The organism is Pseudomonas sp. PvP001, assembly GCF_040546375.1.
Classification (GTDB): Bacteria; Pseudomonadota; Gammaproteobacteria; order Pseudomonadales; family Pseudomonadaceae; genus Aquipseudomonas; species Aquipseudomonas coleopterorum.
Genome location: NZ_JBEPNQ010000001.1, coordinates 2,338,874 through 2,454,216 on the forward strand (window position 1 = coordinate 2,338,874; position 115,343 = coordinate 2,454,216).

The following is a 115,343-nucleotide window of genomic DNA, read 5'->3' on the forward strand; positions in this document are numbered from 1 at the left end:
CGCCCAGGTCCAGCAATTGGTCCAGCGGTCCAACCCCGCTGCGGATCAACAGCGCCGGACTGTGGATGGCCCCGGCACAGACGATCACCTCTGCTGCGTGCAGCTCCTCGACCGCGCCAGCCCGATCCAGCACGCGCGCGCCGACGGCCTGCGTGCCCCTGAACAACACACGGTCCACCACACACTCGGTACGCAGCGTCAGGTTGGGCCGCGCACGAACCTCGTCGGTGAGGTAGCACACCGACACCGGAATCCGCTCGCCCTGCTCGCTCACCCCGATCGCGCCGACGTAGACGCCGTCCTGCCACTCTCCGTTCTGGTCCGCCCGAGTGGGCAAGCCACGGGACGCCAACACCCCCATGACCCCCTTGACGAAGGGCGACAGGAACGCCGGTGGCGTACGCCGGATGCGCACCGGCCCGGCATCACCGTGCAAGGGTCCGCTGAAATCACAGTCGGTTTCCAGCTTGCGAAAGTACGGCAGGCAGCTGTCCCAGCTCCAGCCCTCGGCGCCCAGCCGTCCCCACTCATCGTAGTCGTCCGGCGCACCGCGATTGGTCATCAGCGCATTGATCGCCGAGCCACCCCCGAGCAGGCGCGCCTGCTCGTAGCGACGACTGCCCTGGGCGGCCATGCGCGCGGTCAGGCGCTGCCAGATGTTGCGTACATCCAGATAGGCACGACCGGGGTACCGGCTGGCAATGGCCGCAGGCATCTTGCCCGGCGCAATGTCACGCCCCGCTTCCACCAGGCACACGCGCTTGTTCGGGTCTTCGGACAGCCGCGCGGCCAGCACGCAGCCCGCACTGCCGCCGCCGAGAATCAGATAGTCGATCACGCTTGCGGCCGCCTTACTGGACGAATTTCAACCAACGGTCCTTGGCGGCAATGCCTTCGGCCGACGACCACCACTCTTCGGACATCAGCGCCTGCTTGGCGGCGTTTTCCGGCGAGCTGGGCAGCTCCTTGCCCCGTTCGGCGCTGAGCTTGCCGGTGGCGAAGGCGGCCGGGTTGCCTGGCCCGTAGTCGATGTACTTGGGCAAATCGGCCTGCAGCTCGGGCGACACGGCGGTGTCGACGAACTTGACCGCCTGCGCCAGGTTCGGCGCGTTCTTGAGGATGCACAGCTGGGTGTTCTGCAAAATGCCGTCGTTGTAGGTGAAGTCGACATCGGCGTTGTCTTTCTTCACCGCACCCACGCGGCCGTTCCAGATCATGAGCATGTCCACTTCACCGTCATTGAGCAGTTGCGCCGACTGCCCGCCCGAACTCCACCAGACGGCGATGTCCGGCTTGATCTGGGCCAGGCGCTTGTAGGCGCGGTCGACGTCCAGCGGGTAGAGCTTGTCGCGCGGCACACCGTCGGAGATCAGCGCCGCTTCCAGGGTGCCCATGGGGTCGTTGCGCAAGGCGCGGGTGCCGGGGAAGTCCTTGACGTTCCAGAAGTCGGCCCAGCTCTGCGGCACCTTCTTCAGGGTCTTGGTGTTGTAGCCCAGGACCGAGGAATAGAACTCATAGGCCACCGAATACGGCGTGCGATAGGCTTCGGGCATGCCCTTTACGTTGGGCATCTTCGCCAAGTCCAGCGGTTCGATCAGGCCTTCGCGGCCGCCGCGGAGGCAGTTCGAAGGTGGGGTGTCGATCACGTCCCACACCGGCTTGCCGGTTTCGCCCTGGGCCTTGACCATGGGCCAGGCGTCCGGAACGCTGTCCTGCTTGATGGTGATACCCAGCAGTTTGGCGGCCGGGTCGAGGATGGCCTTGGTTTGCGCTTCCTGGTAGACGCCACCTTGGGAGACGAAGGTAATCTGCTCGGCCTGAGCGGTCGTTGCGCACGCCATGGCCACGTACAACAGGGATAGAACAGCACCGAAAGACAAGGTTTTCATGGCAAATCATCCTGTAGTTAGATTAATTCGGCAGCGACAAAAACCTCGACGGGTAACCCATGTTTGCACCGGTTCTGTATTTTTGTTCGACCGAGCGGGATCGCTGGAAGGTACAAGACGAAAACCCAGGACGACAATGCACCATTAGTCAGTACCACCATGATTTCAGGTTATGAGCCCCAACCCCGGCACACCCCCTGTAGCAGCGGCGCAAGCCGCGTCACCAACACCGCAGTACACCTGACCCACCGCATGGACCCAAACGCGAAACAAGCCCCTGTAGCAGCGGCGCAAGCCGCGTCACCAACACCGCAGTACACCTGACCCACCACGCGGACCCCAAACGCAAAACAAGCCCCTGTAGCAGCGGCGCGAGCCGCGTCATCGACGCCGCGGTACACCTGACCCACCGCATGGACCCCAAACGCAACACAAGCCCCTGTAGCAGCGGCGCAAGCCGCGTCACAAACGCCGCGGTACACCTGACCCGCCGCATGCAGGCCGGACGCGGCTCGCGCCGCTGCTACGGGACGCAGGTGCCGGTCAGCCGTGTTCCAGCATGGCGAACGGCAATCGTTGGCCAAGCGCTTCGCGCAGGTAATGCACGAAGGCGACGATGCGCTGGGGCGTGTGACGCCGCTGCTGGTACACCGCGTACACGTCGGCCTGCGGCGCCTGGTGGTCGGTCAGCAGCGCCTGCAACCGGCCACTCTCCAGATGCGCCTGCACATCCCAGCGCGAGCGCAGGATCACACCGTGATCGTCCAGCGCCCAGCCAAGCGCCACCTCGCCGTCATTGCTCGACAGCGTCCCAGTGACCTTGTGCGCATAGTCGCGGCCGTCCTTGTGAAAGCGCCAGATGGCGTAGTCGCTGCCGAACTGGCGCAGCACGATGCAATTGTGCGCCGCCAGATCGGCCACCTGGGTCGGTGCAGGCATGTTCTCAAGGTATCCGGGCGCCGCGCACAGCACCCGCGGATTCTCCAGCAGACGGATAGCGATGAGCCGTGAATCGGGCGGCTCGCCCATGAACACACCCAGGTCGAACTGATCGTCGAGCAGACTCATCGGCTGGCTGCTCAGCTCCAGGGACACTTCCAATTCAGGGTGCAGGCGCGCAAATGCCGAGACCACCCGGGCCAGGTGCCTGCGGCCAAAGCCCAGGGTGGCATTGATTCGCAACCGGCCATGCAGCGTCGGCTGACGCGTACCCAGCGCACTTTCCAATTCATCGAGCTGGCGCAGAATCGGCCGCCCGCCCTCCAGGTACAGCTCGCCTTCGGGGGTCAGCGACAAGCGTCGCGTCGTGCGTTGCAGCAACTGCACGCCCAGGCGCTGCTCCAGCTGGCTCAGACGCTTGCTCACCGCCGGCAGTGAAAGACCCAAGTGGCGCGCGACGTCGGTCAGGCTGGCGCGAGTTGCTACCTGCTGAAAGAAGCTCAGGTCATCGATCATGCTCATGGATTGTTTACCTGAATCTAAGAATGGCTTAACCCACAGGCCAATTATTAATCCTTGAACACTGATTACACTGAGTCCACAGGTTCATCAACTCATGAATCAATGACTGGAGTGCAGCATGAGCAAGTCCACTTACAAGATCGCGGTGATCCCCGGTGACGGCATCGGCAAGGAAGTCATGCCCGAAGGGGTTCGCGTGCTCGACGCCGTGGCCGCCCGCCACGACCTGCACTTGCAGTGGGACTGGTTCGACTTCGCCAGTGCCGATTACTACCTGGCTCACGGCAAGATGATGCCCGATGACTGGTTCGAAACGCTCAAGGGCTACGACGCGATCTACTTCGGTGCCGTGGGCTGGCCCGATGTGGTGCCCGACCATGTTTCGCTGTGGGATTCGCTGCTGCAATTCCGTCGCGAGTTCGACCAGTACGTCAACCTGCGTCCCTGCCGCTTGATGCCTGGGGTCAAGGCACCACTGGCCAATCGCAAGCCTGGCGACATCGATTTCTGGGTGGTGCGCGAGAACACCGAAGGCGAATACTCCAGCGTAGGCGGCAAGATGTTCCCCGGCACCGACCGCGAGATCGTCCTTCAGGAAACGGTGATGACCCGCGTTGGCGTGGACCGCATTCTCAAGTTCGCCTACGACCTGGCGCAAAGCCGACCCAAGAAGCACCTGACCTCGGCCACCAAGTCCAACGGCATTGCTATCACCATGCCGTACTGGGACGAACGCGTGGCCGAAATGGGCAAGCAGTACCCGGACGTCAACGTCGACAAGTACCACATCGACATTCTCACGGCCAACTTCGTGCTGCATCCGGACTGGTTCGATGTGGTGGTGGCCAGCAACCTGTTCGGCGACATCCTCTCCGACCTGGGTCCGGCCTGCACCGGCACCATCGGTATTGCGCCGTCGGCTAACATCAACCCGGAGCGCACCTTCCCCAGCCTGTTCGAACCGGTGCACGGCTCGGCGCCGGACATCGCCGGCAAGGGCGTGGCCAATCCGATCGGGCAGATCTGGTGCGGCGCCATGATGCTCGAACACCTCGGCCATCCGGAGGCAGGTGCGGCGGTTCTGGCGGCCATCGAAAAGGTCCTGGCCATGGGCCCTGAACAGGCGCCCCTTACCGCCGATATCGGCGGCACCGGTACCACCCGCGCCTTGGGCGAGGCCATCGCCGCCGCCTGCTGACGCCGCAGTACCTCTGACACACCGCGGCGCCCCTGTGGGAGCGGGCTCTGCCCGCGAAACAAGCGCTACGGTACCTCTGACACACCGCGGCGCCCCGTTCGCGGGCAGAGCCCGCTCCCACAGAGCCCCCCTCCCACAGAGTCCTGCTCCCACACGGTACCGCTCCTACGGTCGACTGTTCTGTTTGACCGGCTCGATTCGGGAGAATGTTGCGCCGCGATCTGGCATCGTCGGTGTAAACCCCGATGGTCCATGAGAGCCCGCCTTATGACGCTGCTGTTCAAAGTCCCCGACGAGCGTGCGTCGGCCTGGAAAGCCTTGTTCGCCGAGCACGCACCGGATATCCCCCTGCGCTTCTGGCCGGACATCGGCGACCCGGCGCAGGTGCGCTATTTCGCGGCCTGGCAGCCGCCTGCGGACCTGTACGAGCGATTCCCGCAGTTGCAGGTAGTCTTCGCCACCTCGGCGGGGGTCGACCAGTTCGACCTTGCCCATGTGCCCGAATCGGTCAGCGTGGTGCGCATGCTCGACCCCGGCATCGCCCAAGGCATCATCGAGTACGTCGGCTTCGCCGTGCTGGGCCTGCATCGACAGATGCCAACCTACCTGCAGCAACAGCGCCAAGGCGTATGGAAGACCCATCCACTGCTGGCCGCCGGCAAGCGTCGGGTGGGTGTGATGGGCCTGGGCAACCTGGGCCAGGCGGCATTGAACGCGCTGCATCCGTTCGGCTTCACCTTGAGTGGCTGGTCACGCACGCTCAAGACCCTGCCAGACGTGCACTGCTACGGCGGCCGCGACCAGTTGCCGGAGTTCCTGGGCAACTGCGACATCCTGCTGTGCCTGTTGCCCCTGACCAGCGACACCGCCGGCATCCTCGATACCCAGACCTTCGCCGCGCTGCCCGCGGGCGCGAGCCTGATCAACCTGGGCCGTGGTGGCCATCTGGTGGAAGCGGACTTGTTGGCGGCGCTGGACTCGGGCCATCTGGCCCATGCAATCGTCGATGTGCTGCAAGAAGAGCCACCACGCAGCGATCACCCCTTCCTCGACCATCCGAAAATCTGGCTGACCCCGCACATCGGCGCCATGACCGATCCGCACTCGGCCTTCGAGGTGCTGCTGGAGAACATCCGCAGGCATCAACGAGGTGAGGACATGGTCGGTCTGGTGGAACCGGGCACCGGCTATTAGCGGCAAACCTGTGGCAGCCACATACCGGGCTGACACAGGTCAGGCGCTTCAGTGCTTCTTCGGCGTGCTCGGATTGATCATCCGCGACAGGCCCAGGTTCTTCAGGGCCAGCTGCAGCGAGCTGTGAATAACTTGCGGGTTGTCGATCTTGCTCAACTGGGCCAGCAGTTCCTTGGCCTTGCTCAGATTGACCTGGCGCAGCATCCACTTCACTTTCGGCAAGTTGGTGGCGTTCATCGACAGGCTGTCGAAACCCATCGCCATCAACAGGATCGCCGCAGCCGGGTCGCCGGCCATTTCGCCACAGATGCTCACCGGCTTGCCTTCGGCATGGGCCTCGGTGACCACATGCTGCAGAGCCTGCAGCACGGCCGGGTGCAGGTAATCGTAGAGGTCGGCCACGCGTGGGTTGTTGCGGTCCACGGCCAGCAGGTATTGGGTCAGGTCGTTCGAGCCCACCGAAAGGAAGTCGACCTGGCGCGCCAGCTCCTTGGTCAGGTACACCGCCGCCGGGATCTCGATCATCACGCCCACCGGCGGCATCGGCACGTCGGTGCCCTCGTCGCGCACCTCGCCCCAAGCCCGGTGAATCAGGTGCAAAGCCTCTTCCAGCTCGTGGGTACCGGAGATCATCGGCAGCAGGATGCGCAGGTTGTTCAGGCCCTCGCTGGCCTTGAGCATGGCACGGGCCTGCACCAGGAAGATTTCCGGGTGGTCGAGGGTCACGCGGATGCCGCGCCAGCCCAGGAACGGGTTCTCTTCCTTGATGGGGAAATACGACAGCGATTTATCGCCGCCGATGTCCAGGCTGCGCATGGTCACCGGCAGCGGGTGGAAAGCGGCCAACTGTTCACGGTAGATGGCCAGCTGTTCCTTCTCGCTGGGGGAAGCGCTGGTTGATCATGAACGGCACTTCGGTGCGGTACAGGCCAACGCCCTCGGCGCCGCGCTGCTGCGCACGGGCCACATCGGCGAGCAGACCGGTGTTGACCCAAAGCGGCATGCGGTGGCCGTCGAGGGTCACGCAAGGCAATTCGCGCAGGGCGTCGAGGCCCAGCGCCAGTTGCCGCTCCTCTTCGACCACATCGGCGAACTGCTTGCTGAGGATGTCGCTGGGGTTGGTGTAGACCTCGCCGTGGTAGCCATCGACGATCATCTTGATGCCATCGACCTTGGAATACGGCAGGTCGACCAGGCCCATCACCGTCGGGATGCCCATGGCACGCGCGAGAATGGCGACATGGGAGTTGCCCGAGCCCAGGACCGACACCAGGCCGACTAGCTTGCCTTCCGGCACCTCGCCGAGCATCGCCGGCGACAGCTCTTCACTGATCAGGATGGTGTTGTCGGGGTAGACCAGGGTTTGCTGACGCGCCTCCTGCAGATAGGCGAGCAGGCGCCGCCCCAGGTCTTTCACGTCGGAGGCGCGCTCGCGCAGGTAGGCGTCGTCCATCAATTCAAAACGGTTGACGTGCTCGGTGACAACGTGGCGCAGCGCACCCTGGGCCCACTGCCCGGTCTTGATCACGTTGGTCACTTCGCTGCCCAGCGAAGCGTCGTCGAGCATCATCAGGTAGACGTCGAACAGCGCCCGCTCTTCGGGGCGCAGCTGGGTGGCCAGTTTCGCCGACAGGGTGCGCATGTCGTTGCGCACGCCTTCCAGCGCGTTCTGGAACAACGCCAGTTCGGCATCGATGTCACTGACACTCTTGTCGGGCACCACGTCCAGGTCGGCCGGTGGCAGCATGACCACCGCGGTTCCCACGGCCGCGCCGGGCGAGCCGGGCACGCCGACGAAGCGCGCTTCCTGGATGCCCTTGCCCTGACGTCCCAGGCCACGGATCGAACCGGTGGCTTCGGCGTGGGCGATCACCCCCGCCAATTGCGCGCTCATGGTGACCAGAAAGGCTTCTTCGCCCTCGTCGAACTGACGCCGCTCCTTTTGCTGGATCACCAGCACCCCCACCACACGCCGGTGGTGAATGATCGGCGTGCCGAGGAAGGACGCGTAGCGCTCCTCGCCGGTTTCGGCAAAGTAGCGATAACGCGGGTGGCCGGCGGCGTTTTCCAGGTTGAGCGGCTCTTCGCGCGTGCCCACCAGGCCCACCAGGCCTTCGTTGGGGGCCATGCTGACCTTGCCGATGGAGCGCTTGTTGAGGCCTTCGGTGGCCATCAGCACGAAGCGATTGGTTTCCAGATCCAGCAGGTACACCGAGCAGACCTGGCTGCCCATGGCTTCCTTGACGCGTTGCACAATGATCCCCAGCGCCGACTTGAGATCCTTGGCGGAGTTGACTTCCTGGACGATCTTGCGCAGCGTATTGAGCATGGCTCGGGGTCGAACTCCGTCGTCAGTCGCGCGAGAGAAGGCGCGGGGCTAGCTCTTTGAGCGCGCGTCTGTAGACCTCGCGCTTGAATGTCACCACCTGGCCCAGCGGGTACCAATAGCTGACCCAGCGCCAGCCATCGAACTCGGGTTTGCCGGTCAGGTCCATGCGCACGCGCTGCTCGTTGGATACCAGACGCAGCAGGAACCATTTCTGTTTCTGGCCGATGCACAACGGTTGGCTGTGCGTGCGCACCAGGCGTTGGGGTAGACGATAACGCAACCAGCCGCGGGTGCAGGCAAGTATTTCTACATCCTGGCGTTCCAGCCCGACTTCTTCATTCAGCTCGCGGTACAAGGCCTCTTCCGGCGTTTCCTGAGGGTTGATACCCCCTTGCGGAAATTGCCAGGCGTCCTGATTGATACGCCGAGCCCATAGCACCTGACCGGCGTCATTGGTGAGAATGATGCCAACGTTAGGGCGAAAACCATCGGGGTCGATCACGGCAACAACCTCGTAAACGCATGTTCTGGCATTGTTCCACAAAGCCTGTGAAGGCGAGCAACGACGCCGCGTAGCTTATGTGCACGCATGTGAAAAGTCCGTATTCTGTGGGCCTTTTCCCCATTTAATGCGAGTCATTTCATGCGCCTGGCCCTATTCGACCTCGACAACACGCTGCTCGGCGGCGACAGCGACCATGCCTGGGGTGATTATCTGTGCGCCCGCGGCATTCTCGATGCCGACACTTACAAGGCACGCAACGATGAGTTCTATCAGGACTACCTGGCAGGCCGTCTGGACTTGAACGAGTACCTGAACTTCACCCTGGAAATCCTTGCGGCGACCGACGTGGCGCAACTGGATGAATGGCATCGCGATTTCATGCGTGACTGCATCGAGCCGATCATGCTGCCCAAGGCCGCCGCCTTGCTGCAACAGCATCGCGACGCGGGTGACAAGCTGGTGATCATCACCGCCACCAACCGCTTCGTGACCGGCCCGATCGCCGAGCGCCTGGGCGTTGAAACGCTGCTGGCCACGGAAGTGGAAATGGTCGACGGCCGCTACACCGGACGCAGCTTCGACGTGCCCTGCTTCAAGGAAGGCAAGGTCACGCGCCTGAACCGCTGGCTGGAAGAGAACGGCTACGATCTGCACGACAGCTATTTCTACAGCGACTCGATGAACGATCTGCCACTGCTGGAGCAGGTGACCCACCCGGTGGTGGTCGACCCGGACCCCCGCCTGCACGAAGAAGCCAAGCGCCGCGGCTGGAAGGAAATCTCCCTGCGCTGATAACTGCTCACTGTGGGAGCGGGCTCTGCCCGCGAAATGAGCGCCGCGGTCTGTCTGACTGTGGGAGCGGGCTCTGCCCGCGAAGAATGCGCTGCGGTCTGCCTGATATACCGCGGCGCTCAGTTCGCGGGCAGAGCCCGCTCCCACAGAGATCGCGGCCAACCGTAGGAGCGGCCATTGGCCGCGAAGAATGCGCTGCGGTACACCTAAATGCGCAGCCTCAGGCAGGCTTGGTCACCATCAGCCCGATGATCGACAAAAGCACCACCACTGCCACGGTCGCGATGATCAAGACATTGCGCCGCTTGGCCGCAACGACGACCTCATCGAGTCCTGTCGCCAGACGCAGGCGATTCACCCGGTTGATCAGCAGCAGCCAGACCCCACCACCGATCACATACAACACCGCGGCGGTGAGAATCCAGGTTTGCCCCAAGGGCCAGCCTACCCGGTGCACCAGCCACCAGCCGGTCACCGGAAAACTCACCAGGCTCACGGCCATGACCACCCAGGCGTACACCCAGGGCCGTTGCAGGGTACTGGCGAAGGGCAGCCGGTCGCCGCCTTTCCAACTGCGCCAGGCACGGTAGATGACGGCCACCACGCTGCCCAGCAGCACGACCGTGGCAGCGACGTGAAATACTTTCAGAATCGCCAGGCTTTCCATGACGCGTGATCCCTATGGGCATTGACGATGCATCATCGACAAGCGTAGCAGCCGTCGAGTTCACCCTGTGGAAGCGGGGCGGGCGGCTGAGCCCTCTGCCCGCGAATGGCACACCACGGACTCAAGCCAGGCCCTGCATCACTACCCCAGAAACAACTGATAAGCCGGGGTCGCTGCTGTGGGAGTGGGCTCTGCCCGCGAATGGCACACTACGGACTCAAGCCAGGCACCGCATCACTACCCCAGAAACAACTGATAAGCCGGGTTATCCGTCTCGTCCCAGAACGGGTAGCCGATTTCGGCCAGCGCGCCGGCCACCAGATGGCGCTCCTCTTCAGGCACCTGCAGCCCAGCCACCACACGCCCGTCGGCGGCGCCGTGGTTGCGGTAGTGGAACATCGAGATGTTCCAGCGCCCGCCCAGCTTGTCGAGGAAGTTGAACAGCGCACCCGGACGCTCCGGGAACTCGAAGCGCAGGACCATCTCGTCGCTGACCCGGACCGCGTGGCCGCCGACCATATGGCGAATGTGCAGCTTGGCCAGCTCGTTGTCGGTCAGGTCCAGCACCGGGAAGCCATGGGATTGCAGCGTCTGCACCAGCACCGCCCGCGGATCGCGCTCGGGGTGGGTCTGCACGCCGACGAAAATGTGTGCTTCGTGACCGGTGTGGTAGCGGTAGTTGAACTCGGTGATCTGCCGTTTGCCGATGGCCTCGCAGAACGCCTTGAAGCTGCCCGGACGCTCGGGAATGGTCACCGCGATAATGGCTTCGCGCCCCTCGCCCAGCTCGGCCCGTTCGGCCACGTGGCGCAGCCGGTCGAAGTTCACGTTGGCGCCCGAATCGATCGCCACCAGGGTCTGCCCCGACACACCCCGTGCTTCGACGTACTTCTTGATCCCCGCCACCCCGAGCGCACCAGCAGGTTCGGTGATCGAGCGGGTATCGTCGTAGATGTCCTTGATCGCCGCACAGATCTCGTCGGTGCTGACGGTGATCACTTCGTCCACGTGATCCTTGCAGATCTCGAAGGTGTACTGGCCGATCTGCGCCACCGCCACACCGTCGGCGAACAACCCGACCTGCGGCAGCACCACGCGCTCACCGGCACGCATGGCTTGCTGCAGGCAGTTGGAATCGTCCGGCTCGACGCCGATGACCTTGATGCCCGGCCGCAGGTATTTGACGTACGCGGCGATGCCGGCGATCAGACCGCCGCCGCCCACGGGCACGAAGATCGCGTCGAGATCGCCCGGATGCTGACGCAGAATCTCCATCGCCACCGTGCCCTGGCCGGCAATGGTGTACGGGTCGTCGTAGGGATGGATGTAGACCATGCCCTGCTCGTCCACCAGCTTGAGCGAATGAGCCAGGGCCTCGGGAAACGAGTCGCCGTGCAGCACCACGATGCCACCGCGCGAACGCACGCCTTCGATCTTGATCTCGGGGGTGGTGTTGGGCATCACGATGGTGGCCTTGATCCCCAGCTCGCGCGCCGCCAGCGCCAGGCCCTGGGCATGGTTGCCGGCCGAGGCGGTGACCACGCCACGAGCCAGTTCCTCTGCGCTGAGCTGCGCCAGCTTGTTGTAGGCGCCGCGAATCTTGAACGAGAACACCGGCTGCAAGTCTTCGCGCTTGAGCAAAATCTTGTTGTTCAGGCGCTCGGACAGCTGCCCGGCGGGCTGCAAAGGGGTTTCCACCGCAACGTCGTAGACGCGCGAGGTGAGGATCATCTTTACGTACTGTTCGAGCATGGCGGACATCACTGACGATAACGGGCAGGGCCGACGAGTCTAAGCCAACGACCACGGCAAAACCAAGGTTTTGCCCTTATAATGCGCGCCTTCGGGGCCACAACCACTAGAGCCCCAACTGCCGCTGCGGAGCTTGCATGACCCAGGACCAACTCAAACAGGCCGTCGCCCAGGCTGCCGTGGATTTCATTCTGCCCAAGCTGGGCGGAAAGAGCGTCGTCGGCGTGGGCACCGGGTCCACCGCCAACTGCTTCATCGACGCGCTGGCGCAGCACAAGAGTGCCTTCGACGGCGCCGTGGCCAGCTCCGAAGCGACCGCTGCCAGGCTCAAGGGCCATGGCATTCCGGTGTACGAACTCAACAGCGTGGGCGACCTGGAGTTCTACGTCGACGGCGCGGATGAAAGCGATGAGCACCTGAACCTGATCAAGGGCGGCGGCGCTGCGTTGACCCGCGAGAAGATCGTCGCGGCCGTGGCCACCACGTTCATCTGTATCGCCGACGGCAGCAAGCTGGTGCCGGTGCTGGGCGAGTTTCCGCTGCCGGTGGAAGTCATCCCGATGGCCCGCAGCCATGTCGCGCGCCAGCTGGTGAAACTGGGCGGCGACCCGGTCTACCGCGAGGGCGTGGTGACCGACAACGGCAACATCATCATCGACGTGTACAACATGCAGATCACCGACCCGGTGGCGCTGGAAACACAGATCAACGCCATCGTCGGCGTGGTCACCAACGGCCTGTTCGCCACCCGCCCGGCCGATGTGCTGCTGCTGGGCACCACCGAAGGCGTAAAGACCCTTACCCGCCCCGCCTGAGCCTCGATTGTGGGAGCGGGTCTTGCCCGCGAAGAACACACTGCGCTGTATCTGATACACCGCAGCTTGTGGGAGCGGGCTCTGCCCGCGAAGGGCGCGCTGCGGCGTCCCTGACACACCTCAGATGTGGGAGCGGGGCTCCGCCCCGCTCCCACAAGGGTCACTGTACAGCCATAAAAAACACATCTATCCATATTCCCAATCGTTAGTTCATTTAAATTTAACAAACGATTAGGGTATATAAACCGGACCACCGGACCTGCGTACATCCAAGCAAGGCGACATACGCCCTGCATGACGTGAGGACGGTATGGTCAACCACTCGATTTCCCTCGAACACCCCCAACCACAGACAACAACCGACAACGGCCCGGCGCTCTTGCCTGCGCAGATCCTGCGCAACGACGCCGACGCACTCGAAGCCGCGCAGGCGCTTGCCGCCAGTGCCCGCACCCACGCTGCCAGGCGAGACCAGCAACGTGAACTGCCCTGGCAACTGATCGAGCAATTCACCGCCAGCGGCCTGGGCAGCATCACCGTGCCACGCGCCTTCGGTGGCCCCGACGTCAGTTTCGTGACCCTGGCCGAGGTCTTCCGCCTCATCAGCGCCGCCGATCCAGCGCTGGGGCAGATCCCACAGAACCATTTCGGCATTCTGCAGATGCTGCGCGGCACCGCCACCGAAGCGCAGCAGCACGCGCTATTCACCGCCGTGCTCGAAGGCGCGCGCATCGGCAACGGCGGCCCCGAACGCGACGCCCGCAACACGTTGGAAATCAACACCCGCATCGTCCGCGACGGTGACGGCGGGCGAATCAGCGGGCAGAAGTTCTACTCCACCGGCGCGCTGTTCGCCCACTGGGTGGCGGTCAAGGCCGTGGACGATGAACAGCGTCTGGTCATGGCGTTCGTACGCCGCGGCACACCCGGCCTGCGCATCGTCGACGACTGGTCCGGCTTCGGCCAGCGCACCACCGCCAGCGGCACTGTCGTGCTTGAAAATGCGCACGTACCCGACACCCATGTGGTGCAGATCTGGCGCCAGGCACAGCAACCGAACATTCAGGGCGCCGTGTCGCAATTGATGCAGGCTGCCATCGACGCCGGCATTGCCGAAGCGGCGATCGACGACACCATCGCCTTCGTCCGGGAAAAATCGCGCCCGTGGATCGATGCCGGGGTCGAGCGCGCCAGCGACGATCCGTTCGTGATCGCCGACATCGGTCGCTTGAAGCTGGAACTGCACGCCGCGCAGGCACTGCTGCGCAAGGCCGCCCGGGTGCTGGACCAGATCGGTCAGGCGCCGGTGGACGCCGCCCTCGCCGGCCAGGCCTCGATCGCCGTGGCCGAGGCCAAGGTGATCACCACCGAAGTCGCCCTGCAGGCCAGTGAAAAGCTTTTCGAGCTGGCCGGCAGCCGCGCCACCCTCGCCGAGTTCAACCTCGATCGTCACTGGCGCAACGCCCGCGTGCACACCCTGCACGATCCCGTGCGCTGGAAATATCACGCTGTTGGCGCCTATCACCTGAACGGCAGCCTGCCTGCACGCCATTCCTGGATTTGACCAGACCGCTGGAGATCAGCATGAGCTCATTGCCCCACCCCCTCGACGGCGTCGCACGCATCGCCAACGATCAGCAGGCGCTGGACGCTGCCCGGCAGCTGGCCCCCCAGTTGCAGCGCGACAGCGCCCTGCGCGACCGCGAGCGGCAGCTGCCCCACGCCGAACTGACGCTGTTCTCCCGCTCTGGCCTGGGCGGCATCAGCGTGCCCAAGGCGTTCGGCGGAGCCGGTGTGTCCAACGTGACCCTGGCCCAGGTCATTGCCCTGTTGGCGGCTGCCGACGGCTCGCTGGGACAGATCCCACAGAATCATTTCTATGCCCTGGAAGTGCTGCGTATCAACGGCAGCCCGGCGCAGCAGCAGCGCCTGTACGCCGACGTGCTGGCAGGCCAGCGGCTGGGCAACGCCCTGGCCGAACTCGGCACCCGCACCGCCCACGACCGCACCACGCGCCTGACCCGCGACGGCGACGGTTTCCGCATCAATGGCCGCAAGTTCTACGCCACCGGCGCGCTGTATGCCCAATGCATTCCCACTTCGGTGATCGATGAACAAGGCGTACAGCAACTGGCCTTCGTGCCCGCCGACAGTGCCGGGGTCCAGGTCATAGACGACTGGAGTGGCTTCGGCCAGCGCACCACAGGCAGCGGTTCGGTGGTGTTCGACAACGTCTGGGTCGGCGCCGACGCCATCGTGCCGTTTCAAAGCGCGTTCGAACGGCCTACCACGGTCGGCCCATTCGCGCAGATCCTTCACGCCGCGATCGACACCGGCATCGCGCGCGGGGCGTTCGAGGACGCCTTGCAGTTCGTCCGCACCCGTACCCGGCCGTGGATCGACGCCACCAGCGACAAGGCCGTCGAAGATCCGCTGTCGCTCAAGAGCTTCGGCCATCTGGCCATCCGCCTGCACGCCGCCGAAGCGCTGTTGGAGCGGGCCGGCGAGATCCTCGACAAGGCCCAGGCCGAGCCCACCGCCGAACACGTCGGCGCCGCCTCGATTGCCGTGGCCGAAGCCCGCGCCCTCAGCACCGAGATTTCCCTGGCCGCCGGCAGCACCCTGTTCGAACTCGCCGGTAGCCAGGCCACCCTGGCCGAGCACGGCCTGGACCGGCACTGGCGCAACGCCCGCGTGCACACCCTGCACGACCCGGTGCGCTGGAAGTACCACGCCATCGGCAACTACTACCTCAACGACCAGTTGCCACCACGCCGGGGGACCATCTGATGAGCAAGAAGCAGATCCTGCTCAACGCCTTCAACATGAACTGTGTGGGCCACATCAACCACGGCCTGTGGACCCATCCGCGCGACACTTCGAGCCAGTACAAGACCCTGGAATACTGGACCGAACTGGCTCGGTTGCTGGAGCGCGGCCTGTTCGATGGCCTGTTCATCGCCGACATCGTCGGGGTCTACGACATCTACCAGGATTCGGTCGACGTGACCTTGAAGGAGTCGATCCAGCTGCCGGTCAACGACCCGTTGCTGCTGGTTTCGGCCATGGCCGCGGTCACCCGCCACCTGGGCTTTGGCCTGACCGCCAACCTCACCTACGAAGCGCCCTATCTGTTCGCCCGACGCCTGTCCACGCTCGATCACCTGACCCGCGGCCGGGTCGGCTGGAATATCGTCACCGGCTACCTGGACAGCGCGGCCAAGGCCATGGGCCTGACCCAGCAGGTGGAGCACGATCGCCGTTACGATCAGGCCGACGAATACCTGGAGGTGCTCTACAAACTCTGGGAAGGCAGCTGGGAAGACGACGCCGTCGTCGAAGACCGCGAGCGACGCATCTACGCCCATCCGGAAAAGGTCCACAAGGTGCAGCACGAAGGCGAGTTCTACCGGGTCCAGGGTTACCACCTCTGCGAACCCTCGCCACAGCGCACACCGCTGCTGTTCCAGGCCGGCAGCTCGGCACGGGGCCTGCAGTTCGCCGGTCGGCATGCCGAATGCGTGTTCATCAGCGGACAGAACAAGCAGGCCACCCGCGCCCAGGTGGACAAGGTCCGCGACGCAGCCCGCGCAGCCGGCCGCGATCCCCAGGCCGTGAAGGTCTTCATGGGCATCACGGTCATCGTCGCTGCCACTGAGGCCCAGGCCTGGGCCAAGCATGACGAATACCTGAGCTACGCCAGCGCCGAGGCCGGCGTCGCCCACTTCGCCGCCTCCACTGCGATCGACTTTGCCCGCTACGAACTCGACGAGCCCATTCAGTACGTGAAGGGCAACGCCATCGAGTCGGCCACCAAGACCCTGCAGAACAACGACTGGACACGCCGCAAACTGCTCGACCAGCACGCTTTGGGCGGACGCTACATCACCTTGGTCGGCGACCCGGAAAAGGTTGCCGACGAACTCGAAGCCTGGATCGCCGAGACCGGCCTGGACGGGTTCAACCTGACCCGCACGGTCACTCCGGAAAGCTACGTCGACTTCATCGATCTGGTGATCCCCGTGCTGCAGACGCGCGGTTCGTACAAGACCGCCTATGCCCAGGGCACGTTGCGCGAAAAGGTCTTCGGCCAAGGCCCGGGGTTGCCCGAGGGGCATGCCGGTTTCAGTTACAAGCGCGGTGCCTGATCGGGCCTTTTCGCGGGCAGAAGGCTCAGCCGCCCGCCCCGCTCCCACAATTAACGAGCGCACGCTCATGTGGGAGCGGGCTCTGCCCGCGAAGACGCCCTCCCAACCCCCACAAAAACCAATGGACCAACACCATGCTCAAACCCACCCTGCTACTCGCCCTCACCCTCCTCACCGGCCTGGCCCACGCCGCCGATGACAAGCCCCTGATCGTCGGCACCACCGCCGCCTTCGCCATTCCCCTGGAAACCGCCGTGGAGGAAGCCAAGAAAGAGGGCCTGACCGTCAAACTGGTGGAATTCACCGACTGGATCGCACCCAACGTCAGCCTCGCCGCCGGCGACATCGACGTGAACTACTTCCAGCACATCCCCTTTCTGGAAAACGCCAATACCCAGGCCGGCACCGACCTGGTGCCCTATGCACCGGGCATCATCAACAACGTCGGGCTGTATTCCAAACGCTACAAGAGCTTCGACGAGCTGCCCAAGGGCGCCAGCGTGGCCATCGCCAACGACCCGATCAACAGCGGTCGCGGCCTGCAACTGCTGGCCAAGGCCGGCTTGATCACCCTCAAGCCGGGGGTTGGCTACAAGGCCACCGAAGACGACATCCTCACCAACCCCAAGGGCATCAAGATTCTCCAGGTCGAAGCCGTGCAACTCGTGCGCGCCTACGACGACGCCGATCTGGTGCAGGGCTACCCGGCCTACATTCGCCTGGCCAAGACCTTCGATGCCGGCTCGGCCTTGCTGTTCGACGGCCTCGACCATCCCGAGTACGTGATCCAGTTCGTGATCAAGCCCGAGCGCAAGGATGATCCGCGCCTGGCCAAGTTCGTGGATATCTACCAACACTCGCCGGTCGTGCGCGCTTCGCTCGACAAGATCAACGGCAAGCTCTACCAAGTCGGCTGGAAGGAGTGAGTATGCCCACCACCAATGTCCAACGCCGGCTGGCCGATACCGCCGGCCTTGCCCGGCAGCCTGCCGAAACCCTGGAGCTGCACCCGCAACTGGCCAACAGCCTGGTGCGCTTCATCGGCGTCGGCAAGACCTATGAGGGCGCGCAGGGTCCGGTGCAGGCCCTGCAAGGTATCGACCTGACCATCGAGCGCGGTGAAGTGTTCGGCATCATCGGCCGCAGCGGCGCCGGCAAGTCGTCGCTGATCCGCACCATCAACCGGCTGGAACAGCCCAGCAGCGGGCGCGTGCTGATCGATCAGGTGGACATCGGTGATTTCGACGAGGATCGCCTGGTGGCGCTGCGGCGACGCATCGGCATGATCTTCCAGCACTTCAACCTGATGTCGGCGAAAACCGTGTGGCAGAACGTCGAGCTGCCACTCAAGGTCGCCGGCGTGCCCCAGGCCGAGCGCTGGCGCAAGGTCGGTGAACTGCTCGAACTGGTCGGCCTGCAGGGCAAGCGCGACGCGTACCCGGCGCAGTTGTCCGGCGGGCAGAAGCAGCGCGTCGGCATTGCCCGCGCGCTGGTCCACGACCCGCAGATCCTGCTGTGCGACGAAGCCACTTCGGCGCTGGATCCGGAGACCACCGAATCGATCCTGGCGCTGTTGCGCGACATCAATCGGCGCCTGGGGCTGACGATCATTTTGATCACCCACGAAATGGCCGTGATCCGTGCCATCTGCGACCGCGTGGTGGTGCTCGAGGGCGGCCAGGTGGTCGAGCAGGGGCCGGTGTGGCAGGTCTTCGGCGACCCTCGGCACGAGGTCAGCCGCACCCTGCTGGCACCGTTGCAACACGGCCTGTCCGATGAGCTGCGAGCACGTCTGCGCAGTACGGCGCCGATACCCGAGGCCGCGCTGGTGTTGCGCCTGGGCGTGACCGGGGCACAGGCCGGCGAAGCGGATCTGTCCTCACTGTTCAACCTGCTGGGCGGTCAGGTCAGCCTGCTGCAGGGCGGGATCGAACGCATTCAAGGGCGGGCGCTGGGCAGCCTGGTCGTGGCGGTGAGCAATTCGCCCCATGACCGTGAGCATCTGCTGCAACGCGCCCGGCAATGGGCACAAAAGGTAGAGGAGCTGGGCTATGTGGTTTGATCGTCTGCTGCAGGGCGCCCTCGACACCTTGTTGATGGTGGGCGTTTCGTCGTTGATCGCGTTGCCGGTGGGAGTCGTGATGGCGGTGGTGCTGGTCACCAGCGACCGAGGCGGCATCTACCAGGCGCCGGCGCTGAACCGCGTGCTGGGCGCGTTCGTCAATCTGTTCCGATCGGTGCCGTTCCTGATCCTGATGGTGGCGCTGATCCCGTTCACTCGGTTGATCGTGGGTACCACCTATGGGGTGTGGGCAGCGGTGGTGCCGTTGACCATCGCTGCGACGCCGTTCTTTGCGCGCATCGCCGAGGTTAGCCTGCGTGAGGTCGACCATGGCCTGATCGAGGCTGCGCAGGCCATGGGCTGCCGACGCTGGCATATCGTCTGGCACGTGCTGCTGCCCGAGGCTCGGCCCGGCATCGTCGCCGGTTTCACCATCACCGTGGTGACCATGATCAATTCATCGGCCATGGCGGGCGCCATCGGCGCCGGTGGGCTGGGCGACATCGCCTACCGCTACGGCTACCAGCGTTTCGACAGCCAGATCATGCTCACGGTGATCGTCCTGCTGGTGGCCCTGGTGACCTTGATCCAGTTCAGCGGCGACCGGCTGGCGCGGGTGCTCAACAAGCGCTAGTCCCCATACCGCAGCGCCCCCTTCGCGGGCAGAGCCCGCTCCCACAGGGGTTACGCGTTCCTTGTGGGAGCGGGCTCTGCCCGCGAAGAGGCCCTCAGCTCATCAAGCCTCCTTCCCCTCGCCCTCACCTTCCTTGATCCGATACCAGGCCACATACAGCGCCGGCAGGAACAACAGGGTCAGCAAGGTCGCCACCACGATCCCGCCGATCATCGCGTAAGCCATCGGCCCCCAGAACACCTCACGAGCGATCGGGATCATGCCCAAACTGGCCGCCGCTGCGGTGAGCAGGATCGGCCGACGACGATGCTCGGTCGCCTCCAGCACGGCGTCCCACGGCTTGTAGCCATCACGCTCGTAGGCATCGATCTGGGTCACCAGAATCACCGAGTTGCGGATGATGCAAGACCGCAGCGCCCCCTTCGCGGGCAGAGCCCGCTCCCACAGATGAGACGGTGATCATGTGGGAGCGGGCTCTGCCCGCGAAGAGGCCCTCAGCTCATCAAGCCTCCTTCCCCTCGCCCTCACCTTCCTTGATCCGATACCAGGCCACATACAGCGCCGGCAGGAACAGCAGGGTCAGCAAGGTCGCCACCACGATCCCGCCGATCATCGCGTAGGCCATCGGCCCCCAGAACACCTCACGAGCGATCGGGATCATGCCCAAACTGGCCGCCGCTGCGGTGAGCAGGATCGGCCGACGACGATGCTCGGTCGCCTCCAGCACCGCGTCCCACGGCTTGTAGCCATCACGCTCGTAGGCATCGATCTGGGTCACCAGAATCACCGAGTTGCGGATGATGCAAGACCGCAGCGCCCCCTTCGCGGGCAGAGCCCGCTCCCACAGATGAGACGGTGATCATGTGGGAGCGGGCTCTGCCCGCGAAGAGGCCCTCAGCTCATCAAGCCTCCTTCCCCTCGCCCTCACCTTCCTTGATCCGATACCAGGCCACATACAGCGCCGGCAGGAACAACAGGGTCAGCAAGGTCGCCACCACGATCCCGCCGATCATCGCGTAAGCCATCGGCCCCCAGAACACCTCACGAGCGATCGGGATCATGCCCAAACTGGCCGCCGCTGCGGTGAGCAGGATCGGCCGACGTCGATGTTCGGTTGCCTCCAGCACCGCGTCCCACGGCTTGTAACCATCGCGCTCGTAGGCATCGATCTGGGTCACCAGAATCACCGAGTTGCGGATGATGATACCGATCAGGGCCAATATCCCCAGGATCGCCACGAAGCCCATGGGCGTCCCGGTCGGCACCAACGCCAACACCACGCCGATGATGCCCAGCGGCGCCACGCTGGCCACCAGGAACATCTTCTGCACACTGTGCAGCTGAATCATCAGGAAGGTCGCCATCAGGAACAGCATCAACGGCACCACCTTGGCGATCGGGCCCTGCGCCTTGCCGCTTTCCTCGACCGTACCGCCGGTGGCCACCTTGTAGCCCACCGGCAGGTCTGCGGCGAATTTCTCGATCTCGGGCTTGAGCTGGGCCACCAGGTCGGTCGGCTGGATATCGTCGCTGACCGCCGCCTTCAAGGTGATGGTCGGCAGGCGATCACGCCGCCACACCAGCGGCTGCTCCAGCTCGTAGCGCACGGTGGCGAACGCCAAGAGCGGAATCGACGTCCCGCTGGGCGTGACGATCTGCAGGTTCTGCAGGGTTTCCGGCGAGCCGCGCTCGGCATCGTTGGCCCGGCCCACCACGTTGACCAGGTAGATATCGTCGTTGACCTGGGTCACCGCCGAACCGCTGACGATGGTGTTCATCAGCTTCGCCACGTCCTCGGACGACAACCCCAACTGCCGGGCCTTGTCCTGGGCGATGTCGATGCGCAGCACTTTGCCTGGCTCGTTCCAGTCGTAGATCATTTCGCCGATGTGCGCGTTATGGTCCAGCAGGGTGGCCAGCTCGATGGCGTGCTTGCGCACCTGATCGATGTCCTTGCCGCTGACCCGGTACTGGATCGGCCGCCCCACGGGTGGGCCCATTTCCAGCGCCTGGACATAGGTGCCGATGCCCACGAAGTCATCACGCAGACGCTTTTTCAGGCGCTCGGTCAAGGCCCCGCGTTCTTCCAGACCCTTGCTGACAATCACCAGCTGGGCGTAGTACGGGTTCTCCAGTTGCTGGTCCAAGGGCAGATAGAAACGAATCGCGCCCTGACCGATGTAGGTGCTCCAGCGGACGATGTCCGGATCATCCTTGAGCGTCGCTTCCAGACGATCGACCGCCTGGCGCGTCTCGTTGATCGAGGCGTTCTGCGGCAGGTTCAGGTCCACCAGAATTTCCGGCCGGTCGGACGATGGGAAGAACTGGTTCTGTACGAAGCGCATGCAGAACAGCGCTGCGGCGAACAGCAGCAAGGTGCCAATGATCGTCAGCCAACGGTGGCGCATGCAGCCCAGCAGCCCACTGTGGAACCAGCGTGCGACGCGTCCGGGTTGCTCCGGCTTGGGTTTGACGTTCTTGCTCAGGATATGCACGCCGATGACCGGCGCGAACAGCACCGCCACCACCCACGACACCAGCATGGCCACCGCAATCACGGCAAACAGGGTGAAGGTGTACTCACCTGCCGAGCTGGCGTTCAAACCGATCGGCACGAAGCCCGCCACGGTGACCAGCGTGCCGGTGAGCATCGGGAATGCGGTGGAGGTGTAGGCGAAGGTAGCCGCGTCCTCCTTGCTGTCACCTGCCTCCAGGCGGGTGACCATCATCTCCACGGTGATCATCGCATCGTCGACCAGCAGGCCCAGGGCGATGATCAACGCCCCCAGGGAAATACGCTGCATGGTGATGCCGCTGTACTCCATGAACACGAAGACCATGGCCAGCACCAACGGAATCGAGCAGGCCACGACCAGACCGGCGCGCACGCCGAGGCTGACGAAGCTGACGATCAGCACGATCACCACGGCCTCGAACAGCGCGCTGGTGAACCCACCGACCGCCTTCTCGACCACCTCGGCCTGGTCCGACACCTTGTGCACGCCCACGCCCACGGGCAGCTGCGCGGTCAACTCGTCCATGCGCTTATGCAGCGCGGTACCGAATTCCTGAATGTTGCCGCCGTCCTTCATGGCGATGGCCAAGCCGATGGCAGGCTGGCCGTTGTAACGGAACATCGGCGCGGCCGGGTCCTTGTAGCCACGTTCGATGTCGGCGATGTCGGTCAGCCGATAGAAACGGTCGTTAAGCCTGAGGTTGACCGTTTCCAGGTCCTTCTCCGACTTGAACTGCCCCGAGGTTCGCACCGAAATGCGCTCGGGCCCTGCCTCGATCACACCGGCCGGCGTCACCGCGTTCTGCGCCTGAAGCGCACCCACCACCTGTTGCTGATCCAGGCCCAGCGCTGCGAGTTTGCGCGTGGAGAAATTCAGGTAGATGACTTCGTCCTGCTGACCTACCAGCTGCACCTTGCCCAAGTTGTCGACCTGGCGAATCTCGGCGCGCACCTGTTCCACGTAGTCGCGCAGCTGCCGCATGCTCAGGCCGTCGGCGGTGAAGGCATAGATGGAGCCGAACACGTCACCGAATTCGTCGTTGAACGACGGCCCCTGCAAGCCTTGGGGAAAGGTCCCGCGAATGTCGTCGACCTTCTTGCGCACCTGGTACCAGATCTGCGGAATCGCCTTGGCACTGGTGGTATCGCGCAGGTACACGAACACAGTGGATTCGCCAGGGCGCGTGTAGCTCTTCACGTAGTCCAGCGAGTCCAGCTCTTCGAGCTTCTTCTCGATGCGGTCGGTGACCTGCTTGAGCGTTTCTTCTTGCGTCGCCCCGGGCCAGCGGCTCTGGATGACCATGGTCTTGATGGCGAACGCCGGGTCTTCTTCACGGCCCAGATTGAAATAGGAAAACACGCCCATCAGCAGGCCGACGAACATCAGGTACCAGACGAAGGACTGGTGCTTGAGCGCCCAGTCGGACAGGTTGAAACTTCCCTTCATTGCCGGCTCGCCTCGTCCAGTTTGATTTTCTGCCCAGGTTTCAGGCTATTGACGCCAGCGCTGACCACGCGCTCGCCCGCCTGCACACCGCTGCCCACCACCACGACGCCACGGTCGCGGCTGAGCACGGTGACCTGCTGCGGGTTCACGGTCTTGTTCTGGACGTCCACCCGCCACACCTGGGTCTTGCCGTCGATCTCCTGCACGGCGGTTTCCGGCAGCTCCAGGCGCTGCGCGATGCTGGAACTCAAAGTGACGCTGATCGCCGTACCCAGGCGCAGGCCCGCAGGGCTCTCACGCAGGGTCAGGCGTGCGCGACGGGTGCGCGTGGAGCTGTCGGGCCGTGGTTCCAGCTCGCGCAAGGTACCCGTGGTCGCAACGCTGGGGTCAAGCTGGGACTGCACGTGGAATTCCACGCCGGCAGGCAGGGTCTCGGCGAGCCCGGCGGGCAGGTCGATGACCGCCTCCTTGACGTCGGGACGGGCGAGGACCACCACTTCTTCACCGGCGCTGACCACCTGCCCGACTTCCACTTTCCACTGGTTGACCACCGCGGCATGGTCGGCACGCAGTTCGCTGTAGCTCAACTGGTCCTTGGCCTGGCTGACGGCGGCCTTGGCCTGATCGAGCGAAGACTGCGCGGTTTTCAGGTCGGTCTGGGCGATGTCCAGCCCGGCCTGCGCACCGACGCCACGGTCGAACAGCTCCTGCTGACGCCGCGCGTTGGCCTGGGCATTGATGAACTGCGCCTGGACGCGGGCCAGATCACCCTGGTTGGCGCGCAACTGGTTCTGCTGGTCAGTGGGGTCGAGGGTGGCCAGCAACTGGTTTTTCTCCACCTGGCTGCCGACATCCACCGCGCGCCGGGCAATGCGTCCGGACACGCGGAAACCCAAGGTGCTTTCATAGCGCGCCTGGATATTACCGGCGAAGCGACCCAGGCTTTGCTGGTCCAGGCCCTTGACCTCCACCGACAACACCGGACGGATGGGCTCGGGGGCCGGCTCTTCCTTCGAACAGCCTGCCAGCAACAGCACGGCCGCAGACAACGCGATCACCGCTTTCATGGCTGACGCTCCTGGGCAATTTCCACCTGCATGTCGGGGTGCAACAACTGCCCCCCGGCCACCACCACGCGGTCGCCATTGCTCAAGCCATTGGCGATCACCACCTTGGCAGTCAGGTAACGGCCCACCTCGACCTTGCGCAGACTGACCTTGTCGCCTTCCCCGACCACCCACACGGCAGGCTCTTCGATGTCCTTGGTGAGCGCCGACCACGGCAGTTCGACACTGGTCTTGCCCGGCCCATCGAGCGAGGCGTTGACCACCGACCCCAGATCCATGCCCTTGGGCACGCCCTGCAGGGCAATCTTGACGCGCACCGTGCCGGTCTGCGCGGACACCGCCGGGGTGACTTCGCGCACGGTGCCGGTGGTCTTGATCGCCGGGTCGTCGAGCAGGCTGACGGTGATCGGCTGTTTTCCACCCGGCTGGGCGAACAGCGATTCATACACATCGAAGACCGCATCGCGGTCACCGTCGCGGGCCAGACCGAAGATCGGCGCGGTGGCCTGCACCACCTGGCCCACCTCGGCCTGGCGTGCGGTGATCACGCCCGGGGCATCGGCCACCAGATCGGTGTAGCTCAACTGCTCGCGAGCGTTGGCCAACTGGGCATTGGCTGCCGCCAGCGAGCTCTGCGCACCGCGCAGCGCCGCCTGGGCGGAGTCGTATTCACTCTGGCTGGTATAGCCCTTGGGCAGCAGCTTCTGCTGACGCACGAAGGCCGCCGACGTCTGCTTCACGCGGGCCTGTTCGGCGGCCACTGCAGCCTTGGCCGAGTCGACGTTGGTCTGCAGGTCCTTGGGGTCCAGGCGGGCCAGGACTTGCCGCGCGCTGACGTGGTCGCCCACATCCACCATGCGCTGGATGATCTTGCCGCCGACGCGGAATGACAACTGGGTCTGGATGCGGGCCTGCACATCGCCGGTGAGATTGACGGCGGCGGCGAATTCGCCGCTCTGCACCTTCTCCACGCGCACGCGTGGGTGCGTCGGCTCGATAGGCTTGTCTTCACCACAGCCGGTCAGCGCGATGAACAAGAGACCAACCCCTACAACCTTCCAACGAGGACCAGCCATGCAGGCTCCTTTGCGTGCGCTGTGATGCTAGGTGTGTATGCGACTGTGAGCGGGGTTCGAGGTTCATTTGCCGGGGAGGGCCACGTCCGGACACAGCAAAACGCCGACACTGTACAAGCTGTCGGCGCTCAGGTGAACTGTCGTGACGCTCGGAATCAGAACGCTGGCAATACTGCGCCGCTGTACTTCTTCTCGATGAATGCCTTCACTTCCGGGCTGGTCAGCGCCTTGGCCAGCTTCTGCATGGCCGGGCTGTCCTTGTTGTCCGGACGGGCCACCAGGAAGTTCACGTAAGGCGAATCCGAACCTTCGATGACCAAGGCGTCCTTGGCCGGGTTCAGGCCCGCTTCCAGTGCGTAGTTGGTGTTGATCATGTCCAGATCAACCTGATCCAGCACACGCGGCAGCATGGCCGATTCCAGTTCCTTGAACTTGAGGTTCTTGGGGTTGCTGGCGATGTCCTTCGGAGTGGCCAGAGCGTTGCCCGGATCCTTCAGGGTGATCAGGCCGGCTTTCTGCAGCAGGATCAATGCACGGCCGCTGTTGCTGCCCTCGTTGGGGATGGCCACGGTCGCGCCGTCCTTGAGTTCGCTCAGCGATTTGACCTTCTTGGAGTAACCGCCGAAGGGCTCGACGTGCACGCCGATCACGGTGACCAGGTTGGTGCCCTTGCCCTTGTTGAAGCTTTCCAGGTACGGCAGGGTCTGGAAGTAGTTGGCGTCCAGACGTTTCTCGTTGACCTGCACGTTGGGTTGCACGTAGTCGGTGAAGACCTTGATGTCCAGGTCAACGCCTTCCTTGGCCAGGGTCGGCTTGATCAGCTCGAGGATCTCGGCGTGGGGGACCGGTGTGGCCGCGACCACGAGTTTGTCTGCCGCGTTGGCCAGGCCGAAAGACAGGGAGGCCGCCAGAGCGGTGAACAGCAAAGCCTTCTTCATGCTAAGTCCTTGAAATTGGGTGCCGGCGGCAGCAAATGGCCAGCCTTGCGCGGACAATACCCGGAATTAATATTCCTACAAATACCTTTTAGTTCGCTGCTTATGCCTTTTTGTGCAAGCGCTCTAGGTGGCGGGTCAGCACTGCAGCCAAGGCCGTCGGGTCGACGTGCTCGAGCGCCTGGGTCAGTTGCCGTTCGATATGCCCCAGGGTGTCCGCTGCCGAAGGCAGATTGAGATGCTCGGGAAGGATCTCGTCGCCGCTGCTCACCAGCAGGGCAAAATGGATGACGTTTTCCAGCTCGCGGGTGTTGCCGGGCCAGTCGTGTCGCTCCAGCACCTGCTGCGCCTGGGCGCTGATCAGCGGCACCGCCAGGTTCAGGCGGTGGCTGTAGATGCCCAGGAAATACTCGGCCAGGGCCAGAATATCGCCGATCCGCTCACGCAACGGCGGCAGCGTCAGACGGCCTTCGCCCAGATAGGCATACAGGCGCTCGTTGAATTTGCCAGCCGCCACGGCCTGGGCCAGATCGATGCTCGACGCGGCCACCAGGCGCACGTCTACCGGATTGGGCTGGGCCGCGCCAACGCGCGTGACTTCGTGGGTTTCCAGTGCCGCGAGCAATTTGGTCTGGATGGCCAGCGGCAGGTCGGCGATCTCGTCCAGGTACAGCGTGCCGCCGTTGGCCGAGCCGAACCAGCCGGCCCGGCTGCTGGCCGTACCGCTGTGGGCGCCTGCGCTGTAGCCGAACAGTTCGGCATCGGCGTAGGTCGGGCTGATCGCACCGCAGTTGACCGAAACGAATAGCCCACCGCGATCACTGGCCCGGTGGATGTGCCGGGCGAGCAGCTCCTTGCCGGTCCCGCTCTCGCCATGGATCAGCACCGGCAACGCCCTGGGCGCCAGCCGTTCGAGCTCTTCGCGCAAGCGCCGCGAGCGCGGGTCGACAAACACCAGTGCCTTGGCACGAATGCTCAGCGGGCTCTTGTCGGCGTCGGGAAAGGTCAGCAGCGGCTGGCCGAAGGTGTCGTGGTATGCAGTCATGGGCAAAGCTCCCACCGGCCTGAACGCAGGCGGCGTACTCGGTTTTCAGGCAATCAGGCGCGCAGCTGGGTGTGCTGGTCCATGCGACTCTGCAGGCGGTACAGGTAGGCGAAACCCTGTTCCCAGCGCTGATGCCCGGACTTGACGTTGATATGTCCAGCACCCGCCAGAATGCCCGCTTCGGCCCCCCAGTCGCGGGCCAGTTGCAAGGCCCGTGGGGCGCTGGCGGCAGAGTCGTTGTCCGAGCCCACCACTTGGCTGGGGAACGGCAACAGGTGCTTGGGAATCGGTGCAAAGTTGCGCAGGGCCGGCGAGCAGGCTGGCCGCTCGACATCCGCTGGCGCTACCAGCAACGCGCCACGGACCTTACGCAGCGAAACCAGCGACGCGCTGGCCGACCAGTGTGCAACCGTCACGCAGCCCAGGCTATGGGCAATGAGAATCACCGGATCGGCGCTGGCATTCACGGCCCGGTCCAGCGCCGCCACCCAGTCTTCACACCGAGGCGTGAGCCAATCGTCCTGCTCGACCCGCGCGCTGTTGGGCAAACTTCGTTGCCAGTGGCTTTGCCAATGGTCATCGGGCGAGCCCTGCCAGCCTGGCACGATCAGATAGCGGATCGACTCATTGCGCATGGGATGCGCCTCCTGCGAACGTTGCGTTGGAGGCCAGTATAGGGAAAGGAGTTATACGCGTTAAGGAATAAGAAGCTATTTGGTAATAACCAAAGATTCCATTAATGCGCTACATCAAACCCGGACGCGGCTCGCGCCGCTGCTACAGGTGCGCGCGATCTCCTGTAGCAGCGGCGCAAGCCGCGTCGGCGGCACATGCGGTACGCCTGACACACCGCACCAAACCCGCACACGGCTCGCACAATCTCCTGTAGCCGCGGTGCGAGCCGCGTCGGCGGCACATGCGGTACGTCTGACGCGCCGCCGCTACAGGCCTGACGCCTTCTGCCAAACCTTGGGCTTGAAGAACAACGTCTCGCCCCGCGCCAGACCGCTCAGGCTGTCATGGTCCTTGACCACTTCCGCCTCGATCAGATCGCTCTGCCCTTCGACCTTCAACGTCACCCGCGTGGTCGCGCCCAACGGGCGGATGTCACGCACCTCGGCAGCATGATGGTCCTCCAACTCATGGCGCGACAGTGACACTTCGTGCGGACGAAACAGCACATGCTCCTCACCGCCCAACTGCAGACGGTTGGAATCACCCAGGAAGTGGTACACGAAATCGCTGGCCGGATTTTCGTACACATCGCCCGGCGAGCCGATCTGTTCGATGACCCCCTTGTTCATCACCACGATGCGATCGGCCACTTCCATGGCCTCTTCCTGGTCATGGGTAACGAAGACCGACGTCAGGTTGATGTCCTCGTGCAGACGAGCCAACCAGCGGCGCAGTTCCTTGCGCACCTTTGCGTCGAGCGCACCAAAGGGCTCGTCGAGTAGCAACACCTTGGGCTCGACCGCCAGCGCCCGGGCCAGGGCGATACGCTGGCGCTGGCCACCGGACAACTGCTCGGGATAGCGATCGTGCAACCAGTCCAGCTGCACCATGTTCAACAGCTCATGCACCTTCTGCGCAATCACCGTTTCAGTCGGCCGCTCGCGCTTGGGCTTCATGCGCAAGCCGAAGGCCACGTTGTCGAACACCGTCATGTGCCGGAACAACGCATAGTGCTGGAACACGAAACCGACATTGCGATCGCGCACATCATGGCCGGACACGTCCTCGCCATGGAACACGATGTTGCCCTGATCGGGAGTTTCCAGCCCGGCGATGATGCGCAGCAAGGTGGTCTTGCCGCACCCGGACGGGCCCAGCAAAGCCACCAGCTCGCCACTCTGGATGTCCAGATTGATGGAGTCCAGGGCCTGGAAGGCATTGAAACGCTTGCTGACGTTACGAACTTCGATCGACATTAATCATTCCTCCGCGGCGCTGTTGCGCAGGCGGTCAATACGGGACTCGCTCCACTGCTTGAGCAGCAGGATGAAGAGCGCCAGGATCAGCAAAAGGCTCGCAACGGCAAAGGCGGCGACGTGGTTGTATTCGTTGTAGAGGATCTCCACGTGCAACGGCAGGGTGTTGGTCACGCCACGAATGTGGCCGGACACCACCGATACGGCCCCGAACTCACCCATCGCCCGCGCGGTACATAGCACCACGCCATAGATCAGCCCCCACTTGATGTTCGGCACGGTGACGTGCCAGAACATCTGCCAACCGTTCGCACCCAGCAGGCGCGCCGCCTCCTCTTCCTGCGTGCCCTGCTCCTGCATCAGCGGGATCAGCTCACGGGCCACGAACGGCACGGTGACGAAGATCGTCGCCAGCACGATGCCGGGCAAGGCGAACACGATCTGGATGTCATGGTCCTGCAGCCACGGCCCCAACAGGCCCTGAGCGCCGAACATCAGCACATAGACCAGACCGGCGATGACCGGCGATACGGAGAACGGCAGATCGATCAGGGTGACCAGAATGCTCTTGCCACGAAACGAATACTTGCTCACGCACCACGCCGCGCTGACGCCAAAAACCAGGTTCAGCGGCACCGAGATGAGCACGGCGAACACGGTCAGCTTGAGCGCCGACAACGCATCAGGCTCGAAGATGGCGGCAAAGAACGTCCCCAGGCCTTGCTTCAGGCCCTGGGATACGACGATGAGCAACGGCAACAACAGAAACACGGCGAAGATCAGCCAACCCAGGGCGATCAACACCCGCCGCGAAGTGGCGCTGCCACGGCGGGCCGCATTGGTGGAGGCAGCAATGGAAGATGCAGACATGTGCGGAGCCTCCTTCAAGGGGTTTCGATGCGCCGCTGCAAAAGATTGATCAGCAGCAGCAGAATGAAGGAAACCACCAGCATCATCACGCCGATGGCCGTGGCGCCGGTGTAGTCGTATTGGTCCAGCTTGACCATGATCAGCAGCGGCAGGATCTCGGTCTTCATCGGCATGTTGCCGGCAATGAAAATGACCGAGCCGTACTCGCCCACGCCTCGGGCGAAGGCCAGGGCGAAGCCGGTGAGCCAGGCGGGCAACAGCGCCGGTGCCAGGATGAAGCGGAACACCTGCAAAGGCTTGGCACCCAGGCAGGCCGCAGCTTCCTCGACCTCACGCGGAATGTCGGCCAGCACCGGTTGCACCGTGCGCACCACGAACGGCAAGGTGACGAAGGTCAATGCGAGGGTGATCCCCAGCGGGGTGTAGGCGATCTTGAAGCCCAGATCGGCAGCGAACTGCCCGACCAGACCATTGGGCGCGTACAACGCGGTCAGGGCAATGCCTGCCACGGCCGTGGGCAGGGCGAACGGCAGGTCGATCATCGCATCGATGATCTTGCGTCCGGGGAAGGTGTAGCGCACCAGCACCCAGGCCAGCAGCGTGCCGATCACACCGTTGATGATGGCCGCGCACAACGCCGTGCCGAAACTCAGTTTCAACGCAGCGAGAACGCGGGGTGCCGTGACGATGGTCCAGAACTGTTCCCAGGTCAGCTGCGCGGCATGCACGAACATGGCGGCCAGGGGGATCAGCACAATCAGGCTGAGGTACACGACGGTGTAGCCCAGCGTCAGCCCGAAGCCGGGTATGACGGGGGAGATACGACGCGACATAGAAGTCCTTGATGAATACGGTTTACGCAATCGGGCCTCTTCGCGGGCAGAACCCGCTCCCACAGGGTCAACGGTGACCTGTGGGAGCGGGCTCTGCCCGCGAAGAGGCCAGCCGCCTCAACACATGTCTATAACTTATTGAGCCTGATAAATCTGGTCGAACACCCCACCGTCATTGAAGAATTTGGGCTGCGCCGTTTTCCATCCGCCAAAATCCTTATCGATAGTGACCAGATTCAACGCCGGAAATTGCTTCTCGTACTTGGCCGCCACGTCCTTGTCGCGCGGACGATAGAAGTTCTTCGCCGCGATTTCCTGGCCAGCCGGGCTGTACAGGTGCTTGAGGTAAGCCTCGGCGATTTCCTCGTTGCCTTTCTTCTTCGCGTTCTTGTCGACCACCGCCACTGGCGGCTCGGCGAGGATGGACAGCGAAGGCACGACGATGTCGAACTTGTCCGCGCCGCCATCTTCCTTCAGTGCCAGGAACGCTTCGTTTTCCCAGGCCAGCAGCACATCACCCTGGCCGTTGTTGACGAAGGTAATGGTCGAACCGCGCGCACCGGTGTCGAGGATCGGCACATGCTTGAACAGCGTCTGCACGTATTCCTTGGCCTTGGCCTCATCGCCACCACCGGCTTTCAGGCCATAGGCCCAGGCGGCCAGGAAATTCCAGCGGGCACCGCCAGAGGTTTTCGGATTGGGGGTGATCACCGAGACATCGTTCTTGATCAAATCGCCCCAGTCCTTGATGCCCTTGGGGTTGCCCTTGCGCACCAGGAACACGATGGTCGAGGTGTACGGCGTGCTCGCATCCGGCAGGCGGGTCTGCCAGTTCTCCGGAAGCGATTTACCCAGCTTGCTGATTTCGTCGATGTCGCCCGCCAGCGCCAGGGTCACCACATCGGCGGGCAGACCATCGATCACCGCACGGCCCTGCTTGCCCGAACCGCCATGGGACTGCTTGATCGACACGTTGTCGCCGGCGTGTTCTTTCTTCCAGAAGTTGACGAACTCAGCGTTGTATTCCTGGTACAGCTCGCGGGTCGGATCGTAGGACACGTTGAGCAGCTCGTAGTCCTTGGCGACTGCGGAACCGGCAAATACGGCGCTGGCGAGGGCTGCCAAGGCATAACGGCGGATAGACATGGACGAAGCTCCTGGAATGGCGGGTGTTTTTCTTATGACTGATACGCAGGGCGCGTATTCAGCTGGGCTTGTTGCCCGGGTTCTGCAAGCGGAATTTTTCCTTGCGCTCGATCTGCACGACTTGAGCGTTGTGAACGGTGATCTCCACCGCACCGAAACGCAGGTCGCGCAGCGCGCTCTGAATTTCTCGCAGAATGGTGGCTTCGTCCTGTCCTTCTACGCTGCGTAGCGATGCGCTCATGATCATGCTCCTGGGTAAGGGGGTGCCAAGGTGGCGTGAGCGCGATATTAGAGAGGTCCTATTATTCTTAAAAATACTGTTTAAGAATTTTCATATAACCAAACGTGTTTTTTGGCTATTCGCTGCATCGCCATGGCAATGCGCTGGCCTCCACCGGGCGACCGAACCAGTAGCCCTGGCCAAGTCCGCACCCATGTTCCAGCAGAAACCGAGCCTGGCTAACCTGCTCGATGCCCTCGGCATGCACCTGCATGCCCATGCTGCGAGCCAAGGCGATGATCGCCGTGGTAATCGCCACATCGTCCTCGTCACCCGGTAGGCCGGCAACGAAACCCTGGTCGATCTTGAGCTTGTGCACCGGCAGGCGCTTGAGCCTGAGCAGGGATGAATAACCGGTGCCGAAATCGTCGATCGCCAACTGCAGGCCCAGGTCGCGCAGGTGATGCAGCTGCTCGAGGGCACGGTCCGGATCATCCATCACCGCACTTTCAGTGACTTCCAGTTCCAGGTGCGCAGGCGCCAGCTGCGTTTCGGCCAGGACCTTCTCGACCTGCCGGCAGAGATCATGGTGGCTGAACAGACGGCTGGAGATGTTCACCGCCACGAAATCCAGTGCCTTGCCCTCGACCTGCCACTGGCGCATCTGCCGACAGGCGGTGGCCAGCACCCAGGTGTCGATCTCGGCGATCAGACCGCTACGCTCGGCGATCGGTATGAACTGTCCCGGCGGCACCAGCCCGCGCTCGGGGTGTTGCCAGCGCACCAGCGCTTCCACCCCGACCATGGCGGTGTCGCGCAGTGCATGCACCGGCTGGTAATGCACGCACAGCTGACCATCCGCCAAAGCCTGCCGCAGTTCAGCGGTCACTTCGATGTGCTGCTGGGCGCGCGCAGTCAGCTCTTCGGTGTACAAGGCATAGCTCGAACGCCCCCGCGCCTTGGCCTGGAACAGCGCCGAATCGGCGTTGCGCAACAGTTGTTCGGCGCCTTGGGCATCGTCGGGAAACAGGCTGATGCCCATGCTGGCGCTGATGAACAAGGTGTGGCCATCGATGACGAAAGGTGCTCGCATGCCTTCAAGCAGTGCCTGCCCCAGCGCCGTCGCCTGACCGCTGCGCAACTCGCCTTCCACCAGCACGGCGAACTCATCCCCTCCCAGGCGGGCCAGGGTTACTTCTTCGCCCAGTCCCGACTGCAGCCGCTCGACCACCGCCATCAACAACCGGTCACCCACGCCATGACCGAAGCTGTCGTTGACGTTCTGGAAGTGATCGAGGTCGATCAACAGCAAGGCGCAGCTGCGGTGTGCAAGCCTGGCCGTGTTCAACGCGTGCTCGGCACGGCGGCTGAACAGCAGGCGGTTGGGCAGCCCGGTCAATGGGTCGTGCTGCGCCAGATGGGCCAGCTCGCGCTGTGAATGCCTGATCGCGCTGATGTCGGAGAACACCGCCACGTAATGGCTCAGCATTCCCCGATCATCGCGGACGGCGCGGATGGTCTGCCACTGTGGATAGATGTCACCACTCTTGCGACGGTTCCAGATCTCGCCGCTCCACTGACCGTGCTCGGCCAGCGTGCCGAACATCTGTTCATAGAAGGCTGGCGGGTGCTGCCCGGACTTGAACGTGCTCGGGTTCTGCCCCAGCACTTCGTGTTCGTCGTACCCGGTGATCGCCATGAAGGCACGATTGACCTGCAGGATGCGCCCTGCGGTATCGGTCACCAGCACGCCATCGGCGGTGCAGTCGAAGACCGCTGCCGCCAGGCGTCGGCTTTCGCGATTGGCCTGGCGCGCACGCTGCCAGGCGAAGGCAAAGGCACTGCCCAGCAGCCACACAGCGCAAGTGGCCAGATGAAGCTCCCATCGGGGCAGCGAGGCACCGAAAAGGCCTTTGGATAACCGATCGCACAACAGAAGCCACAACACGCAGACAATCAGGTAAATCACAACGGCGCGCGTTGTAACCCGAGATAAAACGGACATAGGGTCAATCGGCCCACATAAAATGTGTATCAATTATAGAATAGAAACATTCAGCGACTCTTCTTCAAAAGAGCGACTGGCTTTCTCTGATAGCTTGTCGATAATGCGCTGCACGCATTACCCACCCAACCGAGGGCCCTCCCGCCTATGTGGTACAACGGTTTTCTCGATCTGTCCGCCTGGCAAGTGGTGGCAGTCACGTTGTTGCTGACCCATGTCACCATTGTCGGTGTCACTGTCTATCTGCACCGCTATTCTGCCCACCGCTCCCTGGAACTCAACGCCGGGCTCAAGCACTTCTTCCGTTTCTGGCTCTGGCTCACCACTGCCCAGAACACCCGCGAGTGGACCGCTATCCACCGCAAGCACCACGCCAAATGCGAAACCGTCGACGACCCGCACAGCCCCGTCATCAAGGGCCTGGGCACCGTCATGCGCACCGGCGCCGAGCTCTATCGCAAAGAAGCTGAAAACCCCGACACCCTGCGCATCTATGGCAAGAACTGTCCCGAAGACTGGATCGAGCGCAACCTGTACTCACGCTTTCGCCTGAGCGGCGTGGCACTGATGCTGGTCATCGATCTGCTGCTGTTCGGCGCCCTGGGCCTGACGGTCTGGGCCGTGCAGATGATGTGGATTCCGTTCTGGGCCGCCGGCGTCATCAACGGGCTGGGTCATGCCGTGGGCTATCGCAACTTCGAATGCCGCGACGCGGCCACCAACCTGGTGCCCTGGGGCATCATCGTCGGCGGCGAAGAGCTGCACAACAACCACCACACCTACCCCAACTCGGCCAAGCTGTCGGTCAAGAAATGGGAGTTCGACATGGGTTGGGCCTGGATCAAGCTGTTCACCTGGCTGCGCCTGGCCAAGGTGCAGCGTGTGGCCCCGATCGCCCACCGCGTGGAAGGCAAGGGCCAACTCGACATGGACACCGCCATGGCGATCCTGAACAACCGCTTCCAGATCATGGCGCAGTACCGCAAGCTGGTCATCGCGCCCCTGGTGCAACAGGAACTGAGCAAGGTCGACGAATCGGTACGCCACCAATTCCGCCGCGCCAAGCGCCTGCTGTCCCGTGAAACCAGCCTGTTGGACGAGGGTCATCATCTGCATATCCAGACGATGCTCGAACACAGCCACCCCTTGAAAGTCATCTACGAAAAGCGCCTGGCCCTGCAACAGATCTGGGCGCGCACCAGTTCCAACGGGCATGATATGCTGGCCGCCATCAAGGATTGGATCCAAGAAGCGGAAGCCAGTGGTATCCACTCGTTGCGCGATTTTGCGACCCAGCTCAAGACCTACTCGTTGAGGCCTGCGGTAGCCTGAGCCGTTTATCGGTACGCCCCGGCCCCGGGGCGCGCCGATCGGAACTTCGTTACAATTTTCCGCTCTCAGACTCATAGCGCTACTGCCTGGGATCATGCCTTGGCCGCGCCTTTTTCGCGCATCCGTTCGCAGTAATCCCAACGCCTCTGAGATGCCGTGATGATGGTCAATAAAAAATTACCTTCTACACCCGTCAAGCCCTTACCCGAAGCCGCCGAAACCTTACTCGCCTTGATGCATGCCCAAGGTGAAGTCGCGCGGTTGAAAGAGCGCGAACAGCTATTCAGCTCGCTGTTGGTCAGCGTCAATGCGGTACTCTGGGCGTTCGATTGGGAAACGCAGCAGATGATCTACGTCAGCCCTGCCTACGAGCGGATCTTCGGTCGCTCGGTGGGGCTGCTCCTGGCCGACTACAACGAATGGCGCGACAGCATCTACCCTGACGATCTCGACTATGCCGACCGCAGCCTCGCCGAGGTCCTCGACAAGGGCGCCGTCGAAGATCGCGAATACCGCATCATCAGCGCCGACGGCCAGATCCGATGGCTCAGCGACAAATGCTTCGTCAGCCACCAGGCAGATCCCGGTCAGCGCGTCATCGTGGTGGGCATCGCCGAGGACATCACCGAAAAGAAGCACCTGGAAGGCGAGCTCCAGCGCCTCGCCACCACTGACGTACTGACCCAGAGCAGCAACCGCCGACACTTCTTCGAGTGCGCCCACCGCGAGTTCGAACAGTCCCGCCTCAACGACACACCGATGGCCTTCCTGCTGCTGGATATCGATGACTTCAAGATGATCAACGATACCTACGGTCACCAGGAGGGCGACCACGTGCTGCAACGGATTGCCGAAACCGGCCGCGCGGTGTTGCGCCGTGGTGACCTGTTCGGGCGCATCGGCGGTGAAGAGTTTGCCGCGGTGTTCCCAGGCTGCGCCCCAGACATGGCCATGCAGATCGCCGAGCGCCTGCAACGCGAAATCCAACGGATGAGCTTCAACCACAACGGCAAGAGCTATGGCGTCACCGTGAGCCAGGGCCTGACCAGCATTCAGCCCCAGGACGAAATGCTCGACTCACTCTTCTCGCGCTCCGACGCCGCCATGTACCAGGCCAAGCGCCAGGGCAAGAATCAGATCGTGCCCGCCTAGGTCACCGCATCAGCGAATCATCGGCGCCCCTCGCCACCCGTTCAGTTGCGACACCCCATTCTGAGTAGCCTCGCGGGTTTGCCTTGAGCGATTTGGGTGACATTTTCATCTCCCCCTAGCGATGCCATCTGCGCCGCGACATTCACAATCAAGTTTTCCTTCGAGTAGAACGGCCGTCTGCACATCACACAACAAGGGGGCATGCTGGCAACAGCATTTGTAGGCGCACTAAAACCACCCCATAAAAAAACCCGCCGAAGCGGGTTTTTCTATCAAGCAATCACATCACTCAAGCCAGTTCAGCGAAACACTCTTCGATGATGGCCAAGCCTTTGTTCAACTGCTCGTCTGGCGCGGTCAGCGGGACCAGGATGCGCAGGACGTTTCCGTAAGTACCGCACGACAGCAGGATCAAGCCCTTGTCGCGTGCCTTGGCCACGACCTGGGCCACGGCTGCGGCGTTCGGCTTGTGGGTGTCGCCGCCTTCGAACAGCTCGACGGCAATCATCGCGCCGAGTGCACGCACATCGCCGATGACCGGGTACTTGGACTGTATGGCACGCAGGCCTGCTACCAGGTGCTCGCCAACGGCCTTGCTGCGATCAAGCAGGTTTTCTTCCTCGAACACTTCCATCACGGCCAGTGCCGCAGCGCAGGCGATCGGGCTGCCGGCGTAGGTGCCGCCCAGGCCACCCGGTGCGATGGCATCCATGTACTCGGCCTTGCCGCACACACCGGCGAGCGGGAAGCCGCCAGCGATGGATTTGGCGAAGGTGGTCAGGTCGGGCGCAACGCCCATCTGCTCCATGGCGAAGAACGTGCCGGTACGGCCTGCGCCAGTCTGCACTTCGTCAGCGATCAAGAGGATGCCGTGCTGATCGCACAGGGCGCGCAGACGCTGCATGAAAGCCTTGGGCGCGACATAGAAACCGCCTTCGCCCTGCACCGGCTCCAGAATGATCGCGGCGATGTCACGGGCTTCGGCGTCGTTCTTGAAGATGCGCTCGATGCTGGCGATGGAATCGTCGACGCTCACGCCATGCAATTCGCAGGGGTACAGCGCACGGAACACACCGCCGGGCATCAGGCCCATGCCTGCCGAGTACGGCACGACCTTGCCGGTCAAGCCCAGGGTCATCATGGTACGACCGTGGTAGGCGCCGGTGAAGGCGATGACACCGGCGCGGCCGGTGGCGGCACGCGCGATCTTGATGGCGTTTTCCACGGCTTCGGAGCCTGTGGTCACCAGCAGGGTCTTCTTGTCGAAGTCGCCCGGTACCTTGGCGTTGATCTTCTCGCAGACCTCAACGTACGGCTCGTACGCCAGCACCTGGAAGCAGGTGTGGGTCAGCTTGTGCAATTGCGCCTGTACGGCGGCGATCACCTTGGGGTGGACGTGGCCGGTGTTGAGCACCGCGATACCGCCGGCAAAGTCGATGAACTCGCGGCCTTCGACGTCGGTGACGGTGGCGTTCTGCGCCGACTCGGCGAAGATCGGGTGAATCTGGCCCACGCCGCGTGGGACGGCCGCCTGGCGGCGTTGCATCAGGGATTCGTTGGTCTTGCTCATGAAATTCCTCATTCGCCGCTCATCGGTCGGCGTGATTCAAGGATTGAGCGGCCGGTGAGTACCGCAGCAGCATACGATGATCGACTGCTGCGGACGCCGGCCGCCAAGGGTGTCTGCGCGGTGGGTTACACCGAAATGCAGAGGTATTTGATTTCCAGGTAGTCTTCGATGCCGTACTTGGAGCCTTCACGGCCCAGGCCCGAAGCCTTGATGCCGCCGAATGGCGCCACTTCGTTGCTGATCAGACCGGTGTTGATACCGACCATGCCGTATTCCAGCGCTTCGGCCACACGGAACACCCGGCTCATGTCGCGGGCATAGAAGTACGACGCCAGGCCGAACTCGGTGTCGTTGGACATGGCGATCACTTCGGCCTCGTCCTGGAAGCGGAACAGCGGCGCCAGCGGGCCGAAGGTTTCTTCCTTGGCCACGGCGGCGTCCTTGGAGACGTTGACCAATACGGTCGGCTCGAAGAAGTTGCCCTGCAGTGCGTTGCCGCCGGTCAGCACGGTTGCGCCCTTGCCCACGGCATCGGCGATGTGTTCCTTGACCTTGGCCACGGCCTTGTCGTCGATCAGCGGGCCCGTGGTGGTGCCCTCTTCCAGACCGTTGCCGATCTTGAGCTTGCCCACCGCCACCTTCAGCTTCTCGGCGAACGCGTCATACACGCCGTCCTGCACATAGATGCGGTTGGCGCACACGCAGGTCTGGCCGTTGTTGCGGTACTTGGAAATGATCGCTCCCTCGACCGCCTTGTCCAGGTCGGCATCGTCGAACACGATGAAAGGCGCGTTGCCGCCCAGTTCCAACGAGACCTTCTTGATGTCCTTGGCACATTCGGCCATCAACTGGCGACCGATCTCGGTGGAGCCGGTAAAGCTCAGCTTGCGCACGATCGGGTTGCTGGTCAGCTCGCTGCCAATGTCGCCGGCGCTGCCGGTCACGACACTGAACACACCCTTCGGAATACCCGCGCGCTCGGCCAGTTCAGCTAGCGCCAGCGCCGAGAACGGCGTCTGCGAAGCAGGCTTGAGCACCATGGTGCAACCGGCAGCCAGCGCAGGACCCGCCTTGCGGGTGATCATCGCGGCGGGGAAGTTCCACGGTGTAATGGCCGCGGTCACGCCGATCGGCTGCTTGATCACGATCAGGCGCTTGTCCGGCTGGTGACCGGGAATGGTGTCGCCGTAGACGCGCTTGGCCTCTTCGGCAAACCACTCGATGAAGGACGCGGCGTAGGTGATCTCACCCTTGGCCTCGGCCAATGGCTTGCCCTGCTCCAGGGTCATGAGACGCGCGAGGTCATCCTGGTTCTCGATCATCAGTTCGAACCAGCGGCGCAGCTTGTTCGAGCGCTCCTTGGCGGTCAACGCACGCCAGGCCGGCAGTGCCTTGTCGGCAGCCTCGATGGCGCGACGCGTTTCAGCGGCGCCCATTTTCGGCACGGTGCCGAGGATTTCATTGGTAGCAGGGTTGCTGACCTTGATGGCCTGCCCACTGTCGGCGCCCAGCCACGCACCATCTATATAGGCTTGCTGGCGGAACAACGAGGTGTCTTTGAGCTGCATGTCGGCTTCCTTAACGGCGCCGTACGTGACGGCACGAATGGAGGGATGAGAAGGCGCCCGGGCTGAGGTGGAAATAGCGCATGGATGGACTCATGCGTTTCAGCGACCAGACAAGAGCGTTTGAAATCTCAAACGAATCCTAGGATCTATGGGGTGAAAGGACAATAGCCGTTCGAAAAAAAGAACGACAGGCCCCGCGAACGTGGGCTTGCCCAGCCTGTGCACCTGTCACCGTAGCAGATTACAAACGATGGGCCGGTTATCGCAATGGACGACCACCCCCGACATGGGTATCATGGCGCCCGCGTTGCACCAGTAGCTCAGCTGGATAGAGTACTGCCCTCCGAAGGCAGGGGTCGTGGGTTCGAATCCCGCCTGGTGCACCATTTTTTCCCTTCTGTAGTTCTGCGCTCCGCTTCGTCGTCCAAAGCCCGTCTCTCCAATGACCTTCGCCCCATCGATCATCCATCATGGTCGCTGCAGCAGCATGCCTGCCTCCCGACACCAGCTCGCTTTGCCAACTCAACCTTTCGCTGCCCGCTGTGCATGAGCTTGGGGATACCTCTCTGGGATTGAGGGTTCGCCTTATTCAAAAGAATTACCTTGAAATACTTACTTGAATAAATATCTCGAAAGCCAGTGAACTTTTTCCATACTTCGTAACATCAAGAATAAACACCTCCTCTAAAAATAGTTGTTAAAGATTTCCTGCTCGCAGCCGATGGCATTCACGCATCAATGGCATGGAGGGGCCGACTGGAAACCTAAAACATCTATTCGAGAGGCTTACATGTTTAACAATGCGTTGACCAACTTATCAGTCAGATTAAAGTTGGCACTCGGGTTCACGCTCGTGATCGTACTGACGGTCCTGATCGCCTTGACGGGCTGGCGAGGCATCGCCTCCATGAGTGAGCGCAGCGAGCGCATCACGGACATTGCCAAGCTCAGCACCCTGACCCGAGACATGCGCATAGCCCGACTGGTCTATGGCCAGAACTCTGACGACGCCAACGCCGCGACTTGGCTGAAGGCTTACGAAAATCTCGACAACCACCTCGCCTACCTCAACAGCGTATTGAACTCGGAGCTTAATATTCCTCATGTGAAAGCGGCCATGGTGGCCATGAAGGAATACAAGGATCATTACAACAGCATCATTGCTGCCACCCGCGCGCGGGAAGCCAGCAGGGATGTCTTCGGCACTGTGGCCGACACTGCAGACGCCAAGTTGCGACAGTTGAATGGGCGAGCCAATTCCATGGATGGCGACGCCACGCAACGCGAAGCGGTGCAACGGGCCCTCATGCTGTTTCAAAAAATGCGTTTCGATGTGCGTGGGTACACCTACACCCTCAAACCCGAGGCTCAACAGCTGGCCGCCGCCTCGATTGCCGCAGCCTCCGATTACATGAAAAGCCTGACAAGTTCCGGCATCGACGCCTCCGCTGTCGCCAGCCTGGTGGACTCGATGAACGCCTATGGATCCGCCATCAACGGATTCTCGTCTTCGCAAGCCACTATCAACCAAGGCCAGGCGGGGATCTCGAAGAACATCGAAGTCCTGCTCGGTTCGGCCAATCAACTGGCGCAGAACCAGGTAGCCTTGCGCCTTGCAGACGTCGATCAAGCCAACCGCATGTTGATTCTCTGGCTCGTCGCCGCGCTCATCGCCAGCGTCCTGGCGGCCTGGATCATCACCCGAATGATCGTCATTCCACTGCGTGAAACACTGCAGCTGGCTGACCGCGTGGCCAATGGCGACCTGACCCACAATGAAGCCCCAACGCGCAAGGATGAACTTGGCCTGCTGCAAACCAGCATGCACCGCATGACCTTGAATCTGCGCCAGTTGATCGGCGGCCTGCGCGATGGTGTTACCCAGATCGCAAGCGCTGCCGAGCAGCTTTCCGCCGTGACCGAGCAGACCAGCGCCGGAGTGAACAGCCAGCGCACTGAAACCGACCAGGTCGCCACGGCCATGAACCAGATGGCTGCCACCGTGCAGGAAGTTGCCCGCAATGCCGAGCAAGCTTCGAATGCCGCCGTCAGTGCCTCCCGAGAAGTGCGCGAAGGCGATGCCGTCGTTTCCAAGGCCGTCATTCAGATCGAAACACTTGCCACCGAGGTCGGGCGCTCCAAAGTTGCAATGGACGAGCTGAAACAGGAAAGCAACAAGATCGGTGGCGTGCTCGACGTGATCAAGGCAGTGGCCGAACAGACCAACTTGCTGGCCCTCAATGCCGCCATCGAAGCCGCACGCGCCGGTGAGGCCGGACGCGGCTTCGCCGTGGTCGCCGATGAAGTCCGCAGTCTTGCCCAGCGCACTCAGACTTCGACCGAAGAAATTGCGACCCTGATCGACGGTTTGCACAGCCGAACCGCACAAGTAGCGACCACCCTGGAAAACAGCCGCCTGCTGACCGATGACAGCGTTGCCTTGACCCGTGATGCAGGTACCTCCATAGGTAACATCAGCCGATCCATCACGACCATCGAATCGATGAACCAGCAAATAGCCGCCTCTGCCGAAGAGCAGAGCGCGGTGGCCGAGGAAATCAACCGCAGTGTGATCAACGTTCGGGACATCTCCGAGCAGACGGCTTCGGCGAGTGAGGAAACGGCATCGTCCAGCGTTGAGCTGGCACGATTGGGTGTGCATTTGCAGGGGCTGATGAGTAAGTTTGTGCTGTGATGTAGGGTTTGGGAAGGCTGAGACCGTGGGGAGCCTCAAGTGAGCGCTTGGGGCTTGTTTGGGGTAGTTACTGGATTGGGGCGGTTTGGGGCGAGATGAGTGCTTAGGCTCAGTGGTAACTCTTGGCTTCAAGCGCCTGAGCCGTCCCTCCCTAGCCGGTTTAGCAGCTTCTGCACGATCGAATCGAGCTTAGCGCCCGCTGTGACATGTGCCAGGGCGTTTTGAACTTCCTGGCTCTCAGCTATCAAGAGAGCAAAGACGTGCTGGGCATTGGGGTCGGCAGCCGTGGCTGTGAGGTCTTTGAGCTGCTCTGGTCTGCACATTTGCCACCATCGACAAGGTGGCGGTGCATTAGTCAGGATGAGTAGCTGCCAACCAGCTCCGAGACTTGAAATGGCTTGTTCCACAGCGATGTTTTTTCAATTTCATTGGCATCCCAGATTTGCCGATCAAACCTAAGTGCAATGTCTTGTTGGTTGAGGACGTGAGTCGAGTTCCTTTTATATTTAAATCACTAGCACTGGAGACACACCAGACTTTGTCGTCAGAGCATAAGATTCCAAACCATTTAAATCCGGAAAAATCGCTAAAGACCCCTGACCTCCAAAATCAAGCACCAATACTTCTCCCTCCCCCATGAAAGCATGCCCAAGTTTATGATTCACATAATTGAACAACAGCGGGGCAGTAGCAACATCCTCGCCGTGCCCCCATCGCTGTCCGCTTTTACTATTGATTTTGAAAGGGCACTAAATTAATAAGGTTACGCCATTCCCGGAAACCAGAATATGCGAACCTACCTCGATAGTAACACCTGTCAGCACTGCGAACCTTAACTCTACCAAATCTGATTCACTAATCATATTTTACTCTTAACGCTTAGGCGGCACGGTATTGGGTGGCAGTAAAACATGCGTATCCCCCCTAGCACCGGTTTCACCCGTCGCCGGGTTTATGGGCTGCCGCTATCAAGCATTCTATGTATGAGTAAATACTTTTATCACAGCGGTAGGGACGCCCCCATCTTTCGGAGTATTAGTTGCGATGATTCTACCCACATCAATGACCCTTAAAAACCATTTACTAGAGGAACTACCGCTAAATTAAATAGCAGGCTGTTTCGTACTTACTAAACTATTCAATCCACCTCAAAATCAGCTAGCTGAGCCTGAATCCCTGCCTCATGCTCGAACCAGTAGTCAAACCCTTCAACATCACTTTTCTTCAAGTAAAGATAATACCCGCCACTGTTGTCATCACGGTCATCCGCAACAACAATTTCCCAGCCAGAATATTCGCCGGTGACAAAAATACCCTTCCGTGCGATAAACGTACCCATATCCTTGTCCACATAGAGAACATTTTCCGCACTGTAAATGAACAGGTTCATTCCAACGCGCATATAACTATGAAATCTTGAATCGGCACATCAATAAAATCATCTTCCCCTGGGCAAAGAATATCTTGGACTCTGACGATTCCTTTTTCAAAATCTAACGCGACGTCAAAGCAATTAAACTCAAACTCCCTGCACAAAACGCTTCTTGAGAGCTTCCGCTCATCCAAGGCACCTCTCAAAATAGAGCGAATACTGTCGTCCAACTCATGAATGATAAACCGTTCCATGATTGTGCCGCCACTAATCATAACTACTCCTAACTAGTATGGGAATGCAGTTTGGATTACGCCGTTCCGCACATTTACCTTGATCTTGGATGTTGGAATCCCAGAGATGCTGACTCCAATTACTTTACCTGCGTCATACTCAATAACATGCCCACCTGGGCCGTTTGGAGTTATCTTCCCATATCTCAAAGCATTATCAACGAAAGTGGAAACATCGTTAACAGATGTCCCCTTAGAAAACTTACTTACATTTGCAAACCCCGAGCCTGGGCCATGGCGATAGAATACATGCTCAATGCCTGTCATAACGCCGCCTTTTTTATAACTGCTCGCGCTCCACGATGCATCTATTTGTCTAGGCGCTGGTAGTGCCTTAATTGCATTTTCGCCGACAGTGCCTTTCGTGCCACTCGTAATACCCCCACCCGGCACCCCCTCCACCAGCACCGAACTTCCTGGCCCTGCCGCCAGCTTACCCGCTCCCTTGATCAACGCAACCTGCAACGCATACTTCGCCGCTGTGGTTCCGTAGTCCTTTATCGGGTTGACATCGCCTGGATAGGTTTGCGATGAAAACGAGTCCGCGACCCTTTGCCCTTGGGTGTATTCATAAGGTGCGAAGTAGTCCCGAGTAGCCTGTACGCCATCCAGGAATGAGGCAGCACCACCCACACCCGCCAATACCGGCAACGCACAGCCGACCCCTGTTATGCATGCAGGCGTCGAGACGACGGCCAGGCCAAATCCGCTTGCCGCTCCTGCTGCGCCGGCCACTGCACGGCCCACCGAGTTGCCCTTGCTAAGTATCGGGTCTTCGCGCAGCAGGGTGTCGTTCGCGGCGTCCCACCTCGAGTATTCCTCGAAGGCGCCGGACGCCCGCAGTGTTGCCAGTTCAGCACTGTACTGCGCACCGGTTTTTTTCCAGCTCCACAAAACGCTGGCGAGTGGGATCGTCATCCTGCACCGAGGCGCTGCAATTGGTCATGGCACAGGCAGCGGCTGCAAGCCGGGCGGCGTTTTGAGGATCTGCTTTCTGCAACTCCTCTAACTTGAGGGTTTCCTTGTAGTGCAGTTGGCGGTTGTAGTTGTCCGCTATCTGCGCAATATAGGCCGCTTTCCCGACATCGCCTTCACGGAGGCCTGCTGCCGTTATTCCGACGATCTATAGGAGTGCAGCGCCCGGCTTAGGGCAAAACCACCACCCATGTTACCGTGGACAAAAAACACCTCTAAAGGGCAGCTCTTCTAGATGGAGCATCATCTCAATTATTATTTTCTAGATTTTTTTGCTTCGCTCTCACAATGCCCCCAAAGTATTACCAGTAAAATATCTGGTATCGGTATCTCCTGCAGGCTCAAGCCCGCCATAAAATATTTTTATATTAAATTTTTTTGATAGTCTTTCAGCATATCTTTGTGCGGCAAGCATCACGTGGTCGATAGCAATCGGCGGGACATCATTGAAAGATAGTTCAACGTCAACTTTTCCTTCATACTTAACTACTCTTAACCAAACCAAACGCAGATTTATTACTCCCAAAAAATTTAATTCATGCAACTGCTCCACCATGCATACACTCCCTACATAGGAAATAGCCTTATCAATTAATCTCCTGCTTATCTTTGCTGAACTTATCTCTCCAAGATCCTCAGAAACAACTAAGCCTGAGACACCTCGAGATTCCCTCTCGATAAACCTCACCAACTCATACAAGTCATCAAACGCAACTTGCTCAAGGATAATCTCATAGCATTCAGACATAAATAATCAATCAATAACACCCTTGAATGCATTATCCATATTCAACCTGACACCGCGACCATCGGGCAGCCGTTTCTCCGTAAAATCAGGCCCCTATCAGTTGTAACCGGTTTAAACTCCCCTGGCGCCTGTGTAATTTCGCGTAGGTGCTTCATTGCCTGATCGTTCCACGCACTCATCGACCCTGTGTTTTTAACCCAAATGCCTGGATTTCTGTCAGCATGCTTAGACAATGCGTGACCGATTATTTTGCTGCCCTTGTACGGGACTTGGGCAGAATCAAAAACCGTTTTAATCTCACCAAAAAGCGCAGTTCCTTTCGCCCCAACCATGAGCAAAAAAATTACGAAGCTCTAACGACCTTGATCACGACCTTTGTTGACCGCATCCAGAAGCAGTTCTAGCTCAAGGCCATAACCATTCGGCTCGAAGCTTTCCTCTATTCCATTTATCAAAAATTCATTAGAAATCAACTCACAAAGCTCATCCACTTCACTTGATGATAATGAACTATTAGGTAATTTCTCAGCCAGTGCCAGTGGGTGCTCTCCTGCCATAAAGCACAACGCCAATAAAAGCTGTAATTGGGCGCTCGTTAAGATGCTACTCATTTACCGGTCCCCGCAGCTGATTTCCCCAACCGGGGACAACTTTACCTTCAGCATTGACCACTATGACTGCATCCGTCCCCGTATACCTAAATATTGGACCGTACTTTGAAGGGACATATTCAATCTTTAGTGGACTAGACCAAGCGCCACTTAGTGCTATGTGGTATTTGTCTGATAAGCCTCTTAAACTTGTGCTTCTTTTCACCTAAAAGTCATACTCTCGCCGACAATAGATGAAGCCATCGAGGCAATCAAGACGCCCTATTGATCCAAGTAAGAATTTACAATCCAAATCTACATGCGAAATTTTTTCTCGATCAATCGAAGCTGAGATATTTGTCGCAACAACCTCCAAACTTTCCCAGTCAAACTCCGTAGGCGGTCTGTCAAGATAGTAAATGATACGCAATTTTCCATTATCTGAAAGCGAATTCGCAACTGCTCTGATTGCAGGATATATCTCGCCAATCAGAGCACGCCAAACACACAAGACTAACCAATCAGGGACAGACTTCATGGTTTCACTCCGACCGTTGTTGGATTTGTTGGAACGATATGAGCTCCGTTTTTTCCCGAATGTGTTGTGCCATATCTAGTCGTCAACCCCGAGGTGCCATCTACACCAATGTTTTTTTTAAAGTCAACTATTGGCTGCCCTCTTGTACCGTAACCTACGACAGGAAACTCTCCCGCGCGAGCACCATTCAACAACTTCTGAGGATCAATCCCATCGTTAAGATAGCTGCGTCCAGGAAGAAAGTTATTATGTCACAAAATATGCTTTCCTTGCTGGCCAGGATGTATGCTACTGGCCAAGTTATCTACCGACGTACCTGTCGCTTTTATTTTTACACTGCCCGAACTACCCTTCCCCCCAACCGCCATCGACGCAGCCGCCACCATGGCGTCGCGAATCATCTCCTTCCGGGCGTCGCTGAACCCTAGCCGGTTTTGCAGCTCCTGCACAACCGAATCGACCTTGGCGCCCGCTGTGACCTGTGCCAATGCGTTTTGAACTTCATTGTTCTATGCCAGCAGAAGCGCAAAGACGTGCTAAGCATTGGGGGCCACAGCCGTTGCTGCGAGGTCTTTGAGCTGCTCTGCTCTGGCCTGAGCATTGGCTACCATCGACGATGTGGTGGCACAGGAGTCAGGGTTGGCAGCGCAAGACTGGAACGCTGCAATTTCCTGCTCACGGCTCAGCCTAACGAACTTTTGAAGAACATCCTCTGAGCAACCACCGTCTTTGGCGGCGCAGGCGTTGAGCTCTTTGGCTGCGGGCTTGAGGTCGCTCTGGCTCAGGTGGTTGTATTGCGTAGCTGTCGCTGCAATGTCGGCTGCGACCTGAGGATCGCCGCCTGTCACCACGCTGGACAGCAGGCCTACCACATTCGACATGGCCAGCAAATTGGCCTTGGCCTGTTCGGCGCCCCCTTTGCCGGGCTCATAGCCTTCAGGCATGACCCGGTCCGCCAGGTAGCTGACCATGGCTTCATTCGCGCCACCGGCCAGGGCACCGGTCTTGAAGTCCTCGCCCATGGCCAATGCCGTCGTGCCGGCCACTATCTTTCTTGCGTTTTTCTAGGCTCGACTCACGGCCAGATTGAGAGTCTGTTGGCGATAATACGTTTTAGATTGTTAATCCACCGATATTCTTAGATAAAGCAAGTGCTAAAAAACCCCGTTCACAGTCGTCAAATTCGCCAATTTTCTTAAGCACAAAGGCTTCCTTCTCGCACGCACAGCAAATAAGATCAAAATCATTTAATATATCTCCTGACCAACCTTTGCTTAAGGCACATCTCACATCAAAACTATTTGGTAATGCTGCAATATATGAACACCGTTCACCCACAATCAAATCGGACACGACTGCCAATGAATTTTTTGAAAACGGTACTCCCCCAAAAAATTTTAGCCCTCCATCGATCTCAATCATATTTTCAAACGAGCCACTCAGAAAAGACAGATCGAACCCTCTTGACTTAAACCCACCCCACAACCTTCGATAGCGTACTATCCGTGTATCTGGCTGCACCGCCGAATTACCTATGAAAAGCCACATATCATAATCAGGAAACTCTTGGTTTATCCTATCATAAATCGTATTCAAGACAACGGTTAACGGTTTATTCATCTCAACAGACGCCATATAACTTGCTGCACCCAGTTTTATCCTGCTAGCCGTACGCGAAGGTGACAAATTAACTACGTTGTTTTTCGTAAAGATATCAAAAGTGCTGGATACCTGAATATCAACAGTCATACTGGTTTCCAGATTAATTATTAAAATGAGGCACCTATTGTGTGGACTTCCTACCCTAAAGTCATCCCACCCCCGCCAGAGAGGCTACTTCCAGAGCCTCTGACGGTCATAATTCCTTTACTGAGCTGCTCAAGCAGCTTGCTGGTGATTTTCAGTAGCTTTCCACGCACGGGTTTCTTTTTAGTTGGCATACATGCACCCGTTACTCATGTCATGCCCAAAAACAAAGTTTCTGACACCCCCCAGATAATAAATATCAGTCTCCATCCATTTTATAACCTTGGTAAAGACTATTAGAGTAAGTGCCCCCGCTGCCGATCTAGGACCGGTCTATAGTTTGCCCAATGTCCACCACCGACAACTCACCTCAGGCTCGAACATTACTCTAGCCTCCGAAACAGATTTGCAGACCTCGAATACAACGCGAACTCCAGCCCCTGTATCATCACGGAGCAACTTGATAGATCTGACGTTTCCGGAAGAAATACGCCCCGACTAATCATCGGCTATGGGCAGTACTCTACCATATAATTATTTTCTAGCTCTTGTTGTATCGATTTTGCCAGTCGTATTCCTTCAGCTATGTGCCGAAGCTCTGCCTCAGACGTAGTGAAGCCAGAATCTGGCGGGTAGTCACTGTTGAACGTCGCCTGATACTCACCGTCCCACTTACTAATTTTGGCCCTCAACTCCTGAGAAATAGGCAGATCTTCAATATCAATGTGCCCCATGCTATCCGGATCTGGGCAGAAAATCGGCCCAGCCAAATACTCACTCGTCAATCTTAACCTGATCATTTCAATGGCTTCCAAGAGCTGACCGGATTGGCTCGAACCACGAATCCGTTTGAGCCAACACCAACAGCAATATTTTTTTCAACACCATTGTAGGTGATGCGATACACGTTGGCCGAACCATTGGTCCCGACAACTTCTCCACGCTCAAGAGCATTCATCACAACACTTGGAATGTTATCCCGGGATATTCCTTTGTTAATAAAGTCGACTTCGTGTCGCTTGTAGATGTGTTGCAAACCGGCGGCATCAGTACCATTTTCCAGCCAGACGGTTCTGCTGTCTGGCAGTCTACGGATATCAACCACATTTTCTGGTGTGATCTTAGTGCCGACAGGCAAGCCCGAGATCAATTCGTCTCTTGTCAGAGTCGAACCTGAAACTCCTTTCGCCCCACCCGCACTCCGCACTCCCCCTACCCGCCTTCCCCCCAACCGCCATCGACGCAGCCGCCACCATAGCGTCGCGAATCATCTCCTTCCGGGCGTCGCTGAACCCTAGCCGGTTTTGCAGCTCCTGAAAAACCGAATCGACATTAGCGCCCGCAGGGACCTGTGCCAAAGCGTTTTGAAATTCATTGTTCTTGGCCAGCAGAAGCGCAAAATATGCTGAGCATTGGGTCGACAGCTGTCGCTAATACGTCTTTGGACTACTCCAGCCTAAATGACCTGCTCACGACTCAGTGTGACAGACTTCTGCAGAAACTCTGCCGCCCATGGAGCTTGAAATCGTACAGACCATGAGGTTTTTCCAATTTCCGTAGAGCCAATTCGTGGCAACGGGATATGATACCAACTTTGACATCCACAAGCCATAATTAACCACCCACATCCATCGGATAGTTTTCTAAAAATCGCTGAACTTCCACTGGCTCGCGCTCAACTATCCCTACGTAATGCCGATATTCATTGACCAGCAATGAATATCCGAAAATATAGTTGATTCCAAACGTATCAAATAGCACTTTATAATCGGGCTTCAACTGAGTAATACAAAACTCCCACCCTGTTGGAGTACTAGAATCGACCAAATCAAACAGGTAGCTCGGGACCCAGAAAGGTAAATCATCAGGAGCCCTAACTAAAAAATCTACCCGATCAGAGATAAACAACAAGCCGTATATGGTGTAACGTTCACCACTCGCTAACGGAGAGTAATCAGTCTGATCCATCTCCCCCAAATAACGCTTGGATGAAGGTATGGCCATACCAAGGATGGACGTACATAAAGCTATCATACTGACTCACTTAAACTTGAAATCATCGATTGCACCAGTAATAGAATTTCGGACGTAGTGAATTTCAATACCGTTTATGTTTTGAGCTGATTTCACCCAACCATCTGCAGCCGGCCATCGGGAGTCCGTCATAGGAACAGGTAGCTGCCGACCAGCTGCGGGATTTGAAATAGCTTGTTCCATTGCGAGCTTTTCATTCAAATTGGCGGGAACAGATCTGCCTGTCGAACCTAATCCTAAAGGCTTGTTAGCCAAAGACGGTAGTTCAGTTCCTTTCGCCCCACCCGCACTTCCTCTACCCGCCTTCCCCCCAACCGCCATCGACGCAGCCGCCACCATAGCGTCGCGAATCATCTCCTTCCGGGCGTCGCTGAACCCTAGCCGGTTTTGCAGCTCCTGCACAACCGAATCGACCTTGGCGCCCGCCGTGACCTGTGCCAAGGCGTTTTGAACTTCATTGTTCTCTGCCAGCAGCAGCGCAAAAACGTGCTGAGCATTGGGGGCCACAGCCGTTGCTGCTAGGTCTTTGAGCTGCTCTGCTCTGGCCTGAGCATTGGCTACCATCGACGATGTGGTGGCACAGGAGTCAGGGTTGGTAGCGCAAGACTGGAACGCTGCAATTTCCTGCTCACGGCTCAGCCTAGCGAACTTTTGAAGAACATCCTCTGAGCAACCACCGTCTTTGGCGGCGCAGGCGTTGAGCTCTTTGGCTGCGCGCGTGAGGTCGCTGTGGCTCAGGTGGTTGTATTGCGTAGCTGTCGCTGCAATGTCGGCTGCGACCTGAGGATCGCCGCCTGTCACCACGCTGGACAGCAGGCCTACCACATTCGACATGGCCAGCAGATTGGCCTTGGCCTGTTCAGCGCCCCCTTTGCCGGGCTCATAGCCTTCAGGCATGACCCGATCCGCCAGGTAGCTGACCATGGCTTCATTCGCGCCACCGGCCAGGGCACCGGTCTTGAAATCCTCGCCCATGGCCAATGCCTTCATGCCGCCCAACAGTGCGTGCGCCGCGACCTTGCTGGGGCTTCCCTCAACCATCGTAGAGTTGCCTAGCGCGTTTGCACCTTGGGCACCCGCAGCAGTGATCAGTGCGCTGACCATGCTGCTTGCAAAGTTGTCGCTGAGGCTGCCACCGGTGATGGCTGTCTTGGCCAGTGAGTCGGCACCGGCTTTGGCAGCGACCATACCGGCACTCTCCGCGTTGAAGCCGAGCTGGGTGGGGTCGTAGCCTAACTGGCCTGCAATGCCAGCGCTGGTAGCAGCGAGTGCATACCCTTTGAGGCTGTTACTGTTGAAGGTATCGCTGAGCGTATCGCTGACTTTGCCTTTGTTGTTGATGGCGCTGACGGTTGCTGTACTTGCCATGGACGTAAGCGCGGCAGTCGCTGCCATATTGCCCAGCCCTGCAGAAGCGGTAGCAGTGGCTGCGGCCATGGTGCCGGTAGAAGAAGCGCCCAATGCGGTGCCGGCTGAGGCAGCGGCGCCGCTGGCAGCGCCTGCGGTAAGAACCGACACGATGATCACGATGGCCAATATCGCCCCTTGGCCCAGTCCAGAGTGCCCATACTTGAACGACTCGTGCACTTCCTTGATCTGCTGCCAGTTCACATCCCCGCGTGCTTCTGCCTCTTTCAACCAGGCCAATTGAGGGTCGGCCTGGACCATGGTGTCGATGGTCTGGCTGACGGTGTTCTGATCGATATGCTTGATATCGATGTTCAGGCCTTCGGTAGCTTTGATTGCCAAGGTTCCTTGCGCAACCAACTCACTCTGCCGCACCGTCTCATCCGTCCTGCCCTTGCCCCCCATGGAAGTCCAGGCAAGATCACTGCTGCTCTTCTCGTGGCTCTCCTGCTTGAGATCCTTCACACCTTCGAAATCAACGGCGCCGCCGCTGTCCAGGGTCAGGTCCTTGCCGCTTTCCAGTTTGGCGACCTGATATTTTTGATCGCCGCCGCTTTCCAGGGTGAGGTTGCCACCGGTCTTGATTTCGGTGCCCACGTTGGTAACGGTGGTCGTCTCGTCGCGCTGGGTCTGTTTGCTGCCCAGGCTGCCCTTTTTCTTTTTGTCGTAAAGGGAATAATCGCTGTCTTGAGCGGCCAGCAGCTCCAGGTTTTCACCGGCGTACAGGTAGGCTTCGTCGCCTGCCGTGATACGGCTGGAGACCAGGGCCATGTCCTTGCCCGCTGTCAGGGCGATGTCGCCGCCTGCATCGAGCGAAGTGCCGATCTGGCTGACGTGATCTTCCTGTGCGGTGACCTTTTTGGTCTTGGAATAGGTGTGCTGTTCGTCTGCCGCGGAACTCAGCGTGAGATCATCAACGGCTGCCATGGCGATGTTGCGTTTGGCGTCGATGTCGCTGGCAATGGCCGTCAGGTCACGACCGGCGGTGGCGATGACGTCCCGGCCTGCGGCGAGGCTGGAGCCGTGCTGGGTAATGGAACTGCTGTTGGCTTTGCGGCCGCGGTCATTGCTTTCAACCTGCTCGGCTGAAGCGAAGTTGATATCTCGACCGGCGGCCAGTGTCAGGTCGTTGCCAGCTTGCAACACCCCACCCACATTATTGACATCCCGCCCCGCCCACACGCTCAGATCATTCGCCGCCTCGATCCGAGCGGCCGTGTCCGCGAAGTCCCTGCGTTCGCTGCGGTAGCCGCTACTGCTTTGATGGCTGGTGACCGTGCGCTCGTTGATTACGTCGCCGTTGACGGCGGTCAGGCTCACGTCACGACCGGTGATCACGCCGCCGGCCTTGTTGACGAGGGCGTTCCCCGTCAGCAGGTCAAGTCGGCCGCCGGCCTGTACCAGGCCGCTGTTGACCAGGTTGTTGCCAGCGCTGGCGCTGAGGTTGTTGCTGGCTTTCAGGGTGCCTGCGTTGGTGAGGTCGTTACCGGAAACCAGGTTGACGTCGCGACCGGCGATCAACGCGCCGTCGGGGCCGAGGCGGTTGTTGGCCTGGGCCAGGTACAGCACGGGCACCAGCACGTTCTCGCCGTTGACCTTGTACTCTTCCAGCCAGACGATGTCGTGGGTCAGTGCTGCGACTTGCGCCGAGGTCAACGTGGTACCGACCGACAGGCCCAGTTGCTGCTTGCTGGCGATGGCGTTGTTCATCAGGTACTTGAACAGCGCTTCGTCGGAGTGCTGGCCGTCGATGAAGCGTTGGCCGGTACGGGCAACCAGCGCCTGCTGGATCAGCTTCTGTTCGTAGAAGCCGTCGCCCAGGCGCTTGGCGCTTTCGTCCGGGTTGTAGCCCAGCCCTGCCAGCAGGTAGTCCGAGCTCAGGAATTGCTTGAGGTTGGTGAGTGCCGGATTGGTCTCGATCAGGTATTTATGCGCCGGTGAGGTGCTCTGGGTTTCGGGCAGGCCCTGGACGCGGTTGAGGGTGATGGACGTCTCTTGCCCGGCGACGGAGCCCAGTGCGTTATCGTCCGTCGGCAGGTGAGAGGCGACCTGACCCTCTACCTCGAAGGTACGGCCTTGATTGGGGTCGGCGGTCTGGGTGCGCTGGGCCGCATCGATGCTCGCGCTGCCGATGGTCCAGCTGTGCGGGTCGGCATCGGCCTGTTTGGCGGCGGTGTCCGTGGCAGCTTGGTCACTGAGACGGAACAGGCCATGTTCTCCGCTGGGCAGGTTGAAGCCCGGCAGAGACAGCGGGTTGATCTGTTGCTGGGCGAGATCGGGTGGCAGCTGCGCGTCGAGACTGACTCGGGTACTGAAATCGCTGCCTGACGCACCGGTGTCGGTGCGGGTGCCGCTGCTGACGTAGTGGTAGTCGTTGCGTACCACGCTGTTGTCGAAGTTGTTCTGGGTAGTGATGTTGACGTCGCCAACCGCCTGAATGACCGCCGCGTAGCGTTGATCACTGGTTGCCAGTTGCGTCACACGGGCGTACTGGGGAAGCTCGGTCTCCGTGTAGGCCAGGAAGTTGCTGATACCCGCTTCCAGACCGCTCAGGTTGTTGGCGTCGTAACGAGCACCTTCAAGCCAGTACTGTTCGTTGAAGGCATTGGCTGCCCTGATCAGCCCGCTTCCGCCCCGCTGGCGGTTGGTGCGGAAGGTGCGCACGTATTCGGTATCGCCCGTTTCGATGCCGCGGTTGAACAGGTTGGTGACCGAGGCGTTCAGGTTGCCGCCCGTGGCAATGGTGCTGCTCTGGTTGAGCAGGTCGCCGCCATTGAAACTCAGGTTGCCGCCTGCGGTGATGCTCGATGCCTGGCTCGCTTGGGTGACTTCCAGCTTTTGGCGTTCCAGGACTTCGAAGACGAAATTGCGTTTGCCCGAACAGTCGCCGGCGTTGACGCCTTCGATACAGGCCACTTGGTAGATCTTGCCGGTGTAGATGCCGGCGTCATTGACGGTGAGCACTTCGCGCACGTTTTCGATGGTGCTGGCAGCCAGGCTCATGTTGCCGTCACTTTGCAGCGTCGAGGAGCTGTTGCGAATCAGGCTGGCGTGGCCGCCACTGCCGTCGCGATCGATGCGCAGATTGGCCAGGCTGTAGACGTCGGCGTAGCGGTTGGTGAAAGTGTCGACCTGCAAGCCCATGTCACCGCCGCTGAAGAGCAGTCCCCGCTCGTTGAGCAAGGCGCTGGTCTTGAGCGTGAGGGATTGGGCACTGCCGAGGGTGCCGTAGTTGTCGATGTTGCCGGCCGTGATCCCGGCGTCATCCACAGAAGTGATGCGGCCCCGATTGAGCAAGGTGCTGCCAACGCCCAGCTTCAAGCCAGCGCCGGAGGTGATACTGGCCGGGGTCGCGAGTTGCAGCTGGGCGGCGTCGATCTGCAGGTTGCCCAGGCTGGTGACGCGGCCATTGCCAGAATAGGTACCGCTGAGCCCAAGCCAGAGGTCACCGTCACTGGCCAGCTTGCCGTCGTTACTCCAGTTGACGCCTTCACCGCGCAGGCTCTGCGAAGCGAGCAGCTGGCCGCTGGCGGTCTGGTGAAAGTTGCCGACCTTGATGGTCAGGCGCCCGGCTTGGAGCACGCCGCTGTTGGTCCAGCTGTCGGCATTGAGGGTCAGGCCACCACGGGTGACCAGGCTGCCACCAGCGGCGGTGACGTTGGCGCTGGAGATATTGAATTCACCCAGGCCTACGTGCAGCAGAGAGCCGTTGGTATTGCGGAAGCTGCCTGCGTCGACCGTCAGATCGGCGTTCGCAATCTCGATCACGCCACCCTGGTTATCCAGCACACCGCCCACGCGATACACCGAGGCGCCGTCCGTGCCGAGTGCGCGCAGGGTGCCGCCCTGGTTATCGAGGTTGGCCGCGGTGATGTCGAAGAAGGAGTCGCTTTCGATGATGCCGGAGCGGTTGATTAGCGTACCGCCCAGGGCAAAACGCACACGGCCGCCGGCAATCTGGCCGGCGTTGGTGAGGGTATTGGCGTTGACGTCGATCAGACCTTTTGCATACAGGCCGCCTGCGCTGTTGTTGAGGTCAGCGGTGGTGATGCTGGCGTCGCCACTCTGCGCGGCGATGCGGCCGTTCTGGTTGTCGAGGCCGGCCAGGACCAACAAGGTCAGGCGCTGGCCTTGCAGGGTGCCTTGAGCGTTGAGCAGGCTACCGGCCATGCGCGCTTCAAGAGCGCCGCGCAGGCTGGAAAGGATGCCGCTGCGGTTGTCCAGGCTCCCGGCGTTCAGTACCAGGTCGCCGTTCTGGGCGATGAGACGACCGTTGGCGTTGTTGATCGCGCCACGGGTGTGCAGCGTCAGGCCGGTCTGGCTCTGTACGGCACCCCCGCCGTTTTCCAGCTCAGCGGCGCTGAGGCTGACGGCGCCATTCTGGCTGTAGATCAAACCGTCGGCGCCGTTCTGTACGGTACCGCTGGCGTCCACGGTCAGTTGATCGAGCGCCGCCAGCGTGCCACGGTTGCGGTTGTCCAGGCCGCCGGTGAGCAGGCTCAGCAGACTTTTGCTGACCAGTTGCCCACCTTGGTTGTCGATGTGTGCAGCGCGCTGAATGCGCAGAGGGCCGCCGCTGGCGAATTTGCCTTGAGCGTTGATCAGGGTCCCCAGCACGTCGAGCGTGATGCTGCCGTTGCTGGCCCATTGACCACTGGTATTGTCCAGTTGCGTACCGGTAAAGCTCAGGTCCTGCTGGCTGTTGACGGTCCCGGCGCGGTTGCTCAGGTCTGTGGCTCGAACGGTCAGTTCTGCGCCGCTGTCGATCAGACCGCCTTCGCTGTTGTCGAGCGTCTCTTGCACGGTCAGGCTTTGTCCGGCGCCGCTGCTCAGAATGCCGCCTTGGCTGTTGTCCAGGCGGGCACTGTCGATGTCCAGACGTCCGGCACTGGCCAACGCACCGGCGTTGCTGTTGAGCAGCGCCCCGCTCAGGTTGACTGCCAGGTTGCCGTCGCGGCTGGAAACGGTGCCGTTGTCGCGGTTGTCCAGGCTGCTGCCCTGCAGGTTCACACCCTGCCAACCGGAAAGCAGGCCATCGCGGTTGATGATGGCGCCGCTGATGACGGACAGCTGGCCGCTGCTGATGATTTTGCCAGCACGGTTGTCGAGCTGAGCACTGGTCAGGGTGTAGCTCTGATTGCTGGAAATTTCGCCGTTGCGATTGTTGACGGCGCCGATGCGGTTGAAGGTCAAAGGGCCTTCGCCGTTGATCAAGCCAGCGCTGTTGTTCAGCGTGCCGCCGTTGAGATCCAGACGCACAGCGCGGTTGCCGAGCAACTGGCCGCCCTGGTTGTCGAGGTCGGCGCTGTGGATGTCCAGCACGGCTGCCGCGTTGATCAGGCCATTGTTGCGGTTGAGCAGGCTGCCCTGGCTGGTCAGGTTCAGATCGCTGCGGCTGGTGAGCACGCCTTCGCTGTTGTCCAGGCTACCGGTCTGTACGCTGAGCGCGGCGGCGGCAATCTGGCCTTTGAGGTTGGCCAGGGCCTGTTCGATGTGCAGGGTCAGGGTCTGGTTGCTGAGCAGCTTGCCCGCGCTGTTGTCCAGGCTGCGGGCTTTGAGGGTGAAGGCCTGGCTGCTGGAGATTTCACCGCCCTGGTTGTACACCGCGCCGACGTTGCGCAAGGTCAGCTCCGGTGCGTTGAGCAGGCCTTCACGGTTGTCCAGGTCACCGCCGTTGAGGTCCAGCGTCAGGGCGCTGTTGCTGAAAAACTTCCCCGCCCGCGTGGCCAGTCCTTGCAGAGTGGCCGTCAGGGCGAACTGGCTGCCGATGCGGCCGCCGAGGTTGCTGACCTGCTGCGCGCTCAGATCGAGAGTGTTGGCACTGCTGACCTCCCCGCCATCGTTGTTGAACGCACCGGTCGTCAGCTTCACTGCACCCTTGCCGCTGATGCGGCCGCCCTGGCTGTTGTCCAGGCTGGCGCTGGAAAGGGTCAGGCCTTGATCGGTGACCAGTTCGCCACCGCGGTTCAAGATCAGGCCGCGGCTGTCCAGGGTCAGCAGGCCTGCACTGGATAGCTTGCCGCCCGTGTTGTCGAGGCTGCGGACGTTCAGGTGCAACGCCCCTTCGCTGCTGATCAGACCTTTCTGGTTGAGGGCCGCACCGGTGAGCAGGAGATCGATGTTGCGCTGGCTGAGCAGGCGCCCACCGCTGTTGTCCAGGCTGTCTGCTCGCAGGTTGATACCGGCTTTGCCGGACAGCAGGCCCTTGGCACGGTTGAGGACGTTGGCGTAGGCGAGGATCAGGCTGCCTTGGGCCAATACCTGGCCGGCATCGTCGTTGTCGAGTTGGTCACCGGACAGCTCGATGTCCGCTTGCGAAGACAATTCGCCGCCACGGTTGTCCAGGGTGTCGACGTGCACGTTCAACGCCTGGGTAGCCGCCACCAACCCGTTCTGGCGGTTGTCCAGGTGCGCGCCTGTGAGCAGCAGCGCACCTTGGGCGATCAGCTTGCCATTCTGGTTATCCAACCCCTCAGTGCGGACCTCGACGTCTTGCTGGCCGACGATCTCACCCTCGCGGTTGTCGATGGCGCCTGCCTGCACCCGCAGCACGGAGTCGCCGATCACGGTTCCGGCGCGGTTGTCGAACAGGCCGCTGGAGGTGATATCAACCGTGCCACGGCCGCTGATCAGACCTTGCTGGTTGTCCAGGTGGTCGACGGCCAGTTGCAGGCTGCGGTCGCCGCGCAGGGTGCCGGTGCGGTTGTCGCCTTTCACGGCGTTGACGCTCAGCTGGTTCTGGCTGGTGATGCGGCCCTGACGGTTGTCGAGATCTTTGGCGGTGACAGTGGCGCTCTCTGTGGCCCTGATCTGGCCGCTGCGGTTGTCCAGATGGTCCGCGCGGGCCTCAAGGGTGGCGCCGCTCAGGGAGCCGCTGCGGTTATCGATGGCACCTGCGCTGACGACTTTCAGGTTACGGCTGGCGATCACGCTGTTGCGGTTGCTGAACGCTTGCGCCTCGAGGTGTACGTCACCGTGGGCATTGCGGCTGTTGTCCGCATTGACCCCGGCTTCGATGATGCCGCTGTTGGTCAACTGCCCGCCGCTGCTCAGGGTGATGCTGTCGCGGGCGGCCAGGTTGTTGCTTATGGTCAGGTTGCCACGGGTCTGCGCCTGCAACTGGCTGCCTGCGTAGACGGGGCCTTGGGCATCCAGGCTTTGCGCCGTGACGTTTACGGCACCGCTGGCCGCCGCTTGGGCCAGGCTCAGGTGACCGTTGGCGTCGAGCTGGATGTCACCGGCGCTGGCCGCCAGATGACCGGCCAGCTTCACCCCGACGCCGGCTTCGGTGCCCACCAGCTTGATCGCACCGGCATACATGCCGCCCAGCGCGGAACTGTCGATGGCCAGTTGCGGCTTGGCCGAGCCGTCGTCGGCACGGACGGTGGCCTGCAGGGTCGCGGCGTCGACATCGTTGCGTCCCGCCACGATGGCGAGATTGCGCGCGTTGATCTGTGCATTGATCTGGGCCGAGCGGGTGATGATCTCGAAACCATCGACATTGCTGGCGTTCAAGCCCTGGCCGTCGATGGAGATCGCGCCGCCATCGACCTGATAGCGCTGCACCCGGCCGTTCTCGACGATCGGCTTGCCGGTGGTCAAGGTCACCTGCGGGGTGTTGATGAAACCGCAGCCGTTGCAGGTCATGCCATAGGGGTTGGCGACAATGACCTTGGCCGATTGTCCGGCGACTTCGGTATAGCCACGCAGCTGGCTGGGATTGCCGCCGGTGACTTCGTTGAGAATGACGTTGGCGGCGGAGCCTGCCAGGTTCGGATTGCCAACGATGATGCCGCCCAGTTCAGTGTTCTGGGTGCGGCCGGTGGCGTTGTTGAGGATCACGCCCTGGCTGCCGACGTTGTAATCCTTGTACTGGTTATGGGACAGACCGGTCGCATTGGGGGTAGCAATGTTGACGATCGGCACACCGTTGCCGGCCTGTTGCAGGCTGGTCCCCGAACCACTGACCACGATGCCTTCGGCTTGCGCCCACAGCGGTTGCCAGAACATGACGTTGGCCAGCAGCAACGCCAGCGCGCGCTTGGGCAAGCCGCAGAATTGCTCACGGGGCTGAATTCGGGCCGAAGTTTGTCGAGCCAGAAAAGCGAACTGGCGAACGTCCATGTCGATTACCTACTGAAATGTGAAATCAGAGAAAGAGGTCTAGGCGAAAGTAGATCGGGGTTTCGCGATCGCTCAGCGCGTCGGGGCGTTCCAGCGAATGGGCGAAAGTCACCGACGTCGCGAAATGCTGGCCTCGGGCGAACAACTCGACCGAATTGCTGGACACACGACCATGCTGGTCGCCGTTGTACCGATCGCCCCGGATCACGCCCTGGTCATAGCCCAGGCCGATGCCGTATTCATAAAGGACCGGTCGCAACCAGCCGAGGTTGACCGGACGCGTCCAGCGCAGGTCATTGCGCCAATAGCCGCCGCTGTCGCCGGACAGGTTCTGGTCCTTGATGCCGCGCATCGACGACTGTCCGCTCAAGCTCATGCGTTGGGGGCTGAACAACACATCTTCACTGCGCTGCCCGGTGGCCAGGCTGGTGAAGCTGAACGTTTCGCCCCACAGGTTGAAGCCCTGCAGGTAGCTCACGGTGGCGGTGTATTTGCGATAGCGGTCATTGGGGTCGCCGTGCTGTTCGACCTGGCGACTTTGTGCATCGAAAGCGCCGATGCCTTGCTGCATGCCCAGATCGAGGTTGACGAACGCATTGCCGATACGACGGCCGTGGTTGATGCCGAACTGGGCCTCGCTGATGCGGTTGCTACTGACTTCCAGGCGGTTGCCGTTCAAGTAGTTGTTGCTGCGCAGATAGGCCAGGCCGCCGTTGACCGATGTTTTGCTGACCGAGTCGCGATGTATCACGCGCTCTGCACGAAACTGATGATTCTGGCTGTCACCGTTTTGCTTGAAGGCAAAGCCGTTGCCATAAGCCTGCGAACCGTATTCGCTCTGGCTGTAGGAATAATTGAAGTTCCACCAGCCCCACGGCACGCTGTAGTACGCGGTGGTGCTTTTGGAGCGGCGATGATGGTCACTGACCGCATCGTGGCTGCCGCGCAGCACCAACTGGTCGGCCAGGCCCAAGGGGCTGTCCCAATCCAGACCCGCCCCCCACTGCTGCTGACCGGTGCTGCGCTGGCCATCGTTATTGCGCGACAGCGAAGCACGCCAAGGCTTTTGTGCAGCATTCCTGACCAGCACGGTACTGCCCCCCACCGCCTCGCCAGGCGCCAGCTCCATTTGCGCACCGTTGGACGGCAGGCGATTGAGCTGGTCGACCAGTTGCTCGACTTCGCGCAAATCGAGCAGCTCGCCTACATGGCCCGGAAAAGCCATGTTCACTTCCCGTGGCGATAACCCGCTGTCATCGGCAGGTCGAATGCCTTCCAGGCGGCCTTCAACCACTTGAAGCGTGAGGATGCCGGTCGACAGGTCCTGTTGCGGCAGATAGGCACGACTGGTGACCAGGCCCAGTTGCAGATAGCGATCGGTGACGACCCCGAGCAACTCGTTGAGTTGTGCAACACCCAGGCACTGCCCCAGGTATGGCTGCACGAGTTCGGCCTTTTGGGCAGGACCCAGGGCATCGGCGCCCTGAATGTCGATACGCTGGATGGTGAAGCAGCGAGCGTCCTCCACGGCTGGAGGCGCAGGAGCGCTGAGTTGTTCACCAGGCAGGTTCTTGAGCTCCTCGAGGCGCTGCCGCTGCTCTTGCAGCAGGCGATCCTGACGGTCGCGAATGAAGTCCTGCTCGCCCGGTGTGGTGGGCGCCGCGAAGACCTTAGTTGCACAACAAAGCAATACCGCGAAATACGGACTTGCACGGCGTCCTGCCCTTGACCACATATTCAATCCTTGATGCCAGAATGGCTTTGTATCAACTCGAAAGGAGCGCGATGATAGGGACGCTGTATATTGACGTCAAGATTAAATAAGCAAGCCTTTGATATTATTGATAAATTAAGCGCTTACATATTCTTCGGGCTCGACTTCTCTCAACTAACATTACTTAAGATTTTTCCTACCAAACAATCCACTAACCCTCATGGACTGCACACTCTTACTATGGAAGCGAACCATTAAAACTACAGTACGGCCCACACGGAAATCTGATCGCATGATACTAAGAACTTCAATCATGCTGATGTATCGCGGTATGAATCATTACCGGCCAATCATCAAGGCGGTGAAAGCACTTCGCGCAGATCGGCGTTGCGGTGGGCAACGCGTTTCTCTACATTCCGAAAGCAACGTTCGAGTACCCCGGCCCTTTTTGCGCAAGAGACACAGCACCATGGACCTCACCACCCTCCTGCTCTTCACCCCCGCCTGTTTCGCCTTGAACATGGCCCCAGGCCCCAACAACCTGTTGTCCATCAACAATGCCGCCCACCACGGCTACAAGGCCGCTTGCCTGGCAGGCTTCGGACGTCTGGTGGCCTTCAGTGGGATGATCGCGCTGGCAGCCATGGGCCTGGCAGCGGTCTTGTTCGCTTCCGAATGGTTGTTTCTGGCCATCAAGACGGTGGGCGCGCTGTACCTGCTCTGGCTGGCGTGGAGCCTGTGGACCGGTGAGCCCGCCGACATGGCAGATGACGACACGGCCAGCCGTCCGAGCCTGTGGTTGATGCTGCGCCGCGAGTTCCTCATCGCGGCGGGCAACCCCAAGGCGATCCTCATCTTTACCGCGTTCCTGCCGCAGTTCGTCGACCCGCAGCAACCAGTGGGTGCCCAGTTCGCCGTGCTCGGTGCGCTGTTTCTGATGCTGGAGTGGATCGCGGTCGGTCTGTATGCGTACCTGGGCGTGAACCTCAAGCGCTGGCTGAACACAGTGCAAGCCAAACGTCGCTTCAATCGCGCCTGTGGTGGCCTGCTGGGGCTGGCAGGCGTTGGCCTGCTGTTCGCCCGCCGCGGGCATGCCTGAAGTGCCAGTATCGGCCGGTAGCAACTGGTAACGGGCATTCGTTTGGCTGCAACGAACCTTGTTGCGAAGTCGGCGTCCGACCTAGGCACGCCCATCGCCTGAGGTCCGCTTATGAAAGAAGCCATCGCCAAGAAATACCGTCTGATCATCAAGACCATGGGCTATGTCGGCTGGTCTCTGTTCTGGCTGCTGCTGTGGGATATCGCGGTCACCGTCGACTTCATGCTGTTCCTCAATACCAAGCTGAGCCTGCCGATCATGCCGTTGACCCTGCTGGGCTCGGCGCTGATCGTATTGATCAGCTTCCGCAACAGCAGTGCGTACAACCGTTGGTGGGAAGCTCGGACATTGTGGGGCCTGCTGGTCAACGCATCGCGCAGCTACGCGCGTCAGGTGCTGACCCTGATCGACGACGTCGGTGATGACGTGAACCCGGTCAAGGCCACCCTGTTGCGGCGCCACGTCGCCTACGTGAACTGCCTGGCGGCGCACGTACGGCACATACCCTGCCCCCCGGAAGTGGCAGCGTTCATCAGCGCCGAGGAATTCGAACGGCGCAACAGCACCAACAACTTTTCCAACGACCTCATCACCGGCTCAGCCGCCCTGTTGGCGCGTGAATACAAGGCCGGACGCCTGGACAGCATCCGCCTGGCGCGCCTGGAATCGACACTGGTGGACATCTCCAATTGCCAGGGCGGCATGGAGCGTATCGCCAACACGCCACTTCCTTTTCCTTACGTCTACTTTCCTCGCCTGTTCATCACCGTGTTCTGCCTGATCGTACCGATCGGCCTGGTAGAGTCGCTGGAATGGTTCACACCGCTGGCGTCTACCGTGGTCGGTTTCATGCTGCTGGCCATCGAGCGCATCGGCACCGACTTGCAGAGCCCGTTCAAGGTCAGCGAACACCAGATCCAAATGGATTCGCTGTGCGAGAACATCGAGCGCAACCTGCAGTCGATGCAGCGTGACACGCAGGAAATGCGTTCCGCCTGACCTTCCGCTATCTTCGTGACCACCGAGCGCCCTTTGCCAAGGGCGTATCGATCCTACAGACCTCACCTGGAAATCCCCTGATGAAAGCCATCGCTTATACCCAGAACGGCGCAGCCTCCGTGCTCACCGACCTGCAACTGCCCGCGCCCACACCGGGCCCACGTGATCTGCTGGTGCAGGTCCAGGCCATTTCGGTCAACCCGGTCGACACCAAGGTGCGCAGCGGCGCCGCCGTGACCGAACCGCGCGTGCTGGGTTGGGATGCGGTCGGCATCGTCCAGCAGGTGGGCGATCAGGTCAGCCTGTTCAAAGTCGGTGACAGCGTGTTCTACGCCGGGGCCATCGACCGTCCGGGCAGCAACAGCGAGCTGCACCTGGTGGACGAGCGGATCGTCGGGCACAAGCCGCAAAGCCTGGACAATGCCCACGCCGCCGCCCTGCCGCTGACCTCGATCACTGCCTGGGAATTGCTGTTCGACCGTCTGGGCGTGCCCGAGGGCGGTGGCGAAGGCCAGAGCCTGCTGATCATCGGTGCGGCAGGTGGCGTTGGCTCGATCCTCACGCAATTGGCGCGCAAGCTGACCAAGCTGACCGTGATCGGCACGGCGTCGCGGGATGAAACACGTCAGTGGGTGACCGACCTGGGCGCTCACCATGTGATCGATCACAGCCAGCCGCTGGTGGCGCAGCTGGAAGCCATCGGGGTTGGCCAGGTCGACCACGTGGCCAGCCTGACCCACACCGACAAGCACTTCGAGCAACTGATCGAAGCCTTGCGCCCTCAGGGTCAGCTGGCCTTGATCGACGACCCGAAGACCCTCGACGTGATGCCGATGAAGCGCAAGGCGCTGTCGCTGCACTGGGAGCTGATGTTCACGCGCTCGCTGTTCCAGACTCCGGACATGATCAAGCAGCACGAGCTGCTCGAGCGCGTGGCCGAACTGATCGACAGCGGCGTGTTGCGCACCACCCTGGGCGAGCACTACGGGGTGATCAACGCCGCCAATCTGATCCGCGCCCACGAGTTGATCGAAAGCGGCACGGCCAAGGGCAAGATCGTGCTGGAAGGCTTTTAAGCTTCAACGTGCGCCCGGCACCTGCCGGGCGCTTTCCCAACCGCCGCCCAAGGCCAGGAACAGGTTGATCTGTTCCATGGCCACCTGAGTGTTCGCCGCCGCCAGTTGGCCACGCACATCGGTGTAGGTGCGCGTTGCCTGCAAGTCCGCCAGGAACGACGCGCGGCCGGCTCGGAAAAACTGATGGGTCTGATCCGCCGCCTGCTGCGCCGACCGCTCGGCGTCGGCCAGGGCATCGCGACGCTGCAGCAAGGCGGCGTATTGCGCAAGCCCCGTCTGGGTCTCGCGAATGGCGTTGAGCACCACCCCATCGAAATTGGCCAGCGCAGCCTGGGTCGAAGCTTCGGTCTCGCGAATCCGTGCCCGGGCGCCGTTGGTGGGCACGTTCCAGTTGATCAGCGGGCCGATGCCCCAGCGATTGGTTGCCGGATGCCCGAGGTCATCGAGAATACCCACCGTGCCGACCGTGGCGCCGATGCTGATGTCCGGGTACAGCTGACCGGTGGCCACGCCAATGTTGGCGGTGGCCGCCGCCAAGCGGCGTTCGGCCTGGCGGATGTCGGGACGACGCTTGAGCAGCGCGGCGCCATCGCCCACCGGCATCAGCTGATTGATACGCGGCAGCTCGGCGCAGCTGGCCACGTCGGCAGGCAGCTGTGCGAGGGGTGTAGCCAGCAGCATCGATAATTTGTACAGGCCCGCCTGACGCGATGCCTGATAGCGCGGCAGCTCCGCGCCCAGGGACTTGTATTGGGTTTCGGAGCGCGTGACCTGGGTTTCGTCGCCACGGCCGGCATCACGCAGACGCTGGGTCAGTTGCACGCCTTCCTGCTGCAATTCAAGCGAATGCCGGGCGATCTCGTATTCTTCGTTGGCCGCGCAGACCTGGGTATAGGCGCGTACCACATCGGCTACCACGGTAATGCGCGCCGTATCCGCCGCGGCCTGGGTGGCGTCGGCGTTGGCGCGTGCCGCCTCGATGCCGCGCTTGAGCGTCCCCCACAGGTCGAACTGGTAGGACAGATTGATGGACGCGCTGCCCAGGTTATCCACCGGCAGCTTTTCGGTCAGCAGGAACGCTTCGCCCGATTCCTGCACACGCTGCGCCTCGGCCTTGGCATTGAAGTCGAAGCCGCCTTCGGCCTGGGCCTGCTCGATCTGCGCACGGGAGCGGGCAATGTTCGCCGCCGCCACGCGCAGGTCAGTGTTGGACGCCATGGCCTGGCGCACCAGCGCATCCAGGCGAGGGTCGTGGTACAGCTTCCACCAGTCCTGCGGGACCGGCGCGGACACCACATTGCTGTCGCCTTCGGCCAGCGAGCCCGGCAAATCGGCTCGATTGAGCGCCGCCTCCTCAGGGGTATGGTAGTCGGGTCCGACCATCTGGCAGGCCGACAACAGCAGCGCCGCCGCGAGGGCGGAAAGACGCAGGGCCTTGCTCATTGCGCCGCTCCCGCCACCACACCGTCTTCGATGATCGACACCGTGGCCGTGCGGCCGGCGATCAGGCGATAGCCCTCGGGCAGGTTTTCGAAGGCGATGCGCACGGGAATCCGCTGCGCCAGGCGCACCCAGCTGAAGGCCGGGTTGACGTTGGGCAGCAGGTTGCTGCCACTGCTGCGATCGCGGTCTTCGATGCCGGCCGAGATGCTCTGCACCCGGCCCTGCAGACGGGTGTTGTCGCCCATCATGCGAATGTCCACGGCCTGGCCGACGTGAATCACGCCCAGTTTGGTTTCCTCGAAATAGCCATCGATATGAAACGAGGTGCCATCCACCACGGCCAACACGGCGCGGCCTGCGGTGACGAACTCGCGCGGGCGTGGCGCGCGGTCGTTGATGAAGCCGTCCACCGGGCTGCGGATCACCGAGCGATCGAGGTTCAGTTGCGCGGCATCCACGGCGACCTGGGCTTCGGACAACGCAGCCAGGGCACGCAATTGCCGCGACTGGCTCTCTTCGAGCTGCTCGCGGGCGACCAGGTTGCCCAGGCCACGGTTGCGCCGCAGTTCGCGCTCGGCCTGGGCCAGGGTTTCCTTGCGCTCGGCCATGCTCGCCTGGGCCTGACGCAGGGCCAGGCGGAAGCGATCCTGATCGATGGTGAACAGCACGTCCCCGGCCTTGATCGGCTGGTTGTCGTGCACGTTGACGTGTTCGATCAGGCCGGACACGTCTGGCGCGATCTGGATGATGTCGGCGCGCACATGACCGTCACGGGTCCAGGGCGCATACATGTAGTACATGACCATGCGCCAGACGATGAACGCCGCCAGGCACACGAACAGCAGGGTCAAGACCAGGCGGCCAAAGGTAAGGATCGGTTTTTTCATAGCATCAGGCTTCGACAGAGAGCGTCCACCGCGCCGAGCAGCACAGCGTAGAGAGCGACGTTGAAAAGAGCCCGGTGCCAGACCAGGCGGTAGAAATGCAGGCGGTTGAGCACGCCATGCACCAACAGAAACAGGCCGTAGGTGAACACCATCATCACCAGCACGGTGGGCAGGAAGATCCCGCTGATATCCAGTTCACCAATCACAGCGGTGCTCCATCGATGCCATGCGGCAGTTGTTCGGCGGCCTCGCCTGCCTCGGTGACCACTTCGGCACCCGGCAGCAATGCCAGGCGCAGGCCGCTCAAGGCATGCAGCAGATGCTCGCGCGCCTCTTCGGCCTCGCCCATGGCCTGCACCGTCAAGCCACGGCGCGCGCGGTCCATGGTCATGAGCAGACCCATCGGGGCAGGCAGGCGTTCACCGGCTTTGCGACAGGCCTGGAAATACCCGCCCACCTCTTCGATCACCTGATGCAGCAACGGCTGTACGGCAGCCGGCACACGCGGGCTGTAGGCCTGCATGTCGAGCAGGTTCAGCGCCACGCGGACATCGCGCAGTGCCGCGCTGGTGTCCTGGCCGGTCATGGTCAGGCGTGGCAGGTGCTGCATCAGCCGGTCGAGCATCTGCACGCCCATCGCGCGCTGTTCGGCCAGGCTCGCCGGACGGGTGATGTGCACCACATCACGCCAGCTGAACCGGGTCAGGCGCTTGGCCGCCAGCTCCACGCCGAAGGGCCGCACCACCAGGGTCCAGACGAAGGCGAACAACAGCCCCACCGGACCGGCCAGGTTGCTGTTGGCGAAATTCATGAAGTCCGCGTCGTAGGCGCCCTGAATGCTGATGAAGGACGAGGTGTTGACGATGGTCAGCAAGGTGCCGAGGAAAAACCGCGGCTGCACGGTCAAGGTACCGACGACGATGAAGGGCACCGAGAAGGCCAGCACCAGCATCGGAAAGTCATGCAGGTTGGGCAGCACCAGGAACAGGTAGAGGCTGGCGAACACCACGGACATCACGGTCCAGAAGAAGAATCGGTAGATCTGCGGTGCGGGGTCGTCCATGGCGGCGAAGAAGCTGCAGGCCACCGCGGCCAGGATCACGGCACTGGCGCCGTCGGTCCAGCCCAGCAGAATCCACAACACCGATGCGACGATGATCGCGGTGACCGTGGAGAACACCGAATACAGCATCAGCCCGCGGTCCAGAAACGGCTTGAGTCGTCCCAGCCGCCAGTGCCGGTAGACTGCTCGCCACGGCAGGCGGCTGTCGGTCTTGATCGCCAGTTCCAGGCTGCGCAGGTCCTGCCACAGGTCGATCCATTCGCCCAACCGGTACACCGCATTGGAAAACATCAGCTCGCGGCGGTCGTCCAATTGCTCGGGGCTTGGCCGCAGGGCGTGCAGCTCATCGCGCAGCGCTTGCCAGCGGGCCTGATCGGGGTCGTCCACGCTGTCCTTGAGCCATTGCCGGGCCGATGCCATGACCGGCGCCAGGCGCTCTACCAATTCGGGGGTGCGGCGCTCGATGGCGAACAGCGCGTCATCCAGCGCATCGATAACCGGCAGCAGGTGGATCATGCGCCCGCGCAGCTCCCTGGCATTGCGCACCAGCTGTGGCCGCGCCCCTTCGTGGGGAAGCTGGCCGATCATCATCTCCAGCGAGTTGAACGTGCCGACCATGGCCGAACGTAGCGGGCCGACTTCCTCGCCTTTGACGTCCCGCGCCAGGAAGTGATCGCTGTAGCCGGCGGCATCCTCGAACCACTTGCCAGCGGCACCGACGAACACCGGCGTGAGCCGGCGCGGCCAGAACATCGCGCCCACCACGGCGGCGCAGACGATACCCAGGCAGATCTCCTGAAAGCGCGAGCTGGCGATGTCGAACACCGCCGTGGGATTGTCCACCACCGGCAGGGCGATCAACGGCAGGGTGTAGCCCGACAGCATGAAGGCATAGCTGTTGGCAGTACGCAGGTGCAACGACAGGTACAACAGGGTGCCGGTCCACAGGGCAATCACCGTGGCCAGCAGAAACGGCGTCTGCACGAACAGCGGCACGAACAGCACCGCCGCCGCAGCGCCGGTGAACGTCCCCACCGCACGGTACACCGCCTTGGAACTGGTGGGGCCGACGAAGGGACTGGAGACGATGTAGACGGTCGCCATCGCCCAATACGGACGCGGCATCTGCAGGATCATGGCGATATACAAGGCGATCATCGAGGCGGCGAAGGTGCGTACGCCGTAGAACCAGTCCCGGGCTGGGGGCACATCGCTGAAAAAGCCTTTCACGGGTAATCACCCGGCGTGCCCTGTCCCGCTTCCTCGAATGCCCGCACCACGCGCAATGCCGCTTCCAGGTCCGCCGGAGCGATGTCCTTGAGCACTTCGCGACGCAGGCGCACCAATTCACCCTCGATGGACTCGGCCAAAGTGCGGCCGCTGGGGGTCAGGCTCAAGGCCTTGGCGCGACGGTCGGTGGGGTCTTCGGTTCGTACCACGAAACCGGCGCTGCACAGTTGGTCGAGCAGGCGAACCAGTGAGGGGCTTTCCAGGCCAGCGGCCTGCGCAACCGTGACCTGGCGGACACCGTCGCCCAGGCGCACGATCAGTAACAAGGGCACGGCGCAGGCTTCGGACACACCATAGTTGGCCAGGGTGGCCTGACAGATTCGCCGCCAGTGGCGCGAGGCAACCACCATGCCGCTGCTGATGTTCAGCTGGAGCTTGTCGATATTCATCGGGAAGGTGCGAATATTCATAGTTTGCTAACTATCTATATTCGCGGAACGGAAACATTTCGTCAAGAATGCCCGACCGAATGCAATCAGCTGTAGGAGCGGTCATCGGCCGCGAAAAACACGCCGCAGGGTGTCAGACATACCCCACACACTCTTCGCGGCCGCTGACCGCTCCTACAGTGGAACGTGAGCGGCCGCGAACGGGTGAATCCCTACCGCTCGTGCAATGCCTCGGCGCGGGACTTGATGATCGGCTTGAGCAGGTAGCTCAGCACGCTCTTCTTGCCGGTGATGATGTCCACCGAAGCCACCATCCCGGGAATGATCAGCAGCGGCTTTTCATCGGAGCCCAGATGACTCTTGTTGGTCCGCAGCTTGATCAGATAGAAGGTGTTCTTCTTCTCTTCATCCTGCACCGTGTCGGCGCCGATCTGTTCCAGAGTGCCTTCCAGACCGCCGTAGATGGTGTAGTCATAGGCCGTGAACTTGATCATCGCCTTCTGCCCAGGATGCAGGAACGCGATGTCCTGAGGACGAATCCGCGCCTCCACCAGCAGGCTGTCATCCAAAGGCACGATCTCGGCCATGTCGCTACCCGGCTGGATCACCCCACCGACCGTATTGACCAGCACCTGCTTGACGATCCCGCGCACTGGCGAGGTCACCATGGTACGGCTCACCCGATCTTCCAGCCCCTTGGCCGTGGCCTGAGTCTTGGCCAGATCGGTACGCGCCTCGTTCAACTGGGTCAGCGCTTCACTGCGGAACTTGCCGCGGGTCTCGTCGATCTTGCGCTGGACCTCGCCAATCGCCGCCTGTGCACGCGGCACCGCCAGCGTGGTGCCGTCGAGCATGCCGCGGGTTTCCACTTCCGAACGGCGCAGACGCAGCACTTCGACGGGCGAAATCGCGCCCCTGGCCACCAGCGGTTCCGACATGCTGATTTCCTGGCGCAGCAGGTTCAGGCTGTTGCGGTACTGCTCGGCCTTGGAGGTGAACTCACGCAGCTCCTGCTGACGCTGCACCAGTTGCTGCTGCAAGCCGCCGACTTCATCGGCCAACTGCTGGCGACGGCTCATGTACAGCGACTCTTCGTTGGCCGCCTGGCTGGGCACTGACTTGCGCGCCTGGGCGGTGATGTTCAGCGGCCGGTTTTCCACCTCGGCACTCAGCCGCTCCACGCGCAGCTCCATGGCCACACGGTCGGCTTCGGTTTCGCCGACGTTGGAAGCGAAACGCGTGTCGTCCAGGCGAATCAGTGGGGCGCCCGCCTCGACGATCTGTCCTTCCTTGACGTAGATCTGGGCAACGATACCGCCCTCCAGGTTCTGGATTTTCTGGATGCGTGAAGAAGGAATCGCCTTGCCGTCGCCCTTGGTCACCTCGTCGATCACCGCAAAGTGCGCCCAGGTGAGCAGAAACACGAAAAACGCGATCACGCCCCAGATGGTCAGGCGCACGATACGCGGCGCATCGTCGATCAGCGCCTTTTCGACCTCGGGCAATGGCTGGCCATCGAGCGAATCGGAGCCCTTGAAGTAACGCACCAGGGAATTCTTGAAGCCGCCGGAGGAGGATTTAAGCAACACTGATCTGCCCCTTCTTCAACGCTTCCATGACGGCAGCCTTCGGCCCGTCCGCCAGAATCTGCCCACGGTCGATCACCAGCAGGCGGTCGACCAGGCTCAGCAACGACGCACGGTGGGTAACCAGAATCACGGTCTTGTTCTCGATGACGGCTTGCAGGCGCGCTTTCAGGCGCTCCTCGCCGGTGTTGTCCATGGCGCTGGTGGGTTCGTCCAGCAAGAGAATCGGCGGGTTGAGCAACAGCGCCCGCGCCAGCGCCACGTTCTGCCGCTGACCGCCGGAGAGATTCTGCCCGCGCTCGCCGACCTGCAGTTCATAGCCCTGCGGATGCAGGCGGGCGAACTCGTGCACACCGGCCAGTTCGGCGGCCTGCAGGACCATCTCGTCATCGACGTAGCGGGGCGCCCGACACCAGGTTGTCACGCAAGGTACCGGCCAGCAGCTGGATGTCCTGTGGTACGTAGCCGATGTTGTGGCGCAGCTCGCTGACATCGATCTGGCGAATGTCCACGCCATCGACCAGCAGCGAGCCGGCGTCAGGCTGGTACAGCCCTACCAGCAGCTTGGCCAGCGAGCTCTTGCCCGAGCCACTGCGGCCGATGATGCCGATCTTCTCGCCGGGGCGCACGGTCAGGTTGATGCCGTGCAGCGCCTGGTTCTGCTGGTTCGGGTAAGTGAAGTCGACGTTGCGGAACTCCATGGCCCCCTGCAGCACCTGGCGGCTCATCGGGCGCTCGTCGAAGTTGCGCTCCTGGGGCAGTTCCATCATCTGGTCGACCGAGACCATGGTGACCTTGGCCTGCTGGTAACGGGTCAGCAGACCGGACAGTTGCGCCAGTGGCGCCAGCGCGCGGCCACTCAACATGTAGCAGGCCACCAGGCCGCCCATGCTCAGGTTGCCTTCGATGATCTGATAGACACCGAAGATGATGATCGCCACACCGGCCAGTTGCTGAATCAGCAAGGTGATGTTCATGGCCAGGCTGGACAGGGTCTTGACCCGCAATTCCAGGCGGCTGAGCGTACCGATGGTCTGCTCCCACTGGTACTGGCGCTCGCTTTCGGCGTTGTTGACCTTGACCGCATCGAGGCCACCCAGGGTCTCGATCAAGCTCGACTGGCGCTCGGCGGCCAGCGCCATGGTGCGCTCCAGGGTCTTGGTCAGGGGCTTCTGCAGGAAATGCCCGATGCCCAGCGCCAGCGGGAACGCGATGATCGGAATCCACACCAGGTGCCCGCCCAGCAAGGCGATAACCAGCAGGATGAGGATGGTGAACGGCAGGTCGATCAGGCTGGTCAGGGTCAGCGACGTGAGAAAGTCGCGCATGCCCTGGAATTCATGAATGTTCTGCGCGTAGCTGCCCACGCGCGCCGGACGGTTTTTCATCGACATGCCGACGATGCGTTCGAACAGCGTGGCCGAGATGATCAGGTCGGTCTTCTTGCCGGCCAGGTCCAGGCACAGGCTGCGCAGCCCCTTGAGCAGCAGGTCGAACAGGTAGGCACCGCAGATACCCACCGCCAGCACCCACAGGGTCGCGGTGGCCTGGTTGGGCACGACGCGGTCGTAGACGTTCATCACGAACAGCGGCGCGGCCAGGGCGATGATATTGATCACCAGGCTGGCAGCGATGGCATCGGCATACAGCCAGCGCGAACGCTTGAGAGTGTCGCGGAACCAGGAATGGGCACGCGGGATCAGCGAGCCATTGGTGACGTCGAACTTGTGCTGCGGTTGGGCGAAAAACACCCGGCCGGTGAAATCCTGCGCCAGCGTTTCACGCGCCACGCGCACTTCACCGCCATCGCTTTCGCTGAGCAGCAATCGCGCGGTATCGCCTTCCCAGCCCAACAGCACGGCGCAGCGCGCGTCCTTGAGCATCAGCATGGCCGGCAGCGCTATGGACGGAATCTGGTCCAAATTGCGTTGCAGCACACGGCCTTGCAGCCCGGCGCGTGCAGCGGCGCGCGGCAGCAGGTCAGCGGTCAGACGCTGCGAGGGCAACGGCAGACCGGTGGTCAGCATCGCCCGGCTGGCGGGCTTGTGATGCAGCGAGCACAGCGTCAGCAGGCCGTCGAGCAACGGATCATCGTGCTGGCTGCGTGGGTCCTGGCTGAGTAGTACCGAACTTAATTCCGAATCCACGCTGACACTCTCTTATCGCTCATTGAACACCTCGACCCTATCAGGATCAGTTCATCCCGCCTGGTCTGGCAGCGGTTTGGGTTGCATTTGCACAAGGGATGCCAGCGTACACGCTGGTCGCTGGCTTCGCATGAGCTCGTTTGGCAAACGGATGCACGGCGAGTCGGGCAACCGCGATAGCCAAGGGGTGTGTTTCATCGCTGATTCAATCCGACCGGCGAGGGTAGCCGTTTCGCCAATCAACGGTCGGTGGTCATTCGACACTCCGTAACCCGGTGAAAAATTTTCTTCAATCAACACAAAGAGTTAGCGGTTATTACTTGCGTACCAACAATTACGAACTTTCCGTTTCGATGTTTGTCCATCCATCCATGTCGCTTGCCTGACATATACCGGCAAGCCTGGACTCACCATTTTCGCATCAGCGATTCACCCGCCCGGCTCAAGGCCATTGACCGTTCATCCACGCTGCACGTGGCGTGCAGCCCGAGCCTGGCAGGCTTTGTGCTACATCCGGCTTTCTTGCGACGCATCCACGGCGAGCATTCCTGGCGACATCTCTCGGATATTCCAGAAGCGACTTTTTTTGTCACATCAACCGGCGAAAAATGTCAGTCGCGGTCGTCTTGACGTCAATGAACTCACGCTGTTGAAGCGTTTTGCATACCTAAGAAATATCAATGTGACATTACACAATGGATTGTTTAGGATGGCGCCAAATAGGTCAATACATTGTCATAAAGTTCATTTTTGCGAATTTTAGACAATAGTTTGACGCCAATATTACAACATACAACACGTACCGAATGCCCGTCGCCTTCACTGACGATGTTCAGGCACCGTACCAAACGAATCGTCACCCCGGAGAGTCACCCACATGAGCAGTGTTGTTGCCATCGTCAAAAGCATTGTTGGCCAGGTATTCGCAGTGTCCCCGGAGGGGATTCGCCGGGTGCTTATCGAAGGGGATCGGCTGTTCGCCGGGGAGCAGGTCGTCACGGGTGAAGCCGGTGCCGTCACGTTGGCGCTGGCCGATGGCCGCACCATCGATCTGGGGCGCGACACTCAATGGAGTGCCAACACGCCCGACTCAATCGCCGATCTGAGCGCGGCCACGGCTCAGGCGGCCCCTTCGGTAGAAGAGTTGCAGCAGGCCATCGCGGCCGGCGCCGACCCTACCCAGGATCTGGAAGCCACGGCCGCAGGCCCGGGTGGCAACGACACGGGCGGTGAAGGCGGCGGTAGCCACAGCTTCGTACTGCTCAGCGAAACGGCAGGCGAAGTCGATCCGACCGTGGGCTACCCCACCGAAGGTCCTAACGCTGCAGCAGCGCAAAACACGCGCGAGATCGAGGGTGATACCAACCCGATCAATGCCGACACCGGCGATGACCCGGCCGTCCAGCGCACAGCCACACTGACCGTGACGGCAACGACCGCCATCACCGAAGCCGGCGGCGTGATCACCTACACCGCCACCGTGACCCAGGCACCTTCCGCCGACCTGACCGTCAACCTGTCCAATGGCCAATCGGTGATCATTCCCGCCGGCCAGACCACAGGCGCCGTCAACGTCACCGTGCCGGACACCAACACGCCCTACATCGATCCGTCGCAGATCTCCGCTACTGTCACCGGCACCACCGGCGGTGGCGATCTGGCGGTCACCACCGATCCGACCCCGGCCGTCACCCGTGTCGACGACACCATCGACGTCACCACCGTGACCTTGACCGTGGCCAACAACCCCGTCACCGAAGGCACGACGATCACCTACACCGCCGTGCTCACCAACCCGGCGCAGACGCCGGTGACCGTGACCTTGTCCAACGGCTCGACTATCACCATCCCGGCTGGTCAGTCGTCGGGGTCGGTCGACGTGGCCGCACCGGCCAACGACGTCTACAACAACCCGACCACCCTCAACACCACCATCACCGGCGCCACCGGTGGCAATTTCGAAAGCCTGGTGCCAAGCACAACGCCTGCGGTGGTCAACATCGTCGACTCGATCGACACGACGACCGTCGTGCTCACGGCGACCACTCCGGCCGGCGGCGCCGTCGAAAACGGCACCATCGTCTACACCGCTACCATTGGCGCACCTGTCACCGGTTCGCCAGTGGTTGTGACCCTGTCGAACAACCAGACCATCACCATTGGTGTAGGCGAAACCAGCGGCTCGGTTTCCTTCCCGCTGGGCAACGATGTCTACAACGGCGCTGATACCATCAGCACCGCGATCACCGGCGCAACCGGTGGCAACTACGAGCAGCTGACGCCGAACACCACACCGGTCGTGACGCCGGTTGGCGATAGCATCGACGTGACCAATGTCGTACTGACCGCTACCGTTCCAGCTGGCGGCGCCCTGGAAAACGGCACCATCCTCTACACGGCTACCGTTGGCGCACCTGTCACCGGCTCGCCGGTTGTCGTGACCCTGTCCAACAACCAGACCATTACCATCGCGGTCGGTGAAACCAGCGGTACCGTTTCCTACGCGTTGGGCAACGACGTCTACAACGGCGCCGCCACCGTCAGCACCGCAATCACCGGCGTAACCGGTGGCAACTACGAGCAACTGACCCCGAACACCACACCTGTGGTGACGCCAGTCGGCGATGTGATCGATGTCACCACCGTCAGCCTCACCGGTGCTGCGTCGGTAACCGAAGGTGATTCCGCGACCTACACGCTGACCCTGAGCAATCCGACCAATGTGGACACTCAGGTGACCCTGAATCTGAGCTACGGCGGCAGCGCTACACGTGCCGACTATCAGGGCACGGACACCATCACCGTGACCATCAAGGCGGGAGAAACCAGCGCCAACTTCCAGCTGCCCACCGTTGATGACGCTCTGGTCGAAGGCCGCGAGAACGTCGTGGTCGCCATCGCCAATCCAACCGGCACCAACTTCGAAAGCCTGGTGGTCAACCCACAGGCCGCCAGTGTCAACACCGTCATCATCGACAACGACGCACCCGTGGTCGGCGACAACGACGGCGTGCCAGGCAACAAACTGACCGGTACCGAAGACACCGTACTGGCACTGGACTGGGCGTCGTTCAACATTGAGCCGACCGCCAACCCCAACCTCGACCTGGGGATCAAGTTCACCAGCCTGCCGGCGAACGGCTCGCTGCAGTTCAACGACGGCTCGGGCTGGAGAGACCTGACCCAGGCCGATCTGGGCACCACCTTCAGCAAGGCTCAAATCGACGCAGGCACACTGCGCTTCGTCCCGGTGGCCGACGAGTCGGGCAGCGATGCCTACAACAACGGCGGTACAGGCGACCAGCGTAGCGATTACGCCAACTTCACCTTCACCCCGACGGTCGACGCGCTGGTGGGCAAGCCGGGCACCGTGGTCATCGACATCAAGCCGGTGGCCGACGTCCCCGTGCTGTCCGTGGCCCAGACGATCTCCGGCCTGATCAAGTACACCTACACCGACTTGCAAGGCCTTGGCAACAACGGCGAAGGTGCTGATCCGGCGTTGATCAAGTCCACTATCGAAGCCGCAGGCAGCCGTCCAGGCGTCGTCATCTCCGACGTCGGTGACTCGAACGTGGTGCAGGGCACCGGTACCAAAGTCACCGGCCTGATCTTCCTCGAAGCCGGCAAGACCTACACCTTCAGCGGCAAGGCCGATGACGGTCTGTTGATCAACGTTGGCGGCAAGGATCTGGATGGCGCGCACTGGGGCGCTGGCATCGACCCGACCTCGGGCGACTACACCGGCAGCATCACGCCGACCGAAACCGGCTACTACAGCATCGACCTGTATCACTACAACCAGAACGGCCCAGGCTTCTACAACCTGAACCTCTCGGTGGACCAGGGTCCAGCGACGTCGATCGGTACGAGCGGCGTGCCGCTCTACAGTGATATCAGCGAAGTCATCAACCAGGGCATCGATGTCGTCCCGCGCGTCGACGCCAACGGCGACGGCTACTACGCCGGCTACGAACTGAACCACGGTGCCGAAGACACCGCGATCCAGCTGAGCACCATCGCCGTGTCGTTCGGCGACACCCGCGACGGCTCCGAGCTGCACGTGCTGCAGATCAGCGGTATCCCGGTGGGCGCAGTGCTGCGTGATGGCGCCAACCACGTTTATGTGTCCGAGGCTGGCGGCACCGGCACGGCTGACATCACCGGCTGGAACCTGAGCACCCTGACCTTCACGCCACCGACCGATTTCAACGGCACCGTGGCGCTGACCGTTACCGCTACAGCCACCGAAAAAGCCGATCTGGCCAACCCGGCCTCGGTCAGCCAGCAGCTGAACATCATCGTCGACCCGGTCACCGACGTGACCAACGTGGTTCTCACCGCCGAAGTCCCAGCGGGCGGCGCGGTCGAGAACGGCACCATCGTCTACACCGCCACGGTCGATTCGCCGGTCACCGGCTCGCCAGTGGTCGTCAACCTGTCGAACACTCAGGTCATCACCATTCCCGTAGGTCAGACATCGGGCTCTGTGACCTACGTGATTGGCAACGACGTGTACAAAGGTGCCGATACCGTCAGCACCAGCATCACCGGCGTAAGCGGTGGCACCTACGAGCAACTGACTCCGAACACCACGCCGGTCGTGACCCCTGTCAGCGATGTGATCGATGTCACCACCATCAGCCTCACCGGCGCTGCGTCGGTGACCGAAGGTGAGTCGGCGACCTACACGCTGACCCTGAGCAATCCAACCAATGTCGACACCCAGGTCACCTTGAACCTGAGCTACGGCGGCACTGCGACACGTGCGGACTACGTAGGTCCGGACAGCAACAGCAACAGCATCACCGTGACCATTCCGAAGGGCCAGACCAGCGTCCAGTTCCAACTGCCCATCGTCGATGACGCCCTGGTCGAAGGCCGCGAGAACGTCGTGGTCACCATCGCCAATCCAACCGGCAGCAATTTCGAAAGCCTGGTGGTCAACCCTCAGGCCGCCAGCGTCAACACCGTCATCATCGACAACGATGCGCCGGTGGTGGGCGACAATGGTGGCGTGCCAGGCAACAAACTGACCGGCACCGAAGACACCGTACTGGCACTGGACTGGGCGTCGTTCAACATTGAGCCGACCGCCAACCCCAACCTCGACCTGGGGATCAAGTTCACCAGCCTGCCGGCGAACGGCTCGCTGCAGTTCAACGACGGCTCGGGCTGGAGAGACCTGACCCAGGCCGATCTGGGCACCACCTTCAGCAAGACTCAAATCGACGCAGGCACCCTGCGCTTCGTCCCGGTAGCCGACGAGTCGGGCAGCGATGCCTACCCGAACGCCGGTACCGGTGACCAGCGCAGCGATTACGCCAACTTCACTTTCACCCCGACCGTCGATGCTCTGGTGGGCAAGCCGGGCACCGTGGTCATCGACATCAAGCCGGTGGCTGACGTCCCCGTGCTGTCCGTGGCTCAGACTGTCTCCGGCCTGATCAAGTACACCTACACCGACCTGCAAGGCCTCGGCAACACCGGTGAAGGCGCCGATCCTGCGTTGATCAAGTCGACCATCGAAGCCGCCGGCAGCCGTCCGGGCGTGATCATCGCCGACGTCGGCGACACCAACATCGTCCAGGGCACCGCCACCAAAGTCACCGGCCTGATCTTCCTGGAAGCCGGCAAGACCTACACCTTCAGCGGCAAGGCCGACGATGGTCTGCTGATCAACGTCGGTGGCAAGGATCTGGGTACTGCCCATTGGGGTGCGGGCGTCGACCCGACTTCGGGTGACTTCAGCGGCAGCATCACGCCGTCCGAAACCGGCTACTACAGCCTGGACCTGTACCACCACAACCAGAACGGCCCAGGCTTCTACGACCTGAACCTGTCGGTCGACCAGGGTCCTGCGACCTCGATCGGTCAGAGCGGCGTGCCGCTCTACAGTGATATCAGCGAAGTCATCAATCAGGGCATCGATGTCGTCCCGAACGTCGACGCCAATGGCGACGGCTACTACGCCGGCTACGAACTGAACCACGGTGCCGAAGACACCGCGATCCAGCTGAGCACCATCGCCGTGTCGTTCGGCGACACCCGCGACGGCTCCGAACTGCACGTGCTGCAGATCAGCGGTATCCCGGCAGGCGCAGAGCTGCGTGATGGCGCTGGCCATAGCTACGTTTCCACAGCCGGTGGCACCGGCACGGCCGATATCACCACGTGGGATCTGAAAACCCTGACCATCACGCCGCCGACCGATTTCAACGGCACGCTGGCGCTGACCGTCACGGCCACCGCCACCGAGAGCGCTGACTCGGCCAACCCGGCTTCGGTCAGCCAGCAGCTGAACGTCATCGTCGACCCGGTTACCGACGTGACCAATGTCGTGCTCACGGCACAAACGCCACCAGGCGGCGTGCTGGAAAACGGCACCATCGTCTACACCGCGACCGTAAGCGAGACTGTCGCGGGTACGCCGGTTGTCGTCTTCCTGTCGAACAACCAGACCATCACGATTCCTGTGGGTCAGACGTCGGGCTCGGTGTCCTATGTCGTCGGTAACGACGTGTACAAGGGTGCCGACTCGATCTCCACTACGATCACTGGCGCCTCCGGTGGCAACTACGAGCAACTGACCCCGATTGCCACGCCAGTGGTGACCCCGGTCGGTGATAGCATCGACGTTACCACCATCGGACTGACCGGCGATGCATCGGCCACCGAAGGCCAATCGGCGACCTACACGCTGACCCTGAGCAATCCAACCAATGTCGACACCCAGGTCACCTTGAACCTGAGCTACGGCGGCACTGCGACACGTGTGGACTACGTAGGTCCGGACAGCAACAGCAACAGCATCACCGTGACCATTCCGAAGGGCCAGACCAGCGTCCAGTTCCAACTGCCCATCGTCGATGACGCTCTGGTCGAAGGTCGCGAGAACGTCGTGGTCACCATCGCCAATCCGACCGGCAGCAACTTCGAAAGCCTCGTGGTCAACCCGCAGGCCGCCAGTGTCAACACCGTCATCATCGACAACGATGCGCCGGTGGTAGGCGATAATGGCGACAACAAGGGCGTGGCCGGCAACAAGCTGAGCGGCACCGAAGACAATGCCGTGGCCTTGGACTGGGCTTCGTTCAACGTCCAGCCAACTGCCAACCCCAACCTCGACCTGGGGATCAAGTTCACCAGCCTGCCGGCGAACGGCTCGCTGCAGTTCAACGACGGCTCGGGCTGGAGAGACCTGACCCAGGCCGATCTGGGCACCACCTTCAGCAAGACTCAAATCGACGCAGGCACCCTGCGCTTCGTCCCGGTAGCCGACGAGTCGGGCAGCGATGCCTACCCGAACGCCGGTACCGGTGACCAGCACAGCGACTACGCCAGCTTCACCTTCACCCCAACAGTCGACGCGCTGGTGGGCAAGCCTGGCACCGTCACCATCGACATCAAGCCGGTAGCCGACGCCCCGATCCTCAGCCTGACGCCGGACTACGTCGTCCCGACCGGCCTGATCAAGTACACCTACACCGACCTGCAAGGCCTGGGTGACACCGGTGAAGGCGCCGATCCTGCGTTGATCAAGTCGACCATCGAAGCCGCCGGGAGCCGTCCGGGCGTGGTCATCGCCGACGTCGGCGACACCAACATCGTCCAGGGCACCGCCACCAAAGTCACCGGCCTGATCTTCCTCGAAGCCGGCAAGACCTACACCTTCAGCGGCAAGGCCGACGACGGTCTGCTGATCAACGTCGGTGGCAAGGATTTGGGCACTGCCCATTGGGGCGCGGGCGTCGACCCGACTTCGGGTGACTTCAGCGGCAGCATCACGCCGTCCGAAACCGGCTACTACAGCCTGGACCTGTACCACCACAACCAGAACGGCCCAGGCTTCTATGACCTGAACCTGTCGGTCGACCAGGGTCCTGCGACCTCGATCGGTGCGAGCGGCGTGCCGCTGTACACCGACATTGCCGATCTGGTGAACCAGGGCATCAACGTCACTCCACACGTCGACGGCAACGGCGATGGTTACTACGCCGGCTACGAACTGAACCACGGTGCCGAAAACACCGCGATCCAGCTGAGCACCATCAACGTCACCTTCGGCGACACGCGTGATGGCTCCGAGCAGCACCTGCTGCAGATCAGCGGTATCCCAGAGGGCGCGGTACTGCGCGATGGTGCCAACCACAGCTATGTCTCTGCCGCCGGTGGCACCGGCACGGCCGATATCACCACGTGGGATCTGAAGACCCTGACCATCACCCCGCCGGCCGACTTCACCGGCACGCTGGCCCTGACCGTCAAGGCCACCGCTACTGAAAGTGCGGACCAAGCCAACCCGGCGTCGGTCAGCCAGCAGCTCAACGTCATCGTCGATGCAGTGAACGAAGCGCCAGTGGTAGCCATGGACCAGCAAATGGTCTTCAACGAAGGCTCGGCAGAATCGATCAACCTGGTATCGGGCCTGATCATCAGCGACAAGGACAACACCGCGGGCGATCAACTGCAAAGCGCGAAGATCGTCATCCACAACACCATGGCCGGCGACATCCTGACCTCGGCCTTCGAGGCCGGTAAAGGCACCACCACTCAGGGCATCGGCTACAAGGTCGATGGTGTCGCCAGCGATGGCACCATGACCATCACCCTGGAAGGGATGGCGAGCCGCGCTGCCTACCAGGAGTTGATCAGCTCGATCCAGTTCAAGGCCACCGGTGAGCATCCGGAAAGCACCATGCGCCAGGTCTCGGTCGAAGTGACCGACACCGGCGTGCAGGGCAATGGCGTGAACGGTGCATCCTCGGTCGTGGCCAACAGCACCATGGCGGTCAAGCCAGCCGTCGTCGTGACCTTGTCCGCCGAGCCAGAGGCAGTCGAAGGCGGTGTGATCAAGTACACCGCCACCCTGACCGACCTGCACGGCAATGCCGTCAACGCTCAGGACACCATTCGGGTCGACATCGGCAACGGCGCGAGCATCAGCATCGCCAAGGGCGCCTCGGCAAGCTCGACCACTGTCGATGCGCCAGCGGACGACGTGTACAAGGACGCCGATTCGGTCAGCCGTACCATCCAGAACGTGAGCGGTGGCGGCAACGTCACGCTGATGCCGGGCACCACGCCGGTCAATGTCCTGGTCAACGACACCATCGACGCTACCAAGGTCAGCTTGAGCGCCACATCGGCCGTCAACGACGGCGGCGTCATCACCTACACCGCCACCCTCGACCACGCGGCCGACAAGGCCGTGAAGCTGCTGCTGTCGAACGGCCAGACCATCGACATCGCGGCCAAGGCCACCCAAGGCTCCGTCAACTACACGGTGGCCAACGATGCCTCGCGCGCCGGCATCATCACGGTTGCCGTGGCCGGTATCGCCAACGCCGCCAATGGCAAGCCGATCGATGGCAACTTCGAAAAACTGCTGTACCAGGATGCATCGGCCAGCACCACCGTGACCGGTCCACAGACCACCATCGGTATCACCGGTGCCGAGCGGATCATCGAAGGCCAGTCGGCCGTCTACACCCTGACCCTCAGCCATGAGACCAAGAGCCCGGTCACCGTCACCCTGAGCTATTCGGGCAAGGCGGCCAATGGTGCCGACTTCCAGGGCCAGACCACCGTGGTCATCAACGCCGACAAGTCGTCTGCGACCTTCCCCATCAGCGCCCTGAGCGATCAGTTGCGTGAGGGAACCGAACAGCTGGTCGTCACCATCGACTCGGTCACCGGTGGCAACTTCCAGAGCCTGACGCCAGACCCGGCCCACGCCAGTGTTGCCATCAACATCATCGACAACACCCTGGTGGCCGACACCGCCACGGTCGATGAAGGCGCCACCCTGAACGGCAACGTGCTGACCAATGATCGCGACGGTGACAACAGCCTGACCGTGGCCAAGTTCACCGTCGGCGGCACCAGCTATGCCATGGACGCCAGCGGCCATGCCACGGCTCAGGTCTTCGCCGCAGTCGACAAGCCATCGGTAGCCGTCGGCAATCTGACCATCGCTGCCGATGGCAGCTACACCTACACGCCGGCCAAGGGTTACGAGCACTGGAGCGGCACCGTGCCAACGGTCAGCTACACCACCAATACCGGTGCGGTCAGTACCCTGGACATCACCGTGGCGCCAGTCAGCGATACGCCGCTGCTGAACGTTGCCAACCCAACTTCGTGGACACTGTCCGGCGACGCCAACACCGTCACCAGCGGCCAGGTCAGCCAGTTGGGCGAAGCGTGGAAGACCCACAACGCCAACAACTACATTGAGGTCAACCCGTACAGCGTCTACAACGGCACCTCCAGCAGCACCAAGGTGATCGAGCTGGAAAGCAACGTGGGCGACGCCAGCGACCTCTACACTGTCGTGGCCAACGCCAAGGCCGGTTCGCTGTACACCCTGGACTTCGACTACTCGCCACGCAAAGGGCATGAAGGCGATTCCGACATCAAGGTCATGTGGGGCGACAAGGTGGTCGCCGTGATCAACGGCACCACCGTTGGCATGGTGCACTACAGCCTGCAATTGCCGGTGGACAGCACCGCCAGCAAGACCTTGACCTTCGCTTCGGTGGACAAGAACTCGTTCGGCGGCTTGCTGGACAACATCACGCTGTCCACCACCGGCAACACCGGTGTGGCTGGCAAGGCGATCGCGCTGTCCGAGATCACTTCGCAGCTGGTCGACCGTGACGGTTCCGAAACCCTGACCACGACCATTTCCAACATCCAGGCCGGTGCCACTCTCAGTGACGGCACCCACAGCTTCACGGCCAGCAGCACTGCACAGGTCGCGGACGTCAGCGACTGGAACCTGTCCACCCTGACCCTGACCACCGCGGCCAATGCGCCTGCCGGTGACATCAACCTGAAGGTCAACGCCAGCGCCAAGGACGGTACCGCCGTCGCTGCAGCGGCTGCTGAACAGACCCTGACCGTGCACGTGGTGGAGGCCAAACAGAGCTACAGCGCAATCACCGGCAACGCCGGCACCGAGACGCTGGACGGCACCACCGGCCGCGACATCATTGTCGGCGATGTGACGCCGACCCAGACGCAGAACGGCGCCAGCTACAACATCGCCTACATCCTGGATCGCTCCGGCAGCATGAAGGACACCCTGGCCAGCGCGAAGGATTCGGTCGCGAACGCGGTTCAGCAGCTCTCGCAGAACCTGGGGGGCGGCACCGTCAAGGTGACCATCGTCGACTTCGGTACCGACGCGCAGCAAGGCACTACGCTGACGCTCAAGACGAACATGTCGTTGGACGAGATTAAAAAAGATCTTGGCCTCAATGCGATCACCGCCAATGGTGGTACCAACTACGAATCCGCGTTCTACAAGGCCGCGACCTGGTTCAACGGGACCGAAGCCACCAGCAACACCGGTGCCGTGAAGCTCAGCTACCTGATCACCGACGGCGAACCCACCTACTACCTGGACACGGCCGGTAATCGTCAAGGCGATGGTCGCACCACCAACAGCGCCGTCGTCGAGGGTTCTGCCGAAGGATTCGCAGCCCTGGCCAAAGTATCGACCGTGGAGGCGATCGGGGTTGGTAACAACTCCAACAGCGCCACCGTGGCCACCTTGCAGAAGTTCGACAGCGATGGCGAAGTGCAGACCAAGATCGATGTCAGCAATATCGCTGCCGCACTGAAGAACAGCATCATCACCGCCGGTGGCGACACCATCAACGGCGGCGAAGGCCACGACATCCTGTTCGGCGACACCATCTCGTTCACCAAGGCGGGCGTGACCACCGAGGGTACGGCAGCCCTGACGCGAGTACGTGAAATCGGTCACCAACGCAAGCTCCGTCACCTCCGAGCAGGTACACGACTACATCACCAAGCACGCCAGCGATTTCAACGTCGGGCCTGCCAGCTCCGAGGGCCAGGCCGGTCTGTTCACCGTCGCCAAGGGGGGCAACGACTTCCTCAACGGCGGTGATGGCGACGACATCATCTACGGCCAGCGTGGCGACGACACCCTGCGTGGCGGTGCCGGCAACGACGTGCTCTTCGGTGGTGCCGGCAAGGATACGTTCGTGTGGAAAAGCGGTGACGTGGGTACCGACACCATCAAGGACTTCAGCCATGCCGAGGGCGACAAACTGGACCTGTCCGACCTGTTGCCATCGGATGCCGAAACCAACCTGGCGAACTACCTGAAGCTGAGCACCGACACGGCTGGCAACTCTATCCTGCAGATCAGCACCAAAGGTGGCATGACGTCGGCTGCGGCCACCGTCACGCCGGATGTCACCATCAAGGTCGACAATGCGCACTGGGGCAGCGGTACCGATGCCATCAAGTCGCTGATCTCCGGTGGCGACCTGCTGGTCAAGCACCACGATTGATGCCATCGGCGGCCGGCCTCCACGGGTCGGCTGCCGTCAGCATCCACAGGGTCGCAATCCGTGTAATCTCTGCCGAGGCTGCCCTGCAGTCTCGGCAGGTTTTTTTCGATGGGAGTGCTTCGATGTTCTACGTACAACGCGATCGACAAGGTGCATTGATCCGTGTGGAGGCGGCGCCCTATGCCGAAGCCACGGAAACCCTGCCGGCCGATCACCACGAGATCCAGGCGTGGTACGCCAACGATGTGGTCGAAACCAGCCTGAAACAGCTCAAGCAGAGCGATCTGGACATGATCCGGGTACTCGACGACCTGATCCAGGTACTGACCAGCAAAGGCATCATTCGGGTAACCGACCTGCCAGCGGCGGCCCAGGCCAAGCTCAAGGATCGTTCCAGCGCACGGGTAGCGCTCGGTGGTCTGAATCAGCTGATCAACGACGACGAAACCGGCCTGATCTGAAGCCTTCGTCCCTCTTCAGCACCGCGCCTGCAAAGGCACGGTCCGAAGCTGAACGAAGGCCTGCGCGGCAGACCTAGCCTGCCTGCCAGGGCTGTGGCTCACCCACGAGCTGACCCTGTACGCCGGCAATCCCCATCTCGCGAATCACCTGCAACTCCCCTTCCGTTTCGACCCGCTCGGCAATCAGCGGCAAGTCGATGCTGTGCGCCGCCCGCTGAATGGCCTCGATGAACAGCCGTTTGTGGCTTTCCTGATCGATGGCGCGAATGTAGCTGCCGTCGATCTTCAGGTAGCCAAGGCCCAGATGGGCGAGGTTGCCGATCATGCTGAAACGCCCACCGAAGCGCTGCAGGCTCAGGCTGTAGCCCAGGCTGCGCAGACGTCGCGTGAACTGCTCCAGCACGCTCTGCTCGGGGATCTGCTCCTCGCCGATTTCCAGGATCAGACGCGGGCCCAGGGACGGGTACTGCGCGAGTCTTTCGAACAGCGCTTCCAACGCCTGCGGATCATTCAAGGTCGCCGCGGACAGGTTCAAGGCGAGCGTGGCATCGTGCTTGCGCAAATGCTCCAGCACCAGCTCCAGCATCAGCCGATCCAGCCGCGCCGACCAGCCGAAGCGCTCCAGCCACGGCAGGAACCGTCCCGCAGCTACGGCCTCGCCCGTCTCGTCGATCAGCCGTGAAAGCACCTTGTGGTGAAGCACCTGCCCGGTGTCCGCGCTATTCACCACCGGTTGGAAGTACAGCTGGAACCGGCGCTGGCTCAGAGCGTCATCAAGCAAGGTATGCCAGGCGTGGTGATCATTCTCCACCGTCGCCAGCGCCCGGTGCTCCAGACACACCCAGCAACTGTCCCCTGGCCCCTCGGCTTGCGCCAGGGCTTCGTCCGCCAGCTTGAGCAAGGCGTGCGGGTCATCACCCGGGGTGTACGGTGCCAGCCCCAGATGGGCCACTGGCAGCAGATCGGTGGCGCCGGTCTGGGCCAGGCTGCGCAGGTTCGCATCGAGCGCCTGTGCGAGCTGCTGGGCCTCCTCGCGCACCATGCCCGGTGCCAGTATGGAAAACTCGCCACCACGGCTGCGGGTGATCAGGTTCTGCGTCTCAGGGTAACCCGCACAGGTCCTAACCAACTGTTGACTCACCGCCTGCAGCAACTGGTCGGTCCGCTGCCCACCCAGACGTTGGTTGAGGCCTGCCAGATCGTTGATACGCAACAGCACCAGATACCCGGCGCTGGCCTCTTCCAGATTGCTGACGCGGGTGTGCAATTGCATCTCGAAGTAGCGTCGGTTGGCCAGTCCCGTCAGGCTGTCCTGGTACGACTCGATCCGCAGCCTCTCGCTGCGCACGGTTTGCTCGTGAAACAGCGCCTTGAGCTTTTCCACCATCTGGTTCATGGCCTGTACCACGCGTCGCAACTCGGGGGTGCGCGGCAGATCGGGCAGGCTGAGGAACTCCCTGCGAGCAATGGCGTGCGACTGCTCGACCATGTAGTCCAGCGGTTTGAGCTGGCGACGCAGCAGCAGTGCGCCGAGTGCAGCACTCACCGCGCCGCACAGCAGCAACCAGCCCAGACTGCCCAATGCGCCCTGCCACAGCTTGGCCACAGCGAACATGGGGTGGCTCACCACCTCCACCCGAGCCGCCTGCTCCCAGCCACGGCTGACGATTGCGTCACCACCCGCCGGGGCCAGATTGATCATCTTCACGAACCAGGCCGGTACACCACTGCCATCCGGCTCGGCGGCTCGCTCGACGATGACGCTGTCATCCGCCAGATTGACCACACGAATGCTGGCGTAATAACCGCTGTCGAAGATCGAGCTGACCATCAGCTCGACCATCGCCGGGTCATCGATGTTGGGCGTGAGCGACAACGCCAGCGCCGTAGCCGCATCCTGGGCGTGCGAACGCAGCTGATTGACGTACTGAGTGCGCGAGCTCTCAAGGCTGACCATGAAGCTGCCAGTGAAAGCCACCACCAGAAACAGGCATATCGCGATCAACAGCTGTTTGAACAGAGACATCGTTGCTCCACTTAATGATCCGGGCTTTCCGGAAAGCCTTCTGCGGCCATTTTCTTCAGCACGTCCTGCCAACGCGACAGGCGCTTGGTATCCCCTACCTTCCTGTTGCCACCGGCGCCGGTGAGCCACAATCCTTCACCGTTGAAGGCGTACACCGGCAGCAGGTCCTGACGCTGGCTGGCAGGCAGAATAGGGTCCATCAGGCTGTCCAGTACCAGTGGCATGGCAGTCGGTGTGGCGTAATAGGTGAGCACCATATGCGCCCGGTTCTGTCGCAGGGCCTTGACGTAGGTAATGCGCAACTTGTCGGCAGCGACGCCCAGATGACGCAGACTGAAATACTTGGCGATCGCATAGTCCTCGCAGTCGCCAGCGCCCTTGAGCAGCGACTGCACTGGCGTTGCCCAGTAATCCACCTCATGCCACAGATCGAGGTCTTCCCGATACCGCAGCTGATGATTGAAGAACTGGTTCACCACTTCCAACTGCTCGCTTTCGCTCAGTGGCTTTTGCGTGGCCAGCAATCGTTGCCATGCATCGATACGCTGCGCACCCTCACCCAAGGGCCCATACAAGCTCTCGGCACGGCGACTGATCTGATTGAAATCCCAATCGGCACGAAGCCCACCCAGCAAGGTACCCGCCAGGGCCAAGGCAATCGCAAGACAGCGCACCGTCTGTAGGTACTTCAACCGTGTAACCAACGTGTTCGATCCGCCGGGGACGCATTGCAGCCCACCATGGTGCGGGGGCGCTGAATAAAAAACAATGGCACGATGAAATCACTTTCGCGAGGTTCTGGGCAGTCTTTTCGTCGCCACAACGCCGCACTTCGTCTGGCTGTCGGCATCCCGGGTGGTTATTCAAAAGCACCGCCTTTCAATGTGTAACTGGTTGCGTCAGGATGTCGCAAAATAACAGAGGCTGTTTGGCGTGACTGAAAAAACCACTGTGCTGGCCAGCATTCTGGGCAGTGAACAGGTGCCTGCGCATCTGGCGCGCTCGGTGATCGAAGAAAAAGTTCGTGCAGCGATCTACGATGGACGCCTGCCCTGCGGCATGGCCATCCGGCAGCAGGAACTGGCGACACTGTTCGGCGTCAGCCGTATGCCGGTGCGCGAAGCCTTGCGTCAGCTTGAGGCACAGGGTCTGTTGAAGGTCGTGCATCACAAAGGCGCTGTGGTCGCTCCACTGGTCAATCATGACTCAGTGGAAACCTATGCCTTGCGCATGCTGCTGGAATGCGAGGCCTTGCGCCTGTCGATTCCTTTTCTGGAGGAATCCGACTTTGGCTATGCCCAGGACTGTATCGAACGCCTGGAGCTAACTGGCGACTACGTCGAGATCAGTCAACTCAACCGCGCTTTCCACTACGCGCTGTACAAACGCGCCGACAATCGTCGACTGTTGCAGTTGGTAGACGAGGGACTGATTGAAGAGGAACGCTTCCTGCGCTTCAACCTGGAAGCCATGGGTTTGCGCAAATTGGCACAGGATGACCATCGACAGCTGCTCGAAGCTGCTCGGCAACGTGATATCCCTCTTGCAACCCAGTTGCTGCGAGAGCATCTGCAGCGCGGCGTCGATGCCATTACCCGCTACCTGGCGAATGCCCAACGGTAGGATCAGCAAGGCTGAAAAGCAAAAACCCCTGTCTGCGTCAGCAGACAGGGGTTTTCTTATTCAATCTTGACGATGACCTACTCTCACATGGGGAAACCCCACACTACCATCGGCGATGCATCGTTTCACTACTGAGTTCGGGATGGGATCAGGTGGTTCCAATGCTCTATGGTCGTCAAGAAATTCCGTGTGCCGGGCTGGCGTGGCCAGCCTCAGCGAAATATTGGGACTTCTACTTATAGACAAAACCCCTACCTGCTCGCGCAGATAGGGGTTTCGGAATTGAATCTTGACGATGACCTACTCTCACATGGGGAAACCCCACACTACCATCGGCGATGCATCGTTTCACTGCTGAGTTCGGGATGGGATCAGGTGGTTCCAATGCTCTATGGTCGTCAAGAAATTCTGTAGCCGGGATGCCCTTTGGGAGGCACTCCAGCGAATCGGGTATGTGATATTTGTGGGTTGTCCTGCTGCGAACTTTCGGTTCGTGTCATCTCCACAGTCACCGCAATCTGGTCTTCGACGCAAATTGCTTGGGTGTTATATGGTCAAGCCTCACGGGCAATTAGTATGGGTTAGCTCAACGCCTCACAGCGCTTACACACCCCACCTATCAACGTCGTAGTCTTCGACGGCCCTTCAGGGAACTCAAGGTTCCAGTGAGATCTCATCTTGAGGCAAGTTTCCCGCTTAGATGCTTTCAGCGGTTATCTTTTCCGAACATAGCTACCCGGCAATGCCACTGGCGTGACAACCGGAACACCAGAGGTTCGTCCACTCCGGTCCTCTCGTACTAGGAGCAGCCCCTCTCAAATCTCAAACGTCCACGGCAGATAGGGACCGAACTGTCTCACGACGTTCTAAACCCAGCTCGCGTACCACTTTAAATGGCGAACAGCCATACCCTTGGGACCGGCTTCAGCCCCAGGATGTGATGAGCCGACATCGAGGTGCCAAACACCGCCGTCGATATGAACTCTTGGGCGGTATCAGCCTGTTATCCCCGGAGTACCTTTTATCCGTTGAGCGATGGCCCTTCCATACAGAACCACCGGATCACTAAGACCTACTTTCGTACCTGCTCGACGTGTCTGTCTCGCAGTCAAGCGCGCTTTTGCCTTTATACTCTACGACCGATTTCCGACCGGTCTGAGCGCACCTTCGTACTCCTCCGTTACTCTTTAGGAGGAGACCGCCCCAGTCAAACTACCCACCATACACTGTCCTCGATCCGGATGACGGACCTGAGTTAGAACCTCAAAGTTGCCAGGGTGGTATTTCAAGGATGGCTCCACGCAGACTGGCGTCCACGCTTCAAAGCCTCCCACCTATCCTACACAAGCAAATTCAAAGTCCAGTGCAAAGCTATAGTAAAGGTTCACGGGGTCTTTCCGTCTAGCCGCGGATACACTGCATCTTCACAGCGATTTCAATTTCACTGAGTCTCGGGTGGAGACAGCGCCGCCATCGTTACGCCATTCGTGCAGGTCGGAACTTACCCGACAAGGAATTTCGCTACCTTAGGACCGTTATAGTTACGGCCGCCGTTTACCGGGGCTTCGATCAAGAGCTTCGCTTGCGCTAACCCCATCAATTAACCTTCCGGCACCGGGCAGGCGTCACACCCTATACGTCCACTTTCGTGTTTGCAGAGTGCTGTGTTTTTAATAAACAGTCGCAGCGGCCTGGTATCTTCGACCGGCATGAGCTTACGGAGCAAGTCCTTCACCCTCACCGGCGCACCTTCTCCCGAAGTTACGGTGCCATTTTGCCTAGTTCCTTCACCCGAGTTCTCTCAAGCGCCTTGGGTATTCTCTACCCAACCACCTGTGTCGGTTTGGGGTACGGTTCCTGGTTACCTGAAGCTTAGAAGCTTTTCTTGGAAGCATGGCATCAACCACTTCGTCGTCTAAAAGACAACTCGTCATCAGCTCTCGGCCTTGAAATCCCGGATTTACCTAAGATCCCAGCCTACCACCTTAAACTTGGACAACCAACGCCAAGCTGGCCTAGCCTTCTCCGTCCCTCCATCGCAATAACCAGAAGTACAGGAATATTAACCTGTTTTCCATCGACTACGCTTTTCAGCCTCGCCTTAGGGACCGACTAACCCTGCGTCGATTAACGTTGCGCAGGAAACCTTGGTCTTTCGGCGTGGGTGTTTTTCACACCCATTGTCGTTACTCATGTCAGCATTCGCACTTCTGATACCTCCAGCAAGCTTCTCAACTCACCTTCACAGGCTTACAGAACGCTCCTCTACCGCATCATCAAAAGATGATACCCGTAGCTTCGGTACCTGGTTTGAGCCCCGTTACATCTTCCGCGCAGGCCGACTCGACTAGTGAGCTATTACGCTTTCTTTAAAGGGTGGCTGCTTCTAAGCCAACCTCCTAGCTGTCTAAGCCTTCCCACATCGTTTCCCACTTAACCAGGATTTTGGGACCTTAGCTGACGGTCTGGGTTGTTTCCCTTTTCACGACGGACGTTAGCACCCGCCGTGTGTCTCCCATGCTCGGCACTTGTAGGTATTCGGAGTTTGCATCGGTTTGGTAAGTCGGGATGACCCCCTAGCCGAAACAGTGCTCTACCCCCTACAGTGATACATGAGGCGCTACCTAAATAGCTTTCGAGGAGAACCAGCTATCTCCGAGCTTGATTAGCCTTTCACTCCGATCCACAGGTCATCCGCTAACTTTTCAACGGTAGTCGGTTCGGTCCTCCAGTCAGTGTTACCTAACCTTCAACCTGCCCATGGATAGATCGCCCGGTTTCGGGTCTATACCCAGCGACTAAACGCCCTATTAAGACTCGCTTTCGCTACGCCTCCCCTATTCGGTTAAGCTCGCCACTGAATATAAGTCGCTGACCCATTATACAAAAGGTACGCAGTCACAGAACAACGTCTGCTCCCACTGCTTGTACGCATACGGTTTCAGGATCTATTTCACTCCCCTCTCCGGGGTTCTTTTCGCCTTTCCCTCACGGTACTAGTTCACTATCGGTCAGTCAGTAGTATTTAGCCTTGGAGGATGGTCCCCCCATATTCAGACAAGGTTTCTCGTGCCCCGTCCTACTCGATTTCATTGACAAGAGATTTTCGCGTACAGGGCTATCACCCACTATGGCCGCACTTTCCAGAGCGTTCCGCTAATCTCAAACCAACTTAAGGGCTGGTCCCCGTTCGCTCGCCACTACTAAGGGAATCTCGGTTGATTTCTTTTCCTCAGGGTACTTAGATGTTTCAGTTCCCCTGGTTCGCCTCGCATGCCTATGTATTCAGCATGAGATAACTGTCTTATGACAGCTGGGTTCCCCCATTCAGACATCTCCGGATCACAGTCTGTTTGCCGACTCCCCGAAGCTTTTCGCAGGCTACCACGTCTTTCATCGCCTCTGACTGCCAAGGCATCCACCGTATGCGCTTCTTCACTTGACCATATAACCCCAAGCAATCTGGTTATACTGTGAAGACGACATTCGCCGAAAATTCGCATTTACTCAAAGAGCAACTCACAAATTTTACCTTAGCCTGAACCTACACCAGTGAAAGTGTCTGTCCAGTCTATCTTTCTATCACATACCCAAATTTTTAAAGAACGATTCTGAAAAAGATCAGAAATCAGCATTCAACCATCATTCGATGGAATGCTCATTTCTAAGCTTTGACAACGATGGAGCACCAAAAGTGGTGGAGCCAAGCGGGATCGAACCGCTGACCTCCTGCGTGCAAGGCAGGCGCTCTCCCAGCTGAGCTATGGCCCCATAATTGGTGGGTCTGGGCAGATTCGAACTGCCGACCTCACCCTTATCAGGGGTGCGCTCTAACCAACTGAGCTACAGACCCAATCGTCTTCTTCAATGAATCAAGCAATTCGTGTGGGAGCTCATGAGCCAGCTGTTGTCGTCGATTAAGGAGGTGATCCAGCCGCAGGTTCCCCTACGGCTACCTTGTTACGACTTCACCCCAGTCATGAATCACACCGTGGTAACCGTCCTCCCGAGGGTTAGACTAGCTACTTCTGGTGCAACCCACTCCCATGGTGTGACGGGCGGTGTGTACAAGGCCCGGGAACGTATTCACCGCGACATTCTGATTCGCGATTACTAGCGATTCCGACTTCACGCAGTCGAGTTGCAGACTGCGATCCGGACTACGATCGGTTTTGTGAGATTAGCTCCACCTCGCGGCTTGGCAACCCTCTGTACCGACCATTGTAGCACGTGTGTAGCCCAGGCCGTAAGGGCCATGATGACTTGACGTCATCCCCACCTTCCTCCGGTTTGTCACCGGCAGTCTCCTTAGAGTGCCCACCTTAACGTGCTGGTAACTAAGGACAAGGGTTGCGCTCGTTACGGGACTTAACCCAACATCTCACGACACGAGCTGACGACAGCCATGCAGCACCTGTCTCAATGTTCCCGAAGGCACCAATCCATCTCTGGAAAGTTCATTGGATGTCAAGGCCTGGTAAGGTTCTTCGCGTTGCTTCGAATTAAACCACATGCTCCACCGCTTGTGCGGGCCCCCGTCAATTCATTTGAGTTTTAACCTTGCGGCCGTACTCCCCAGGCGGTCAACTTAATGCGTTAGCTGCGCCACTAAGAGTTCAAGACTCCCAACGGCTAGTTGACATCGTTTACGGCGTGGACTACCAGGGTATCTAATCCTGTTTGCTCCCCACGCTTTCGCACCTCAGTGTCAGTATGAGCCCAGGTGGTCGCCTTCGCCACTGGTGTTCCTTCCTATATCTACGCATTTCACCGCTACACAGGAAATTCCACCACCCTCTGCCCTACTCTAGCTTGCCAGTTTTGGATGCAGTTCCCAGGTTGAGCCCGGGGATTTCACATTCAACTTAACAAACCACCTACGCGCGCTTTACGCCCAGTAATTCCGATTAACGCTTGCACCCTCTGTATTACCGCGGCTGCTGGCACAGAGTTAGCCGGTGCTTATTCTGTCGGTAACGTCAAGACAGCAAGGTATTCGCTGACTGCCCTTCCTCCCAACTTAAAGTGCTTTACAATCCGAAGACCTTCTTCACACACGCGGCATGGCTGGATCAGGCTTTCGCCCATTGTCCAATATTCCCCACTGCTGCCTCCCGTAGGAGTCTGGACCGTGTCTCAGTTCCAGTGTGACTGATCATCCTCTCAGACCAGTTACGGATCGTCGCCTTGGTGAGCCATTACCTCACCAACTAGCTAATCCGACCTAGGCTCATCTGATAGCGCAAGGCCCGAAGGTCCCCTGCTTTCTCCCGTAGGACGTATGCGGTATTAGCGTTCCTTTCGAAACGTTGTCCCCCACTACCAGGCAGATTCCTAGGCATTACTCACCCGTCCGCCGCTGAATCAGGAAGCAAGCTTCCCTCAACCGCTCGACTTGCATGTGTTAGGCCTGCCGCCAGCGTTCAATCTGAGCCATGATCAAACTCTTCAGTTCAATACTGCAATTGGGTTTTGAGAAAACCCTATAAACTTGGCTCAGCAATCGCAAACTCGAGCCCGAAGGATCGAGGCAACTCTTCGATTTCTCGTGGAGTTGTTGTGATGCTGATAATCTTGTTGACTAACAGTCTTAACTCACAAGCACCCACACGAATTGCTTGATTCAATTGTTAAAGAGCGGTGGGTTGATTCTTTCGTCTCAACCGAGGCGCGCATTCTACGCTGGCCTCACATTCTGTCAAGCGTTTATTTCGAAGTATTTTTCCAGAAACCTGAACAACTTCAAACACTTGACTCGCTTCGATCACTCGTCAGCGGGAGGCGAATTCTACAGCGTTTCAAACCGCTGTCAACTGCCTTTTTTCACCGCTTCCGACCTTGAAGATCGAAGCACTTCCTCACTGCCTGAACGACTAACTCATTGATTAACAAGGCGTTTATCGTTTCGACTGCGCCGGAAGTGGGGCGAATTATAGACACTTGAAATCTGCCGTCAACCCCCAATTCAGAAAACTGTCATAAACCTTATTCACGTGCTGCTTCTATATAGAAGCAGCACTACACCACGCCTGCGGCGTGGAGTTGCTCATAGGTCTGGGCATCCATGTTCAACAGCTGCTGCAGGACTTCCTGGGTATGCTCGCCCAGCAAAGGAGGCGCATGTCGATACTCCACGGGACTGGCGCTCAGCCGTAGTGGGCTGGCGACCATGGGGAGGGTGCCCGCCAGAGGATGTTTCAGTTGAATGGCCAGTCCCCTGGCAAGCACCTGAGGGTCGGCGAACACTTGGGCCAGATCGTTTATCGGGCCGCAGGGCACGCCAGCCACTTCGAGTTCGGTGACCCACTGCTGGGTCGTCTTGAACACCGTCGCCTGCCGGATCAAGGGGATCAACTGCGTGCGATTGGCGACCCGCTGCTGGTTGGAGGCGAAGCGGGGGTCGGTGGCCCATTCGGGATGGCCGGCCACCTGGGCGAATTTGGCGAACTGGCTATCGTTGCCCACCGTCAGGATGAAATCGCCGTCGGCTGTAGGAAAATCCTGATAGGGCACGATGTTTGGATGGGCATTGCCCAAGCGCCCAGGCGCGACCCCTGTGGTGAGGTAGTTCATGGCCTGGTTGGCCAGACAGGCTACCTGCACGTCCAGCAGGGCCATGTCGATCTGCTGGCCACCGCCGCCTTTGTCGCGATGCGCCAATGCAGCCAGTATGGCGACGGTGGAATACAGACCGGTCAGGATGTCAGTCAGAGCGACACCCACCTTGGCAGGTCCGGCACCAGGATCGCCATCGGCCTTGCCGGTGAGGCTCATCAGGCCGCCCATGCCTTGCACCATGAAGTCGTACCCTGGGCGGGTGGCATAGGGGCCGGTCTGGCCGAAACCGGTGATCGAGCAGTAGATCAGTTGCGGATTAACGGCACTGAGTGACGCATAGTCCAACCCATACGCGGCCAAACCGCCGACCTTGAAGTTCTCGATGAGAATGTCGGAGTTCGCAGCCAGCTCGCGGACCAGTTGTTGCCCCTCGGGCCGAGTGAAGTCGATGGTGACCGAGCGCTTGTTGCGATTGGCCGCCAGGTAATAGGCGGCTTCACCGGTGCTGTTGCCTGCCTGATCCGCCAGAAACGGCGGCCCCCAGGCTCGGGTGTCATCACCCCGGCCTGGACGTTCGACCTTGATGACCTCGGCGCCGAGGTCGGCGAGGATCTGACCCGCCCAGGGCCCGGCCAGCACTCGCGACAGATCGAGTACACGAAGATGCGAAAGCGCGCCCATGACGACCTCCTGTCAATAGAAGGCTTGCAGGCCGGTTTGCGCACGCCCCAGGATCAAGGCGTGCACGTCGTGGGTGCCTTCGTAGGTATTGACCACCTCCAGGTTGACCAGATGGCGGGCGATGCCGAATTCGTCGGAGATGCCGTTGCCGCCGAGCATGTCTCGGGCCATGCGTGCGATGTCCAGGGATTTGCCGCAGGAGTTGCGCTTCATGATCGAGGTGATCTCGACGGCCGCGGTGCCTTCGTCTTTCATCCGACCCAGACGCAGGCAGCCTTGCAAGGCGAGGGTGATCTCGGTCTGCATGTCGGCCAGCTTCTTCTGGATGAGTTGGTTGGCGGCGAGCGGGCGGCCGAACTGCTGGCGATCCAGGGTGTACTGCCGAGCGGTGTGCCAGCAGAATTCCGCTGCCCCCAGCGCGCCCCAAGAGATGCCGTAACGCGCGGAGTTCAGGCAGGTGAACGGCCCCTTGAGACCACGCACATCGGGAAACATGTTTTCTTCCGGGACGAACACGTTATCCATGACGATTTCACCGGTGATGGAGGCGCGCAGGCCGACCTTGCCGTGAATCGCGGGTGCGCTGAGGCCGGCCCAGCCTTTTTCCAGAATGAAGCCGCGGATGTCACCTGCATCGTCCTTGGCCCACACCACGAACACGTCGGCAATCGGGCTGTTGGTGATCCACATCTTGCTGCCGCTCATGCGGTAGCCGCCGTCGACCTTGCGCGCCCGTGTGGCCATGGCGCCTGGGTCGGAGCCGTGGTCGGGCTCGGTCAGGCCGAAGCAGCCGATCCACTCGCCACTGGCCAGTTTGGGCAGATATTTCTGCTTTTGCGCTTGAGTGCCGAATTCATTGATTGGAACCATCACCAATGACGACTGCACGCTCATCATCGAGCGGTAGCCGGAATCTACCCGCTCGACCTCACGGGCGATCAGGCCATAGCAGACGTAGTTGAGACCACTGCCGCCGAATTCTTCCGGGATGGTGGCGCCGAGCAGACCCATCTCGCCCATTTCGCGAAAGATGGAGGGGTCGGTGGTTTCATGGCGAAAGGCTTCCAGGACACGCGGCATGAGCTTGTCCTGCGCGTATTGCTCCGCACTGTCGCGCACCATGCGCTCTTCCTGGGTAAGTTGTTGGTCCAGCAGCAGTGGGTCGATCCAGTTGAAGCTTGCCATGTGTCCGTCCTCTAGAAAGCGGTATATCCGCAGATTAGGCCGCTGCGACTTGGCGGACAAAGCAAGTTTGCGCATGAGGTTGTGATAATTTCTCACTTCATAAGTGAGCCACGGTGCATGGCATCGGGACTTGAGTGAGGAACGGTTACATGCGCAGACGAATACCCAGCACGGCCGCATTGATCTGCTTCGAGGCAGCAGCGCGCCATGAGAGCTTCACCAAGGCGTCTGCCGAGCTGTTCCTGACCCAGGGAGCGGTTTGCAGGCAGATTGCCAATCTCGAGGCGTTTCTCGATGTGCGCTTGTTTCGACGCTCCAAGCGAGGCGTGAAGCTGACCGAAGCGGGATTGTCGTACAGCCGCCGGGTGGCTGCGCAACTCGATGCCGTGGAGCGCGAAACGCTGGCGGTGATGGGGCAGCAGGGCGCCAGTACCCTGGAGCTGGCCGTGGTGCCGACTTTCGGCACGCAATGGCTGCTGCCGCGGCTGAAGGACTTCCAGCGGCATAACCCGCAGATCACGGTCCACCTGACTAACCGGACTCGACCTTTCCTGTTCGCCGACACCGACTTCGATGCGGCAATCTACTTCGGGGACGGTGACTGGCCGGGCACGCAGACCAGCAGACTGATGGAAGAGCATCCCGTTCCCGTGTGCAGTCCGGCGCTTCTGCAAGGGCAGTCGGCATTGACGCCGGCCCGCATTGCCGAACTTGCGCTGCTGCAGCAGAGCACACGTCCCTATGCATGGCGACAGTGGTTTGCCAGCCTGGACATGAACGTGCCGCGTGATCTGAGCGGTCCGCGCTATGAGCTGTTCTCCATGCTGGCTCAGGCAGCGGTGCACGAAATGGGGATTGCGCTCATTCCTCCGTTTCTGATCCAACGGGAGTTGCGCGAGGGCAGCCTGGTCGTTGCCAATGCCCACGAGCTGACCAGTTCCAAAGCCTATTACCTGGCCGTGCCGGACAGGCATCGCGAGCTGGGATCGCTGCGGGTTTTTCGCGATTGGCTGATGCAGCAGGCGCAGGATTATCACGCAACGGAAGGGCGGCAGCATCGCTGACAATGCGTAGTGGTGCCTTGAAAGACCCTACAGATATATGTTTTTGGCGCGTTTCTGAAACATACGAAAAATGGCGAATTTTCAGCGCCAGCCTTTGCACTGCCTGACTATGGCGTGTTTTTGACGCTGATTGGTCTCTGTCCTGCAAATATTTCGCAAAATATTTCGACGCATCCAGTCATCGCTGTAAGTACCGATCTAGAAGGCTTTGAGGCCTACCGCTGTGACATTCGGTCACAGCGTGACTTGTAGTGCTTTGCGTGTATCGCTCCATAACCTGTTGAAGCCGCTCGTCGGGGCCTGCAAAATGCCGCGGCCCGCCGTTTTCAGGCGGTATCGTGCTGATGGGCCATCGCAGAATGAGCCATAGCCAGTGCTTGGGTACGACCAGGAAGAAGATCCAGCAGGAGATATAACGTGCACATTGGTGTTCCTCTCGAAACGCAGCAGGGCGAGACACGTGTAGCCGCCACCCCGGAGACCATCAAGAAGCTGGTCGCTCAGGGCCATGTGGTGACGGTTGAAAGTGGCGCAGGCGTGCGCGCGAGCGTGACCGACGGTGCCTATGAGGCCGCTGGCGCGATCATTGGCAGCGCGGCGCAGGTGTTTGCCACGCAGTTGGTGCTCAAGGTCAATCCTCCCAACGACGCAGAACTGCTGCAGATGAGCACCGGTACGGTGCTGCTGGGCATGCTCAACCCGTTCAACAACGAGTTGATCGCCAAGATGGCAGAGCGGGGCATCAGTGCTTTCGCCCTCGAGGCAGCGCCTCGTACGTCACGTGCGCAGAGCCTGGACGTGCTGTCTTCGCAAGCCAACATCGCCGGCTACAAGTCGGTTCTGCTGGCGGCGCATCACTACCCACGGTTCATGCCGATGCTGATGACCGCAGCCGGTACCGTCAAGGCGGCACGGGTGCTGATTCTGGGTGCCGGCGTGGCGGGACTGCAGGCCATCGCCACGGCCAAGCGCCTGGGTGCGGTGATCGAGGCCTCGGACGTGCGTCCGGCGGTGAAGGAGCAGATCGAATCGCTGGGGGCGAAGTTCATCGATGTGCCGTACGAAACCGACGAGGAACGCGAATGCGCCGAAGGCACGGGGGGTTACGCCCGGCCCATGCCTGCCAGCTGGATGCAGCGTCAGGCGCAGGCGGTTCACGAACGGGCCAAGCAGGCTGACATCGTCATCACCACTGCGCTGATTCCGGGGCGCAAGGCGCCTACGTTGCTCAGTGCCGAAACGGTGGCACAGATGAAGCCTGGCTCAGTGGTGATCGACCTCGCAGCCCTGCAGGGCGGTAACTGCCCACTGACCGTGGCCGATCAGGTGGTGGTGCATAACGGCGTGACCATCGTCGGGCCGACCAACCTGCCGGCGCAGGTGGGTGCCGACGCCTCGGCGCTGTATGCCCGCAACCTGCTGGATTTCATGAAGCTGCTGTTCGACAAGGAAGGGCAGTTCACCATCAACCTGGAAGACGACATCGTCGCCGCGTGCCTGATGTGCCGCGATGGCCAGATCGTGCGCAAGAACGGCTGAGGACACTACAAATGGAAGACATGCTGATCTCCCACGGTATCTACAACCTGATCATTTTCGTGCTGGCCATCTATGTCGGCTATCACGTGGTCTGGAACGTGACACCTGCGCTGCACACACCCCTGATGGCCGTGACCAATGCCATTTCGGCCATTGTCATCGTCGGTGCGATGCTCGCCGCAGCGCTGACCGTGACGCCTCTGGGCAAGACCATGGGCACCCTGGCCGTTGCGCTGGCAGCGGTGAACGTATTCGGTGGGTTCCTGGTAACCCGGCGGATGCTGGAGATGTTCAAGAAGAAAGCCCCGAAAGTGAAGGATGAGGCGTCCAAACAATGAGCATGAATTTGGTTACGCTTCTTTATCTGGTGGCATCGGTGTGCTTCATCCAGGCATTGAAGGGGCTGTCCCATCCGACCACGTCGCGACGCGGCAATCTGTTCGGCATGCTGGGCATGACCCTTGCGGTGCTCACCACTGTCGGCCTGATCTACAAGCTGGGCGCAGAACTGGCAACCGCCGGCATCGGCTACGTGCTGGTCGGTCTGCTGGTGGGCGGTACCGCCGGGTCGATCATGGCCAAGCGCGTGGAAATGACCAAGATGCCCGAGCTGGTGGCCTTCATGCACAGCATGATCGGTCTGGCGGCGGTGTTCATCGCTATCGCCGCCGTAGTCGAGCCGCAATCGCTGGGCATCGTCGCGCACCTGGGTGACGCGATTCCAACCGGTAACCGCCTGGAACTGTTCCTGGGCGCAGCGATTGGCGCCATCACCTTTTCCGGCTCGGTGATTGCCTTTGGCAAGCTGTCCGGCAAATACAAGTTCCGCCTGTTCCAGGGCGCGCCCGTACAGTTTGCCGGCCAGCACAAGCTCAATCTGTTGATCGGCCTGGGTACCTTGCTGTGTGGTCTGATCTTCATGTTCACGGGCAGCTATGCCGCCTTTGGCCTGATGCTGGCCCTGGCGTTCGTCCTGGGTGTGCTGTTGATCATCCCGATCGGCGGGGCGGACATGCCGGTGGTGGTGTCCATGCTCAACAGCTATTCGGGCTGGGCTGCAGCGGGCATCGGATTCTCGCTGAACAACTCGATGCTGATCATCGCCGGTTCGCTGGTGGGTTCCAGCGGTGCGATTCTGTCCTACATCATGTGCAAGGCGATGAACCGTTCGTTCTTCAACGTCATTGGCGGTGGCTTCGGCGCCGTTGCGGACGCGGGCCCGGCGGGTGCCAAGGAAGCACGGCCAGTGAAATCGGGTTCGGCGGACGATGCCACGTTCCTGCTGACCAACGCCGATACCGTGATCATCGTGCCCGGCTATGGCCTGGCCGTGGCCCGCGCGCAGCATGCGCTCAAGGAGCTGACGGAGAAACTGACCCACGCCGGCGTGACCGTCAAATATGCGATCCATCCGGTGGCCGGACGTATGCCGGGGCATATGAACGTGCTGCTGGCTGAGGCCGAAGTGCCTTATGACCAGGTCTTCGAGATGGACGACATCAACTCCGAGTTCGGCCAGGCCGACGTGGTGCTGGTGCTCGGCGCCAACGACGTGGTCAACCCGGCGGCCAAGAACGATCCGAAATCACCCATTGCGGGGATGCCGATCCTTGAAGCGTTCAAAGCCAAGACCATCATCGTCAACAAGCGCTCGATGGCCAGCGGCTACGCCGGTTTGGACAACGAGCTGTTCTACCTGGACAAGACCATGATGGTCTTCGGCGATGCCAAGAAAGTCATCGAAGACATGGTCAAAGCTGTGGAGTAAACGCCGCACCAGGCGCTGCACTGTGAACGGCTAACCCCGCCCATGGCGGGGTTTTTTGCATCTACGGTAAAAGTGTTTTACGGGAAAAGGTGCGGAATAGAGCGGTTGATGCGACTTTGGTCGCAGGACGCGACTGCCTGCATTCACTAGACTGCGCAGCACGCGTTTCGCTTCTCGGGATAATGAACATGCACGCTGACCGTATTCGCCTGGCTTCCTTGCAGGACAAGATAATGAGCGCCGCCCAGGCCGCTGAACTGATCGAAGATGGCATGACCGTGGGCATGAGTGGCTTCACCCGTGCCGGGGAGGCCAAGGCCGTTCCCCAGGCGCTGGCCGAACGCGCGCTGCGCACACCGCTCAAGATCAGCCTGATGACTGGCGCAAGCCTGGGCAATGACCTGGACAAGCAGTTGACCGAAGCCGGCGTGCTGGCCCGGCGCATGCCATTCCAGGTCGACAGCACCTTGCGCAAGGCCATCAATGCCGGCTCGGTGATGTTCATCGACCAGCATCTGTCCGATACCGTGGAACAGCTGCGCAACCGCCAGATCAAGGCCGTCGACCTGGCCGTCATCGAATGCGTCGCCATTACCGAGGAAGGGCATCTGGTGCTCAGTACATCGGTGGGCAACTCGGCAAGTTTCGCGATCCTGGCCGAACAGGTGATCGTCGAGATCAACCTGGCGCAGCCATTGGAGCTGGAAGGCCTGCACGACATCTATATTCCCAGCTATCGGCCCACACGCCTGCCGATCCCGGTGTTGAGCGCCGATACCCGCATCGGTCGCTGCGCGGTACAGATCGACCCGGCGAAGATCAGCGCCATTGTCATCAGCCAGCAGGCTGACTCACCGTCGACTGTGCTGCCACCGGACGACGATACCCAGGCGATCGCCGGCCATCTGGTGGACTTTTTCAAGAGCGAGGTCGACGCAGGGCGTTTGACCAACAGCCTCATGCCGTTGCAGGCGGGCATAGGCACCATCGCCAATGCGGTGATGCACGGCCTGCTGGATTCACCGTTCGACAACCTGACGATGTACTCCGAAGTGCTGCAGGATTCGACCTTCGACCTGTTCGATGCCGGCAAGCTGGCGTTCGCTTCGGGCAGCTCCATGACCTTGTCGGCACGCAAGCATGCGGAAGTCTTCAGCCACTTCGAACGATACAAATCGCGCCTGGTGCTACGTCCGCAGGAGATTTCCAATCACCCGGAGGTGATTCGACGCCTGGGCATCATCGGTATCAACACTGCGCTGGAGTTCGACCTGTACGGCAACGTGAACTCTACCCATGTCTGCGGCACCCGGATGATGAACGGCATCGGCGGGTCGGGTGATTTTGCGCGCAACGCCCACCTGGCCATCTTCGTCACCAAATCGATTGCCAAGGGTGGTGCAATTTCCAGCGTCGTACCCATGGTCAGCCACGTCGACCACACCGAACACGACGTCGATATCCTGGTGACCGAGCAGGGCCTGGCGGATCTGCGCGGCCTGGCGCCGCGGGAGCGGGCGCAGGCGGTGATCGATAACTGTGTTCATCCCCAGTATCGAGAGGCCCTGCAGGGCTATTTCGATCAGGCATGCCTACGTGGCGGCCACACGCCTCATGTCTTGCAGGAAGCACTGCGATGGCACATCAACTTGGAAGAGACCGGGCGCATGTTGGCGAGCTGAAGCGCACAGTTTCGCTGTGATGCAATACAGTTCTTGGAAGTGGTGTCTGGACTCACCAGCAAGAAGCATCAACTGTACTACTGTACGGGTAAATATCGAGGTCGAGTTGCTTGGAGTGAATGCATATCTAGCAAAAATGCACTACTTGAGGGCAGACCCGTACAGTTGCCTCATTCCAGAGCAAGACAGTTGGGTTTAACAGTCAACTGACCGTCCACAATACAGGTGAACTGTGCCTACTGTTCTGGACAGGGAGCGTGGAAAATGGGTACCAGATAAACCACTACTCAGCCCCGCCACAAGCGGAAGGATGTACATCATGGAACGTACCCTCAGTTCCGACCTGTTCCAGGCCAACACCAAAACTGCTCAAACTTCGGCTCCTCTGCGCTTTTTCGCCAACCTGATGCTTTGGCAGCGCCGTATCGCCAGCCGCCATCAACTGGCTCGTCTGGATGCTCGTCTGCTGGCCGATGCCGGTATCAGCGAAGCCCAGCGTTGCGAAGAGTTGAGCAAGCCGTTCTGGCGTTGATGCAACGCCGCGCTGGTGACAGAGCCTGAAGGCCGAACCAGCAACGAATTCTAAAAAAGCCCGTCGCGGTCAACGCTGACGGGCTTTTTTTCGCCTGCACAAAAGCTGACAGATACAGTTATATGATTATGATAAAAGACCATAACAGTTGAATCATCGCTCACGCTGGATGGTCGGAGTGCTGGCGCCCGAAGCTTCGAGGCGCTCTAATAAGCTTCATAGCGCTCAAACTTCGCCCTGATCTGGAGATCCATCATGTCCCGTAATCATCTGTTGGGTGCCGCCGTATTGTTGGCTCTGGCCACGCGGCGCGCAGGCTTCAAGCTTCGTCGTCACGACCGATGCACTGGTCCGTGGGGTCAATGCATCGACCAATGCAACCTCTGACCTGTCTTCGTCGCTGCGCGACAACAAGATCGTGCGTGAAGCGCGGGACGATGCGGCGAGCTTCGTCGCCAGCCAGGGCGATATCCGCGGTGCCAAGCTGGAAAGCGCTTTCGCCCACATCCGCAAGGTCGCCCCGCAGATGCAGGCCAGCGACGCGCAACTGGCCCAGGCCATTCTGGCCATCTGATGTTCTGCAACGGGTACCTCCCGCAGATGAAGAATGCGGCAGGCTGCTGCAGCCTGCACATCGCGGGTGGTTCTCGGACCCACGTTGGGCTAGCCTTGCCGGCCCAATCGCTCGACATCTGAAGCCTGATGCGTTATTTGCCACTGATTCTCGTCATCTGGGCGTCGTCGGCTGCGGCCTTCGACGTGAGTCTGCAGTCCTCGGTGATCACCTTGTATGTGACCAGCAAGGTCACGACGGCCCCCTTCGATCGCAAGTTGATCCTGTCTGCCCGTGACGATGCTGCGTGCTTCGTCGCCAGCAGCGGGCGATGCCGTGGGGCACGGCTGCAGGCAGCTCTGGCGAGCATTCGCCAGAAGCACCCACAAATTGCTGCCAGCGACCTTGAACTGGCGCAGGCGATACTCGTCCAATAGACACCTCGTATTACGGAGAAGCTCCATGCGTACCCCGCTGATTGCCGCTACCCTCGGCCTGTTCTTGCTGGCCGATGTGGCCCAGGCCCAAACTGTCGTGGCCACCAGTAATATCATCGTTCGTGCATTCGGCCGATCGATCGATTTCACGTCCGACACCACCACTTCGATCCGTGACTCCAAGGTGGTCCTGGAAGCTCGGGACGATGCGGCCAGCTATGTGGCCAGCCAGGGCGATATTCGTGGCGCCCAACTGGAGGCGGCTTTCAATACGCTGCGCGAACGCGTTCCACAGGCGCGCAGCGCCAGTGACCAGGACCTCGCCGAAGCCATTCTCGCACTGTGAGACGATTGGCCAGCTGGCTGCTGGCGGCAGGCATTCTGCTGACGACGGCGCAGGCCACTGCCGGCTTGCAGCTGGTCCTTGATCGCAGCGGGCTGGACGCTCGACAGGCCGATGCCAGCCAGGCACTGCTCGACGATGCAATGGCTGCATTGCCGCCGCGCTTCGTCGAGCAACTGGACCGCCGGATCGACGTCAGCTGGTCGTCGCGCATGCCCGACAACGCCTATGGTCAGGCCTCCCTGGTCTCGAGCCTGGAGTTGAACCTGAACCAGCTGCAAGGACTGGCCGATGGCTCTTCGGCCCAGCGGCGGACCAACCGTCCCCACGGCACGGTACGCGAGGAGCTGCTGGCCACCGTGCTCCACGAGCTGACCCACATCTACGACCGCGCGCGCCTCTGGACACCTGCCGAGCGCACGCTGGTCAGCCGCTGCGGCCGACAGGATGCAAGCCTGGGCAAGGTAGGCCTGCCCGATGAGTGCCGTGGCCAGACGACCCGCCGCTTCACCCTGAGCGACGATCCACGCCTGTTGGACCTGGCCGGCTGGCAGCAATATGTCGGGCGCCGCGGCGAGCGCGAAGAGCAGAACCGTCAGATCGTGCGCAGCCCTGATATCTATGAGGTGAGCAGCCCCAAGGAATTCGTCGCGGTCAACATGGAGTATTTTCTCCTCGACCCGACCTATGCCTGCCGTCGTCCGGCACTGTTCGAATATTTCAAGGCGCGGTTCGACTGGGCGCCCGCACGCCAGCAAAGCTGTGCTCAAGGCCTGCCGTATCTGAATGCGGGCAGCGACTTTGCCAAGACGCCGCTGGGCAAGATCGATCCCGAACGGGTCTATGCGGTGGACTACCTGCTGGCCGAGGCCAATCAGAACCTGGCCAGCCGCTGGGGGCACAGCATGCTGCGCCTGGTCATCTGCGCACCGGGGCGGCCGCGTGGCCCGGACTGTCGGCTGGATCTGGAACAGCACCTGGTGTTGTCCTACCGCGCGTTCGTCAACGACGTGCAGCTTTCCACCTGGGGCGGGCTGATGGGGCAATACCCCTCGCGCCTGTTCGTGTTGCCGTTGTCGCAGGTGATCGACGAATACACCAAGACCGAGCTGCGCAGCCTGGCTTCGGTGCCGCTGAAGCTGGATCGGCCGGAGATCGAATCGCTGGTGCGCCATGCGGCCGAAATGCATTGGAGCTACGACGGCAGCTACTACTTTCTGTCCAACAACTGTGCGGTGGAAAACCTCAAGCTGCTTCGCAGTGGTACGCATGATCCGCGCTTGCAGGGTATCGACAGCATCTTGCCCAACGGCTTGCTCGAGGTTCTGGAAGGCCGCGGGCTGGCCGATGGCAGCGTACTGGATGATCCGCGTGAGGCACTGCGCCTGGGTTATCGGTTCGATTCGTATCGCGATCGCTATCAGGCCATGTTCGAGGTGCTGCGCAAGCATCTGCCGATTCCGCAGCAAAGCGTCGAAGCGTGGTTGGAGCAGAGCGCGCAGCAGCGGCAACCGTGGTTTGCCCAGGCCGATCTGCGCACCAGTGCCGCGCTGTTGTTGCTGGAGCAGGCCAGTTATCGACGACAGTTGCTGTTGGCCCAGGAGGAAGTGAAGCAGCGCTACCTGGGTGCTCGCGAGCTGGGTGACGGTAGCGTGGCCAATGCTAACCAGATGTTGCAGGAGATCCTCGCCAACAGCGGATTTCTCAGCCGACCGGCGGAGTTGCTCGACAACGGGGGCTACGGTCTGCCGCAGACGGCGGAGTGGCAGCGCCTGGAATCGGAAAGCAGTCAGCGCCAGCAACAGCTGCAGCGCCTGAGTACCGATCTGGACAAAGAGGTGAGGGCGCTGCTGACGCCTGAGCGGGCTAGGGAAATTGCGGCCACCGAAGCGAATCTGAAGCAGGTGGGGGAGCATCTGCGTGAGTTGCACAAGGCGGCGGGGGGGTTGGTGTTGCCCTAGGTGGGACCGTTGGATCTTGGTGATCTGACTGGCCTCTTCGCGGGCAGAGCCTGCTCCCACAAGGTCAATTGTATCGTTTTGAATGGCGAAAGGTTGTTGAAAGCTTGCCGACTTAGCATCGACTCACCCCCGGCGTAAGACCGGCCGGCCAGAAAGCAGCATCCAGATGCGCTTTCGGCCTCTTGAACAACAACAATGGTGAAACCGATGTCCTTGATGATCCCTACCCGTAGTGCCTCCCTTCCCATACTCCCGGCTCTTGCCATTCTTCGCTGAACCTATCGTTCTTCGTCCTTAGCCGCGCTGTGCCTGGAGTATTCCCATGCTGACATTCCTTGGCTTTGCCATGGTCATCACGTTCATGTTCCTGATCATGACCAAGCGCCTTTCCGCGCTGATCGCCTTGATCATCGTGCCTATCCTGTTCGCCCTGTTCGGTGGTTTCGCACCGGAAATCGGCCCGATGATGCTTGCGGGCATCACCAAGCTTGCGCCGACCGGCGTGATGCTGATGTTCGCCATCCTGTATTTCGCACTGATGATCGATTCGGGTTTGTTCGACCCGGCGGTGCGCAAGATCCTCAAGCTGGTCAAGGGTGACCCGCTGAAAGTGTCGGTCGGTACCGCCGTGCTGGCGCTGATCGTTTCGCTGGACGGTGACGGCGCGACCACCTACATGATCTGCGTGGCGGCCATGCTGCCGCTGTACCAGCGCATCGGCATGAGCCCGAGGATCATGGCCGGCTTGATCATCCTGGCAGGCGGGGTCATGAACATGACGCCGTGGGGTGGTCCCACCGCACGTGCCGCCAGCGCCTTGCATGTCGACCCTTCGGACATCTTCGTACCGATGATCCCGGCCATGGCGTTCGGCGTCATCGCCATCCTGGTGATTGCCTACATGTATGGCAAGCGCGAGCGGGTTCGCCTGGGCGAGCTGCATTTGCAAGGCGATGAAATAGACCACAGCGAGATCAGCGTCTCGCAGTACCCGGACGCGCGCCGGCCCAAATTGATCTGGTTCAACGGCGGCTTGACCCTGCTGTTGATGGTGACCTTGATCATGGGCCTGCTGCCGCTGCCGGTGCTGTTCATGATCGCGTTCAGTATCGCCATGATCGTCAACTACCCGTGCCTGGAAGCGCAGAAGGCACGTGTTGCCGCTCACTCCGGCAGCGTTCTGGCAGTGGTCGGGTTGATCTTCGCCGCGGGTATCTTCACCGGCATCCTGACCGGTACCGGCATGGTCGACGCCATGTCCAAGAGCCTGCTGGCCGTGATTCCGGACGCCATGGGCCCGTACCTGGCCGTGATCACCGCATTGGTCAGCATGCCGTTCACCTTTTTCATGTCGAACGATGCCTTCTACTATGGCGTCCTGCCGGTACTCGCCGAAGCGGCTGCGCACTACGGTATCTCGCCGGTCGAGATGGCGCGTGCCTCGATCGTCGGACAGCCGGTGCACCTGCTCAGCCCGTTGGTTCCCTCGACCTACCTGCTGGTTGCCCTGGCCGGTATCGAGTTCGGTGACCACCAGCGCTTCACCCTCAAGTGGGCAGTACTGGTTTGCCTGTGCATAATGTTCGCCGCACTGGCCATGGGGATCTTTCCTCTGTTCAGCAGTCTATAAATCTTATTCGCGGGCCAGGCCGGATGACGTTGCGCCGCTGCCATTCACAGGTAGCGGCGCCATAGTCTCCGGCCTTGCGTCGCCCTGGCCTCCAACACGAAGGACTTCACATGGAATGGTTCACCAACCCGGAAATCTGGGTTGCTTTCTTGACCCTGACAGCACTGGAAATCGTGCTGGGCATCGACAACATCATCATGATCTCGATCCTGGTGAGCCGCATGCCCAAGCACATGCAGGCGCGTACGCGAATCTTCGGCCTGGCGCTGGCGATGGTCACGCGTATCCTGCTGCTGCTTTCGATCACCTGGGTCATGCGCCTGACCGCCGACCTGTTCGTGGTGTTCGGCCAGGGCATCTCCGGGCGTGATCTGATTCTGTTCTTCGGTGGCCTGTTCCTGCTGTGGAAAAGCTCGCAAGAGATCTACCACGGCATGGAAGGTGAAGAAGAGGGCGGGGACGAAGTTGCAGGCAAGGGCGGCAACTTCATCTACACCATCATTCAGATCGCCATCATCGACATCGTGTTTTCGCTGGATTCGGTCATCACCGCGGTCGGCATGGTGTCCCATGTGCCGGTCATGGTCGCTGCGATCATCGTCGCGGTGTTGGTGATGATGGTCGCCTCGGGCACCATCAGCCGCTTCATCGATCAGCATCCGTCGCTGAAGATGCTGGCGCTGTCGTTCCTGCTGGTGGTCGGTACCGTACTGATCGCCGAAGCCTTCGATGTGCATGTGCCCAAGGGCTACGTGTATTTCGCCATGGCCTTCTCCCTGGCCGTGGAAGCGATCAACATCAAGATGCGTACCGCCATCGCGCGCAAGCGTCGCGAGTCTCAGGAAGAGTCCTGAGCCTGCAGGGCTGCGTGTCGCCTTGGCGGCACGCAGTGATGGCCAGCAATGTGCTATGAACGACTCGCCAGTCAGGGAGTCTGTTCCATTGACTTGGTCGATTTCGATGGAAGGGATTCATGCACGAGCGGGTGAAAAGCGCTCCAGGTACACAGCGCCGCCTGTTGTGCCTGTGGCTTCTGGCAGCGGCGCTGTTGTGCGCCGGCCGTGAAGCCTTGGCGCTGGACCGTTTCCAGGTTGAGGGCTATCTGCTGCCCAATGGCCTGCAACTGCTGCTCAAGCCTGGCGATGAACGCGCCCATGTGTCCATCCGCCTGGTTGTCGGCGTGGGTTTCGACGACTTCTCCTGCACCGATCAGGAATTGCCCCACCTGCTTGAGCACTTGCTGTTCAGCGGTATCGACGAGCGCGGCGAAGGTGGCCTCGAAGAGCGCATGCAAGCACTGGGCGGCGAATGGAATGCCTTCACCAGCAGTGCCGACACCACTTTCGTGATCGAAGCACCGGCGCGCAATCAGCGCAAGGTGCTCGACCTCCTGCTGGCCGCCATCACCCAGACCAGAATCGATGACAACGTCCTGGCAAGCACCAAGCGCATCATCGAGCACGAAGATGGCACCCATCACTCCCACCTGCAGCACCTGCTCGACAAGCCAGCTCAGGACAGCAATGCCAGCAGCCAGTTGGCCATCGAGTTGGGGCTCAAGTGTCCGCAGCCCGCGGAAGTCACCGATCTTACCCTGGAACAGGTGCGTGAGGTTCGGCAGAACTGGTATGCACCGAACAACATGAGCCTGATCGTCGTCGGAGGCCTGGACAAGCTGTTGCCCGCCTATCTTGAGCGGACCTGGGGCGCGCTGGACGCGGTCGAGCCCACCGATCATCAGGATCTTCGTACAGTCACCCACGAAGCGGAGCCGCAGGCCGACCTGATACGCGGCTGGCTGGGCGACGACGCCACGCTTCACCTGTATTTTCTCGAACCGGTGCTGGATACCGCCCACCCAGCGACGCTGGACCTGCTGCAAAGTTATCTGGAATGGGAGCTGTACCGCGAACTGCGACTGGCCCACGGATTGTCGTACGGGCCCTGGGTGGCCCGCGAGTCGTATGGCGACAGCGGCCTGTTGAGCCTGAATGCCGCGGTGGACCAAGCCGATATCGGTCAGGCAGGCCTGGTCATGGGGCAGATGATCGCGCGTCTGCGCGACAGCGGTGTGGACGCTGCGACCTTCAAGCGCCTCAAGAACCTGGCGATTGCCCGGCAAGCATGGGCGGCACAAGGCAACATTGCCTTGGCCGACTACTATTGGGGGGCATTGGCCGACTATACCGACGGCCGCTTTGCCAGCCCGGCACGGCAGTTGGGGCAGGTCACCGTGGAAGATGCCAATACCGCATTGCGCCAGCTGGTCAGCAAGCCGGGGTACATACGTGTGGAAAAACCGCTGCTCAGCTATGACCAGTTCTATCAGCTTGCCTGGGCTGTGTTGATCGGCCTGGCACTATTGCTGGTGGGCCTGATCGTCTGGCGGCGTCGCGCCAAACGACAATGAGCCCTGCCAGAGCCGTCTTCTGATTGCCGTTTCTTTGCCTTTTTTGTGTGGAAGACCATGCCGTACTTCGTCCAGCGACTCATTGACCTTATCAAACGCTATCCGGGCGTGATCGCGCTGGGCGGTTTCCTGTCCGGGATCGGCAGCTTCGTGCTGGTCGATCGGCAGGCAGGGCTGGCCAGCTGGATCGCGGTGGTGATGTTGCTGACCTGGGTCTGGCTGATGCTGGAGAACACCTTCACCCAGTTGTTCGCACGGGTGTTCAAGCGCGAGATACCGACGCCGGTGCTGCGCTATGCCACGCAGATGATCCACCAGGAAAGTCTGTTCTTCGTGCTGCCTTTCTTCTATATCACCACCACATGGAACAGTGGCCAATGGGTGTTCACCGGCCTGCTGACCCTGGCCGGGCTGGTGTCGATCATCGATCCGCTGTACTACAAATGGGTCGCACCCCGGCGCTGGCTGTTCATGGCGCTGCACACCTTTACGTTGTTCGCAGCGCTGCTCACGGCGCTGCCGATCATCCTGCACCTGACCACCGATGAAAGCTTCAAGCTGGCGCTGGCCATCGCCATGCTGCTGGCTTTTCCAAGCCTCGCCGTCAGCTTCCCGATCAATCACTGGCGCCGGGGCTTGGCGCTGGTAGGGGTGACCCTGATGATCGGCGGCGCCGGGTGGCTGCTGCGCTCCTGGGTTCCGCCGGCGACCCTGTGGCTGACGGAGGTAGCGGTGACCACTGAGCTGGACAACCGTAGCCGCACTCACGGGGACAGTCTGGAGACGGTCAGCGCGGCGCAACTGCGCAGTGGTGGCCTGTATGCCTACACCGCAATCAACGCCCCACGGGGCCTGGACGAGCGGATCTACCACGTGTGGCAGCACAAGGGTAAGGAAGTCGACCGCATCGCCCTGGACATCCACGGCGGCCGCAAGGAAGGTTATCGCGCCTGGAGCCACAAGCAGAACTTCCCGGACGATGTCGCGGGAAGGTGGCAGGTGCGGGTCCTGACCGAAGATGGCCAGATCGTCGGTGTATTGCGCTTCAAGGTGACCGACGACGCCACTCAGGCAGCGGTGGCGCCGAAGAACCAGTAGCACACGACGATGGCCGCAATGACCCCGGCCAGGTCCGCCAACAGTGCGCAGCCCACGGCGTGGCGGGCGCGCTGGATGCCCACGGCGCCGAAGTACACTGCCAGCACATAGAAGGTGGTTTCGGTACTGCCTTGAATGGTGGCCGCGACCAGGGCCGCAAAACTGTCCACGCCGTGGGACTGCATGGTTTCGATCAGCATCGCCCGTGCGGCACTGCCGGAGAACGGTTTGACCAGTGCGGTCGGCAGGGCGTCGACGAAACGGGTGTCCATGCCCAGCCACTGGACCAGGTGGCGAATCCCGTCCAACCCCAGCTCCAGGGCGCCCGAAGCGCGCAGCACGCCGACCGCACAGAGCATGGCGACCAGGTAGGGCAGCAGGCTCTTGGCGACATCGAAACCTTCCTTGGCGCCCTCGACGAATGCTTCGTAGACCTGCACCTTGCGCAGCGCCCCGATGGCCAGAAAGAGGATGATCAGGCCGAACAGGGTGAGGTTGCCCAGGATCGACGACAGCCCTGCAAGCGCGGTCGCCGACAGGGTGCCCAGAAACGCCATGAACAGGCCCAGCAGCAGCGCACCCGGGATCAGATAGGCCAGAACCACCGGATCCCAGAGGCGCAAGCGCTGCATCACAGCCACTGCGAGCAGGCCGACCAGCGTACCGGCGGAAGTGGCCAGCAGGATCGGCAGAAAGACCAGAGTCGGGTCCACGGCGCCCTGCTGGGCGCGGTACATGAAGATCGATACCGGCAGGAGGGTCAGAGACGAGGCGTTGAGCACCAGGAAGAGGATCTGCGCATTGCTTGCCGTGGTAGCGCTGGGGTTGAGTTCCTGCAGCGAGCGCATGGCCTTGAGGCCGATGGGCGTCGCGGCGTTGTCCAGGCCCAGGCCATTGGCGGCGAAGTTCATGGTGATCAGCCCCAGTGCCGGATGCCCGCGCGGAACCTCGGGCATCAGCCTGCTGAACAGCGGCCCGAGGATCTTGGCCAGCCAATCGACGATGCCCGCCTTCTCGGCAATCTTCAGGAAGCCCAGCCAGAGGGTAAGGGTGCCGAACAGCAGGACCATCACTTCGACCGACAGCT

Annotated in this window: 79 protein-coding genes, 3 tRNA genes, 4 rRNA genes and 7 pseudogenes (2 of these 93 running past the window's edge); 36 read left to right on the forward strand and 57 right to left on the reverse strand. The window is 60.8% G+C overall.

The genetic code is table 11. From position 1 onward, the window contains the following. The 3 genes from ABMD26_RS10685 to ABMD26_RS10695 form a co-directional block, all read right to left on the reverse strand. A protein-coding gene (locus ABMD26_RS10685; RefSeq protein WP_354309442.1) for a GMC family oxidoreductase crosses the window boundary here: on the reverse strand, positions 1 to 838 show its 5' portion. It extends 836 nt beyond the left edge of the window; only the first 838 of its 1,674 coding nucleotides appear in the window; its start codon is at positions 836 to 838; its stop codon lies off the left edge, out of view. Positions 839 to 851: 13 nt separating this feature from the next. Then, entirely contained in the window at positions 852 to 1,889 is a 1,038-nt protein-coding gene (locus tag ABMD26_RS10690) for an ABC transporter substrate-binding protein (RefSeq protein ID WP_090355183.1), read from the reverse strand. Between the two features lie 543 nt (positions 1,890 to 2,432). Then, entirely contained in the window at positions 2,433 to 3,350 is a 918-nt protein-coding gene (locus ABMD26_RS10695) for a LysR substrate-binding domain-containing protein (protein ID WP_354309445.1), read from the reverse strand. Positions 3,351 to 3,468: 118 nt separating this feature from the next. Here ABMD26_RS10695 and ABMD26_RS10700 point away from each other — a divergent pair, with 118 nt between their 5' ends. Next, positions 3,469 to 4,548, forward strand: coding sequence for a tartrate dehydrogenase (locus ABMD26_RS10700; protein WP_090355176.1), 1,080 nt, complete (start codon positions 3,469 to 3,471; stop codon positions 4,546 to 4,548). A gap of 267 nt (positions 4,549 to 4,815) precedes the next feature. Further along, the gene (locus ABMD26_RS10705) at positions 4,816 to 5,742 is read left to right on the forward strand and encodes a 2-hydroxyacid dehydrogenase (RefSeq protein WP_134723028.1); all 927 of its coding nucleotides are present in this window, start codon (positions 4,816 to 4,818) and stop codon (positions 5,740 to 5,742) included. A gap of 48 nt (positions 5,743 to 5,790) precedes the next feature. On the opposite strand, the pseudogene ptsP reads toward ABMD26_RS10705, so the two are convergent. Both ptsP and ABMD26_RS10715 read right to left on the reverse strand, forming a co-directional pair. Beyond that, a pseudogene (gene ptsP / locus ABMD26_RS10710) lies at positions 5,791 to 8,071 on the reverse strand (phosphoenolpyruvate--protein phosphotransferase). 22 nt (positions 8,072 to 8,093) lie between these two features. Then, positions 8,094 to 8,573 (reverse strand): RNA pyrophosphohydrolase, encoded by a 480-nt coding sequence (locus tag ABMD26_RS10715; protein WP_043191776.1) that lies wholly within the window; start codon positions 8,571 to 8,573, stop codon positions 8,094 to 8,096. A gap of 141 nt (positions 8,574 to 8,714) precedes the next feature. On the opposite strand from ABMD26_RS10715, the gene ABMD26_RS10720 reads away from it, so the two are divergent. Beyond that, positions 8,715 to 9,368, forward strand: a complete 654-nt coding sequence (locus ABMD26_RS10720; protein WP_056844556.1) for a histidinol-phosphatase — start codon at positions 8,715 to 8,717, stop codon at positions 9,366 to 9,368. 220 nt (positions 9,369 to 9,588) lie between these two features. Here the strand turns inward: ABMD26_RS10720 and ABMD26_RS10725 are convergent, their stop codons facing one another. Together ABMD26_RS10725 and ilvA are read right to left on the reverse strand one after the other, a co-directional pair. Beyond that, entirely contained in the window at positions 9,589 to 10,035 is a 447-nt protein-coding gene (locus ABMD26_RS10725) for a DUF2269 family protein (protein ID WP_134722739.1), read from the reverse strand. A 237-nt stretch (positions 10,036 to 10,272) separates the two neighbouring features. Beyond that, a complete protein-coding gene (gene ilvA / locus ABMD26_RS10730) occupies positions 10,273 to 11,787 on the reverse strand; it encodes a threonine ammonia-lyase, biosynthetic (protein ID WP_049861576.1) in 1,515 nt (504 codons plus the stop codon). A 137-nt stretch (positions 11,788 to 11,924) separates the two neighbouring features. Between ilvA and rpiA the strand changes: the two genes are divergently transcribed. The 7 genes from rpiA (at position 11,925) to ABMD26_RS10765 (ending at position 19,446) form a co-directional block, all read left to right on the forward strand. Continuing rightward, entirely contained in the window at positions 11,925 to 12,602 is a 678-nt protein-coding gene (rpiA, locus tag ABMD26_RS10735) for a ribose-5-phosphate isomerase RpiA (RefSeq protein ID WP_134722738.1), read from the forward strand. A gap of 310 nt (positions 12,603 to 12,912) precedes the next feature. Further along, the gene (locus ABMD26_RS10740; RefSeq protein WP_354309450.1) at positions 12,913 to 14,166 is read left to right on the forward strand and encodes an SfnB family sulfur acquisition oxidoreductase; all 1,254 of its coding nucleotides are present in this window, start codon (positions 12,913 to 12,915) and stop codon (positions 14,164 to 14,166) included. A 20-nt stretch (positions 14,167 to 14,186) separates the two neighbouring features. Continuing rightward, a complete protein-coding gene (locus ABMD26_RS10745) occupies positions 14,187 to 15,392 on the forward strand; it encodes an SfnB family sulfur acquisition oxidoreductase (protein WP_134722736.1) in 1,206 nt (401 codons plus the stop codon). Then, a complete protein-coding gene (locus ABMD26_RS10750; protein ID WP_134722735.1) occupies positions 15,392 to 16,750 on the forward strand; it encodes an LLM class flavin-dependent oxidoreductase in 1,359 nt (452 codons plus the stop codon). Before ABMD26_RS10745 ends, ABMD26_RS10750 begins: the two co-directional genes overlap by 1 nt. Positions 16,751 to 16,884: 134 nt before the next feature. Further along, positions 16,885 to 17,676, forward strand: coding sequence for a MetQ/NlpA family ABC transporter substrate-binding protein (locus ABMD26_RS10755; RefSeq protein WP_049861571.1), 792 nt, complete (start codon positions 16,885 to 16,887; stop codon positions 17,674 to 17,676). A 2-nt stretch (positions 17,677 to 17,678) separates the two neighbouring features. Beyond that, positions 17,679 to 18,812, forward strand: coding sequence for a methionine ABC transporter ATP-binding protein (locus tag ABMD26_RS10760; RefSeq protein WP_134722734.1), 1,134 nt, complete (start codon positions 17,679 to 17,681; stop codon positions 18,810 to 18,812). Continuing rightward, a complete protein-coding gene (locus ABMD26_RS10765; protein WP_049861569.1) occupies positions 18,802 to 19,446 on the forward strand; it encodes a methionine ABC transporter permease in 645 nt (214 codons plus the stop codon). The genes ABMD26_RS10760 and ABMD26_RS10765 overlap by 11 nt, the downstream gene beginning before the upstream one ends. 102 nt (positions 19,447 to 19,548) lie before the next feature. Here the strand turns inward: ABMD26_RS10765 and ABMD26_RS10770 are convergent. The 14 genes and pseudogenes from ABMD26_RS10770 to dibA form a co-directional block, all read right to left on the reverse strand. Then, positions 19,549 to 19,863 (reverse strand): annotated as a pseudogene (locus tag ABMD26_RS10770) (efflux RND transporter permease subunit); the annotation flags it as partial. 85 nt (positions 19,864 to 19,948) lie between these two features. Continuing rightward, positions 19,949 to 20,263 (reverse strand): annotated as a pseudogene (locus ABMD26_RS10775) (efflux RND transporter permease subunit); the annotation flags it as partial. A gap of 85 nt (positions 20,264 to 20,348) precedes the next feature. Next, positions 20,349 to 23,408, reverse strand: coding sequence for an efflux RND transporter permease subunit (locus ABMD26_RS10780; RefSeq protein ID WP_134722733.1), 3,060 nt, complete (start codon positions 23,406 to 23,408; stop codon positions 20,349 to 20,351). After that, entirely contained in the window at positions 23,405 to 24,475 is a 1,071-nt protein-coding gene (locus ABMD26_RS10785) for an efflux RND transporter periplasmic adaptor subunit (protein ID WP_134722732.1), read from the reverse strand. The genes ABMD26_RS10780 and ABMD26_RS10785 overlap by 4 nt, the downstream gene beginning before the upstream one ends. Continuing rightward, on the reverse strand, positions 24,472 to 25,551 hold the full coding sequence (locus ABMD26_RS10790; protein ID WP_134722731.1) for an efflux RND transporter periplasmic adaptor subunit: 1,080 nt from the start codon (positions 25,549 to 25,551) through the stop codon (positions 24,472 to 24,474). Before ABMD26_RS10790 ends, ABMD26_RS10785 begins: the two co-directional genes overlap by 4 nt. Before the next feature lie 155 nt (positions 25,552 to 25,706). Beyond that, on the reverse strand, positions 25,707 to 26,489 hold the full coding sequence (locus ABMD26_RS10795; RefSeq protein ID WP_134722730.1) for a MetQ/NlpA family ABC transporter substrate-binding protein: 783 nt from the start codon (positions 26,487 to 26,489) through the stop codon (positions 25,707 to 25,709). 100 nt (positions 26,490 to 26,589) lie between these two features. Beyond that, positions 26,590 to 27,531 carry a sigma 54-interacting transcriptional regulator gene (locus ABMD26_RS10800; protein WP_134722729.1) on the reverse strand — a complete coding sequence of 314 codons (942 nt, stop codon included), beginning with the start codon at positions 27,529 to 27,531 and terminating at the stop codon, positions 26,590 to 26,592. A 53-nt stretch (positions 27,532 to 27,584) separates the two neighbouring features. Then, positions 27,585 to 28,166, reverse strand: coding sequence for an alpha/beta hydrolase (locus tag ABMD26_RS10805; RefSeq protein WP_134722728.1), 582 nt, complete (start codon positions 28,164 to 28,166; stop codon positions 27,585 to 27,587). A gap of 306 nt (positions 28,167 to 28,472) precedes the next feature. Further along, positions 28,473 to 29,462 (reverse strand): sulfate/molybdate ABC transporter ATP-binding protein, encoded by a 990-nt coding sequence (locus tag ABMD26_RS10810; protein WP_049859008.1) that lies wholly within the window; start codon positions 29,460 to 29,462, stop codon positions 28,473 to 28,475. Positions 29,463 to 29,465: 3 nt separating this feature from the next. Then, complete coding sequence (gene cysW, locus ABMD26_RS10815; protein WP_056844569.1) at positions 29,466 to 30,332, reverse strand: sulfate ABC transporter permease subunit CysW; 867 nt, start codon at positions 30,330 to 30,332, stop codon at positions 29,466 to 29,468. A gap of 14 nt (positions 30,333 to 30,346) precedes the next feature. Next, on the reverse strand, positions 30,347 to 31,165 hold the full coding sequence (gene cysT / locus ABMD26_RS10820; RefSeq protein ID WP_056844570.1) for a sulfate ABC transporter permease subunit CysT: 819 nt from the start codon (positions 31,163 to 31,165) through the stop codon (positions 30,347 to 30,349). A gap of 135 nt (positions 31,166 to 31,300) precedes the next feature. Then, the gene (locus tag ABMD26_RS10825) at positions 31,301 to 32,311 is read right to left on the reverse strand and encodes a sulfate ABC transporter substrate-binding protein (protein ID WP_049859005.1); all 1,011 of its coding nucleotides are present in this window, start codon (positions 32,309 to 32,311) and stop codon (positions 31,301 to 31,303) included. A 58-nt stretch (positions 32,312 to 32,369) separates the two neighbouring features. Continuing rightward, positions 32,370 to 32,552: a sulfur starvation response protein OscA gene (gene oscA, locus ABMD26_RS10830; protein WP_043191814.1), complete on the reverse strand. Its 183-nt coding sequence runs from the start codon at positions 32,550 to 32,552 to the stop codon at positions 32,370 to 32,372. A 115-nt stretch (positions 32,553 to 32,667) separates the two neighbouring features. After that, on the reverse strand, positions 32,668 to 34,536 hold the full coding sequence (dibA, locus tag ABMD26_RS10835) for a phosphodiesterase DibA (RefSeq protein WP_354309458.1): 1,869 nt from the start codon (positions 34,534 to 34,536) through the stop codon (positions 32,668 to 32,670). Between the two features lie 147 nt (positions 34,537 to 34,683). Between dibA and desA the strand changes: the two genes are divergently transcribed. Together desA and ABMD26_RS10845 are read left to right on the forward strand one after the other, a co-directional pair. Further along, positions 34,684 to 35,868, forward strand: a complete 1,185-nt coding sequence (gene desA, locus ABMD26_RS10840; protein WP_090361892.1) for a delta-9 fatty acid desaturase DesA — start codon at positions 34,684 to 34,686, stop codon at positions 35,866 to 35,868. A 162-nt stretch (positions 35,869 to 36,030) separates the two neighbouring features. After that, a complete protein-coding gene (locus ABMD26_RS10845) occupies positions 36,031 to 37,020 on the forward strand; it encodes a GGDEF domain-containing protein (protein ID WP_049859012.1) in 990 nt (329 codons plus the stop codon). A gap of 289 nt (positions 37,021 to 37,309) precedes the next feature. Here the strand turns inward: ABMD26_RS10845 and gabT are convergent, their stop codons facing one another. Both gabT and gabD read right to left on the reverse strand, forming a co-directional pair. Then, on the reverse strand, positions 37,310 to 38,590 hold the full coding sequence (gabT, locus tag ABMD26_RS10850) for a 4-aminobutyrate--2-oxoglutarate transaminase (protein ID WP_043191825.1): 1,281 nt from the start codon (positions 38,588 to 38,590) through the stop codon (positions 37,310 to 37,312). Between the two features lie 125 nt (positions 38,591 to 38,715). After that, positions 38,716 to 40,158 carry an NADP-dependent succinate-semialdehyde dehydrogenase gene (gene gabD / locus ABMD26_RS10855; protein ID WP_056844575.1) on the reverse strand — a complete coding sequence of 481 codons (1,443 nt, stop codon included), beginning with the start codon at positions 40,156 to 40,158 and terminating at the stop codon, positions 38,716 to 38,718. Between the two features lie 309 nt (positions 40,159 to 40,467). Between gabD and ABMD26_RS10860 the strand changes: the two genes are divergently transcribed. From ABMD26_RS10860 to ABMD26_RS22210, 3 genes and pseudogenes are all read left to right on the forward strand, one after another. Further along, positions 40,468 to 40,544, forward strand: a tRNA-Arg gene (locus ABMD26_RS10860). Between the two features lie 404 nt (positions 40,545 to 40,948). Then, positions 40,949 to 41,998, forward strand: a pseudogene (locus tag ABMD26_RS22205) (methyl-accepting chemotaxis protein); the annotation flags it as partial. Between the two features lie 141 nt (positions 41,999 to 42,139). Beyond that, a complete protein-coding gene (locus ABMD26_RS22210) occupies positions 42,140 to 42,853 on the forward strand; it encodes a methyl-accepting chemotaxis protein (RefSeq protein WP_414704832.1) in 714 nt (237 codons plus the stop codon). 1,138 nt (positions 42,854 to 43,991) lie between these two features. Here ABMD26_RS22210 and ABMD26_RS10870 read toward each other — a convergent pair. The 16 genes and pseudogenes from ABMD26_RS10870 to ABMD26_RS10925 form a co-directional block, all read right to left on the reverse strand. Next, the gene (locus ABMD26_RS10870) at positions 43,992 to 44,243 is read right to left on the reverse strand and encodes a hypothetical protein (protein WP_354309461.1); all 252 of its coding nucleotides are present in this window, start codon (positions 44,241 to 44,243) and stop codon (positions 43,992 to 43,994) included. Beyond that, positions 44,240 to 44,479 (reverse strand): hypothetical protein, encoded by a 240-nt coding sequence (locus ABMD26_RS10875; RefSeq protein ID WP_354309463.1) that lies wholly within the window; start codon positions 44,477 to 44,479, stop codon positions 44,240 to 44,242. Before ABMD26_RS10875 ends, ABMD26_RS10870 begins: the two co-directional genes overlap by 4 nt. A 33-nt stretch (positions 44,480 to 44,512) precedes the next feature. Further along, complete coding sequence (locus tag ABMD26_RS10880; protein WP_354309465.1) at positions 44,513 to 45,436, reverse strand: hypothetical protein; 924 nt, start codon at positions 45,434 to 45,436, stop codon at positions 44,513 to 44,515. 340 nt (positions 45,437 to 45,776) lie between these two features. Beyond that, positions 45,777 to 46,241, reverse strand: coding sequence for a Cdi1I family immunity protein (locus ABMD26_RS10885; protein WP_354309467.1), 465 nt, complete (start codon positions 46,239 to 46,241; stop codon positions 45,777 to 45,779). A gap of 6 nt (positions 46,242 to 46,247) precedes the next feature. After that, complete coding sequence (locus ABMD26_RS22215; RefSeq protein WP_502948339.1) at positions 46,248 to 46,310, reverse strand: tRNase toxin domain-containing protein; 63 nt, start codon at positions 46,308 to 46,310, stop codon at positions 46,248 to 46,250. Beyond that, the gene (locus ABMD26_RS22220) at positions 46,283 to 46,573 is read right to left on the reverse strand and encodes a tRNase toxin domain-containing protein (RefSeq protein WP_502948313.1); all 291 of its coding nucleotides are present in this window, start codon (positions 46,571 to 46,573) and stop codon (positions 46,283 to 46,285) included. The genes ABMD26_RS22215 and ABMD26_RS22220 overlap by 28 nt, the downstream gene beginning before the upstream one ends. A 21-nt stretch (positions 46,574 to 46,594) precedes the next feature. Beyond that, complete coding sequence (locus tag ABMD26_RS10890) at positions 46,595 to 46,852, reverse strand: hypothetical protein (protein ID WP_354309469.1); 258 nt, start codon at positions 46,850 to 46,852, stop codon at positions 46,595 to 46,597. A gap of 205 nt (positions 46,853 to 47,057) precedes the next feature. After that, on the reverse strand, positions 47,058 to 47,369 hold the full coding sequence (locus tag ABMD26_RS22225) for a MafI2 family immunity protein (RefSeq protein WP_502948314.1): 312 nt from the start codon (positions 47,367 to 47,369) through the stop codon (positions 47,058 to 47,060). Beyond that, positions 47,366 to 47,608 (reverse strand): annotated as a pseudogene (locus ABMD26_RS10895) (polymorphic toxin type 50 domain-containing protein); the annotation flags it as partial. The pseudogene ABMD26_RS10895 and the gene ABMD26_RS22225, both read right to left, overlap by 4 nt. A gap of 297 nt (positions 47,609 to 47,905) precedes the next feature. Continuing rightward, entirely contained in the window at positions 47,906 to 48,415 is a 510-nt protein-coding gene (locus ABMD26_RS10900; RefSeq protein WP_354309471.1) for a hypothetical protein, read from the reverse strand. 67 nt (positions 48,416 to 48,482) lie between these two features. Then, positions 48,483 to 49,118: a hypothetical protein gene (locus ABMD26_RS10905; protein ID WP_354309473.1), complete on the reverse strand. Its 636-nt coding sequence runs from the start codon at positions 49,116 to 49,118 to the stop codon at positions 48,483 to 48,485. A gap of 506 nt (positions 49,119 to 49,624) precedes the next feature. Continuing rightward, complete coding sequence (locus ABMD26_RS22230) at positions 49,625 to 49,915, reverse strand: immunity protein CdiI family protein (RefSeq protein ID WP_502948340.1); 291 nt, start codon at positions 49,913 to 49,915, stop codon at positions 49,625 to 49,627. Continuing rightward, complete coding sequence (locus ABMD26_RS10910) at positions 49,912 to 50,265, reverse strand: hypothetical protein (RefSeq protein WP_354309475.1); 354 nt, start codon at positions 50,263 to 50,265, stop codon at positions 49,912 to 49,914. The genes ABMD26_RS22230 and ABMD26_RS10910 overlap by 4 nt, the downstream gene beginning before the upstream one ends. Before the next feature lie 464 nt (positions 50,266 to 50,729). Continuing rightward, complete coding sequence (locus ABMD26_RS10915) at positions 50,730 to 51,119, reverse strand: hypothetical protein (protein WP_192068427.1); 390 nt, start codon at positions 51,117 to 51,119, stop codon at positions 50,730 to 50,732. 36 nt (positions 51,120 to 51,155) lie between these two features. Next, complete coding sequence (locus ABMD26_RS10920; protein ID WP_354309477.1) at positions 51,156 to 60,680, reverse strand: two-partner secretion domain-containing protein; 9,525 nt, start codon at positions 60,678 to 60,680, stop codon at positions 51,156 to 51,158. Positions 60,681 to 60,705: 25 nt separating this feature from the next. Then, positions 60,706 to 62,415, reverse strand: coding sequence for a ShlB/FhaC/HecB family hemolysin secretion/activation protein (locus ABMD26_RS10925; RefSeq protein ID WP_354309480.1), 1,710 nt, complete (start codon positions 62,413 to 62,415; stop codon positions 60,706 to 60,708). Between the two features lie 448 nt (positions 62,416 to 62,863). Between ABMD26_RS10925 and ABMD26_RS10930 the strand changes: the two genes are divergently transcribed. From ABMD26_RS10930 to ABMD26_RS10940, 3 genes are all read left to right on the forward strand, one after another. Beyond that, the gene (locus ABMD26_RS10930; RefSeq protein ID WP_354309482.1) at positions 62,864 to 63,493 is read left to right on the forward strand and encodes a LysE family translocator; all 630 of its coding nucleotides are present in this window, start codon (positions 62,864 to 62,866) and stop codon (positions 63,491 to 63,493) included. A 111-nt stretch (positions 63,494 to 63,604) separates the two neighbouring features. Further along, the gene (locus tag ABMD26_RS10935; RefSeq protein WP_049858995.1) at positions 63,605 to 64,492 is read left to right on the forward strand and encodes a bestrophin family protein; all 888 of its coding nucleotides are present in this window, start codon (positions 63,605 to 63,607) and stop codon (positions 64,490 to 64,492) included. Between the two features lie 80 nt (positions 64,493 to 64,572). After that, positions 64,573 to 65,568, forward strand: coding sequence for a zinc-binding alcohol dehydrogenase family protein (locus ABMD26_RS10940; protein WP_049858994.1), 996 nt, complete (start codon positions 64,573 to 64,575; stop codon positions 65,566 to 65,568). Between the two features lie 3 nt (positions 65,569 to 65,571). On the opposite strand, the gene ABMD26_RS10945 is transcribed toward ABMD26_RS10940, so the two are convergent. The 7 genes and pseudogenes from ABMD26_RS10945 to ABMD26_RS10975 all read right to left on the reverse strand — a co-directional run bounded on the left by ABMD26_RS10945 (position 65,572) and on the right by ABMD26_RS10975 (position 74,373). Next, entirely contained in the window at positions 65,572 to 67,011 is a 1,440-nt protein-coding gene (locus ABMD26_RS10945) for an efflux transporter outer membrane subunit (protein ID WP_354309485.1), read from the reverse strand. Beyond that, on the reverse strand, positions 67,008 to 67,898 hold the full coding sequence (locus ABMD26_RS10950; RefSeq protein ID WP_122743817.1) for an efflux RND transporter periplasmic adaptor subunit: 891 nt from the start codon (positions 67,896 to 67,898) through the stop codon (positions 67,008 to 67,010). Before ABMD26_RS10950 ends, ABMD26_RS10945 begins: the two co-directional genes overlap by 4 nt. Further along, positions 67,895 to 68,104, reverse strand: a complete 210-nt coding sequence (locus ABMD26_RS10955; protein ID WP_354309487.1) for a DUF1656 domain-containing protein — start codon at positions 68,102 to 68,104, stop codon at positions 67,895 to 67,897. The genes ABMD26_RS10950 and ABMD26_RS10955 overlap by 4 nt, the downstream gene beginning before the upstream one ends. Then, positions 68,101 to 70,191 (reverse strand): FUSC family protein, encoded by a 2,091-nt coding sequence (locus tag ABMD26_RS10960; protein WP_320522775.1) that lies wholly within the window; start codon positions 70,189 to 70,191, stop codon positions 68,101 to 68,103. Before ABMD26_RS10960 ends, ABMD26_RS10955 begins: the two co-directional genes overlap by 4 nt. Continuing rightward, a complete protein-coding gene (locus ABMD26_RS10965; RefSeq protein ID WP_192092371.1) occupies positions 70,188 to 70,640 on the reverse strand; it encodes a MarR family winged helix-turn-helix transcriptional regulator in 453 nt (150 codons plus the stop codon). Before ABMD26_RS10965 ends, ABMD26_RS10960 begins: the two co-directional genes overlap by 4 nt. A gap of 212 nt (positions 70,641 to 70,852) precedes the next feature. Continuing rightward, positions 70,853 to 72,229 (reverse strand): HlyD family type I secretion periplasmic adaptor subunit, encoded by a 1,377-nt coding sequence (locus tag ABMD26_RS10970; RefSeq protein WP_134722709.1) that lies wholly within the window; start codon positions 72,227 to 72,229, stop codon positions 70,853 to 70,855. After that, positions 72,219 to 74,373 (reverse strand): annotated as a pseudogene (locus tag ABMD26_RS10975) (type I secretion system permease/ATPase). Before ABMD26_RS10975 ends, ABMD26_RS10970 begins: the two are co-directional and overlap by 11 nt. An 877-nt stretch (positions 74,374 to 75,250) precedes the next feature. On the opposite strand from ABMD26_RS10975, the gene ABMD26_RS10980 reads away from it, so the two are divergent. The 3 genes from ABMD26_RS10980 to ABMD26_RS10990 all read left to right on the forward strand — a co-directional run bounded on the left by ABMD26_RS10980 (position 75,251) and on the right by ABMD26_RS10990 (position 87,166). After that, positions 75,251 to 86,296 (forward strand): retention module-containing protein, encoded by an 11,046-nt coding sequence (locus ABMD26_RS10980; protein WP_354309490.1) that lies wholly within the window; start codon positions 75,251 to 75,253, stop codon positions 86,294 to 86,296. Then, complete coding sequence (locus ABMD26_RS10985) at positions 86,250 to 86,705, forward strand: type I secretion C-terminal target domain-containing protein (protein WP_354311824.1); 456 nt, start codon at positions 86,250 to 86,252, stop codon at positions 86,703 to 86,705. The genes ABMD26_RS10980 and ABMD26_RS10985 overlap by 47 nt, the downstream gene beginning before the upstream one ends. A 122-nt stretch (positions 86,706 to 86,827) precedes the next feature. Beyond that, positions 86,828 to 87,166, forward strand: coding sequence for a hypothetical protein (locus ABMD26_RS10990; RefSeq protein ID WP_049858986.1), 339 nt, complete (start codon positions 86,828 to 86,830; stop codon positions 87,164 to 87,166). A gap of 73 nt (positions 87,167 to 87,239) precedes the next feature. Here the strand turns inward: ABMD26_RS10990 and lapD are convergent, their stop codons facing one another. Continuing rightward, entirely contained in the window at positions 87,240 to 89,192 is a 1,953-nt protein-coding gene (gene lapD, locus ABMD26_RS10995; protein WP_320522771.1) for a cyclic di-GMP receptor LapD, read from the reverse strand. Positions 89,193 to 89,203: 11 nt separating this feature from the next. Beyond that, complete coding sequence (gene lapG, locus ABMD26_RS11000) at positions 89,204 to 89,884, reverse strand: cysteine protease LapG (protein ID WP_236690448.1); 681 nt, start codon at positions 89,882 to 89,884, stop codon at positions 89,204 to 89,206. 241 nt (positions 89,885 to 90,125) lie between these two features. Here lapG and ABMD26_RS11005 point away from each other — a divergent pair, with 241 nt between their 5' ends. Continuing rightward, entirely contained in the window at positions 90,126 to 90,815 is a 690-nt protein-coding gene (locus tag ABMD26_RS11005) for a GntR family transcriptional regulator (protein ID WP_354309493.1), read from the forward strand. 64 nt (positions 90,816 to 90,879) lie between these two features. Here the strand turns inward: ABMD26_RS11005 and rrf (ABMD26_RS11010) are convergent. The 8 genes from rrf (ABMD26_RS11010) to ABMD26_RS11045 all read right to left on the reverse strand — a co-directional run bounded on the left by rrf (ABMD26_RS11010) (position 90,880) and on the right by ABMD26_RS11045 (position 99,239). Further along, a 5S ribosomal RNA gene (gene rrf, locus ABMD26_RS11010) occupies positions 90,880 to 90,995 on the reverse strand. A 107-nt stretch (positions 90,996 to 91,102) separates the two neighbouring features. Beyond that, a 5S ribosomal RNA gene (rrf, locus tag ABMD26_RS11015) occupies positions 91,103 to 91,218 on the reverse strand. Positions 91,219 to 91,365: 147 nt separating this feature from the next. Continuing rightward, positions 91,366 to 94,260, reverse strand: a 23S ribosomal RNA gene (locus tag ABMD26_RS11020). Between the two features lie 250 nt (positions 94,261 to 94,510). After that, positions 94,511 to 94,586: transfer RNA gene (locus ABMD26_RS11025), tRNA-Ala, on the reverse strand. Between the two features lie 5 nt (positions 94,587 to 94,591). Continuing rightward, a tRNA-Ile gene (locus ABMD26_RS11030) sits at positions 94,592 to 94,668 on the reverse strand. Between the two features lie 65 nt (positions 94,669 to 94,733). Further along, positions 94,734 to 96,270 (reverse strand): 16S ribosomal RNA (locus ABMD26_RS11035). The 16S, 23S and 5S rRNA genes sit together here with 2 tRNA genes alongside, the layout of an rRNA operon. A gap of 563 nt (positions 96,271 to 96,833) precedes the next feature. Beyond that, positions 96,834 to 98,054 carry a CaiB/BaiF CoA transferase family protein gene (locus ABMD26_RS11040; protein WP_134722154.1) on the reverse strand — a complete coding sequence of 407 codons (1,221 nt, stop codon included), beginning with the start codon at positions 98,052 to 98,054 and terminating at the stop codon, positions 96,834 to 96,836. A 12-nt stretch (positions 98,055 to 98,066) separates the two neighbouring features. After that, positions 98,067 to 99,239 (reverse strand): acyl-CoA dehydrogenase, encoded by a 1,173-nt coding sequence (locus ABMD26_RS11045; RefSeq protein WP_354309496.1) that lies wholly within the window; start codon positions 99,237 to 99,239, stop codon positions 98,067 to 98,069. A gap of 149 nt (positions 99,240 to 99,388) precedes the next feature. Here ABMD26_RS11045 and ABMD26_RS11050 point away from each other — a divergent pair, with 149 nt between their 5' ends. From ABMD26_RS11050 to ABMD26_RS11115, 14 genes and pseudogenes are all read left to right on the forward strand, one after another. After that, on the forward strand, positions 99,389 to 100,303 hold the full coding sequence (locus ABMD26_RS11050) for a LysR family transcriptional regulator (RefSeq protein WP_354309498.1): 915 nt from the start codon (positions 99,389 to 99,391) through the stop codon (positions 100,301 to 100,303). A 417-nt stretch (positions 100,304 to 100,720) separates the two neighbouring features. Further along, positions 100,721 to 101,842, forward strand: coding sequence for a Re/Si-specific NAD(P)(+) transhydrogenase subunit alpha (locus ABMD26_RS11055; protein WP_049860539.1), 1,122 nt, complete (start codon positions 100,721 to 100,723; stop codon positions 101,840 to 101,842). Between the two features lie 11 nt (positions 101,843 to 101,853). Beyond that, complete coding sequence (locus ABMD26_RS11060) at positions 101,854 to 102,180, forward strand: NAD(P) transhydrogenase subunit alpha part 2 (protein WP_043191874.1); 327 nt, start codon at positions 101,854 to 101,856, stop codon at positions 102,178 to 102,180. Next, positions 102,177 to 103,610 (forward strand): NAD(P)(+) transhydrogenase (Re/Si-specific) subunit beta, encoded by a 1,434-nt coding sequence (locus ABMD26_RS11065; protein ID WP_056844905.1) that lies wholly within the window; start codon positions 102,177 to 102,179, stop codon positions 103,608 to 103,610. The genes ABMD26_RS11060 and ABMD26_RS11065 overlap by 4 nt, the downstream gene beginning before the upstream one ends. A gap of 188 nt (positions 103,611 to 103,798) precedes the next feature. Then, a complete protein-coding gene (gene scpC / locus ABMD26_RS11070) occupies positions 103,799 to 105,292 on the forward strand; it encodes a succinyl-CoA:acetate CoA-transferase ScpC (protein WP_320523352.1) in 1,494 nt (497 codons plus the stop codon). A gap of 319 nt (positions 105,293 to 105,611) precedes the next feature. After that, complete coding sequence (locus ABMD26_RS11075) at positions 105,612 to 105,824, forward strand: DUF1127 domain-containing protein (RefSeq protein WP_049860536.1); 213 nt, start codon at positions 105,612 to 105,614, stop codon at positions 105,822 to 105,824. 255 nt (positions 105,825 to 106,079) lie between these two features. Continuing rightward, positions 106,080 to 106,398 (forward strand): annotated as a pseudogene (locus ABMD26_RS11080) (DUF2388 domain-containing protein). 128 nt (positions 106,399 to 106,526) lie between these two features. Beyond that, on the forward strand, positions 106,527 to 106,814 hold the full coding sequence (locus tag ABMD26_RS11085; RefSeq protein ID WP_043191882.1) for a DUF2388 domain-containing protein: 288 nt from the start codon (positions 106,527 to 106,529) through the stop codon (positions 106,812 to 106,814). 25 nt (positions 106,815 to 106,839) lie between these two features. Then, positions 106,840 to 107,160, forward strand: a complete 321-nt coding sequence (locus ABMD26_RS11090; protein ID WP_049860534.1) for a DUF2388 domain-containing protein — start codon at positions 106,840 to 106,842, stop codon at positions 107,158 to 107,160. Next, a complete protein-coding gene (locus ABMD26_RS11095) occupies positions 107,157 to 109,118 on the forward strand; it encodes a DUF7844 domain-containing protein (protein ID WP_354309503.1) in 1,962 nt (653 codons plus the stop codon). Before ABMD26_RS11090 ends, ABMD26_RS11095 begins: the two co-directional genes overlap by 4 nt. A 322-nt stretch (positions 109,119 to 109,440) precedes the next feature. After that, positions 109,441 to 110,748, forward strand: a complete 1,308-nt coding sequence (locus tag ABMD26_RS11100; protein ID WP_049860532.1) for a CitMHS family transporter — start codon at positions 109,441 to 109,443, stop codon at positions 110,746 to 110,748. 110 nt (positions 110,749 to 110,858) lie between these two features. Then, positions 110,859 to 111,602, forward strand: coding sequence for a TerC family protein (locus ABMD26_RS11105; protein ID WP_049860531.1), 744 nt, complete (start codon positions 110,859 to 110,861; stop codon positions 111,600 to 111,602). A gap of 119 nt (positions 111,603 to 111,721) precedes the next feature. Continuing rightward, positions 111,722 to 113,158 carry a M16 family metallopeptidase gene (locus tag ABMD26_RS11110; RefSeq protein ID WP_320523350.1) on the forward strand — a complete coding sequence of 479 codons (1,437 nt, stop codon included), beginning with the start codon at positions 111,722 to 111,724 and terminating at the stop codon, positions 113,156 to 113,158. A gap of 57 nt (positions 113,159 to 113,215) precedes the next feature. Continuing rightward, entirely contained in the window at positions 113,216 to 114,256 is a 1,041-nt protein-coding gene (locus ABMD26_RS11115) for a DUF5924 family protein (RefSeq protein WP_354309506.1), read from the forward strand. Here ABMD26_RS11115 and ABMD26_RS11120 read toward each other — a convergent pair. Beyond that, positions 114,226 to 115,343: the 3' portion of a spore maturation protein gene (locus ABMD26_RS11120; RefSeq protein WP_122743104.1), read on the reverse strand. It continues 124 nt past the right edge of the window; 1,118 of the gene's 1,242 nt are visible here — the last part of the coding sequence; the start codon falls outside the window, past its right edge; the stop codon is at positions 114,226 to 114,228. The genes ABMD26_RS11115 and ABMD26_RS11120 overlap by 31 nt on opposite strands.

What these genes read in the sequence shown, in the direction of transcription:
- ABMD26_RS10695 (WP_354309445.1), bottom strand. Translation starts at nt 3,350, where the DNA reads ATGAGCATGATCGATGACCTGAGCTTCTTTCAGCAGGTAGCAACTCGC.
- rpiA (WP_134722738.1), top strand. Translation starts at nt 11,925, where the DNA reads ATGACCCAGGACCAACTCAAACAGGCCGTCGCCCAGGCTGCCGTGGAT.
- ABMD26_RS10750 (WP_134722735.1), top strand. Translation starts at nt 15,392, where the DNA reads ATGAGCAAGAAGCAGATCCTGCTCAACGCCTTCAACATGAACTGTGTG.
- oscA (WP_043191814.1), bottom strand. Translation starts at nt 32,552, where the DNA reads ATGAGCGCATCGCTACGCAGCGTAGAAGGACAGGACGAAGCCACCATT.
- ABMD26_RS10765 (WP_049861569.1), top strand. Translation starts at nt 18,802, where the DNA reads ATGTGGTTTGATCGTCTGCTGCAGGGCGCCCTCGACACCTTGTTGATG.
- ABMD26_RS10720 (WP_056844556.1), top strand. Translation starts at nt 8,715, where the DNA reads ATGCGCCTGGCCCTATTCGACCTCGACAACACGCTGCTCGGCGGCGAC.
- ABMD26_RS10905 (WP_354309473.1), bottom strand. Translation starts at nt 49,118, where the DNA reads ATGACTGTTGATATTCAGGTATCCAGCACTTTTGATATCTTTACGAAA.
- lapD (WP_320522771.1), bottom strand. Translation starts at nt 89,192, where the DNA reads ATGTCTCTGTTCAAACAGCTGTTGATCGCGATATGCCTGTTTCTGGTG.
- ABMD26_RS11050 (WP_354309498.1), top strand. Translation starts at nt 99,389, where the DNA reads ATGCGCAGACGAATACCCAGCACGGCCGCATTGATCTGCTTCGAGGCA.
- ABMD26_RS10940 (WP_049858994.1), top strand. Translation starts at nt 64,573, where the DNA reads ATGAAAGCCATCGCTTATACCCAGAACGGCGCAGCCTCCGTGCTCACC.
- cysW (WP_056844569.1), bottom strand. Translation starts at nt 30,332, where the DNA reads ATGTCTGCATCTTCCATTGCTGCCTCCACCAATGCGGCCCGCCGTGGC.
- ABMD26_RS10990 (WP_049858986.1), top strand. Translation starts at nt 86,828, where the DNA reads ATGTTCTACGTACAACGCGATCGACAAGGTGCATTGATCCGTGTGGAG.
- ilvA (WP_049861576.1), bottom strand. Translation starts at nt 11,787, where the DNA reads ATGCTCGAACAGTACGTAAAGATGATCCTCACCTCGCGCGTCTACGAC.
- ABMD26_RS11100 (WP_049860532.1), top strand. Translation starts at nt 109,441, where the DNA reads ATGCTGACATTCCTTGGCTTTGCCATGGTCATCACGTTCATGTTCCTG.
- gabD (WP_056844575.1), bottom strand. Translation starts at nt 40,158, where the DNA reads ATGCAGCTCAAAGACACCTCGTTGTTCCGCCAGCAAGCCTATATAGAT.
- ABMD26_RS10705 (WP_134723028.1), top strand. Translation starts at nt 4,816, where the DNA reads ATGACGCTGCTGTTCAAAGTCCCCGACGAGCGTGCGTCGGCCTGGAAA.
- ABMD26_RS10790 (WP_134722731.1), bottom strand. Translation starts at nt 25,551, where the DNA reads ATGGCTGGTCCTCGTTGGAAGGTTGTAGGGGTTGGTCTCTTGTTCATC.
- ABMD26_RS10725 (WP_134722739.1), bottom strand. Translation starts at nt 10,035, where the DNA reads ATGGAAAGCCTGGCGATTCTGAAAGTATTTCACGTCGCTGCCACGGTC.
- ABMD26_RS10785 (WP_134722732.1), bottom strand. Translation starts at nt 24,475, where the DNA reads ATGAAAGCGGTGATCGCGTTGTCTGCGGCCGTGCTGTTGCTGGCAGGC.
- ABMD26_RS10930 (WP_354309482.1), top strand. Translation starts at nt 62,864, where the DNA reads ATGGACCTCACCACCCTCCTGCTCTTCACCCCCGCCTGTTTCGCCTTG.
- ABMD26_RS11090 (WP_049860534.1), top strand. Translation starts at nt 106,840, where the DNA reads ATGCGTACCCCGCTGATTGCCGCTACCCTCGGCCTGTTCTTGCTGGCC.
- ABMD26_RS10950 (WP_122743817.1), bottom strand. Translation starts at nt 67,898, where the DNA reads ATGAAAAAACCGATCCTTACCTTTGGCCGCCTGGTCTTGACCCTGCTG.
- ABMD26_RS10945 (WP_354309485.1), bottom strand. Translation starts at nt 67,011, where the DNA reads ATGAGCAAGGCCCTGCGTCTTTCCGCCCTCGCGGCGGCGCTGCTGTTG.
- ABMD26_RS10935 (WP_049858995.1), top strand. Translation starts at nt 63,605, where the DNA reads ATGAAAGAAGCCATCGCCAAGAAATACCGTCTGATCATCAAGACCATG.
- ABMD26_RS11110 (WP_320523350.1), top strand. Translation starts at nt 111,722, where the DNA reads ATGCACGAGCGGGTGAAAAGCGCTCCAGGTACACAGCGCCGCCTGTTG.
- ABMD26_RS10965 (WP_192092371.1), bottom strand. Translation starts at nt 70,640, where the DNA reads ATGAATATCGACAAGCTCCAGCTGAACATCAGCAGCGGCATGGTGGTT.
- ABMD26_RS10875 (WP_354309463.1), bottom strand. Translation starts at nt 44,479, where the DNA reads ATGGAACGGTTTATCATTCATGAGTTGGACGACAGTATTCGCTCTATT.
- ABMD26_RS22230 (WP_502948340.1), bottom strand. Translation starts at nt 49,915, where the DNA reads ATGATCAGGTTAAGATTGACGAGTGAGTATTTGGCTGGGCCGATTTTC.
- ABMD26_RS10915 (WP_192068427.1), bottom strand. Translation starts at nt 51,119, where the DNA reads ATGGCCATACCTTCATCCAAGCGTTATTTGGGGGAGATGGATCAGACT.
- cysT (WP_056844570.1), bottom strand. Translation starts at nt 31,165, where the DNA reads ATGTCGCGTCGTATCTCCCCCGTCATACCCGGCTTCGGGCTGACGCTG.
- ABMD26_RS10740 (WP_354309450.1), top strand. Translation starts at nt 12,913, where the DNA reads ATGGTCAACCACTCGATTTCCCTCGAACACCCCCAACCACAGACAACA.
- ABMD26_RS22220 (WP_502948313.1), bottom strand. Translation starts at nt 46,573, where the DNA reads ATGGTTGGGGCGAAAGGAACTGCGCTTTTTGGTGAGATTAAAACGGTT.
- scpC (WP_320523352.1), top strand. Translation starts at nt 103,799, where the DNA reads ATGCACGCTGACCGTATTCGCCTGGCTTCCTTGCAGGACAAGATAATG.
- dibA (WP_354309458.1), bottom strand. Translation starts at nt 34,536, where the DNA reads ATGTCCGTTTTATCTCGGGTTACAACGCGCGCCGTTGTGATTTACCTG.
- ABMD26_RS11045 (WP_354309496.1), bottom strand. Translation starts at nt 99,239, where the DNA reads ATGGCAAGCTTCAACTGGATCGACCCACTGCTGCTGGACCAACAACTT.
- ABMD26_RS11115 (WP_354309506.1), top strand. Translation starts at nt 113,216, where the DNA reads ATGCCGTACTTCGTCCAGCGACTCATTGACCTTATCAAACGCTATCCG.
- ABMD26_RS10980 (WP_354309490.1), top strand. Translation starts at nt 75,251, where the DNA reads ATGAGCAGTGTTGTTGCCATCGTCAAAAGCATTGTTGGCCAGGTATTC.
- ABMD26_RS10745 (WP_134722736.1), top strand. Translation starts at nt 14,187, where the DNA reads ATGAGCTCATTGCCCCACCCCCTCGACGGCGTCGCACGCATCGCCAAC.
- ABMD26_RS10805 (WP_134722728.1), bottom strand. Translation starts at nt 28,166, where the DNA reads ATGCGCAATGAGTCGATCCGCTATCTGATCGTGCCAGGCTGGCAGGGC.
- ABMD26_RS11040 (WP_134722154.1), bottom strand. Translation starts at nt 98,054, where the DNA reads ATGGGCGCGCTTTCGCATCTTCGTGTACTCGATCTGTCGCGAGTGCTG.
- ABMD26_RS10880 (WP_354309465.1), bottom strand. Translation starts at nt 45,436, where the DNA reads ATGACGATCCCACTCGCCAGCGTTTTGTGGAGCTGGAAAAAAACCGGT.
- ABMD26_RS10870 (WP_354309461.1), bottom strand. Translation starts at nt 44,243, where the DNA reads ATGAACCTGTTCATTTACAGTGCGGAAAATGTTCTCTATGTGGACAAG.
- ABMD26_RS22210 (WP_414704832.1), top strand. Translation starts at nt 42,140, where the DNA reads ATGAACCAGATGGCTGCCACCGTGCAGGAAGTTGCCCGCAATGCCGAG.
- ABMD26_RS10795 (WP_134722730.1), bottom strand. Translation starts at nt 26,489, where the DNA reads ATGAAGAAGGCTTTGCTGTTCACCGCTCTGGCGGCCTCCCTGTCTTTC.
- ABMD26_RS10845 (WP_049859012.1), top strand. Translation starts at nt 36,031, where the DNA reads ATGGTCAATAAAAAATTACCTTCTACACCCGTCAAGCCCTTACCCGAA.
- ABMD26_RS11060 (WP_043191874.1), top strand. Translation starts at nt 101,854, where the DNA reads ATGGAAGACATGCTGATCTCCCACGGTATCTACAACCTGATCATTTTC.
- gabT (WP_043191825.1), bottom strand. Translation starts at nt 38,590, where the DNA reads ATGAGCAAGACCAACGAATCCCTGATGCAACGCCGCCAGGCGGCCGTC.
- ABMD26_RS11105 (WP_049860531.1), top strand. Translation starts at nt 110,859, where the DNA reads ATGGAATGGTTCACCAACCCGGAAATCTGGGTTGCTTTCTTGACCCTG.
- ABMD26_RS11075 (WP_049860536.1), top strand. Translation starts at nt 105,612, where the DNA reads ATGGAACGTACCCTCAGTTCCGACCTGTTCCAGGCCAACACCAAAACT.
- ABMD26_RS10925 (WP_354309480.1), bottom strand. Translation starts at nt 62,415, where the DNA reads ATGTGGTCAAGGGCAGGACGCCGTGCAAGTCCGTATTTCGCGGTATTG.
- ABMD26_RS10700 (WP_090355176.1), top strand. Translation starts at nt 3,469, where the DNA reads ATGAGCAAGTCCACTTACAAGATCGCGGTGATCCCCGGTGACGGCATC.
- ABMD26_RS10760 (WP_134722734.1), top strand. Translation starts at nt 17,679, where the DNA reads ATGCCCACCACCAATGTCCAACGCCGGCTGGCCGATACCGCCGGCCTT.
- ABMD26_RS10810 (WP_049859008.1), bottom strand. Translation starts at nt 29,462, where the DNA reads ATGTCGATCGAAGTTCGTAACGTCAGCAAGCGTTTCAATGCCTTCCAG.
- ABMD26_RS10920 (WP_354309477.1), bottom strand. Translation starts at nt 60,680, where the DNA reads ATGGACGTTCGCCAGTTCGCTTTTCTGGCTCGACAAACTTCGGCCCGA.
- ABMD26_RS10890 (WP_354309469.1), bottom strand. Translation starts at nt 46,852, where the DNA reads ATGAGTAGCATCTTAACGAGCGCCCAATTACAGCTTTTATTGGCGTTG.
- ABMD26_RS11085 (WP_043191882.1), top strand. Translation starts at nt 106,527, where the DNA reads ATGCGTTATTTGCCACTGATTCTCGTCATCTGGGCGTCGTCGGCTGCG.
- ABMD26_RS10885 (WP_354309467.1), bottom strand. Translation starts at nt 46,241, where the DNA reads ATGTCTGAATGCTATGAGATTATCCTTGAGCAAGTTGCGTTTGATGAC.
- ABMD26_RS22225 (WP_502948314.1), bottom strand. Translation starts at nt 47,369, where the DNA reads ATGAAGTCTGTCCCTGATTGGTTAGTCTTGTGTGTTTGGCGTGCTCTG.
- ABMD26_RS10755 (WP_049861571.1), top strand. Translation starts at nt 16,885, where the DNA reads ATGCTCAAACCCACCCTGCTACTCGCCCTCACCCTCCTCACCGGCCTG.
- ABMD26_RS10780 (WP_134722733.1), bottom strand. Translation starts at nt 23,408, where the DNA reads ATGAAGGGAAGTTTCAACCTGTCCGACTGGGCGCTCAAGCACCAGTCC.
- ABMD26_RS11065 (WP_056844905.1), top strand. Translation starts at nt 102,177, where the DNA reads ATGAGCATGAATTTGGTTACGCTTCTTTATCTGGTGGCATCGGTGTGC.
- ABMD26_RS10690 (WP_090355183.1), bottom strand. Translation starts at nt 1,889, where the DNA reads ATGAAAACCTTGTCTTTCGGTGCTGTTCTATCCCTGTTGTACGTGGCC.
- ABMD26_RS10800 (WP_134722729.1), bottom strand. Translation starts at nt 27,531, where the DNA reads ATGACTGCATACCACGACACCTTCGGCCAGCCGCTGCTGACCTTTCCC.
- desA (WP_090361892.1), top strand. Translation starts at nt 34,684, where the DNA reads ATGTGGTACAACGGTTTTCTCGATCTGTCCGCCTGGCAAGTGGTGGCA.
- ABMD26_RS10825 (WP_049859005.1), bottom strand. Translation starts at nt 32,311, where the DNA reads ATGTCTATCCGCCGTTATGCCTTGGCAGCCCTCGCCAGCGCCGTATTT.